General features: G+C 72.6%; 78 protein-coding genes and 2 pseudogenes (1 of these 80 running past the window's edge). 42 read left to right on the top strand and 38 right to left on the bottom strand.

The features are described from left to right. The 3 genes from LL648_RS27880 to LL648_RS27890 form a co-directional block, all read right to left on the bottom strand. Positions 1-491: hypothetical protein (locus LL648_RS27880; RefSeq protein ID WP_232665718.1), on the bottom strand; the 491-nt coding region annotated here is incomplete at its 3' end. An 18-nt stretch (positions 492-509) separates the two neighbouring features. Further along, a complete protein-coding gene (locus tag LL648_RS27885; protein WP_232665719.1) occupies positions 510-932 on the bottom strand; it encodes a hypothetical protein in 423 nt (140 codons plus the stop codon). 12 nt (positions 933-944) lie between these two features. Further along, positions 945-1,406 (bottom strand): hypothetical protein, encoded by a 462-nt coding sequence (locus LL648_RS27890; protein WP_232665720.1) that lies wholly within the window; start codon positions 1,404-1,406, stop codon positions 945-947. Between LL648_RS27890 and LL648_RS27895 the strand changes: the two genes are divergently transcribed. The 7 genes from LL648_RS27895 to LL648_RS27925 all read left to right on the top strand — a co-directional run bounded on the left by LL648_RS27895 (position 1,396) and on the right by LL648_RS27925 (position 47,796). Then, a complete protein-coding gene (locus LL648_RS27895) occupies positions 1,396-20,997 on the top strand; it encodes a hypothetical protein (RefSeq protein WP_232665721.1) in 19,602 nt (6,533 codons plus the stop codon). The two genes, LL648_RS27890 and LL648_RS27895, sit on opposite strands and share 11 nt — an antisense overlap. A 127-nt stretch (positions 20,998-21,124) precedes the next feature. Continuing rightward, complete coding sequence (locus LL648_RS27900; protein WP_232665722.1) at positions 21,125-21,355, top strand: MbtH family protein; 231 nt, start codon at positions 21,125-21,127, stop codon at positions 21,353-21,355. After that, the gene (locus LL648_RS27905; RefSeq protein ID WP_232665723.1) at positions 21,352-22,539 is read left to right on the top strand and encodes an isochorismate synthase; all 1,188 of its coding nucleotides are present in this window, start codon (positions 21,352-21,354) and stop codon (positions 22,537-22,539) included. The genes LL648_RS27900 and LL648_RS27905 overlap by 4 nt, the downstream gene beginning before the upstream one ends. 17 nt (positions 22,540-22,556) lie before the next feature. Further along, positions 22,557-23,237 (top strand): isochorismatase family protein, encoded by a 681-nt coding sequence (locus LL648_RS27910; RefSeq protein ID WP_232665724.1) that lies wholly within the window; start codon positions 22,557-22,559, stop codon positions 23,235-23,237. Further along, positions 23,234-24,157 carry an SIP domain-containing protein gene (locus tag LL648_RS27915; RefSeq protein WP_232665725.1) on the top strand — a complete coding sequence of 308 codons (924 nt, stop codon included), beginning with the start codon at positions 23,234-23,236 and terminating at the stop codon, positions 24,155-24,157. Before LL648_RS27910 ends, LL648_RS27915 begins: the two co-directional genes overlap by 4 nt. Before the next feature lie 102 nt (positions 24,158-24,259). Next, complete coding sequence (locus LL648_RS27920) at positions 24,260-41,002, top strand: non-ribosomal peptide synthetase (protein WP_232665726.1); 16,743 nt, start codon at positions 24,260-24,262, stop codon at positions 41,000-41,002. Between the two features lie 35 nt (positions 41,003-41,037). Then, the gene (locus LL648_RS27925) at positions 41,038-47,796 is read left to right on the top strand and encodes an amino acid adenylation domain-containing protein (protein WP_232665727.1); all 6,759 of its coding nucleotides are present in this window, start codon (positions 41,038-41,040) and stop codon (positions 47,794-47,796) included. A gap of 243 nt (positions 47,797-48,039) precedes the next feature. Here the strand turns inward: LL648_RS27925 and LL648_RS27930 are convergent, their stop codons facing one another. Next, the gene (locus tag LL648_RS27930) at positions 48,040-49,044 is read right to left on the bottom strand and encodes an iron-siderophore ABC transporter substrate-binding protein (protein ID WP_232665728.1); all 1,005 of its coding nucleotides are present in this window, start codon (positions 49,042-49,044) and stop codon (positions 48,040-48,042) included. A gap of 66 nt (positions 49,045-49,110) precedes the next feature. Between LL648_RS27930 and LL648_RS45420 the strand changes: the two genes are divergently transcribed. From LL648_RS45420 to LL648_RS28000, 14 genes are all read left to right on the top strand, one after another. Beyond that, positions 49,111-50,451 carry a GNAT family N-acetyltransferase gene (locus LL648_RS45420; protein WP_232665729.1) on the top strand — a complete coding sequence of 447 codons (1,341 nt, stop codon included), beginning with the start codon at positions 49,111-49,113 and terminating at the stop codon, positions 50,449-50,451. 10 nt (positions 50,452-50,461) lie between these two features. Then, the gene (locus LL648_RS27940; RefSeq protein WP_232665730.1) at positions 50,462-51,901 is read left to right on the top strand and encodes a 4-hydroxyphenylacetate 3-hydroxylase N-terminal domain-containing protein; all 1,440 of its coding nucleotides are present in this window, start codon (positions 50,462-50,464) and stop codon (positions 51,899-51,901) included. Next, positions 51,898-53,535: an ABC transporter ATP-binding protein gene (locus LL648_RS27945; RefSeq protein ID WP_232665731.1), complete on the top strand. Its 1,638-nt coding sequence runs from the start codon at positions 51,898-51,900 to the stop codon at positions 53,533-53,535. Before LL648_RS27940 ends, LL648_RS27945 begins: the two co-directional genes overlap by 4 nt. Next, the gene (locus LL648_RS27950; protein ID WP_232665732.1) at positions 53,528-55,222 is read left to right on the top strand and encodes an ABC transporter ATP-binding protein; all 1,695 of its coding nucleotides are present in this window, start codon (positions 53,528-53,530) and stop codon (positions 55,220-55,222) included. The genes LL648_RS27945 and LL648_RS27950 overlap by 8 nt, the downstream gene beginning before the upstream one ends. Further along, on the top strand, positions 55,219-55,965 hold the full coding sequence (locus LL648_RS27955) for a class I SAM-dependent methyltransferase (protein WP_232665733.1): 747 nt from the start codon (positions 55,219-55,221) through the stop codon (positions 55,963-55,965). Before LL648_RS27950 ends, LL648_RS27955 begins: the two co-directional genes overlap by 4 nt. 229 nt (positions 55,966-56,194) lie before the next feature. Further along, complete coding sequence (locus LL648_RS27960) at positions 56,195-56,950, top strand: GntR family transcriptional regulator (protein WP_232665734.1); 756 nt, start codon at positions 56,195-56,197, stop codon at positions 56,948-56,950. 47 nt (positions 56,951-56,997) lie between these two features. Beyond that, positions 56,998-58,269 (top strand): extracellular solute-binding protein, encoded by a 1,272-nt coding sequence (locus LL648_RS27965; RefSeq protein WP_232665735.1) that lies wholly within the window; start codon positions 56,998-57,000, stop codon positions 58,267-58,269. A gap of 2 nt (positions 58,270-58,271) precedes the next feature. Continuing rightward, positions 58,272-59,183 (top strand): carbohydrate ABC transporter permease, encoded by a 912-nt coding sequence (locus tag LL648_RS45425; protein ID WP_232665736.1) that lies wholly within the window; start codon positions 58,272-58,274, stop codon positions 59,181-59,183. A gap of 8 nt (positions 59,184-59,191) precedes the next feature. Continuing rightward, entirely contained in the window at positions 59,192-60,013 is an 822-nt protein-coding gene (locus tag LL648_RS27975; RefSeq protein WP_232665737.1) for a carbohydrate ABC transporter permease, read from the top strand. Further along, positions 60,010-60,930 (top strand): N-acetylglucosamine kinase, encoded by a 921-nt coding sequence (locus LL648_RS27980; protein WP_232665738.1) that lies wholly within the window; start codon positions 60,010-60,012, stop codon positions 60,928-60,930. Before LL648_RS27975 ends, LL648_RS27980 begins: the two co-directional genes overlap by 4 nt. After that, on the top strand, positions 60,927-61,589 hold the full coding sequence (locus tag LL648_RS27985; RefSeq protein WP_232665739.1) for an N-acetylmannosamine-6-phosphate 2-epimerase: 663 nt from the start codon (positions 60,927-60,929) through the stop codon (positions 61,587-61,589). Before LL648_RS27980 ends, LL648_RS27985 begins: the two co-directional genes overlap by 4 nt. Positions 61,590-61,606: 17 nt before the next feature. Beyond that, positions 61,607-62,821, top strand: coding sequence for a hypothetical protein (locus LL648_RS27990; RefSeq protein WP_232665740.1), 1,215 nt, complete (start codon positions 61,607-61,609; stop codon positions 62,819-62,821). Continuing rightward, positions 62,818-63,582, top strand: a complete 765-nt coding sequence (locus LL648_RS27995; protein ID WP_232665741.1) for a sugar isomerase domain-containing protein — start codon at positions 62,818-62,820, stop codon at positions 63,580-63,582. The genes LL648_RS27990 and LL648_RS27995 overlap by 4 nt, the downstream gene beginning before the upstream one ends. A gap of 69 nt (positions 63,583-63,651) precedes the next feature. Then, positions 63,652-64,395 carry a class I SAM-dependent methyltransferase gene (locus LL648_RS28000; protein WP_232665742.1) on the top strand — a complete coding sequence of 248 codons (744 nt, stop codon included), beginning with the start codon at positions 63,652-63,654 and terminating at the stop codon, positions 64,393-64,395. A 3-nt stretch (positions 64,396-64,398) separates the two neighbouring features. Here the strand turns inward: LL648_RS28000 and LL648_RS28005 are convergent, their stop codons facing one another. From LL648_RS28005 to LL648_RS28045, 9 genes are all read right to left on the bottom strand, one after another. Beyond that, on the bottom strand, positions 64,399-64,779 hold the full coding sequence (locus tag LL648_RS28005) for a VOC family protein (protein WP_232665743.1): 381 nt from the start codon (positions 64,777-64,779) through the stop codon (positions 64,399-64,401). A gap of 20 nt (positions 64,780-64,799) precedes the next feature. Next, entirely contained in the window at positions 64,800-65,120 is a 321-nt protein-coding gene (locus LL648_RS28010) for a hypothetical protein (RefSeq protein WP_232665744.1), read from the bottom strand. 216 nt (positions 65,121-65,336) lie between these two features. Next, positions 65,337-66,188 (bottom strand): excalibur calcium-binding domain-containing protein, encoded by an 852-nt coding sequence (locus LL648_RS28015; RefSeq protein WP_232665745.1) that lies wholly within the window; start codon positions 66,186-66,188, stop codon positions 65,337-65,339. A 57-nt stretch (positions 66,189-66,245) separates the two neighbouring features. Next, complete coding sequence (locus tag LL648_RS28020) at positions 66,246-67,004, bottom strand: SDR family NAD(P)-dependent oxidoreductase (RefSeq protein WP_232665746.1); 759 nt, start codon at positions 67,002-67,004, stop codon at positions 66,246-66,248. Between the two features lie 35 nt (positions 67,005-67,039). Further along, positions 67,040-67,423 carry a hypothetical protein gene (locus LL648_RS28025; RefSeq protein ID WP_232665747.1) on the bottom strand — a complete coding sequence of 128 codons (384 nt, stop codon included), beginning with the start codon at positions 67,421-67,423 and terminating at the stop codon, positions 67,040-67,042. Then, positions 67,420-67,893, bottom strand: coding sequence for an OsmC family protein (locus LL648_RS28030; protein WP_232665748.1), 474 nt, complete (start codon positions 67,891-67,893; stop codon positions 67,420-67,422). Before LL648_RS28030 ends, LL648_RS28025 begins: the two co-directional genes overlap by 4 nt. Next, entirely contained in the window at positions 67,868-68,110 is a 243-nt protein-coding gene (locus LL648_RS28035) for a hypothetical protein (protein WP_232665749.1), read from the bottom strand. Before LL648_RS28035 ends, LL648_RS28030 begins: the two co-directional genes overlap by 26 nt. Positions 68,111-68,227: 117 nt before the next feature. Beyond that, the gene (locus LL648_RS28040; RefSeq protein WP_232665750.1) at positions 68,228-68,683 is read right to left on the bottom strand and encodes a (2Fe-2S)-binding protein; all 456 of its coding nucleotides are present in this window, start codon (positions 68,681-68,683) and stop codon (positions 68,228-68,230) included. A gap of 9 nt (positions 68,684-68,692) precedes the next feature. After that, positions 68,693-70,984, bottom strand: coding sequence for a xanthine dehydrogenase family protein molybdopterin-binding subunit (locus LL648_RS28045; protein WP_232665751.1), 2,292 nt, complete (start codon positions 70,982-70,984; stop codon positions 68,693-68,695). A gap of 334 nt (positions 70,985-71,318) precedes the next feature. Between LL648_RS28045 and LL648_RS28050 the strand changes: the two genes are divergently transcribed. Together LL648_RS28050 and LL648_RS28055 are read left to right on the top strand one after the other, a co-directional pair. After that, positions 71,319-71,738 carry a hypothetical protein gene (locus LL648_RS28050; protein WP_232665752.1) on the top strand — a complete coding sequence of 140 codons (420 nt, stop codon included), beginning with the start codon at positions 71,319-71,321 and terminating at the stop codon, positions 71,736-71,738. A 109-nt stretch (positions 71,739-71,847) separates the two neighbouring features. After that, positions 71,848-72,666, top strand: coding sequence for a Bax inhibitor-1/YccA family protein (locus tag LL648_RS28055; RefSeq protein ID WP_232665753.1), 819 nt, complete (start codon positions 71,848-71,850; stop codon positions 72,664-72,666). A 306-nt stretch (positions 72,667-72,972) separates the two neighbouring features. Here LL648_RS28055 and LL648_RS28060 read toward each other — a convergent pair whose 3' ends face one another. After that, on the bottom strand, positions 72,973-74,193 hold the full coding sequence (locus LL648_RS28060; RefSeq protein ID WP_232665754.1) for an acetyl-CoA C-acetyltransferase: 1,221 nt from the start codon (positions 74,191-74,193) through the stop codon (positions 72,973-72,975). A 118-nt stretch (positions 74,194-74,311) separates the two neighbouring features. On the opposite strand from LL648_RS28060, the gene LL648_RS28065 reads away from it, so the two are divergent. From LL648_RS28065 to LL648_RS28075, 3 genes are all read left to right on the top strand, one after another. Further along, the gene (locus tag LL648_RS28065; protein ID WP_232665755.1) at positions 74,312-74,764 is read left to right on the top strand and encodes a pyridoxamine 5'-phosphate oxidase family protein; all 453 of its coding nucleotides are present in this window, start codon (positions 74,312-74,314) and stop codon (positions 74,762-74,764) included. A 193-nt stretch (positions 74,765-74,957) separates the two neighbouring features. Further along, positions 74,958-75,308 carry a YciI family protein gene (locus tag LL648_RS28070; RefSeq protein WP_232665821.1) on the top strand — a complete coding sequence of 117 codons (351 nt, stop codon included), beginning with the start codon at positions 74,958-74,960 and terminating at the stop codon, positions 75,306-75,308. Beyond that, positions 75,305-76,570, top strand: a complete 1,266-nt coding sequence (locus LL648_RS28075; protein ID WP_232665756.1) for an RNA polymerase sigma factor — start codon at positions 75,305-75,307, stop codon at positions 76,568-76,570. Before LL648_RS28070 ends, LL648_RS28075 begins: the two co-directional genes overlap by 4 nt. Before the next feature lie 45 nt (positions 76,571-76,615). Here LL648_RS28075 and shbA read toward each other — a convergent pair whose 3' ends face one another. Further along, complete coding sequence (gene shbA, locus LL648_RS28080) at positions 76,616-77,239, bottom strand: RNA polymerase sigma factor ShbA (RefSeq protein ID WP_232665757.1); 624 nt, start codon at positions 77,237-77,239, stop codon at positions 76,616-76,618. Between the two features lie 216 nt (positions 77,240-77,455). Between shbA and LL648_RS28085 the strand changes: the two genes are divergently transcribed. Both LL648_RS28085 and LL648_RS28090 read left to right on the top strand, forming a co-directional pair. After that, on the top strand, positions 77,456-78,826 hold the full coding sequence (locus LL648_RS28085) for a cystathionine beta-synthase (RefSeq protein WP_232665758.1): 1,371 nt from the start codon (positions 77,456-77,458) through the stop codon (positions 78,824-78,826). A 33-nt stretch (positions 78,827-78,859) separates the two neighbouring features. Beyond that, positions 78,860-80,011, top strand: a complete 1,152-nt coding sequence (locus tag LL648_RS28090; RefSeq protein ID WP_232665759.1) for a cystathionine gamma-synthase — start codon at positions 78,860-78,862, stop codon at positions 80,009-80,011. 73 nt (positions 80,012-80,084) lie between these two features. Here the strand turns inward: LL648_RS28090 and LL648_RS28095 are convergent, their stop codons facing one another. Next, entirely contained in the window at positions 80,085-80,909 is an 825-nt protein-coding gene (locus LL648_RS28095) for an AraC family transcriptional regulator (protein WP_232665760.1), read from the bottom strand. Between the two features lie 62 nt (positions 80,910-80,971). On the opposite strand from LL648_RS28095, the gene LL648_RS28100 reads away from it, so the two are divergent. Next, positions 80,972-81,922, top strand: a complete 951-nt coding sequence (locus tag LL648_RS28100; RefSeq protein ID WP_232665761.1) for an alpha/beta fold hydrolase — start codon at positions 80,972-80,974, stop codon at positions 81,920-81,922. On the opposite strand, the pseudogene LL648_RS28105 reads toward LL648_RS28100, so the two are convergent. Beyond that, a pseudogene (locus tag LL648_RS28105) lies at positions 81,919-82,296 on the bottom strand (GNAT family N-acetyltransferase); the annotation flags it as partial. The gene LL648_RS28100 and the pseudogene LL648_RS28105 overlap by 4 nt on opposite strands. 166 nt (positions 82,297-82,462) lie before the next feature. Next, positions 82,463-82,696, bottom strand: a complete 234-nt coding sequence (locus LL648_RS28110) for a hypothetical protein (RefSeq protein ID WP_232665762.1) — start codon at positions 82,694-82,696, stop codon at positions 82,463-82,465. 115 nt (positions 82,697-82,811) lie between these two features. On the opposite strand from LL648_RS28110, the gene ilvA reads away from it, so the two are divergent. After that, the gene (gene ilvA / locus LL648_RS28115; protein ID WP_232665763.1) at positions 82,812-84,053 is read left to right on the top strand and encodes a threonine ammonia-lyase; all 1,242 of its coding nucleotides are present in this window, start codon (positions 82,812-82,814) and stop codon (positions 84,051-84,053) included. 21 nt (positions 84,054-84,074) lie between these two features. On the opposite strand, the gene greA is transcribed toward ilvA, so the two are convergent. Further along, positions 84,075-84,560: a transcription elongation factor GreA gene (greA, locus tag LL648_RS28120; protein WP_232665764.1), complete on the bottom strand. Its 486-nt coding sequence runs from the start codon at positions 84,558-84,560 to the stop codon at positions 84,075-84,077. Between the two features lie 531 nt (positions 84,561-85,091). Here greA and mca point away from each other — a divergent pair. From mca to LL648_RS28140, 4 genes are all read left to right on the top strand, one after another. After that, entirely contained in the window at positions 85,092-85,964 is an 873-nt protein-coding gene (mca, locus tag LL648_RS28125; protein ID WP_232665765.1) for a mycothiol conjugate amidase Mca, read from the top strand. Positions 85,965-86,125: 161 nt separating this feature from the next. Continuing rightward, on the top strand, positions 86,126-86,395 hold the full coding sequence (locus LL648_RS28130; RefSeq protein WP_232665766.1) for a hypothetical protein: 270 nt from the start codon (positions 86,126-86,128) through the stop codon (positions 86,393-86,395). Between the two features lie 23 nt (positions 86,396-86,418). Continuing rightward, on the top strand, positions 86,419-88,434 hold the full coding sequence (locus LL648_RS28135; protein WP_232665767.1) for a thioredoxin domain-containing protein: 2,016 nt from the start codon (positions 86,419-86,421) through the stop codon (positions 88,432-88,434). A gap of 87 nt (positions 88,435-88,521) precedes the next feature. After that, positions 88,522-89,136, top strand: a complete 615-nt coding sequence (locus tag LL648_RS28140; RefSeq protein ID WP_232665822.1) for a hypothetical protein — start codon at positions 88,522-88,524, stop codon at positions 89,134-89,136. 75 nt (positions 89,137-89,211) lie between these two features. On the opposite strand, the gene trhA is transcribed toward LL648_RS28140, so the two are convergent. Continuing rightward, complete coding sequence (gene trhA, locus LL648_RS28145; RefSeq protein WP_232665823.1) at positions 89,212-89,877, bottom strand: PAQR family membrane homeostasis protein TrhA; 666 nt, start codon at positions 89,875-89,877, stop codon at positions 89,212-89,214. Positions 89,878-89,986: 109 nt separating this feature from the next. Between trhA and LL648_RS28150 the strand changes: the two genes are divergently transcribed. After that, entirely contained in the window at positions 89,987-90,751 is a 765-nt protein-coding gene (locus LL648_RS28150) for an isoprenyl transferase (protein WP_232665824.1), read from the top strand. 89 nt (positions 90,752-90,840) lie between these two features. Here the strand turns inward: LL648_RS28150 and LL648_RS28155 are convergent, their stop codons facing one another. After that, a complete protein-coding gene (locus LL648_RS28155; protein ID WP_232665768.1) occupies positions 90,841-91,218 on the bottom strand; it encodes a hypothetical protein in 378 nt (125 codons plus the stop codon). Between the two features lie 234 nt (positions 91,219-91,452). Between LL648_RS28155 and LL648_RS28160 the strand changes: the two are divergent. Beyond that, a pseudogene (locus LL648_RS28160) lies at positions 91,453-91,866 on the top strand (undecaprenyl diphosphate synthase family protein); the annotation flags it as partial. A gap of 52 nt (positions 91,867-91,918) precedes the next feature. Here the strand turns inward: LL648_RS28160 and LL648_RS28165 are convergent. Continuing rightward, complete coding sequence (locus LL648_RS28165) at positions 91,919-92,302, bottom strand: hypothetical protein (RefSeq protein WP_232665769.1); 384 nt, start codon at positions 92,300-92,302, stop codon at positions 91,919-91,921. Positions 92,303-93,042: 740 nt separating this feature from the next. Here LL648_RS28165 and LL648_RS28170 point away from each other — a divergent pair. Further along, a complete protein-coding gene (locus tag LL648_RS28170; protein ID WP_232665770.1) occupies positions 93,043-94,383 on the top strand; it encodes a PhoH family protein in 1,341 nt (446 codons plus the stop codon). A gap of 60 nt (positions 94,384-94,443) precedes the next feature. Here LL648_RS28170 and LL648_RS28175 read toward each other — a convergent pair whose 3' ends face one another. Genes LL648_RS28175 through LL648_RS28185 form a run of 3 tightly spaced genes read right to left on the bottom strand, consistent with a single transcriptional unit; the run spans position 94,444 to position 97,269 of the window. Further along, on the bottom strand, positions 94,444-95,883 hold the full coding sequence (locus LL648_RS28175; RefSeq protein ID WP_232665771.1) for a GuaB1 family IMP dehydrogenase-related protein: 1,440 nt from the start codon (positions 95,881-95,883) through the stop codon (positions 94,444-94,446). Positions 95,884-95,908: 25 nt separating this feature from the next. Next, positions 95,909-96,391 carry a hypothetical protein gene (locus LL648_RS28180; protein WP_232665772.1) on the bottom strand — a complete coding sequence of 161 codons (483 nt, stop codon included), beginning with the start codon at positions 96,389-96,391 and terminating at the stop codon, positions 95,909-95,911. 17 nt (positions 96,392-96,408) lie between these two features. Beyond that, a complete protein-coding gene (locus tag LL648_RS28185) occupies positions 96,409-97,269 on the bottom strand; it encodes an SDR family NAD(P)-dependent oxidoreductase (protein WP_232665773.1) in 861 nt (286 codons plus the stop codon). A gap of 91 nt (positions 97,270-97,360) precedes the next feature. Between LL648_RS28185 and LL648_RS28190 the strand changes: the two genes are divergently transcribed. Then, on the top strand, positions 97,361-97,924 hold the full coding sequence (locus LL648_RS28190; protein WP_232665774.1) for a TetR family transcriptional regulator: 564 nt from the start codon (positions 97,361-97,363) through the stop codon (positions 97,922-97,924). 114 nt (positions 97,925-98,038) lie between these two features. Here the strand turns inward: LL648_RS28190 and LL648_RS28195 are convergent, their stop codons facing one another. From LL648_RS28195 to LL648_RS28225, 7 genes are all read right to left on the bottom strand, one after another. Beyond that, positions 98,039-99,553, bottom strand: a complete 1,515-nt coding sequence (locus tag LL648_RS28195; RefSeq protein WP_232665775.1) for an ATP-dependent DNA ligase — start codon at positions 99,551-99,553, stop codon at positions 98,039-98,041. Positions 99,554-99,660: 107 nt separating this feature from the next. Beyond that, positions 99,661-100,707, bottom strand: coding sequence for an ABC transporter ATP-binding protein (locus LL648_RS28200; protein ID WP_232665776.1), 1,047 nt, complete (start codon positions 100,705-100,707; stop codon positions 99,661-99,663). Then, entirely contained in the window at positions 100,704-101,537 is an 834-nt protein-coding gene (locus LL648_RS28205; RefSeq protein ID WP_232665777.1) for an ABC transporter permease, read from the bottom strand. The genes LL648_RS28200 and LL648_RS28205 overlap by 4 nt, the downstream gene beginning before the upstream one ends. Then, a complete protein-coding gene (locus LL648_RS28210; RefSeq protein ID WP_232665778.1) occupies positions 101,498-102,409 on the bottom strand; it encodes an ABC transporter permease in 912 nt (303 codons plus the stop codon). Before LL648_RS28210 ends, LL648_RS28205 begins: the two co-directional genes overlap by 40 nt. Before the next feature lie 31 nt (positions 102,410-102,440). Beyond that, the gene (locus LL648_RS28215) at positions 102,441-103,595 is read right to left on the bottom strand and encodes an ABC transporter substrate-binding protein (RefSeq protein ID WP_232665779.1); all 1,155 of its coding nucleotides are present in this window, start codon (positions 103,593-103,595) and stop codon (positions 102,441-102,443) included. A gap of 233 nt (positions 103,596-103,828) precedes the next feature. Then, on the bottom strand, positions 103,829-105,073 hold the full coding sequence (locus LL648_RS28220; protein ID WP_232665780.1) for an EAL domain-containing protein: 1,245 nt from the start codon (positions 105,071-105,073) through the stop codon (positions 103,829-103,831). Between the two features lie 259 nt (positions 105,074-105,332). Beyond that, positions 105,333-106,742, bottom strand: coding sequence for a class II fumarate hydratase (locus LL648_RS28225; RefSeq protein WP_232665781.1), 1,410 nt, complete (start codon positions 106,740-106,742; stop codon positions 105,333-105,335). Between the two features lie 127 nt (positions 106,743-106,869). Here LL648_RS28225 and LL648_RS28230 point away from each other — a divergent pair, with 127 nt between their 5' ends. Together LL648_RS28230 and LL648_RS28235 are read left to right on the top strand one after the other, a co-directional pair. Then, positions 106,870-108,036 (top strand): erythromycin esterase family protein, encoded by a 1,167-nt coding sequence (locus LL648_RS28230; protein ID WP_232665782.1) that lies wholly within the window; start codon positions 106,870-106,872, stop codon positions 108,034-108,036. Positions 108,037-108,055: 19 nt separating this feature from the next. After that, entirely contained in the window at positions 108,056-108,988 is a 933-nt protein-coding gene (locus tag LL648_RS28235) for a helix-turn-helix transcriptional regulator (RefSeq protein WP_232665783.1), read from the top strand. 86 nt (positions 108,989-109,074) lie between these two features. Here the strand turns inward: LL648_RS28235 and LL648_RS28240 are convergent, their stop codons facing one another. Further along, the gene (locus tag LL648_RS28240) at positions 109,075-109,680 is read right to left on the bottom strand and encodes a L,D-transpeptidase (protein WP_232665784.1); all 606 of its coding nucleotides are present in this window, start codon (positions 109,678-109,680) and stop codon (positions 109,075-109,077) included. A gap of 155 nt (positions 109,681-109,835) precedes the next feature. After that, positions 109,836-110,909 (bottom strand): class II fructose-bisphosphatase, encoded by a 1,074-nt coding sequence (glpX, locus tag LL648_RS28245; protein WP_232665785.1) that lies wholly within the window; start codon positions 110,907-110,909, stop codon positions 109,836-109,838. A gap of 107 nt (positions 110,910-111,016) precedes the next feature. On the opposite strand from glpX, the gene LL648_RS28250 reads away from it, so the two are divergent. Continuing rightward, positions 111,017-111,619, top strand: coding sequence for a DUF4245 domain-containing protein (locus LL648_RS28250; RefSeq protein WP_232665786.1), 603 nt, complete (start codon positions 111,017-111,019; stop codon positions 111,617-111,619). A gap of 79 nt (positions 111,620-111,698) precedes the next feature. On the opposite strand, the gene LL648_RS28255 is transcribed toward LL648_RS28250, so the two are convergent. Genes LL648_RS28255 through LL648_RS28265 form a run of 3 tightly spaced genes read right to left on the bottom strand, consistent with a single transcriptional unit; the run spans position 111,699 to position 113,697 of the window. After that, positions 111,699-111,908, bottom strand: a complete 210-nt coding sequence (locus LL648_RS28255; RefSeq protein WP_232665787.1) for an exodeoxyribonuclease VII small subunit — start codon at positions 111,906-111,908, stop codon at positions 111,699-111,701. Then, the gene (gene xseA, locus LL648_RS28260; RefSeq protein WP_232665788.1) at positions 111,905-113,170 is read right to left on the bottom strand and encodes an exodeoxyribonuclease VII large subunit; all 1,266 of its coding nucleotides are present in this window, start codon (positions 113,168-113,170) and stop codon (positions 111,905-111,907) included. Before xseA ends, LL648_RS28255 begins: the two co-directional genes overlap by 4 nt. Then, on the bottom strand, positions 113,167-113,697 hold the full coding sequence (locus LL648_RS28265) for a lipid droplet-associated protein (RefSeq protein ID WP_232665789.1): 531 nt from the start codon (positions 113,695-113,697) through the stop codon (positions 113,167-113,169). The genes xseA and LL648_RS28265 overlap by 4 nt, the downstream gene beginning before the upstream one ends. 172 nt (positions 113,698-113,869) lie before the next feature. Here LL648_RS28265 and LL648_RS28270 point away from each other — a divergent pair, with 172 nt between their 5' ends. Then, positions 113,870-114,853, top strand: coding sequence for a 4-hydroxy-3-methylbut-2-enyl diphosphate reductase (locus tag LL648_RS28270; RefSeq protein ID WP_232665790.1), 984 nt, complete (start codon positions 113,870-113,872; stop codon positions 114,851-114,853). Here the strand turns inward: LL648_RS28270 and LL648_RS28275 are convergent. Further along, positions 114,765-115,343, bottom strand: the 3' portion of a protein-coding gene (locus LL648_RS28275; RefSeq protein WP_232665791.1) for a DUF6542 domain-containing protein. Its footprint extends 24 nt past the window's final position; the window shows 579 of its 603 coding nt (coding positions 25-603); its start codon lies off the right edge, out of view; it ends in the stop codon at positions 114,765-114,767. The two genes, LL648_RS28270 and LL648_RS28275, sit on opposite strands and share 89 nt — an antisense overlap.

Consider the following 115,343-nt stretch of genomic DNA (forward strand, 5'->3'; position numbering starts at 1 on the left):
CTGGACACCGAGCCGGCGGGTCGGGTGTTGACCGCTGACTCGAACGCGACCGCGAAGGTCGACTGTGACAGCCCGACCTGCAAGGGCACCGGCGCCACCGAGACCACCGGTGCTGCGTCCGGTGACATCACCGGTGTGCGGGACTCGAAGGGTTCGGCGAACTGCACCGCCAACGGCGGCGAGTGCAAGGCCACCTCGGGCACGGAGGTCACCGACCGGGCCGCGACCAAGACCTTGAGGACCGACCCCGCCGCGGTGAGCGGCCCGGTCAGTGTCTCGATCGCGACCGCGACGATCACCTGCGAGGCGGGCGCGGCGGAGTGCGGCGGCAGCGGTGCGGCGGCGACGAGCGCCCGGGACACCGCGGTCACGCCTGACGCGCGGGGCACGAGTGCGACGGCGGAGTGCACGGTCAAGGGCGGCGGTTGCACGGGTGAGGCCAGCTCGAAGGCGTCCAGCGCTCCGGACTTCCAGGTGCTCGACCCGGCCACCGGTATGCCGGTGGCGGGTCAGCCGTTGACCGGGCCGTCTTCGACGTCGTCCTCGACCGCCACCATCTCGTGTGAGGCCGGGAACGACTGCTCGGGCTCGGTGAAGACCACCACGACCGCGTTCGAGGGCACGGCGGCGCCGCGGACGTCGGAGGGCACCGCAACCTGCACCGGTGGGGCCGGCGGTTGTGAGCTGGTGTCGAAGTCGAACGCCTCGTCTGGTCCGGGTGCTGCGCTCGCGTTTGCCGGGGAGGACAACAAGATCAACGCGGCCCGGCTGCCGGCCGGTCCGTCGGCGGCGTCGGTGGCCGGCGCGGTCCTGGTGTGTGATGGCGCGAAGCTGTGCGACGGGAAGGTCACCAGTTCGGCCACCGCGACCGACCCGAGCGTGTCGGCGGAGCCGCGGGGTGCGCGCAGCGAGGGAACCTGCACCGGTGTCACTGGCGGTGTGTGTCAGGCGGTGACGAACTCGGGTGCCTCGACCGGGCCGGATGCGAACGTGATTGCTCCGGTGGTGCAGGCGAAGTCGACCGCCAACGCCACCGTCTCGCAGGAGACAACCGGCGAATCGCAGCAGCCGTCGGAGGAGCAGGGCAAGAAGGACGAGCGGCCTGCGACTCCGCCGGCCCCGACGGCGCCGGGTTCGTCGGCGAATGCGGGTGGTCCGACGGTGGCGGGTGCGTCGGCATGGTCGATGGCGAACGCGACAATGGATTGCGCGCAGGGCACCAAGTGCACCGGCACGGCGTCGAGCACGGCGGCGGGCAGCGACGGTCCGATGAACGTGGCGGGTGCGAACGGCGCTCGTGGCCCACCGGAGGGTGGTTCGACCTCTTCCGGTAGCTGCTCGGGTTCGGGTGGTTGCCATGTCCAGACGAACTCCAGCGCGGCGGCCGGGCAGGTTGTGGCCGACATCGTCGCGGAGCGGCAGAACAAGACCGCCGAAGCTTTGGCCGAACAGGCGAAGCAGGCGGAGCAGGACGCGAAGGACGCGGCGAAGGTCGCGGCTCGTGTCGGCGCGACCGAGGACGAGAAGAAGAAGGCTGCTGAGGCGGCCGAAACGGCGAACAACGCGACCGAGACCGCGAAGCAGGCTGCCGAGCTGGCGAAGGAGCCGGTGACCGGCGCCCCGGCCACGATGTCGCAGTCGTCGGTTGCTGCGCAGTGCGTCGCGAAGGGTTGCACCGCGACGGTCACCAGCGACGCGAACACCAGCGGTGTCGGCGACACCGCGACGAGCGTGTCGCACGCCGAGGGCACCTGCACCGGCGCTGGGAGCGGGGCCGGCGGCGGCTGCATGGTCGGCGCCAACGCGTCGGCGACCACCACGACCAACAGCGGCGCAGCCGACCCGAAGAGCGCCGACCCGAACAACCCGGCCATGCTCCCCGGCCGGACCGGCACCACCCAGGCGGGCGCCGAGCTGGACTGCCCGCAGGGCTGCACCGGCCAGGTGAGCACCGAGACGGTCTCCGCGGCCAGCCCGGACGGCGGCGCCGCCGAGCTCGCCCGACTCGCCCGCGACCCCGCGGCCGCCCTGCCTGCCGCGAACCCCGCCGGCACCGACGCGTCGAGCGTGTCGATCGCGCGTGGCTCCACCGGCTGCACCGGGAGCGACCCGTGCAAGGCGCTGGTCAGTGCGTCGGGCTCGATGGCGGTGAGCACCGCTGCGGACGCCATGTCGGGCGCCACCAGCGCCGCCGTCGACGGTGCCTGCACCTCGGGCAAGGACGGGGCGGGCACGTGCTCGGTCACCACGACCAGCGCCACCGCCGCAGGTGACGACCCCGCCGCGGTCATCGAGTCGCTGCGCACGCGCACTGCCCCCGCGGTCGACCAGACCTCACGGGCCGTCGCCGCCGCGGACTGCACGTCGGCCGGCACCTGCAGCTCCACCACCGGCAGCTACGCGCTGGGCCGGGCCGCGCAGGCGATGGCCGGTTGCGACGGCAGCGGCACGTGCACGGTGATCGCACGCAACTCCGCTGTCGCCGAGGGTGCCACGCACCTGGCGAACGCCGACGGCAGCTGCACCGCCGCGGCGCAGGGCCGTTGCGCCACGCGGGCCGTCACCGAGATCAGCGATCAGCACGCGATGGCTGCGGCGGCGTGCCAGGCCACCGAGGGATCAACCTGCCACTACTCCTACCTCGCCCAGAGCACCGACGAGGCGCCGGGCGCGAAGGCGGCATCGAAGGGCTGGGGCGAGGGGACGATCGGCGACGGCCAGGCGCTGACCACCGCGATGGCCGCCGGGGGCCCCGGTTGGGCCCAGGCCGCCGCGGCCTGCAACGGCAGCCCCGGCACGAACTGCGAGCACTCCTACTCCGCCACGGCGTCGGCGTCGATGGGCGGCAAGAGCGGCACCCGCGCGAACGCCAGCGCGAGCGGTTCCGCCAGCGGGGGCATGGGCGGCGGTGCGGTTGCGGTCGCCGCGCAGGCCTACGCGAAGGGCAACAAGGCCAACGCCGCTGCCTCCTGCTCCGGCGCGCCGAACTGCAAGGCCAGCTTCTACGCGCACGCCGAGGCGTCGGATCGGCGGATCACCCCGGCCACCTACTTGGTGGAGAAGAAGCGCTGGGACGCGTTCGGTTGGGGCACCTGCAAGGGGTCGAGCTCGTCCGGTGGTGGCTGCGGCGTTGTCGCCATCGCGGTGGCCGGTCCGGGCGGCTACGGCACCGCGCAGTGCTCGGGCGACTGCGACCAGTTCACGAAGGGCGGCTACAACCGCGCCACGATCATCGGCCCGAAGCTCGCGCCGCCGCCCGGGTACGGCGTCACCAAGGACGGCAAGCTGGTGCGGCTCGCGCTGGACCCGATCAACCAGCGCAACGTCAAGGGCGACTGCAACTTCGTGTTGATCTGCACCGTCTCGGCGAAGGGTGCCGACGGCAAGACCGAGGTCAAGGCCTGCTTCATCTGGTTCTGCAACAAGATGACGGCAACCGGGTCGAGCGGCGAGACGATCACCTACGACCGCGGTGCCGCGAACCAGTTCGACGGCTCGATCCCGACCGAGGTCGGCGGCCCGGCCGCGAACGGGAACTTCCCCAAGGAAGGGGAGAAGGGCCGCGACGCCGCGCAAGGCACCAGAGGCATCTCGGTGGCGCGGGACATCAACGGCCGCGGCCAGATCATGGTGGACGGGACCGGGCAGGCCCACGACGGCTACAACGGCTCGCACGTCTACTACGACAAGCCGTCGCGTCCGGGCCAGCCCTACATCGCCGACCTCGGGGACAAGACCGGCGCGCCGTTCGCCACCTCCTGCATGGACGGGTGCCGCGGCGTCCTGAGCAACGGCGTCAAGACCGACAAGTTCGTGATCGAGACCGTCAACGCGAACGCGGTCCTGGTCGCGCGGGACAACGCGGGCAACCCGGCGCGCATCAACTGGGACAACGCCAAGGGCAAGGTCGAGGGTGCCGAGGGCTGGATCGTCGAGTCGAACGGCGACGGCAAGCCGGTCCTCAAGGGCAAGCAGGGACCGTCGGTCGCGATCGTCTCGCCGAGCGACAAGGACCCCTACGGCAGCTTCAGCGTGTACGGCCAGACCGGCGCCGTCACGCGGGCCGACGGGCTGAAGATGTTCAACACCCCTGGCAAGCAGCGCAACGCGTTCGACCCGCTCGTGAACGCGGTGCCCAGCCTCCAGGGTCGGTTCGACAACGCCGCCGGGCAGGGCGGCTACATCAACTGCGAGGGCATGTGCCAGGTGCAGCGCCCCGGCGACGCCGCGGCGCCGTCGGAGCAATGCGGCAAGTTGTGCGTGATGGACTCGGAGAACCCGAAGAACAACGACTCGAAGTGCCCGGTCTGGTGCCAGCTCTCGGAGGGGTCGCCCGACCCCAACAACCTCAAGGCGCCCAACGGCTGGTTCGGGGCGAAGCTCCTCGAAGGCGGCCCGGGCCTCGTCCAGACCATCACCCCGCAGGGCGACCCGACGGGTTGCGGCGGCAAGGACTGCTGGATCGTCGTCTCCTACCGCGACGCCAAGGGCAACGGCGGCGGCGTCTCCTGCTCGACCGGCAGCACCCAGAACGGTTTCTGCAACGGCAACACGCGCGACGGCGAGTACGTGCAGACCACGCCCATCAAGATCGACGAGAACGGCAAGGAGGTCGACGCCAGCGAGGAAGGCCGGTGGGTCGGCGGGTTCCGGATGCTCTACCACGTCGAGGACCCGAACAACCCGAAGGCCGACAAGCACGCCGGCATCTCCTGCTTCGGCAAGTGCTCGCGTTCGGATTACAACTTCAACCTCTACACAGAGGAGAACTTCAAGGGCAACCTCGAGAACGCCGACCGCTACGACTGGATCGGCGAGGCCGACCCGACGTGGCTGACGGCCGTCGACGCGTACTCGGAGCGCCCGGTCTTCGGCCCGAACAGCTACCTGCGTCCGTCGCTGGACAACAAGCAGGACCGCGACATCGCCACGAGCCTCGGCCTCGACCCGAACATGGTGGGCAAGGGCTTGATGCTGCCGCCGCTGGCACCGGAACAGCTCAAGACGCTGACGTCCGATGAGCGCAAGCAGTACGACACGCAGAACCCCACGAGCTTCGTCGACGTCGGGCTCGCGTCGATCAAGGTGCTGGAGGCGCAGTCCGGCAACCGCCACACCTCCATCCGCGCTCAGGAGCCCGGCGGCGGCGTCGAGGGCGCGATCCAGCTCGGCCGCGACATCGACGCCGCTCTCGCCGGCGGGCTGTCCAAGGCCGAGGAGAAGGCGCTCGGTGATCGGCTCGTGCCGTTCGCGATCAGTGCTGGGAAGTGGGGCGACCAGCGCGGCCTGATCAAGGCGATCCAGGTGATGAACTACAACGCGTACGTCCCCACCCCGTACGAGGCCGAGGTCATGGGTGACCCCGGGCTGAGCCGGGACATCGCGGGCTCGGCCCCCGCGGGCAAGTCGGACCAGGAGCGGGCCCGCAAGCAGATCTCCGACCTCCAGCGCGGCACCGGCGGTGCCGGCATCTCCCTCACCGCGTCACTGCACGTGCAGGGACAGATCCGCCAGGTGCAGTACGACCAGTACCTGAACAACCAGGCGATCGACGCGTTCAACAAGAGCAAGGAGCGCACCCCCGAGGCTGCGGAGGCGCTCAACGGCAAGAAGGAGGAGCTGGAGACCAAGCTGGCCGGCCTGAAGGGCCTGATCCCGGCCGGACCGGTGATCGACAACGAGGCGCTGCGCTCGATCGACATCATGATCGCGGGCAAGTCGAACGACCCCGAGTGGGCCGGCCGGCTCGGAACGGCCGACGGCTCGCTCGACGCGATCAACGCGACGCTCGGCAAGATGATCAATTCCGGCGACCCGAGGCAGAAGAAGTTCGCCGAGGAGAAGGCCGCCGTCCTCGGCGCCTACCTGGGGATGAACTACGACGCGATCGCGAACGACGACGGGCAGCGCGCCGAGGGCGTCGACTACCTCAAGTTCCAGATGCCGTCGAGCGGCCTGCCCGACGTGTACTTCGCGCAGACGGCCGCGATCAACCTCCCGGGGTGGAAGAACCTCTCCGGCCCCGAGGCCGCGCACGTCAAGAACATGGGCGAGTACGAGATGGTCGAGCTCGCCTCGCAGATCTCGGCGGACGAGTTCCTCAACTTCCAGGGCCGGTCGCGGGTGACCGACCTCGGCGATGCGCAGAAGCTGATGGAGCTGGAGTACCTCGACGACGGCAAGACCGACCGCGAAAAGGTCGACGAGGAGATGGGCCGCCTCCGCGACGCGGCCAAGAACGGCGAGCTGCGGGTCATCACCGCACCGGTCAGGGACGAGGACGGCAACGTCGGCCAGACCTCGATCTTCTTCGTCATCGGGAAGGACGGCAAGCCCACGATCGTCAAGGGCGGTTCGTTCGGCTCGTTCCGGGAGTTCCAGGAGGAGAGCGAGTACTTCGACGACGAGGACGTCAAGCTCATCCTGCCCAAGAAGTTCCTCGAGATCGAGCCGCTGCGGAAGGGTGCGGACGGCAAGTACGCGCCGCCGCCGGCGGGGGAGCGTCTCCAGTTCGAAGTGCACAGCTCGCACATCACATCCGACCTCGAGGTCGCGACCGACTGGGCGCTCACCGGCACCATGGTCGTCCTGACGGTGGTGGCGATCGGCGCGTCGGGCGGTCTCGCGAGCCCGGCCGCCGGCGCGATGTGGGCGGTGCGCGGCGGCATGTTCGGCGCGAGGGCCATCCAGATGGCAACCGCGGGTACCACCTTCCTGCGGACCACCACCGCGATCAACTCCGTGATCAGGCTGAACGCGGCCCGCACGATCATGGTGAACACCGGCCGGCTCATGGGCATCGACGCCGCGGGCAACCTGGTCACCCGGTACAACAACCAGCAGAGCATCAACCCGTTCACGAGCGCGGCCGCGCGCAATGAATGGCTCGACGTCGCCACCGTCGGCATCGGCGAGCTCGCCGGCGTCGGCAGGCTCGCACCGCTGGCTCGCAGCGAATCGGTCTACACCAAGACCCAGAACCTCGGGCGCGGCCTCGGGCACACCGCCGAGTTCTTCGACATCGCTTCGTGGGTCAACAGCGGTAGCGATCTCGTGCAGAACCCGTCGTGGTCGGGTCTTGCCGGCTTCGTGCTGGAAGGTGCGCAGCTGAAGGGTGAGCGGATCACCGAGGCCAACATCCACAACGCGCCCTATGGCACCATCCTGAAGCAGGCCTCCCCACCGCAGCGGGGCTGGCTGCCGTCGGTCAAGGGCGGCGACGGCGCATCGATGGACTCGCGCGTCCTCGACTACCTCGACACCGTCAACCTCGGTGCCGACCGGGTGCCGGCCTACGCGGTCGCCAAGCGGCTCGGTGTGAGCCAGGACGACGTGGCCGGGGCCATCGCGGCCAACCCCGGCCGCGGCTACGGCAACCAGCGCGTGACGTCCGATTTCGGGACGAACGTGCCGTTCATCGTCATGCAGAACAAGCCTGCGGCGAAGCCGAGCTCGACCGTCCGCGGCGGTCTCGGCGTCCCGAACGTGGCCCCGACCAACGGCCCGGTCGGTGGCACCCCGGGTGGTGGCAACGTCGGCGGCGGCGCGCCGGGGCAGGGCGCTCCGGGTCAGGGTGTCCCGATCGTGGGTCAGGGCGGCGGGCAGGGTGGTCCGATCGCCACCCAGGGCGGCGCAGTGGCCAACCAGCCGAACAACATCCCGGCGCCCGTTCAGGCCCAGGGCGGCAACGCGCCGACCGCGACCGACCAGCAGGCGCAGGGTGCGCCCCTCGGTGCGGTCCCGGGCAACTCCCCGCCGGTGCAGAACGCGGCAGTTCCGAACGCAGCCGTTCCGAACGCGGTTGTCCCGAACCCGAACGCAGCGGTGCCGAACGCAGCTGTCCCGAACGCGGCGGTGCCGAACGCGGCGGTGCCGAACGCGGCGGTGCCGAACGCAGCGGTGCCCAACGGTGCCGTCCCGAACCCCGCGACCGTCGACCCGGCCACGCCGGCCGGTGCTCCGGTCGTGGACGAGCCGGTTGGGCCGGGCGCCGTCGAGCCGGCGCCCGCCACCCCCGCGACGAACCCCGCATCCGGTGCGCAGGTGGCCGACCCGAACGCCCCGTTGGCGGGGCCGGAGCCGGTCGCCGACCCGGCCGGCGCGCAGCAGAACCCGCTCGCCGCCGGTGGCGCCGACCCCGGTGCCCCGGGCGACGACGGCAACGGCGACTCCGACACCGGTTCGGCCACGGATGCCAGCGCCGGCCCGCAGAACGGCAGCGGTGGCGGCGCGACCCGGCACGGTCAGTCGCCGCTGGCGGCGCTGCTGAGTGGTCTGCTCGGTGGCGGTACTCCGAACGGCGGCGGATTGCTGGGCGCCATCTTCGATGCGCTGAGCAACGCCCCACTCGTCTTGATCTTGCTGGCCGGCGCCGTCGGCGCCCTGATGGTGGTGCAGGCGGTCTACGCGGCGCGGTCGCGCGGCCCACCAGCTTTCGATGAGCGCTGGGCGAACCGCGCTGACGTGAAGCGGCTGCGCAAGCAGGCGCTGGAAAGCCCGAACGGCAACGGTGTGATCGTCGCGACCAACGACGACCAGCTGCAGACGTTCGGCAAGTACCTCTGGACCGACACACCCGACTACCTGGTCGTGGTGCACTCCGACGAGCAGGGCGCCTACGTCCTGGTGGAGGGAGACAAGCTCCGGCTGACCGCCGGGCAGCTCGCGGCTCTGCTGAAGGGGCTGCGGTCGTTCAAGAACTGGCAGAAGAACACGGCGAACGCGAAGGAGGGTGCTCAGCAGCCCCGCGTGGTGGTTGTGGCGTGCGGGCTGGGTGCGTGCAGCTTCGAGATGGAGCAGCTGCAGCAGCAGCTGGATGCGTCGATCGTGGCGCCGAGCACCGGGGCATGGGTGCACGAGCCGGGTTCGACGGGTAGGGCCACGGTGTCGCTCGACGAGGGCGGCGGGTGGCTCGAGAAGAGCGGTGCTGGTCCGGCTGTGCCGGTGCCGGCGCCGAAGGCACTGACCGAGCCGGGCTTCGTACCGGGTTCGCAGGCGTTCATGCCGGAGCGGTTGCTCCCGGCGTTGGCGCCGAGTGGGCCGCCGGTGCGGGCTGGTGACACACCGTCGGAGCGGCTGGCGAAGCTGCGGGCGACGGACCCGAGCGCTCCGGAGTTCTGGGAGCACGCGGGACCGGTGCTCGAAATGATCGTGCGGGCCGGGGGCCCGGCGGACGGCGCACAGGCAGACGCGCTGCGTCGGATCGTTGATGCGTACGTGACGGGTGCGCTGCGAGGCGGCCGAGAAGCTGCTGACAGTCACCTGCCGTGGGTGAGCAACGCGCTCGGGGCACCGTCCTGGCTGGCGGCCTGGTGGGCGAAGGCCTCGCTGCGCACGACGGTCCGGCAGATCTTCGCCCGCAAGAACTGGTTCCCCGGCGCGAGCGCGTTGGGTGTCGTCGGGTTCCTCACCGGGCTGGGCGTCGTCCTGCCCGCCGCGCTCGGTGGCGGCCGGCAGGCCGGTGCGACCACGCTCAACGGTGGCGGCGGCAACGGGAACGGCGGCGGTTCGCTGCTCGGGATGCTCGCCGACGCGTTCGGCAACGCCCCGCCCGGCCTGATCGGACTCGCGGTGGTGATGGCCGGGGTGCTGGCGGTGCACGTCGTGCTGACGGTGCGGGCCCGCGGCCCGCCGGCGTGGCTGGGCGCTCTCCTCGGTCTGGCCGGTGCCGGGTTCCGGTTCCTCGGTCGGGTCGCACGGGCGGTGTTCGCGGTCGCTGCGAAGGCGGTCGTGGCCGCCGTCGTCATCGGTGTGGTGCTGCCGGCGATCATGGGCGCGAACGTCGCCGCTGCCGCCGCGCAGGGCAGCCCGGTCCCGGGTGACCCCGCGTTCTGGCTGCACGTCGTGCAGTTCGTGGCCGAGAACCTGCAGGGGATCCTGCAGGTGGCCGCGATCGTCCTGGTGCCTGCGGTGATCAAGGCGATCCGGGTCGGGCTGACGCGTGGTCCGCGCTGGCTGCAGGCGCTGCTGCGGTTCCCCGGCAAGGTGCTGCGCGGTGCGCTCGAGGTGGTGCGGGCGCTGGCGCTCAAGGTGGAGGGCCGGCTGTACATGCCGATCGTCCCGGCACTGATCGCCGCCGGGCTTGCCTGGCTGCTCGGGCTGGGACCGTCGTGGCTGTCGGTGCTGCTGCCGTTCTTCTTCATGTTCCCGCACGCGAAGCTCAAGCTGGCCGACGGTGCGAAGCGCGGTGTGCTCGGCTTCCTGAAGGCGATCCGCTGGGAGCGGGCCTGGATGCTGGCGTTCGCGCTCCCGCTGTGGAGCGTCTCGCTGTGGTCGTGGCAGGCGCTGCCGTTCCTGGTGTTCGAGCTCGCCGGCGCGGGTGCATTGCTGGCCGGCATCATGTCGACGTCGATGTCGCGCGGCCGGCACGAGGAGTTCGGCAACCGCGAGAAGTGGCTCGGCGTATTCCTCCCCGACGCCCGGCTCATGCTCGTCGCGCGGGTGTTCGGGCTCTACGCCGGCCCGACGGTCTACTGGTTCGCGCCGACACCGCCGGTGCACGGGCCGGTGGCAGGGGTGCCGGAGCCGAAGTTCGTCGGGCTGCGGCTGTGGCAGCGGTTGCGGGCGTGGTTCGCGTCCTACGACAAGGGCCTGTCGACCAAGCGGTTCCGGATCTACTCCTTCTTGTTCCTCACGTTCACCGGTGGGTTCACCGACGCACTGGGCGCCGACCACACGGTCTGGGACGCGCGGGCGCTCCTGCTCGAGCTGACCATCCGGGAGAAGAAGCTCAAGCGGCTCGAGCACGACGTGGTGATCGACCTGTTCACCGGCCCGACGCGGCTGCTCGGCTGGTTGGTCTTCAAGCTGGCCCGCGGTCTTGTGAAGATCGCGCCGGGTCGGTTGGGCAGCTGGCTGGACACGTTGCCCGACCGTTGGGCGAACCGGGCGTTCGTCCATCTGGTGGAGCATGCGCAGCGGATGCTGGTGCTGAACCTGACCGAGCAGTCCTGGCAGCGCAAGCAGCTGGATCGGTCGCGGTCGAAGCGTCGGCAGCAGAAGCTGGCCGAGGCGTTGGCGGAGAACCAGAAGCGGGCTCGGGAGATCGAGCAGGTGCTCGACGGCCTGGCGGCTGACTTCGAGAAGCGGTTGCGGGCTCGCTACGAGGCCCGCCTGCAGCGCATCCAGGTGAAGCAGCAGAAGCTGCAGAAGAAGGCAGCCGCCCGCAACGGGCGGGTGTCGACCTCCCGTCGAGCTGCGCTGGTCGCGGAGGCCGCCCGCTTGCGCGCGATCTTGCGCGGCATCACGGCGCCGACGCCGACGCAGAGCAAGAAGCTGGGGAAGGCGATCGCCCGCAAAGCGGCGAAGCAGAAGCAGCTTCGGGCGGCGCTGGACGAGCTGCGCAAGCAGAAGCCGCGCGGCAAGCAGGAACGGCGGCGGCACAACGAGAAGCGTCGGAAGCTGACGGGAGCGCAGCGGGAGGCGGACAAGCAGGGCGGCGCGCTGTCGCGGATGACCGGGGCGGGCTCGCCCGCGAAGCGGACGTCGAAGCTGGGCAAGTGGCTGCGCCGGATCGCGGTGGTCGTCGCTGTGGTCGCCGCGGTGCTGTTGGTGGTCGCACCGCTGGCCGGCGCGACGACCGGCGCTGCGGCGGGTGCCGGGGCCGGCGGCGTCTGGATGAACCTGGTGACCTTCCTGGCCGCGTACTGGCCGGAGATCGTGCAGCTGGCGGCGGTCGCCGCGACGCCCGCCGTGATCAAGGCCTACCGGGTCGGGCTGGGACGTGGCCCGCCGTGGCTGCAGAAGCTGCTGCGGTTCCCGGCTCGGGTGGCCGGCGGTGTGGTCAACCTGATCCGCTCCGTCCGGCTGCGGGTCGAGGGCCGCGTGTACTCGCCGATCCTCGCGGCGATGTTCGCCTCCGCGGTGCTGAGCCACCTCCCGTTGTGGCTGGCGACGGTTGTGACGCCGGTGTGGTTCCTGTTCCCGCACGTGAAGACCAAGCTGGCCGGCGGTGCGGGGCCCGGCTTGCGCGGCTTCCTGAGGTCGATCCGCTGGGAGCGGGCGTGGATGTTGGCGTTGATGCTGCCCCTGTGGAGCGCGACGTGGTGGTCGTGGCAGGCGCTGCCGTTCCTGGCGTTCGAGATCGCCGGCGGGGGCGCGCTGCTGGCCGGCTTCATGTCGACGTCGATGTCGCGTGGCAGGCACGAGGAGTTCGGCAACCGCGAGAAGTGGCTGGGCACGTTCCTCCCCGACGCGAGGGTGATGCTGACGGCGCGGATCGTCGACTTCTACTTCGGGCCGACGGTGTACTGGTTCGCGCCGACGCCGCCGGTGTACGGGCCGGTGGCGGGCGTGCCGGAGCCGAAGTTCGTCGGGCTGCGGCTGTGGCAGCGGTTGCGGGCGTGGTTCGGCTCCTACGACAAGGCCCTCTCGACCAAGCGGCCCCGGCTCTACTCGTTCCTGTTCTTCACCTTCACCGCCGGCTTCGTCGACGCGCAGGGCGAGCGGCACGTGTTGTGGGACGCCCGCGCGCTGGTCAAGGAGTTCGTGCTCCAGGAGAAGCGGCTCAAGCGGCTCGACCAGGACGTGGTGATCGATGCCTTCACCGGCCCCAGCCGGATCATCGGCTGGCTCGTGTTCAAGCTGGCCCGCGGTCTTGTGAAGATCGCGCCGGGTCGGTTGGGCAGCTGGCTGGACACGTTGCCCGACCGTTGGGCGAACCGGGCGTTCGTCCATCTGGTGGAGCATGCGCAGCGGATGCTGGTGCTGAACCTGACCGAGCAGTCCTGGCAGCGCAAGCAGCTGGATCGGTCGCGGTCGAAGCGTCGGCAGCAGAAGCTGGCCGAGGCGTTGGCGGAGAACCAGAAGCGGGCTCGGGAGATCGAGCAGGTGCTCGACGGCCTGGCGGCTGACTTCGAGAAGCGGTTGCGGGCTCGCTACGAGGCCCGCCTGCAGCGCATCCAGGTGAAGCTGGCCAAGCTGAAGGCGTCGAACCGGAAGTGGCAGGTCGACCGGAGGGCGAAGCTGATCGCGGAGGCCGCCCGGCTGCGCGCCGTGCTGCGCGGGATCACGGCCCCGTCGGCGCCGCAGAGCAGGGTGCTGGCGAAGGCGATCGCCCGCAACGCGGCGAAGCAGCAGCAGCTGCAGGTGTCGCTGGACGAGCTGCGCAAGCAGAAGCCGCGCGGCAAGCAGGAACGGCGGCGGCACAACGAGAAGCGTCGGAAGCTGACGGGAGCGCAGCGGGAGGCGGACAAGCAGGGCGGCGCGCTGTCGCGGATGACCGGGGCGGGCTCGCCCGTCTCGGCTCGCAAGCTGGGCAAGTGGCTGCGCCGGATCGCGGTGGTCGTCGGGTTGATCGCCGCGGTGATCCTGGTGCTCGCGCTCCCGGCCGGCGCGACCGTCGTCGCTGGTGGCGGCACGGCGGCGGCCGCGTGGTCCGGTGCGAGCGCGCTCGCCGGCCCCGCGCTGCTGAAGGCGCTCGCGGTTGTCATGGCTGTCGGCGTCACCGTCTCGATGATCTACCTGGCCGGGGCGCGGGCGCCGCCGCCGTCGTCCGTGAACGGTGTCGGTGGGCCGAGCCGCCGGGAGGGTGGTGACCTCGCGCCGCGGAAGGGCAAGCGGCTCGCGAAGTGGCTGAGCAAGCTGTACCGGGCGGGGCGGACGGTTGTCGTGCCCATCGCGGTGCGCGACGAGATCGGCACCGTGATCGGCACGATGCTGCTCTACCCGGTGCGCGGGCTGCAGGCCTGGGTGCGCAAGAAGCTCGGCATCGACGACCTCGTCGCGTTCGCGTGGGTCGGCAACGGCGAGCGGCTCGTTGCGGTCGACAGCGGGCTGCTCGCGCGGATCGTGCGCATCGTCGAGGTGATCGCCGCTGCGCGCGAGCAGAACTTCCACGCGCTCGCCGATCGGCTCCAGCGCATGCTGGACGGCTGGCTCGCCGATCTGCACCGGCACGAGAACGTCCACTTCGAGCACCCGGACGCCGCGCACGACGAGCACGTCTTCGACGGGCACCGCGACGTCCGGCACGAGCTGCTGGACCAGGCGGCGGCCTTCGCCGAGTACGTGGAGCGGCGGATCGCGGTCCGGGCCGCGTCGAAGCTGTGGAACACGAGGCGGACCGGTGCCGCGAACGACCTGCTCCGCGACCTGGCCGCGATCCACGACGAGCTCGCGAAGACCACGACCAACAAGGGCAAGCGGATGCGGCTCTTCTCCGCCGCCGCCAAGAAGATCGACGAGCTCGACCGGATGCTGGGCCGGGCGGCCACGTCCGGGGCGCCCGCGCCGCGGGTCCGCGGCCGCGCGGCGCAGCGTCGCGCCGCCGTGCAGGCGGCGCTCGATGGTTGGGCGCGGCTCACGGATCCCCGGCTGGGCGACGGGGACGCCGCGAGGTGGGACGTCTGGCGGATCCTCGGTGCGCTGTGGTCGGGCAACGGGCTGTCGCAGACCCACCTGGCCGGGGTGACGGTCGACGAGCTGGTCGACCTGATCACGAACGTCCCTGCGGACGCCCCCGCGTGGGTGCAGGCGCTGGCCGCCCAGCTGGCCGCACGGGGCATCGGCGCGTCCCAGATCGCTGCGTGGCTGGACGAGCTGACCGACCAGCAGCTGCTGGCCAAGCAGTCCGACGGCCAGGGCGTCGACCGGTTCCGGCCGGGCGGCGAGCTGGGCCGGTTGCTGGCCAGGGCCCCGCCCGCGGTCGTGGCGGCGTTCTGGCGCAACCCGTTCGGTGTCGCCGGCCTGGCCGGCATCGGCAGCCTCCCGGTCGCCGACCAGGCGGCGGCGCTGCGCGGCTGGCTGCGCGGGGTCGTGCTGGCCTGGGGCGCCGTCGAGCACCCGCTCTGGTCGATCGTCCCGCTGCGCTTGCGCGGGGTGGCCGGATGGCGGCTGGCCAAGCAGGTGCGGTGGTCGGTCAAGGCGTCCAGGGTGGCGCTGATCGCCGTGGTCAACGCGGCAGAGGCGCTGGCCCGCGGGATCGCCGCGGGAGTGACCGGTGCCGAGCTGGCTGCGCTGGTCGACGCCCGTGACGGGGCGAACCGCGAGCTGGCGAGGATCGTCGGCGAGGCCAGGGCGAAGGCCGCCGCTGCCGGGTTCGGTGCGCGCCGGGTGCGCAACGTGGGGCGCCAGCCGAGGCTGCTCGCCGACTACGAGCGGCGGCTGTACTTCCCCATCATCCAGACGGTCGTCCTGCTGGTGATCGGCATCCTCACCAGCCCCGCCATCGCAGCAGCGGTGTCGGTGTTCATGTTCATCTTCCCGCACTGGAAGCCGGCCCGGTTCGGCAGCGTGCCGCTGAAGGCCAAGCCGCGCTGGTGGCAGCTCCGCAAGCGCGCGGCCGGCGCCGGCAAGGCCGTGAAGGGTTCCCGGTACGAGCGGGGCGGCGCGCTCGCGTGGTCGACGGCGCTCTGGTCGATCGGGGTGGTCGTGCCGCTGGACGGGCTCGTGGCGCTGCTCTCGGCCCACCCGGCCACGGAGTGGCTCGCGTTCGCGCTCAGCGTGGTGGCGCTGAAGTTCGCGACGTCGGGTGACCTGCTGATCGGGCGGGTCCCCGACCCGGTGCTGGAGGGCCTCGCCCTCCCGGCATCGGAGCGGAACTGGTGGGCCGGCGCGCTGCCGGTCTACCGGGCGGGCGGCTCCTTGATCATCTTCGGGTTCGTCGAGATCGCGTTCTTCGCGCAGAAGTTCAAGCTGCTCGCCACCGCGTTCGCACCCGTCCCCGGTGTACAGCCGCCGGCGATGAAGGGGACGCCGCTGCTGTGGCGTCTCGTCAGCAGGGTTCTCTCCTACAACAGGGGGCTGTTCTCGAAGTCCGCCGCGCACTACACGTTCTGGCAGCTCGGGGTCGGGATCGGCATCGTCGGCGGCTTCAAGGTGGAGCCGCGGCGGTCGATGCGGAAGCTGATCCTGCGCACCCGAGCCAAGCAGCGCAAGACGGTGGATCTGATGCAGGGGCCGGGTCGGCTCACCGGGAAGATCGTGTTCGCCGTGCTGCGCGGGATCGGAAGATTGCTGCCGGCGAAGGTCCGCGGCTTCTTCATCGCGGTTGCGGCATGGCGGGCGCGGCTGGCCGATGCCGGGGACGCCCGCCAGGCGAAGCTGATGGTGGCCTGGATCGAGCGTGTGCGGTCCCGCCAGCAGAAGCGCCTGGACGCGATCGCGAAGAAGCTGGCGGCGGCGCCGTCACCCTGGCGGAAGAAGAGGCTGGAGCGCGCCCACGCCAAGATCGAGAAGGCGCGCGCCGACAACGCCGACCGGGTGGCCGAAATCCAGGCGCTCCGGTTCGACCGGCACCGGACCGCCCGAGCGCAACGGATGATGACCCGCACCAACGCGCTGGTCGCGAAGCTGGAGCGGAAGCTCGCCGCGGTCGAGTCGAAGCGGACGTTCGCCCGGTCGGCACGCCGGGCCGACCGGCTGCGCCGCGCGCACAGCGAAGTGCAGGACGCGCTCGCGGCCGCTCGGGCCGAGGTCGCGGCGATCGAGAAGATGATCGCCGACATCAAGGCCGCGCCCGCCGGGATGCCGGGATCGTGGCTGTTCGAGTGGATCAGCAAGCTGAAGGGCCGCGGCAAGGGCGGCAAGGGTGGCAGCGGCGGTGCCGGGCCGACCGTCACGACGGTGATCGTGATCGCGCTGAGCGTCGCGATCGCGATCGCCGCGGCCGCGCCGAACGGATCGTCGATGTCGGCGATCGTGGCGTTCGGGCTGCTCAACGGCACGGTTCGGACGTCCGCGCAGCCCCGGGCGCCATCGAAGCTGCGCGAGATCCTGCAGGGCCGGGCGCTGCTGCGCCTGGGTGTCGTCACCGCGGTGGTCGTCGCCGTCCTGGTCGGGCTCGCCCCGCTCGCCGTCGCCGCAACGACGGTCACCGCGGCGGCGAGCTCGGGAGGCGCGCTGGCGCTGAACGTCGCAGCGATCCTGCATGTGGCGGCGATCGCCGCGACCCCGTTGCTGGTGCGGCTCGGGCTGTGGCTCGGCCGAGTGGTGCGCAGGGCCCTCGCTGGTGCGGGTTCGGTGCGCGGCCCGACGGGTGCGGTTGCGGTGTCCGAGGCGCTGGTGAACGAGGCGCTCGGGCTGCCGGAGTCGTCACGGTCGCTGCTGACGTTCGCCGCGCTCGCCGCCGGGGTGATCGGCATCGTCGGGGCGTTGACGAACGTGATCCCGCGGCTGATGAAGCTGCGCTGGGCCGCGGTGATCCTCGCGGTGGCGATCGCGGTGCCGTTCCTGGCCAACGCGCTGCCGTTCTTCGCGCCCGTCAGCGTGTTCTGGACGCTGTTCCTGAGCCGGGTGGCGATCCAGATGATCTCCAGCATCCAGGACGGGGTCGCGCGCGGGGCGCTGCCGGAGGATCTGGACGACAAGGCCAGGAAGCGCATCGGCGCGATCTTCGTCGCCGGTCGGGTGACCGCGATCGGGGTCGGGTCGCTCGCGGCCAGCCTCGCACTGGGGATCGCCGAGGGCATGGGCCTGCCCGGTGTCGTCGGGGTGAACGTCATCGCGGGAGTCGCGGTTATCGCCGAGATCGCCCTCGCGGTCGTCGTGGTGAGGGGACGCACCGGCGGCGGCCGGCTGCGCGGTGTCGTGAAGTGGCTGGGGAAGCGGTGGGTGCTGCGTGCCTTGGTCGTGACGGCGGTGGTCGTCGGGATCATGCTCGCCAAGCCGCTGGTCGCGGTCGCGGCGGTGCAGGCCGCCGGCCAGGCGTCCGCCCTCGACCTGGCCGGGATCGGGTACGTGGCAGCGATCGCCGCGACCCCGCTGCTGATGCGGCTCGGACAGCGGTTGGGGCATCGGCTCGGACAGTGGCTGGGCCCGCGGGTACGTGGTGCGCTCGCCGGCGCTGGTTCGGTGCGCAGCCCGACGGCGATGGTGCGTTCGCCGGTCGGACGCTTCGCGGGCCTGCTGTCGCCGTCGCTCCTGCCGTTCGAAGGGTTCCTGCCGCGCCGGGTCGGCGCAGGTGCGGTGCCTGCCGGGAGTCGGTGGGCGTGGGTGGCGGTCGGGGTGGCCGGTGCGGTGTTCGTGGTCGGCCTGCCGGTCGTGCTGGTGGTCGTGCTGCCGGCCGCGCTCGCGGTGGTGAGCAACGCGGCGTTCGGGCTGCGGGGTGGGCTGAACCTGCTGCCCGTCCGGTCGGGGCCGACGGGCGCGCTGCTGGCGATGCCCTTGATCGGCACGTTCGTGGTGAACCTGCTGGTGCTGGTGCCGGCCTCGATCGTCGGGACCTGGTTGGACATCACGATCTCGGCGGCGTACTCGGCGACCGTCGCGGCCTTCGGGATGTCGGCCGTGAACCGCGCGTACGACCTCGTGCGTGGTGGACGGGGTTCGGTGCACCCGTTGATCAGCGGTCTGGTGACGTGGGTGGCGTTCCCGGGCATCTCGAACCTGGGGAACGTGCTGCTGGCCTACAAGCTGGGCTGGGTGGCGTTCGACCCGGTGATGCTGGCCGTGACGGTGGTGCTGACGGTGACGTTCGCGAACGCGAGCATCGTGGGCATCGTCGCGGCGGTGCGCAAGGGCCGGTTGAGCGATTCGTACCTCGCCGTGATGGGCGCGGCCGGGAACGTCAGCTTGCTGTACTGGGGGCTGCTCGCGGTCTGGCCGCGGCACTGGGTGGAGCTGACGGTCGCCGGTGTCGTCTCGGCGGGCGCGTTGGGGGTGGCGAAGCTCGTCGCCTGGCGGGCCCGCTTGACCCACGGGCCGCCGGCCAGGGCGCTGATCAACGTCGTGGTGCGCGGGCTGGTCGCCGGCTGGCTCGGTGTCGGTCTGGTCGTCGGGTCGGACCTGGGCCGGGCGACCACCATCGCCGCGATCTCCGGATACGTCACGGTCGTGGCGCTGTGGGTGCTGCACCGGCTGATGGCGCCGCGCCCCGTCCGCGCTCCGGTGGACGGGAGGTGGCGCCCGGCGCTGAGGGTGCTCGTCGTGCTGGTGGCGACCGCGCTGATGATGGTCGGCACCGCCCGCCCCGCTTGGGCCTGGACGCCCGGCGAGTGGTTGATGGCGCACCCGGGCGCGTTGTGGGCGCTCGTCGCCGCGACGCCGGTGGCGCTCAGCGTGATGCTGCTCTTGACGGTCCGCGCCATCGATCGTCTGGGCTGGACGCGCGGGAACGCTCCGCCACCCGGACCGGACGCTGCCGCGGCACTGGCGGCCGTCGATGCGGCGGCCGCGGCGCTCGCGGTGACGGATCTCGAACCGGTCGCGCGGATCCGGCTGGTCTCCCGGCTGCGTGAGCACCTGCGCATCCGCGTCGACGACGCCGGGGCGGCCGAGCTGCGCTCCCATGACGGCGGACTGGAGCTGGCGCTTCCCCAGCCGGAGTTCGAGCTCCGGGTCACGGCGCTGCGTGTGGTCGAACTGGTGCACGGTGCGCGGCTCGGCGAGCGGCGCCGTGCCGAGATCGCGACGTGGGTGTTGACGCTCACCGCGATCGTGAACCACCTGGCGACGGCGCACTCGTCCGAGGTTGCCGCGGCGGTCGCCCGGCAGACGTACGGCGGGTTGATCACTGCGTTGCCGGCCGCGGCCCGCGCACCCGTGCTGGCGATGCTGGGCTCGCCCGCCGCCGGGCTCGAACCCGGTTCCGCGGCGGACCCTGCGCCGGCGCCGCGGCGTCCGTCGTGGCTCGCCGCTGTCGTGCGGGCCGTCGCCGGGCTGGTAGCGGGCGTCGCCGGGTTCTGGCTCGCGGTCGCGGGCGTCGGGCCGGTGGTGGTCGTCGTGGGCGCGGCCATCGGCGGGCTGGTGTGGCTGGTCGCCGGCGACACCCCGGCGTGGCTGCGGGCCCGTGTCGACCAGGCGCTCGTGCCGCTGGCGCGCCGCAGCTCGATCGTGCGGTGGGCGGGCTCGCCGTCGAATCGACCGGTGCTGCGGCTCGTGATCGCGGTTGCGTTCGGGCTGGCCGGTGGTGCGGTCGTGCACACGCAGCTGCACCTCGGTCTGGTGACGGCCGCGGTGGCCGTTCCGCCCGGTGGCTTGCGGGCCTGGTCGGCCGACGCTCCGCGGGCACCTGGCCGGCTCGCACGCGCGGTGGGCAGGGGCGTCGCCGTCGTGGGGATCGTGTTGGGCATCCTCATCGCCGGCGCGGGCATCGCGCACGCCGACGCCGGTGGCGCTGCGGCGACCGGGGAGTCCGCACTCCTGTGGCTCTCGGGTGGCGCGGCGGCGCTGGCGTCGGCCTTGCTGTCGGACCTGCTCGCGCTGCGGTCGGGAACGCGGACGGCGATCCTGCGACGCATCGGGGCGGCGCTGCTCGGTGGCGCGGCGGCGGCCGCGCTCGCGGTCTCGCTGGGCGGTTCGGCCGTGCCGGTCGCGGTTGGCGCGGTGGCGGTCGCGGCCGGGCTCGTCGCCGTGCGGATGGTGCTGCGGCCGCTGGGCGGGGCCACCGCGCGGGAGCGTGCGCTGCGCGAGATGCGGGTGCGGCTGGTGCTCATGCGCGGGCGGTACTGGCGGGTCAGCGCGCACTACCGGGTGCGGATCCGCCCGACGGTGGCGCAGCTGGAACATCTGAGGTGGTACGTCACGTCCGGGTACACGGCGCTCAACGGCTGGCTGCGTGGCCTCGACCCGTTCGGCGGGGCGCACATCGAGAGGATGCAAGCGGAGCTGGAGGCGCTGTTCGCGCGGTACGCGCTGCCGGTGTCGCTGCGCGTGGAACGGATGGTCAACGACCGTGCCGTGCCACGCACCTACCTGCCCGGCGACGTGTACGTCGACCCCGCTGTGCTGTCGACGTCGGCCGTCAAGGCGCCCGTCAACAAGACCACCAGCCTGACCGTGCTGGTGCCGGCGGGAATGCCCGTGATCCGGCCGCTGCGGGTCGGCGCGCCGCGGCGGGAGCGGGAGGTGCTGTTGCCTCCGGGGACCCGGCTGATGGTGCTGGAGGACCGGCCGTGGACGGACCGGACGCGGTCGAAGGTGCGCCGCCGCATCTCCATGGTCGCCGTGCCGCCTGCGCTGCCGGGCCGTCCCGAGGATCCGTGGCTGCTGACACCCGAGGCGGTAGCCGTGCTGGCCCGGCACGGGGTCGCCGCCTGGCGGGCGCTGGAGCGGCCGTGAGCGCCGGTGATCGCGTGCGCGCAGCGTCACGAGAATCACCCAGATCTATCAGTAAGGCCTGCCTATATGTAATTTAGGCTCGCCTTACATCAGATGGATCTTCGAGCCGCGCGAGGAGCTGGGGAACGTGTCGACCAATCCCTTCGACGACGACAACGGCGAGTTCTACGCCCTGATCAACGACGAAGGCCAGTACTCGCTTTGGCCGACGTTCGCCGATGTTCCCGCTGGCTGGACGGTTGCGCACGGGCCGGGGAGCCGGCAGGCGGCGCTGGAGCACATCGAGGCGAGCTGGACGGACATGCGGCCGCGAAGCCTGGTCGAGCACATGGAGCGCGACGCGGCCGCGCGTCGATGACCTTCACCGCAGCTGCCGCGGCGACCGTCGACGAGCTGCTCGCCCGCTACGCGGAAGGTGCAGCGTTCTTCTCGTCGCGCCACCGCAGCCTGCTGGGCGAGGGTGTGGTGAGCCGGCTCGACGGACCGGCGCCGGCTTCCTGGGCCGCCGCGGCCGGCGCCGCGCTGGAGTCGGCACCCGCGGACGGGGACGGGGACGCCGTGCTGCTGGGCGTCTTCGGGTTCGCGCCGCAGACGCCCGCCCGGCTGGTCGTCCCGCGCTCGGTGCACCGGGCCGGTCCGGTCCGGGCGGAGCCCGGGCGCCCGCTGCCGCCGGTGACGGCCGGTGGCGAGTGGGACGTTCGCAGTCGCCCGGAGCCGGAGCGGTTCGAGGCCGGCGTGCAGGCCGTGCTGGACGGCATCGCCGCGGGAGATCTGGAGAAGGTGGTGCTCGCGCGGTCGCTGGAGATCACCGCGCCGGGGCCGGTCGACGCGGCGGCCCTGCTGCGAAGGCTCGCCGCCGGCAACCCGCGTGGGCACATCTTCGCGGTCGACGTCACCCGGCCCGAGGACTCGGCTCCACGCACGCTCGTCGGTGCGAGCCCCGAGCTGCTGGTCGCGCGATCGGGCCGAACGGTCACCGTGAACCCGCTGGCCGGCACCGCCCGCCGGGCGCTCGACCCCACCGCGGACCGCGCGGTCGGCACGGCGCTGGCCCGCTCGGCGAAGGACCGCCACGAGCACACGATCGTCGTCGACGAGGTGCGCCGCGCGCTGCGGCCGTACTGCACCGAGCTGCACGTTCCCGACGAGCCGTTGCTCATCCGCACGCCGGCGCTGTGGCACCTGTCCACCCGGATCGTCGCCACCTTGCGCGACCCGACCACCTCGTCGGTCGCGCTGGCGCAGGCGCTGCACCCGACCCCGGCCGTCGGTGGCATGCCGCGTGCGGCGGCGCTGGAGGCGATCCGCGAGGTCGAGGGCTTCGACCGCGACCACTACACCGGCGTCGTCGGCTGGTGCGACCGCAGCGGCGACGGCGAGTGGGCCGTCGTGCTGCGCTGCGCCGAGGTCGTCGGCGCGACGGTCCGGCTGTTCGCGGGCGGGGGCGTGGTCGCCGGATCCGTCCCGTCCGTGGAGCTGGCCGAGAGCCGGGCGAAGTTCCGCACCCTGCTGGCCGCACTGGACGTGCGCGCCGAGCCTTGATCAGTTCGGGGGAACAGATGTCACAACGCAAGGCGTTGCCCACTGTCCCGGCCTACCGGCCGCCCACACCGTCGGAGTACCCGCCGAGCCGGGTGGGCTGGGCGCTGCAACCGCACCGCGCGGCGCTGCTCGTGCACGACATGCAGCGCTACTTCCTGGCGCCCTACGGCGACGGCGACTCGCCGCTGCCCGGCGTGCTGGCCGGGATCGCCGACCTGGCCGCGCGGTGCCGCGCAGCCGGCATACCGGTCGTGTACACCGCGCAGCCCGCGCACCAGACGCCCGAGCAGCGCGGGCTGCTCACCGACATGTGGGGCGAGGGCATCGGCGCGGTGAGCGGTTCGCGGCCCGAGCTGGAGCTGATCGCGCCGGAGGTCGAGCCCGGCCCGGACGACGTGCTGCTGCAGAAGTGGCGCTACAGCGCGTTCCAGCGCTCCGACCTGGCCGAACGGCTCGCCGGGTGGGGCCGGGACCAGCTGGTGATCACCGGCGTCTACGCCTCGATCGGCTGCCTCACGACGGCCGTCGAGGCGTTCATGCGCGATGTGCAGCCGTTCCTCGTGGGTGACGCCGTCGCCGACTTCACCCGCGCCGACCACGAGCACGCGATCGACTACGTTGCCCGCCGCTGCGGGGTGGTCACGACCGTCGACCAGGTGCTGGCCGCGGTCGGCTCGGTCGCGGAGCCCGCCAGATGACGGCGCCGAGCGGTGGCGAGCTGCGCGCCTCGATCGCGGAGCTGCTGGATGCCGCGCCGTCCGAGATCACCGACGGCGCCGACCTGCTCGACCTCGGCCTCGACTCGATCCGGCTCATGACGCTGGTGCAGCGGTGGCGCGACCAGGGCATCGAGATCGACTTCGAGAGCCTCGCCGAGTGCCCGACCGTGGAGAACTGGGAGCGGGTGCTCGCCGCGCGGGCGAAGCCGGAGCCGGTGCTGCTGACCGTGCGCAGGGTGGAGGAGCTGACCCCGCGCACGGTGCGGGTGACGTTCGGCGGCGGCCGGGTGGACGCGTTCGCGGCCGCCGAACCGGGCGGCTCGGTGACGCTGCTGCTGCCGGCGGAGGACGGGATCGGCGGCGACGAGCAGCCGCGCCGGTACGCCGCGCGGTACTGCGCGGAGCCCGCCGAGCTGGACGTCGAGATGGTGGTGCACGACGCCGGCCCCGGCGGGCGCTGGGCCGGGCGGGCGCGGCCGGGCACGCAGGTGCGCGTCGGCGGGCCGCACCCGGCGGCCGCCGTCCCGGCCGCTGCGCAGCTGCTGGTCGCCGTCGACGAGACCGGCCTGCCGGCGCTCGCGCACCGCCTCGAAGCGCTCGCCGCCGGCACCCGGGTCGACGCCGTGGTCGAGGTGCCCGACGCCGCGGAGGAACGCGACCTGGCCACCCCCGCCGACCTGCGCGTGCACTGGCTGCACCGCAACAACGGCGCTGCGATCCCGCCCGCGGCGCTACCGACGGCCGACGTCGCCTGGGTGGCCGGCGCCGCGACCTTCACCGCGAAGTGGCAGGCGGCGCTGCCCGCCGCCCGCTGCGTCACGGAGACCTACCGCACCGACGGCGCCAACGGTCCCGACGGTCCCGGGGAAGGGCAGGAAAGCCACTTTCAGGCCCTGTGAGGGCCGGAAAGTGGCTTTCCTGCCCTCGCCGCAGCCACCCACGACCGGCAACCGTCGCGCCGGCCCGTCCCGCCTCGCCGCACGTCCAGGAGTCGAGTTCCCATGCCCGAGAGGTTGCCGGCGACGTCGGCGCAGGCCGGTGTCTGGTTCGCGCAGCAGCGCGAGCCGGCCAACGCGATCTTCAACACCGCGGAGTACGTCCAGCTCGACGGTCCGCTGGATCGGCTCGCGTTCCTCGCCGCGCTGGAGCTGACGATCGCCGAGACCGACGCGCTCGGCGTGCGGTTCGAGTCGACGCCCGACGGCGTGGTGCAGGTGCTCGACCCGACGTTGCGGCCGGTGCCGCAGGTCGTCGACCTCACGAACGCTGCCGATCCGCTCGCCGCCGCGCTCACGCACATGCGCGCCGACGTGGCCGTCCCGCTCGACCCGGCGCAGGGCGGGCTGGTGGCCGAGGTGCTGTTCGTGCTCGGCGCCGAGCGGCACCTGTGGTTCCAGCGGGCGCACCACACGGTGCTCGATGCCTACGCGTTCTCGATGATCGGCCGTCGGGTCGCGCAGCGCTACCGGGCCGCGGTCGACGGCCCCGCTGTCGATGGCTCTGCGGTCCCGCCCTCGCCGTTCCGGCCCGTCCGGGACGCCGTCGCCGACGAGCTGGCCTACCTCGGCTCCACGAAGTTCGTGGCCGATCGGGAGTTCTGGCGCTCCGAGCTGGAAGGCGTCGACGACCCGGTGCGGCTCGGCGAGGGCAGGGGGCACACCGCGACGGCGGCGTTCCGGCACGTCGAGCGGTTCGAGGGTGATCTCGACGGGCTCGGCGGCAGCTGGGCCGACGCCGCGCTCGCCGCCGTCGCCGCGCACGTCTGGCGGGTCACCGGCCAGCAGGACCTCGTGCTCGGCCTGCCGACCATGAACCGGATGGGCACGGCTGCGCTGCGCGTTCCGACCGTCGCGGTGACGGTCGCGCCGGCGCGCCTGCACGTCGACGGCTGGGCGACGCCGCAGCGGCTCGTCGCCGAGGCGCGGCAGATGCTGGCCCGCAGCCGCAAGCACCATCGGCACCCCGCTGAGCAGATCCGCCGCGACCTGGGCGTCGCACCGGGCCCGTGGGTCAACCTCAAGCCGTTCGCCGACGTGCTCGACCTCGGCGACGTCACGGGCACCGTCCAGTACCTCGCCGCCGGCCCCGTCGAGGACGTCACCTTCACGCTGCACCCGCACGACGGCGGCCTTGCGTTGCTGGTCGACGGCAACGCCGACGCGCACACCGCCGACGAGGTCGCCGGGCACGTCACCGGTGTGCGCCGGATGCTGGAGGCGTTCGTGCAGCGGCCCGACCGGCCCGTCGGGCGGCTCGACCGGTTGCCGCCCGCGCGCCTGGCGGACCTCGCCGCCACCGCCTCCTGGAGCATCCCGCCGGACCGCCCACGGCTCTCGGAGTTCCTCGCCGCGCAGGCCGCCAGCACGCCGGACGCGCCCGCCGTCCGCTGCGGCGACGAGACGCTCACCTATGCGGAGCTGGGCGCCCGCGTCGAGCGGGCCGCCCGCGTGCTCACCGACCTCGGCGCGGGCCCCGAGCACACGGTTGCGGTGGCGATGCCGCGCACCGCGGAGCTGGTGGTCGCGGTGCTCGCCGTGCTGCGCGCCGGCGCCGCCTACCTCCCGCTCGACCCCGCCTACCCCGCGGAGCGACGGGCGTTCATCCTCGACGACGCCGGCGTCGACCTGGTGCTGACCGGCCCCGACACGCAGGGGATCGACGGAGCGTTGGCCTGGCAGCCGGACACCGACCTCGGCGAGGCCGAGGGTGTCGAGCTGCGGCGCCCGGCCGGCGCCGGCGCGGCCTACGTGATCTACACGTCGGGCTCGACCGGCCTGCCGAAGGGTGTGGTCCTCACCCACGACAACGCGGCCGCGCTCGTCGAGTGGGCGGTCGCCGAGCTGGGCCCGCAGCGCTTGCACCGGACCCTCTTCTCGACATCGCTCAGCTTCGACGTCTCGGTGTTCGAGCTGTTCGCGCCGCTGGCCTGCGGCGGCTGCCTCGACGTCGTCGACGACGCGCTCGCGCTGGCGAGCACGGATTGGACGGGCACGCTGGTCAGCGCCGTCCCTTCGGTGCTCGCCGCGCTGCTCGAACGCAGCGGGACGGTCCCGGCGGCGGGCACGTTCGCGCTCTGCGGTGAGGCGCTGCCCGGCGACCTCGTTGCGGCCCTGCTGGCAGGCCGGTCCGACGCCGAGGTGCTCAACATCTACGGCCCCACCGAGGAGACCGTCTACGCGACGGCGTGGCGGGCCGGCAGCGGCGGCGAGGACCGCCCACCGATCGGGCACGCCATCGGCGACACCCGCGCGTACGTGCTGGACCACTGCCTCCGCCCGGCGCCCGACGGCGTGCTCGGCGAGCTGTACCTGAGCGGCCCCGGTGTGGCCCGCGGCTACCACGGCCGGGCGGCGCTCACCGGCACGAGGTTCCTGCCCGACCCGTTCGGCCCGCCCGGCTCGCGCATGTACCGCACGGGCGACCTCGTCCGGCGCGATGTCGACGGCACGCTGCACTACCTCGGCCGCGGCGACGACCAGGTGAAGATCCGCGGGTTCCGGATCGAGCTGGGTGAGGTCGAGGCGGCGCTGCGGGCGCTGCCCGGCGTCACGCAGGCCGCGGTGATCGCGGGCGCGAACCGGCTGGTCGGGTACGTCACCGGCGACGTCGACCCGGCCGCCGTGCGGGCCGAGCTGGCGGCGCGGCTCCCCGAGCACATGGTGCCCTCCGCGCTGGTCGTGCTCGACGTGCTGCCCCAGACCCCGAACGGCAAGCTCGACCGCAAGGCGCTCGCCCTGATCGAGCCCACCGAGATCGGGACGGGCATCGACGTGCCCGTCGGCGTGCGCGAGGAGCTGCTCGCCGGACTCTTCGCCGACGTCATCGGCGTGCCGTCGGTCGGACGCAACGCCAACTTCTTCACCCTCGGTGGCCACTCGCTGCTCGCGTTGCGCCTGCTCGGCCGGATCCGAGCGACCTTCGGCGTGACGCTCGAGGTCGGCGCGGTGTTCGAGGCGCCGACGGTCGCGGGCCTCGCCGGTCTGCTCGACGGCACCCGCGGCACGCCGGCCACCCGGCCGGCCCCGGGCGCGCGCGGCGCCCGACCCGCGCTCTCGTTCGCGCAGCAGCGGCTGTGGTCGCTGCACCGCATCGAGGGCCCGAGCCCGACGTACACGATCCCGCTCGCGGTCACGCTCACCGGCGAGCTGGACGTCGACGCGCTGCGGGTCGCGTTGCGCGCGGTCGTCGAGCGGCACGAGAGCCTGCGCACGCTGCTGCCGGCGGTGTCCGGCGTGCCGTGGCAGCGTGTGCTCGACGCCGACGCACCCGCGGTCGCCGCGCTCGGCATCCCGATGCACGACGTGGCGCCCGGCGAGCTGCCCGACCGGCTGCGGCAGGCGGCGCGGGTGCCGTTCGACCTGGCCGTCGACCTGCCGGTCCGGGCCGAGCTGTTCCGCGCCGAGCTGTTCCGCGCCGATCTGTTCCGGGCCGAGCTGTTCAGCGACGCGCCCGAGCACCACGTGCTGTTGATCGCCGTGCACCACGTCGCCGGCGACGAGTGGAGCACCACGAACCTCGTCGCCGACCTGCTCACGGCCTACCGCGCCGCCGTGGAGGGCCGGGCGCCGGAGTGGAAGCCGCTGCCCGTCCAGTACGCCGACGTCGCCGCGTGGCAGCGTGCCGCGCTCGGCAATGCCGACGACCCGGACTCCGAGCTGGCCCGCCAGCTCGGCTACTGGCGCCGGCAGCTGGACGGCCTGCCCGCCGAGCTGGAGCTGCCGGCCGACCGGCCGCGCCCGCCGGTGGAGAGCCACGCCGGCCGGGTCGTCCCGTTCGCGGTGGACGACGCCGATGCGCTGACCGCGCTCGCCCGTACCGAGGGCGTCACCGGGTTCATGCTGCTGCAGGCGGCGGTCGCGGCGCTGCTCACGCGCATGGGCGCGGGCACCGACATCCCGCTCGGCACGCCTATCGCGGCCCGTGGCGACGAGTCGGCGGCCGAGCTGGTCGGGATGTTCCTGAACTCGCTGGTGCTGCGCACCGACACCGCCGGCGACCCGACGTTCCGCGAGCTGCTCGCCAGGATCCGCGCCACCGACCTCGCCGCGTACGACCACGCGGCCGCGCCGTTCGAGGCCGTCGTCGACGCCGTGGCCCTCGACCGCTCGCTCGCGCGACACCCGCTGTTCCAGGTGATGATCACCCACCAGCACCGGCCGGCGCCGCCGCAGGGTTTGGTGACCGGGGTCGAGCTGCTCGACATCGGGACGGCCAAGTTCGACCTCACGATCCGCACGATCGAGCAACCCGGCGAGACGCTCGGTGAGATCGAGTACGCGACCGACCTGTTCGACCACGGCACGGTCGAGTCGCTCGCGCAGCGGCTGTGCAGGGTTCTCGCCGCGCTCGCGCACGACCCCGACCAGCGGATCAGCGCCGTCGACCTGCTCCTGCCCGGGGAACACGCCGGTGCGGCCGTCGAGCGGCCGCTGCCGGCCGCGATGCTGCCGGAGCTGCTCGCGCAGCGGCTCCCGGTCTCGGGCGGGAGCGTCCGCTGCGGCGACGTCGAGCTGTCGCACCCGGCGTTCTCGACGCGAGCCGACCGGCTCGCCGCGCACATGGCCGCTGCTGGCGCCGGCCCCGGCAGGGTGGTGGCGCTGCTGCTGCCGCGTTCGGTCGACCTGGTCGCCGCGATGGTCGCCGTGCACCGCAGCGGCGCCGCCTACCTGCCGCTCGACCCCGACTTCCCGGCCGACCGGCTCGCCTACACGCTCGCCGACGCCGCCCCCGTGCTGCTGGTGACCGACTCCGCGACCGGCGTCGATGTGAGCGGCCTTCCGCGGCTCCTCCTCGACGACCTGCCCGCCGCGACCCCGCCGTTCGCCGCTGTCCCATCCCATCCGGACGCCACCGCGTACGTGATCTACACGTCCGGCTCGACGGGCCGGCCGAAGGGCGTCGCCGTCACCCACCGCGGCCTGCTGAACTTCCTGTTCTCGATGGCCGAGCAGCTGCAACCGGGCCGTGCCGACGTACTGCTCGCCGTCACGACGGTCGGCTTCGACATCGCGGGTTTGGAGCTGTTCCTGCCCCTGCTCGCCGGCTCGGGGCTGGTCGTGGCCGGGCCCGACAAGGTCGGCGATCCGCACGCGCTGGTCCGGCTTGCCCGCGAGCGCGGGGTGACGATGCTGCAGGCGACCCCGACGCTGTGGTCGGCGCTGGTCGCGCACGACCGCTCGTTCGCGGGTGAGGTGCGCGCGCTCGTCGGCGGCGAGGCGCTGCCCCCGGAGCTGGCGAGCGCGCTCGCGGCCCGCGGCCCCGGTGCGATCAACCTCTACGGGCCGACCGAGACGACGATCTGGTCGAGCAGCTGGGAGATCACCGGCCCGGCGGTCTCTCTCGGTGAGCCGCTCTGGAACACGAGCCTGCACGTCCTGGACGAACACCTGCGCCCGGTGCCGTCCGGGGTGGCCGGCGAGCTGTACATCGGCGGGGCCGGGCTTGCCCGCGGCTACCTGAACCGGCCGGGGCTGACCGCGGGGCGGTTCGTCGCCGACCCGTCCGGGCCGCCCGGAGCGCGGATGTACCGCACGGGCGACCGCGTCCGGCGCCGCGCGGGGCGCCTGGAGTTCCTCGGCAGGGCCGACCACCAGGTCAAGCTGCGCGGCTTCCGGATCGAGCTGGGTGAGATCGAGGCCGCGCTGGCCGCGCAGCCCGGCGTCGACGCCGCGGTTGCCGTCGTCCGCGAGGACGTCCCGGGCCGGCGGGCCCTCGTCGCCTACGTGGTCGGCGGCGAGCCGGCTGCGCTGCGCGCCGCGCTGGCGGCGCGGCTGCCCGACTACATGGTGCCCGCCCACATCGTCGGGCTCGCTGCGCTGCCGCTCACGCCCAACCGCAAGGTCGACCGCAAGGCGCTGCCCGCGCCGCGGTTCGAGCAGGCCACGACGTTCCGCCCGCCGCGCACACCGGCCGAGACGGTGCTCTCGGGGCTGTTCGCGCAACTGCTCGGCACGCCGGACCGGCCGCTGCCGCCGATCGGCCTCGACGACGGCTTCTTCGACCTCGGCGGCGACAGCATCGTCGCGATCGCGCTGGCGGCGACCGCAACGGCGGCCGGCTTGCCGGTCGCGCCGCGTGACGTGTTCCTGCACCGCACCGTCGAGTCGCTCGCCGCGCACGCCGAGCAGGCCTCCCCGGGTGCCCGGCCGGTGCTCGACGCGGCCGCCGCGCAGCTCCCGGAGCTCGCGGCCGAGTTCCCCGACGCGATCGTCGTGCGGCCCGTGACGCCGCTGCAGGAAGGCCTGCTCTTCCACGCCGAGCAGGCCGGCGCCGACGACGTCCACACCGTCCAGTGGTTCCTCGACCTGCGCTGGGCGGACGACCGCCCGCTCGACACCGAGCGGCTGCGCCGGGCCGCGGCGCTGCTGGCGGCGAGGCACGAGACCCTCCGCACCGGCTTCCGCCGCGCGCGCGACGGCCGTCCCGTGCAGGTTGTCGGCGATCCGGCCGGTGCCGTCGAGGTGGCGGAACGCGATCTCACCGGAGCCGGTGAGGCCGCGCTGTCGGTGCTCGCCGACGCCGAGCGGGCCCGCCCGTTCGACCCCTCGACGCCGCCGCTGCTGCGGCTGCTGGTCGCCCGCACCGGGCCGGGCCGGGCGCGGCTGGTGCTCACGCACCACCACCTGATCCTCGACGGCTGGTCGATCCCGGTGCTCCTGGACGAGCTCCTTGCGCTCTACGCGGACCCGACCCGGCGCGCGGGGGAGCCGCGCACCGCGGCCGCGCACCTCAGCTGGCTCGCCTCCCGCGACCGCGCCGCCGCCCGCGAGGCGTGGGCCCGATCGCTGGCGGGCCTCGACGAGCCGTCGCTGGTGCTGCCGTCGGCGCCCGCCCGCGGGCCGCTGCCCGAGCAGCTGGACGTCGGCGTCGACGGCGAGCTGGCCGGCCGGGTGCTCGGCGCCGCACGCGCTGCCGGTGTCACCCCGAACACGCTGCTGCAATGGGCCTGGGGGCTGGTCGTCGCGCGCCAGCTCGGCCGGGAGAGCGCGGTGTTCGCCGCCACCGCAGCGGGGCGCGACGCCGGCGTCGACTCGGTGGAGCGGGCCGTCGGGCTGCTGATCAACACGATCCCGGTGCACGTCCGGTTCGGCCGCGGCGACACGGTGGCGCAGTCGCTGCGCAAGCTGCAGGACGAGCAGGCCGCCCTGCTCGACCACCAGCACCTCGGGCTCGCCGACGTGCAGCGGATCGCCGGTCTGCCAGCGCTGTTCGACACGTTTGCCGTCTACGAGAACTTCCCGCTCGACGAGGCCGCGCTGGCCGGCATGGAACGCACGTCCGGGATCGCCGTGCGGCCCGTCGGCGGGCGCGACGCCTCGCCGTACCCGCTCGGGGTGGTCGCGCTGCCGACCGCCGGTACCGGCTCTGCGCTGCGGCTGGTGCTGCGGCACCGCTCCGACGTCGTCGACACCGCGACGGCCGAGGCGTTCGCCGCGCGGCTGCGGACCGTGCTGGAGGCGGTGGCGGCCGACCTGACCACACCCGTCGACACGATCGACGTCCGCCCGCAGGACGAGCGTGCCGCCGCGTCCGTCCGCGGGACGGGACCGCTCGGCCCGCCGCGCGCGACCCTGCCCGAGCTGGTGGCCGCGCACGTCGCCGCCACCCCGGACGCGCCGGCGGTCGCCGACGAGCACACCCGCTACACCTACGCCGAGCTGGACGCCGCCGCGAACCGCCTCGCATCCGAGCTGGTCAGGCGCGGGATCGGGACCGAGGACGTCGTAGCGCTCGTGATGGCGCGCTCGGCGGCGCTGGTCGTCGCGCTGCTCGCCGTGCACAAGGCGGGCGCCGCCTACCTCCCGCTCGACCCGGCCTACCCGGCGGCCCGCATCACCATGATGTGTGCGGACGCACGGCCGGTGCTGGCGCTGACCGCGGGGGACGCCGCGCCGCCGGCCGGCGTGCCGCACCTCGCGGTGGAGGGCGCGTTCGCCGAGGGGTCGCTGCCCGCGGCCGCGCACCCCGACAACGCGGCCTACCTGATCTACACCTCCGGCTCGACGGGCACGCCCAAGAGTGTGGTCGTCAGCCACTCCGGGCTGGCCGCGCTGGGCGCGACCGTGATCGACGGGTTCGGGCTGCGCACCGGCCACCGCGTGCTGCAGTTCGCCACCTCCAGCTTCGACACCTCCGTGTGGGAGATCGCGATGGCGCTGCTCTCGGGTGCGGAACTGGTGGTGGTGCCGCCGGAGCAGCGGCTGGGTGCGCCGCTCGGGCGGTTCCTGCTCGACGAGAAGATCACGCACCTCACGTTGCCGCCCTCGGCATTGGCCGAGCTGCCGTCCGACCTCCCGCTGCCGCCCGAGACGTCGCTGGTGGTCGCCGGTGAGGCGTGCCCACCCGAGCTGGTGCGGCACTGGGCGGGCCGCGTAGCGATGTTCAACTCCTACGGACCCACCGAGACCACGATCGACGCCACGCTATGGCGCGCCGACGGTGCGCCCGGCGCCACCGTGCCGATCGGGACCCCCGTCGCCGACACCGGCGTGCTGCTGCTCGACCCGCGGCTGCGCCCGGTGCCCGACGGCGCCGTCGGCGAGCTGTACGTCTGCGGCAGCGGGCTCGCCCGTGGCTACCGCGGCCGGCCCGGCCTGACCGCCGAGCGGTTCGTCGCCGATCCGGTGCACGCCGGCGGGCGGCTCTACCGCACCGGCGACCTGGCCCGCTGGCGGAATGACGGCGCGCTGGAGTTCGCCGGCCGCGCCGACCAGCAGGTCAAGATCCGCGGGTTCCGGGTGGAGCCCGGTGAGGTCGAGACGGCGCTGCGCGCGCTGCCGGACGTCGGGCAGGCCGCCGTGATCGAGCGCGACGGGGTGCTCGTCGCGTACGTGACCGGCTCCGTCGAGCCGGCCGCGACCAGGTCGGAGCTGGCCGGTGAGCTGCCCGAACACATGATCCCGACGTTCGTCGTTGTGCTCGCCGCGCTGCCGCTCACCCCGAACGGCAAGCTGGACCGCGCCGCGCTGCCGGCACCGGACCGGGCGGGTGCGCTCTCCCGGGTGGCGCCGCGCGACGCCCGCGAGGAGCGGCTCGCCGCGCTGTTCGCCGAGGTCCTGCGGCTGCCGTCGCCGGTGGGCGTCGAGGACAACTTCTTCGAGCTGGGTGGGCACTCGCTGCTCGCCACCCGGCTCACCGCGCGGTTGCGCACCGAGTTCGACGTCGAGGTGGGGGTCGCGGAGCTGTTCGAGGCGCCGACGGTCGCCGGGCTCGCCGAGCGGGTCGCCGGCGCCGCCGCGGCACGCGCAGGTGTGCGTCGGGTCGAGCGGCCCGACGTCCTGCCGCTCTCCTACGCGCAGCAGCGGCTGTGGTTCATCAACCGGCTCGACGGTCCGTCGACCGCCTACAACGTGCCGTACGCGTTGCGGCTCGATGCCGGGCTCGACGTCCCGGCGCTGTACGCGGCGCTCTGCGACGTCGTCGACCGGCACGAGAGCCTCCGCACGGTGGTCGGCGAGGGCCCCGACGGCGAGCCGCACCAGGTGATCCGCCCGGCCGGCACCCGCCCGTTCCTCGACGTGCGATCCGTGGCACCCACCGAGCTGGACGCGGCCGTGCACGAGCCGCTGGGGCACGTGTTCGACCTCGCGGCCGATCTGCCGATCAGGGCGTGGTTGACGTTCGACGGGCACGACGCTGTGCTCGTGCTGGTCGTGCACCACATCGCCGCCGACGAGTGGTCGTTCGGGCCACTGCTGCGCGATTTGGCGACCGCATACCGGGCTCGCGCCGAGGGCGCCGAGCCGGCGTGGGCACCGCTGCCGGTGCAGTACGCCGAGCACGCGCTGTGGCAGCGCGGCGAGCTGGAGCGGGCGGGCGCCGATCACCTGCGGTTCTGGGCGGAGGCGTTGGCCGGGATCCCCGACGAGCTGCCCGTACCGCGCGACCGCAAGCGTCCGCAGGTGCGGTCCGGGCGGGGTGGCACGGTCCACTTCGACGTGCCGGCGCCGGTGCGGGCCGGGCTCGACGCGCTCGCGCGCGACTGCGGCGCGACCCCGTTCATGGTCGCGCACGCCGCCGTCGCCGCCTTGCTCTCGCGCCTCGGCGCGGGCGACGACGTGCCGCTGGGCTCGCCGATCGCCGGGCGCACCGACCACGCCGTCGACGAGCTGGTCGGGTTCTTCGTCAACTCGCTCGTGCTGCGCGCCGACCTCAGCGGCCGCCCGACGTTCCGGCAGCTCGTCGGCCGGGTCCGGGAGACGGCGCTCGCCGCGTACGAGCACCAGGAGCTGCCGTTCGAGCGGCTGGTCGAGGAGCTGAACCCGGCGCGCTCACTGGCCAGGCACCCGCTCTTCCAGCACTTCGTGATGTACCAGCCGGCGCCGCTGCAGGCGCCCGACTTCGGCGGGCTCAGCGCGCTGCCGCACCCGCTCATGCTGGACGGCTCGAAGTTCGACCTTTCCCTCCTCTTCCGCGAGGAACCCGGCCACGACGGCCTGCGCGCGGCGCTCAACTTCGACGCCGACCTCTTCGATCGCGGCACGGCGGAGACGCTCGCCGAGCGGCTCGGTGCGCTGCTGGAGATCGTCGCCGCGGAGCCGGACACCGTGGTCGACTCCGTCGACGCGCTCACCCTGGAGGAGCGGGAGCGGCTCGACGCCTGGAGCCGCGGCGAGCCGATCCCGGAGGCCGCCACCCTGCCGGAGCTGTTCGCCCGCAGGCTGCCCGAGTTCGGTGCAAAGGGCACGGTGATCTGCGGCGAAGAGGAGGTCACCTTCGCCGAGCTGGACGCGCGGGCCGACGGGTTGGCTCGCCATCTCGCCGACCGCGGCGTCGGGCCTGAGGCGGTCGTGGGGATCATGCTGCCGCGCTCGGTCGACATGGTTGTCGCGGTGCTGGCCGTGCTGAAGGCCGGCGGCGCGTACCTCCCGCTCGACCCGGAGTACCCGGCCGACAGGCTCGACCTGATGATCACCGACGCGCGGCCGCTGCTGGTGGTCGGCACCCCCGACGTCGCCGAGAGGGTGCGCGTGCCCGTCGTCGGCGTGCACGAGCGGGGCGACGGGCCGCTGCGCCCGCCGCACGTCGACAACCCGGCCTACGTGATCTACACGTCCGGCTCGACCGGCACGCCGAAGGGTGTTGCGGTCGGGCACCGCGGGCTGATGGGGCTGCTGGAGGCGTCCCGCCGCCGGCTCCGGGTGACGTCGGCCAGCCGGAAGCTGCTGACCGCCTCGATCAGCTTCGACACCTTCTACTTCCAGCTGGTCATCGGGCTGCTGCAGGGCGAGTGCCTGGTCGTCTGCCCGAGCCCGCGGCCGACCCCCGACGAGCTTGCCCAGCTGATCAGCAGGCACCGGCTGACGCACATGGGCCTGTCCCCTTCGGCGATGGCCGCGCTGCACGACGAGCACAGCCTGCCGGACGGGATGGTGCCGGTGGTCGGTGGCGAGGCGTGCGGGCCGGAGCTGGTGGGCCGGCTCGCCGCCGCGCACACCGCGTTCAACGCCTACGGGCCGACCGAGGCGAGCGTGAACTCGACGCTCTGGCAGCTGCGTGCCGGGATCGATGCGTACGCCCCGATCGGCGTGCCCGACCCGGGCACCACCGTGCACGTGTTGGACGCCGGCCTGCGCATGGTGCCGCCGGGGGTGGTCGGCGAGCTGTACATCGGCGGATCCGGGCTGGCCCGCGGCTACCGCGACCGCGCCGGCCTGACCGCCGCGCGGTTCGTCGCCGACCCGTTCGGCTCGGGCGAGCGGCTCTACCGCACCGGCGACCTCGTGCGCTGGTCGGCGGGCGAGCTGGAGTTCGTCGGCCGCGCCGACGACCAGGTCAAGATCCGCGGCTTCCGGGTGGAGCTGGGCGAGGTCGAGGCCGCGATGGCCGCGCTGCCCGGCGTCACCGATGCCGTCGTCACCGTGCACGGCGGCGGGCCGGTCGGCTCGCGGCTCGTCGGGTACGCCGTACCGGCGACCGTCGACCCGGCCGCGGTGCGGTCCGCGCTGGCCCAGCGGCTGCCGGAGCACATGGTGCCGGCCGCCGTCGTCGCGCTCGACGCCCTGCCGCTCCTGCCCAACGGCAAGATCGACCGCAAGGCGCTGCCGGAACCGGAGTTCGTGGCCGCGCAGGGCCGCGCGCCGGCGACGCCGTGGGAGCACGCGCTCTGCGGGGTGCTCGCCGAGGCGCTCGGGCTGCCGGCCGTCGGGCCCGACGACAACTTCTTCGCGCTCGGCGGCCACTCGCTGCTCGCGATCAGGGTCGTCTCCCGCACGCGGCGCGCGCTCGGGCGCGAGCTGTCGGTCCGGGCCGTCTTCGAGCACCCGACCGCCGCCGGGCTGGCGCGGGCGCTCACCGAGGCGGACGGCGGCCGGTCGCCGCTGGTCGCGGGCCCACGACCGGAGCGGGTGCCCCTCTCGCCCGCTCAGCTGCGGTTGTGGTTCCTGCAGCGGCTCGACGGCGGCGCGACGTACAACGTGCCGCTGCTCGCCCGCATGCGCGGCCCGCTCGACCTCGACGCGCTGGAAGCCGCCCTCGGCGACCTCACCGACCGGCACGAGAGCCTCCGCACGGCCTTCCCCGAGCACGACGGGACGCCGGACCAGCGGGTGTTGGAGCGGTATCCGGCGCCGATTTTGCGGATGATCGACGATAAAGACGTGCCGGCGGCCGTCCAGCACCGGTTTGCGCTGGATGACGAGCCGCCGCTGCGTGCGAGCGTCGCCCGGATCAGCGAGCGGGAGCACCTCGTGGTGCTCGTGTTGCACCACATTGCCGCCGACGAGTGGTCGGCGCAGCCGCTGCTCACCGACCTCGCGACGGCCTACCGCGCGCGGCTCGGCGGTGCTGCGCCCGAGTGGGAACCGCTGCCCGTCCAGTACGCGGACTACACGATCTGGCAGCACCAGCGGCTCGCCGACGTGCAGGAGCGGCAGCTGGCGCACTGGCGCGACCAGCTCGCCGGGCTGCCGGAGGAGCTGGCGCTGCCGTACGACCACGCCCGGCCCGCCGAACCGTCGCACCGCGGCGTGACCGTGCCGTTCACGATCGAGGCCGGCGTGCACGAGCGCCTGCGTGCGGTGGCGACGTCGAGCGCGGCGAGCAGCTTCATGGTCGGCCAGGCCGCGGTAGCGGTGCTGCTGCACCGGCTCGGTGCGGGCACCGACATCCCGCTCGGAGCGCCCGCCGCCGGCCGCGCCGACGAGGCGCTCGACGAGCTGGTCGGGTTCTTCGTCAACACGCTGGTGCTGCGCGCCGACGTGAGTGGCGACCCGTCGTTCCGCGAGGTCGTCGAGCGGGTCCGTGCGGTCAACCTCGCCGCGTACGACCACCAGGATGTGCCCTTCGACAGGCTGGTCGAGGCGCTCGCCCCGGCGCGGACGCTGGCCCGCCACCCGCTCTTCCAGACGATGGTGACGTTCGAGGCGGCGTCCGGCGAGGTGCCGGAGTTCGTGGGGCTCGACGTCACGCCGGAGCCGGTCGACGACCGCACCGCGAAGTTCGACCTGATGGTGGCGCTGCGTGAGGGCCCGGCCGGGCTCGACGGCGCGGTCAACGCCGCAACCGACCTCTTCGAAGAGGAGTCGGCGCACGAGCTGGCGGCGCGGTTCGTCCACCTGCTGGAGCTGCTCGTCGCCGATCCGGACGCGCCGATCTCCGCGCACGACGTCCGCACACCCGCCGAGCGGGAGCTGATGGACGCCGCCGCGCGACCGGCCCTCGACCCGACCACGACTGCGACCGCAACCGAGCTGTTCGCCGAGCGGGTCGCGGCGACCCCGCACGCCCTCGCGGTGGTCGCCGGGCCGACCCGGCTCACCTACGCCCAGCTCGACGCGGCGGCGAACCAGCTGGCCAGGCTGCTGATCGAGCGGGGCGTCAGCGCCGAGGACGTCGTCGGGCTGGCGGTGCCGCGAGGTGCGGAGATGGTGGCGGCGGTGCTCGCCGTGCACAAGGCCGGGGCCGCGTACCTGCCGCTCGACCCCGGCTACCCCGCCGAGCGGCTGCGGTTCATGATCGCTGACGCTTCGCCGCGGCTGGTGCTGACCGTTGAAGGCTCTGTGCTGCCGAACGTCGAGGCGGTGGTGCTCGACGAGCCGGCGACGGCCGCACGGCTCGCGTCCCTCGACGGCAGCCCGGTGCGGGTCCCGCCGCACCCGGACGGCCGCGCGTACGTGATCTACACGTCCGGCTCGACCGGCGTGCCCAAGGGCGTCGAGGTGTCGCACCGCAACCTCGCGGCGCTTTGCGCCTGGGTGGGTGCGGAGTTCACCGAGGGCGAGCTGGCGCGGGTGATCCTCTCGACGTCGCTGAACTTCGACGTCTCCGTGTTCGAGCTGTTCGCGCCGCTCACGACCGGCGGGACGGTCGAGGTGGTGGCCGACGCGCTGGCGCTCGCCGGTGACGTCGACCCGGCAGGGGCGCTGGTCAGCACTGTCGACCCGGCCGGAGCGCTGGTCAGTACTGTGCCGAGTGTCCTGGCCGGGCTCGCGGAGCAGGGCGGGCTGGCCGCCGAGCCGGCCGCGATCGTGCTCGCGGGGGAGGCGTTCCCGCCGGCGCTGCTGGCGGCCGTGCGGGAACGGTTCGGCGGCGTGCCGGTGCGCAACGCGTACGGGCCGACGGAGGCGACGGTCTACGCGACGAGCTGGTTCGCGCCGGACGGGCCGGCCGACCGGGTGCCGATCGGGCGGCCGCTGCCCGGCACGTCGGCCGTGGTGCTCGACGAGCGCCTGCGCCCGGTGCCGCGCGGGGCCGTGGGCGAGCTGTATGTCGGCGGCCAGCAGGTGGCGCGCGGGTACCTCGGGCGGGCGGGCCTCACGGCGGCGCGGTTCGTGGCCGACCCGGTCACCGGCGGGCGGATCTACCGCACGGGCGACGTCGTGCGCTGGAACCGCGCAGGGGAGCTGGAGTTCCTCGGCCGGGCCGACGAGCAGGTGAAGGTCCGCGGGTTCCGGGTCGAGCCGGGTGAGGTCGCGGCCGTGCTGCAGGGCTGCTCCGACGTCACAGCTGCCGTCGTGGTGGCGGCCGGGAACCGGCTGGTCGGGTACGTCGTTGGCGCCGTGGAGCCGGCCGCGGTGGTCGCGCACGCGGCACAGCGGCTGCCGAGCTACCTGGTGCCGTCCGACGTCGTCGTGCTCGACGCGCTGCCGCTCACCCCTAGCGGCAAGCTCGACAAGGCCGCGCTGCCCGCGCCCGAGCAAGCAGCCGTGCCATCGCGGGCCCCGTCGGGTGCCGTCGAGGAGGTGCTCGCCGGGATCGTCGGGGAGCTGCTGAGCTGCCCGGCCGGTCCCGACGACGACTTCTTCGCGCTCGGCGGCGACTCGATCCTCTCGATCACCCTGGTCGCGCGGGCACGTGCGGCCGGGCTGACGCTGCGCCCCCGTGACGTCTTCGTGCACCGCACGGTCGCCGGGCTCGCTGCTGCCGCGCAGCATGCCGTGCCGGCGGTGATGGAGGCGCCGGCAGCGGCGCTCGGCAGCGTCCCGGCCTCGCCGATCATGCAGCTGCTGCGCGCGCAGCGGCGGCCGATCGGGCGGTTCGCGCAGGCCAGGTACCTGACCGTGCCGGCCGGGACCGCGCCGGAGCGGCTGGCTGCGGCACTCGCTGCACTGCACGACCGGCACGCGGCGCTGCGGGCCCGGCTCGTCGAGCGCGACTGGATGCTCGACGTGCCGGCCGACGGCACCCCGCCCGACCTGCAGTGCGTCGATCTGCGGGGCGTGCCTGAGGGCGAGTGGGGCCCGCTGCTCGCGGCCGCTGCCGACTCGGCCGCAGGCACGCTCGACCCGGCCGCCGGCCGGATGGTTGCGGCGGTGTGGTTCGACGCGGGTGACCGGCCGGGGCGGCTGCTGCTGCTCGTGCACCACCTCGTCGTCGACGCGGTCTCGTGGACGGTGCTGCTGCCCGATCTCGTTGCGGCCGTCGAGGGGCACGAGCTGCCGCCGGTGCCGATGTCGTTGCGCGGGTGGGCCCGCGGGCTCGCGGCCGCGGACCGCACGGCCGAGCTGCCGCTGTGGGAGGCGGCGCTCGACGGTGTCGAGGCGCCGTTCCCGCAGGTCCGGGGGCAGTCGCCGGCCACGCACGTCGTGGAGGTGCCGGCCGAGATGACCACCCTCCTGACGACGGTCGTCCCGGAGCGGTCCGGCGCCGGCGTCACCGACGTGCTGCTCGCGGCGCTCGGGGTCGCGCTGGAACGCCCGCAGCCGTTCCTGGTGGCCGTCGAGGGGCACGGTCGCGAGGAGCAGGTGGTGCCCGGCGCCGACCTCTCCCGCACGGTCGGGTGGCTGACCTCGGTGTACCCGGTGCGTTGCGGCGGCGCGCCTGCTGCTGGGGCAACGCCGGAGCAGGCCGCGGCCGATGCCGTGCGGCACGTCCGCGACCGGGTGGCCGCGCTGCCCGACCGCGGCATCGGGTACGGGCTGCTGCGCAGCGCGGGCCGGCTCGCGGAGCATCCGGAGCCGCAGGTCGGGCTCAACTACTTCGGCCGGACCGCCACCCCCGAGCCGGTCGAGTGGGCGCCCGCGCCGGAGCCGGGGCTGCCCGGCGGGACGAGCGACGGGTTCGCGGTGTTCCCGCGCGTTCTCGACGTCAACGTCGTGCTCGACGGCCCGGTGCTGAGGGCCGCGTTCACCTACGACACCGACGTGCTCACCGCGGCCACAGCGCGGGCGTTCGGCGCGCGCTGGGTCGCGGCGCTGGCCGCGATCGCCACCGGCCCGTTCGGCGGTCGCAGCGCGGCCCGCTCCGAGCTGCTGGACCTCGACCAGAGCGAGCTCGACGAGATCGAAGCGGAGTGGGACCTGTGACCACACGAGCAGCGACCACACGAGCAGGGACCGCCGTGCAGGAGATCCTGCCGCTCACCCCGATGCAGGAAGGGCTGCTGTTCCACGCGCAGGAGGCCGGTGCGGTCGACCCGTACGTCAGCCAGCTCGTCGTCGATCTCGACGGGCCGGTCGACACGGCGGAGCTGCGCGCCGCAGCCGAGGCGCTCGTCCGGCGGCACGACGTGCTGCGCTCGGCGTTCCGGTTCGGCCGGTCCGGCACACCCGTGCAGGTCGTGCTGGCCGAGGTGCCGCTCGACTGGACCGAGGTCGCGGCGCCCGACGCCGAGGAGACGGCGGCGGCCGACCTGCGCCGCGGCTTCGACCTGCGCCGGGCGCCGCTCGTGCGGTTCACGGCCGTCCGGACCGGGGCCGAGCGCGTGACGCTGGTGGTGACGACCCACCACATCCTGCTCGACGGCTGGTCGACGGCGTTGCTGCTCGGCGAGCTGCTGCAGGCCTACAGCGGTGTCGACGTGCCTGCGGCGCCGCCGTACCGGGAGTACGTGAAGTGGCTGCGCGGCCGGGACACCGCTGCGGCGTCCGCGGCCTGGCGCGACGCGTTCACGGGGCTCGATTCACCGAAGCTGCTCATGCCGGAACCGCTGCCCGCCGAACAGCTGACGATCGAGCGGCGCATCCCGGCGGGCCCGACCGCACGGCTGAACGCGCTGGCCCGCCGGCTCGGGGTCACGGTGAACGTGCTGGTCCAGGCCGCAACCGGGCTCGTCCTGGGCACGCTGACCGGCCGCACCGACACCGTCCTCGGCGCAACCGCGTCGGGCCGCCCGCCCGAGCTGCCCGGTTATGCGTCGATGGTCGGGCTCTTCGTCACGACCTACCCGGTGCGGGTGCGGCAGGCGCCGGGCGAGCGGGTGGCGGAGCTGTTGAGCCGGTTGCAGGCGGAGCAGGCCGAGCTGCTCGACCACCAGCACCTCGGCCTCGCCGCGATCCAGTGCGCGGTCGGCCGGCAGGACCTCTTCGACCTGCTCACGGTGTTCGAGAGCTATCCCGTCGACCGGGCCGCGCTGCGCGGCGCCGAGGACCGCTCCGGCGTGCGGATGGCCGGCCTGCACGGGCAGGAGACCACGCACTACCCGTTCACGCTGCTGGTGTTCCCGCAGGACGAGCTGACCTTCCGGCTCACCCACCGGCCCGGCGCCGCGGTCGCCGACCTGCTCGAACGCCTCGAACGGGTGCTCATCGCGATGGCCGACGACCCGGAGGCGCCGGTCGCGGCGCTGGCCGCGCTCTCGACGCCGGACCGGCCCGGGTGGCACGGGAGCAGCGTCGACGTCGGGCCCGCGGTGCTCACCGGGCGCGTTCCGGCCGGTCAGGCGCCTGCCGTCGAGTGCGGCGCCGAGGTCGTCACGTTCGACGAGCTCGCGGCGCGGGTCAACCGGCTGGCCCGCTACCTCGCCGGGCGCGGTGTCGGGCCCGAGTCGGTGGTCGGGGTGCGGCTGCCGCGTTCGATCGACATGGTTGTTGCGGTGCTCGCCGTGCACGCCGCCGGTGGCGCGTTCCTGCCGCTCGACCCGGGCTACCCGGCGGAGCGGCTCGCGTTCATGATCGAGGACGCGGCGCCCGACCTCGTGATCGACGAGGAGCTGCTCCGCGACCAGGCGATCGCGGCGGGGTCCACCGCCGCACTCGAACCGCGGTCGCATCCCGCACACCCGGCATACATCGTGTATACATCTGGTTCGACAGGTCGGCCGAAGGGCATCACGATGCCGCACTCGGCGCTGGTGAACCTGCTGGCGTGGAGCGACCGCGAGCCACTCCGGGCGCGGCGCCGAGCCGCCCAGTTCACCAGCCTGAGCTTCGACGTCGCCGTCCAGGAGATTTACACAACCCTGCAGCGCGGCCACTGCCTCGTCCTGCCACCCGACGAGGTGCGCACCGACATGGCCGGGTTCGCGCGCTGGCTCGTCGAGCAGCGGGTCGACGACCTGTATGCACCGGACGTCGTGGTCAGGGAGGTGCTCGCGGAGCTGCCGCCCGGTTCGCCGTACCCGTCGGCGGTGCACCAGGCCGGCGAGGCGTTCGTGCTCGGGCCGGCGGCGCGCGCGGCGTCGGCGCAGCTGCACAACCACTACGGACCGGCCGAGACGCACGTCGTCACCGCGCACCGGCTCGATGGCGCCCCGGCCGGCTGGCCCGCCACGGCCCCGATCGGGCGGCCGATCTGGAACACGACCGCGCACGTGCTCGACCCGTTCCTGCGCAGGGTGGCACCGGGGGTGGTCGGCGAGCTGTACGTCGGGGGCGCCGCGCTCGCGCGCGGCTACTACCGGCAACCGGGGCTGACCGCTGCGCGGTTCGTCGCCGACCCGGCCGGCACGGGGGAGCGGCTCTACCGCACCGGCGACCTGGTGCGCCGCGCCGCCGACGGCGAGCTGGAGTTCGTCGGGCGGGCCGACGACCAGGTCAAGATCCGCGGGTTCCGGGTGGAGCCCGGCGAGGTGGAGGCGGCGCTGTCGGCCGTGTCGGGGGTCTCGGCCGCGGCGGTGGCGGTGCACCGGAACCGGCTGGTCGGGTACGTCGTCGGCGCGGTTGACGGCACGACCGTGCGCGCGCAGGTCGCGGACGTCCTGCCAGGGCACATGGTGCCCACACCCGTCGTCGTGGTGGATGCGTTGCCGCGAACGCCCAGCGGCAAGGTCGACCGCCGCGCACTGCCCGAACCGGACGTCCACGGGCCCGTGCAGCGGCTCGACGTGTCGCCGCGCGAGCAGCTGCTCTGCGACGTGTTCTCCGACGTGCTCGGCGTCGAGCGGGTCGGGCCGTCCGACGACTTCTTCGCACTCGGCGGGCACTCGCTGCTCGCGACGCGGCTGGTCGCGCGGGTGCGGACGCTGCTGGGGCGCGACCTCGCCGTGCGCACGGTCTTCGACCACCCCACCCCCGCCGCGCTGGCCCGTGCCGTCGAGGCGGCGGCCGCCGGGCGCCCGCCGCTGGTCGTCGGACCGCGGCCGGAGCGGCTGCCGCTCTCGCCCGCGCAGCGGCGGCTGTGGTTCCTCTACCGGCTCGACGGGCCGAGCCCGACGTACAACGTGCCCGTCGTCGCGCGCATGCACGGGCCGCTCGACATCGCCGCGTTCGAGGCCGCCGTCGGCGATGTGACCGACCGGCACGAGTCGCTGCGCACGGTGTTCCCCGAGGTCGACGGCGAGCCGGTGGCGGTGGTGCTGGAGTCGGCGCGGCCGGCGCTGCAGGTCGCGCACGGCCCGGCGGCCGTCGAGGACGCCGTGGTGCACCGGTTCGCGCTCGACGTCGAGCCGCCTGTGCGGTGCACGGTGGTGCCGTTCGGCCCGGAGGAGCACGTCGTCGTGCTGGTGGTGCACCACATCGCCGCTGACGAGTGGTCGATGCAGCCGCTGCTGGCCGACCTGGCGACGGCCTACCGCGCGCGGCTGGCCGGCAGTGCACCGGATAGGGCGCCGCTGCCCGTGCAGTACGCCGACTACGCGGTGTGGCAGCAGGGCCGGCTCGCCGACGGCTCGCAGGTGGCGTTCTGGCGCGAGCAGCTGCGTGGCCTGCCCGACGAGCTGGCGCTGCCGGTCGACCGGTCGCGGCCGCCGAACGCGAGCCACCGCGGCTGGACGGCGCCGTTCGAGCTCGCCGGCAAGGTCCCCGACCAGCTGCGCGACCTGGCCAGATCGTGCGGGGCGACCCCGTTCATGGTGGTGCAGGCCGCGGTGGCGGTGCTGCTGCACCGCCTCGGCGCCGGCGTCGACATCCCGATCGGCACGCCGGTCGCGGGCCGCACCGACGAGGCTCTCGACGGGCTCGTCGGCTTCTTCGTGAACACGCTGGTGCTGCGCACGGACCTCGCGGGCGACCCGACGTTCACCGAGCTGCTGGAACGCGTGCGCGCGGCCGACCTCGCCGCGTACGACCACCAGGACGTCCCGTTCGAGCGGCTGGTCGAGGAGCTGAACCCGCCGCGGTCGCTCGGGCGGCACCCGCTGTTCCAGACCATGGTCACGTTCCGGCCGCTGGGCGCGTCGGCGCCGGAGTTGCCGGGGCTGAGCGTCGCCACCGAGCCGTTCCAGCAGACCGTCGCGCGGTTCGACCTCGCCGTCGACCTCGTCGAGCTGGAGCCGGGGGTGGTGCACGGCGGCGTCACCGTCGCGACCGACCTCTTCGACGCGGCGACGGCCGGCGTGCTCGCGGAGCGCTTCACGAGCGTGCTGCAGCAGCTGGTCGCCGACCCGGCGGCGCCGATCTCGGCCGTCGACGTGCTGCGCCCCGGCGAGCGCGACCGGGTGCTGGTGGAGTGGAACAACACGGCCGTCGACGTCTCGCCGGCCACGGCCGACGCGATGGTCGCGGCGCAGGTGGCTGCCACTCCGGACGCCACGGCGCTGCTGCTCGACGGCGTCGAGACCACGTACGCCGAGCTGGACGCCGACGCGAACCGGCTGGCCAGGATGCTGGTCGACATCGGCGTCGGGCCGGAGCAGGTGGTCGGGCTCGCGGTGCCGCGGTCCGTCGAGATGATCACGGCGGTGCTGGCGGTGCACAAGGCGGGCGGCGCGTACCTCCCGCTCGACCCGGAGTACCCGCCGGAGCGGCTGCGGTTCATGCTCTCCGACGCCGCGCCAGTCGTCGTGCTGGCGACGACCGCAACGGCGTCAGCGGTGCCGCAAGGCCCGATGACGGTGGTGCTCGATGCCGCTGACGTGCGACAACAGCTCGATTCGTACTCCGGCGAGCCGCTGATCGGCGGGGTGGCGCACCCGGACAACGCGGCGTACGTGATCTACACGTCGGGCTCGACGGGCAACCCGAAGGGCGTCACGGTGACCCACCGCGGGCTGCCGAGCCTGATCGCGACGGCGACCGGCGCCTGGTACGTCACGCCGGCGTCGCGGATCCTGCAGTACGCGTCGATCAGCTTCGACCTGTTCGCCTTCCAGGTGCTCATGGCGCTCACCGTGGGCGGCAGTCTGGTGCTGGTCAGGACGTCCCGGCTGAGCGGGATCGAGATCGTCGCGCTGGCCGAGCGGCACGCGATCACGCACGTCAACCTGCCGCCGACCCTGATGCAGGCGGCCGTCGACGAGGGCCCGTTCCCGCCCGGCACCGTGCTCGTCGTCGGCGGGGAGGCCTGCTCGGCGGAGCTGGTCAACCGGCTGGCCGGCGAGTACACGCTGCTCAACGCCTACGGCCCGACCGAGGCGACGGTCAACTCGACGATGTGGGAGGCGCGCGCCGGCATCACGGGGTTCGCGCCGATCGGCGTGCCCGACCCGAACACGACCGCGTATGTGCTGGACGACCGGCTGCGGCCGGTGCCGCCGGGTGTGGCGGGGGAGCTGTACCTCGGCGGCGACGGGATCGCGCGCGGCTACCGCGACCGGCCGGGGCTGACCGCGACGCGGTTCGTCGCGAACCCGTTCGGCGAGGGGCGGCTCTACCGCACCGGCGACCTGGTGCGCTGGAACGCGGCCGGCGAGCTCGACTTCCTCGGCCGCGTCGACGACCAGGTGCAGGTCAGAGGCGTGCGCGTCGAGCTGGGTGAGGTCGAGGCAGCGCTGATGGCGCAGCCGGGAGTGCGTGGGGCGTGTGTGGTGGCGCGGCCGGGCGAGGTCGGTGTGCGGCTCGTCGGGTACGTCGCCGGCGGCGCCGACCTCGACCCGCTGCGCGTCCGACGGGAGGTGGCCGCCGTGTTGCCGGCGAGCGCCGTGCCCGCGGCGGTGGTTCGGGTGGACGTGCTGCCGGTCGGCCCGAACGGCAAGGTGGACAAGCCGGCGCTGCCGTCGCCGGAGTCCACCGCGCGGACCGGCCGCGCGCCCGCGACCGAGCTGGAACGGGAGCTGTGCGGCGTCTTCGCCGACGTGCTCGGGGTGTCCTCGGTCGGGCCCGACGACGGGTTCTTCGAACTGGGCGGGCACTCCCTGCTCGCGACCCGGCTCGTCGCGAATGTGCGCGCCGAGCTGGGCGTCGAGGTGACGATCCGGGACGTGTTCGCCGCACCGACGGTCGCCGGGCTGGCCGGGGTGGTGACGGGCGGGGCGGGGGCGTCCGGCTTCGAGGTGGTGCACCCGCTGCGCGCGGGCGGCTCGCTGGCGCCGCTGTTCTGCATCCACTCCGCCGACGGCGTGAGCTGGCCGTACGCCGCGATGCTGCCGTGGATCGACCGGGAGCGGCCGGTGTACGGGCTGCAGGCGCCGATGCTCACCGGCGGCACGGCGGGCTCGCTCGACGAGCTGGCCGCGCGGTACGTCGACGAGATCCGGCGGATCGCGCCGTCCGGGCCGCACCACGTGCTGGGGTGGTCGCTCGGCGGGCACATCGCGCACCTGGTCGCGAGCCGGCTCGACGCGGAGACGTTGATCGTCCTCGACGCGTACCCGCAGCACCCGGACGACCCGAAGCCGCAGGTCACATCGGAGATCATGAACGCGAGGCTCCTGCAGCTCAACGGCTACGACATCGGCCCGGACCGCCCGGTCGCGGTGGCGGAGCTGCACACGATCGTCACGTCTGGGCCCGGGGTGCTGGCCGGCTTCGCGAAGTCCGACCTCACCCGCCTGGCCGACACGATGCTCGAATGCCACCGCCTAGGCCTACCGAGCGACTACCCGCCGTTCCGCGGCGACGTCGTGTTCTGCACGGCCACGGATTCGTTCGGCTTCTCGTGGGACCGCTGGCGCCCGTACGTCGACGGCAAGATCCACAACCACGACATCCCCTGCCGCCACGGCGACATGATGACCCCCGCAGCGGCCGAGAAGATCGGCCGAATCACCAACCGCGCCCTCTAACTCCCCCACCGTTTTGGGTGGATGCGCGCCCGCACAGCGCGCAAGTACCCAAAACGATGGGCAACTTCCCCACCGTTTTGCCAACCTGCACACCCGAAACGCCGTGCAGGTAGGCAAAACGGTGGGGACCTTCTACTGGTCGTCGAGTCACCGTGCCCAACGTCCCCACCGTTTTGGGTGGATGCGCGCTCCCACGGCGCGCAGGTGCCCAAAACGGTGGGGAAGTTCGACTGCGTGTCGACGTCAGTCGGGGAGTTTGGCGACCGACTCCGCCAGCGGTGTGACGAGGTTGTCGATCACGTACGGCTGGCTGAGGGGTGTGCTGAGCGAGATGGCGTCGACGATGTTCGGGATCGCGCGCAGCTCGACGACCCGCTTCGCCTCCACCACCGGCAGCTGCCGGAACAACTGCTGCCCGTAGACCGTGTCGTGCTCCGCCTGCGACAGCGTCTGCAGCAGCAGGACGTCGGCGTCGAGCAGTCCGACGTTCTCCGGGCTGATCGACGGGGTGCCGCTCGCCGCGATGTCCGCCACCCGCTGCGGCTGCACGAAGCCCATCCCGGTGAGGAACTGCTGCCGCGGGTCGGACGGCTTGAAGACGTAGTACGCCTGCCCACCCTGGTATCCGCCGTAGGTGTAGACCGCCGAGCGGCCGGCGAACTCGGGGTGCGCCTTCTTCACGGCGTCGTACTTCGCGTCGAGCCCCTCGATGATCGACGTCGCCCGCTCGGGCTCGCCGAGTATCTGGCCCATCGTGCGCACCGACTCGCGCCAGTCGTGCCCGTACTGCCCGGCCACCTTCGGTGCGACGGTCGGCGCGATCGCGGTGAGCTTCGAGTACTGCTCGGCGGTGATGTTGTCGAAGCCGACGATGAGGTCGGGGTCGAGCCGGGCGATCGTCTCGAAGTCCATCGCCGCGGCCGGCAGCTTCACCGGCGGGGTGCCGGTGACCTTGGCGTCCGCCCACGGTCCGACGCCGCTGGGCCGGTCGGCGAACCACGACGTCCACCCGACGGGCTGCACGTCGAACGCGAGCGGGTACTCGGCGTCGGTGTAGCCGACCGTGACGATCCGCGTCGGCCGTGCCGTGATCTCGGTGGTGCCGAACGCGTGCGTGATCGTCACGGGGAACCCCGGTGCGGGTGCCGCGGCCGGCGCCGTGGGGGCGGGACCGGTGCCGCACCCGGCGAGCACGACGGCCGCGCCGAGCAGGGCTCCGATCAGACGGCGTCTTCCGATGGGGGGCACTGATCCTCCTGGACGGCACGAGGGTTGTGTTATCGGTAAGGGTTGCCTAACTTTACGAGAGTGCTCGTGACCGACGAAGACCGGATCCACCGCACTGTCCGGGAGTGGGCCCACGAGACCCAGGTCCGGCCCGACCCCGACGGCACGCTCCGCTGGCCGCTCACCTCCACCGGCCTCGAACTCGTCGCCGAGACCAGCCGCCTCTCGGCCACCGGCCACCACGTCCTCGCCGACGTCCGGGTCGAGTACGGCCCCGCGGACGGCGACCGTGCACCGGCCGGCCCGCTCACCGCGCCCCTGCTCGCGGCGCTGCTCGCGGCCGAGGTCGCCTACCGCGGCGGCGGCCGCGCCGAGTGGGATCCCGCTGCCGCGAGCGCGGCGCTGGTGGCCGCCGCGGCCACCGACGAGGGCGCCCCGTTCGTCACGGCCGACGGTGGCAGCGCGCTCGCCGAGTCGCTCCAGGGCCGCTCACCTGCCGAGATCCGCAGCTGGTTCGCCGAATGGGCGGGCTCGGTGCTGCTCCCGGCCGTCCGGCGCTTCGACGCGGAACCCGTCGACGAGACGACGGAGGCCGCGGCCGCGCGTCTCTCCGACGGCTGCCTGCGCCGCCGTGTCATCGGCGTCGTCGGCGCGCTCGGTGCGGCGGGCCTCGCCGACGAGGCCGAGCTGGTCGCCGACCTGCGGGGGTTGCTCGCGCCGCTCGCCGAAGACTCCGCGCTCGTGCGCACCTGGCTGGAGGCGAGCGTCCTGCCCTCCCGCGCCGGCCTGATCACGGGACTGCGCGGGCGCGATGAGGTGTTCGGACCGACCGGCGCCTACATCGAGACGGTCAACCCGCTCCGCACGGCCGCGCCGAGCGAGGTGCACGCCGGCGTGCCGGGTCCGGTGCTGCCGGAGCTCGGCGAGGGCTGGGACCTGCGACTGGTCGACCCCGACTCGTCCGACGTCGACATGGTCACCCGCTGGATGGCGTTCCCGCACGTCGAACGCGGTTGGCGGCAGGCGTGGCCGCGCGAGCAGTGGGCCGCCGAGCTCGCCGCCCAGCGCGCCGGCAACGCGACGATCCCGTGCATCGCGTCGTTCCACGGCGTCCCCACCGCATACATCGAGCTCTACCGCGCGGTGCGCAGCCCGCTCGCCGACCGCTACGAGGCCTGGTCGCACGACATCGGCATCCACATCGCGATCGCCGAGATCGGCACCATCGGCAAGGGCGCAGGCACCTGGCTGGTGCGCGAGCTCGGCAGCGGCACGTTCGCCGCCGACCCCGGCTGCCGCCGCATCGTCGGCGAACCGAACGTGCACAACCTCGCGACGCTGCGCCTCGTCGAGAAGGTCGGCTACCGGCTGCCCCGCGAGATCCCGTACCCGCACAAGAACGCCGCTCTGATCATCCGTACCCCCTGAAGGGACGTTCATGGCTCTGCGCACTGCCAAGGAGTACGCCGAGGGACTGCGTGACGGGCGCCGCGTGCACTTCCGCGGTGAGCGCGTCCCAGACGTCACGGAGCACCCCGTCATCGGGGTGGCCGTGCGGCACGCGGCGACCGACTTCGAGATGGCGGAGGACCCGCGGTACCGCGAACTGGCGGTCGTGGCCGGCGAGCACGGCGAGTTCAGCCGCTACTTCGAGGAGCCGCGCACCGGCGCCGACCTGCGCAGGCGATCCGAGCTGATCGCCGAGGCCACCGCGCGGGGCCGGACGCTCGTGCCGCTCGTGAAGGAGATCGGCACCGACGCGCTGTTCGCGCTGCTGCGGGTCGCGCCGCAGGTCGACGCCGCGCACGGCACCACGTACACCGGACGCGTGCGGGCCTTCCTCGACCGCTGCCGCGACGGCGACCTGACGATGTCGGTGGCGCAGACCGATGTGAAGGGCGACCGGATGCTCGGCCCGTCTGCGCAGCCCGACCCCGACGCGTACCTGCACGTCGTCGAGCGGCGGCCCGACGGGATCGTCGTGCGCGGCGCGAAGGTGCATACATCGTGCACACCGAACGTCGACGAGCTGATCGTGCTCCCGACCAGGGCGATGGGGCCGGCCGACACCGACTACGCTGTCTCGTTCGCGGTGCCGATCGACACACCGGGGTTGGTGCTGGTGGCGAGCCCCTACGGCGGAGTCGGCGCCGAGACGTTCGACGCCCCGATCTCGTCGCGGCACAAGATGATGGAGACGGTGACGATCTTCGAGGACGTCTTCGTGCCGAACGAGCGGGTCTTCCTCGCCGGCGAGGCCGAGTTCAGTGGCCCGCTCGCGCTGGCGTTCGTCGAGTACCACCGGTTCACCGCCGTCTCCTACAAACTCCCGCTCGTCGACGCGCTGATCGGCGCGGCCGCGTTGCTCGCCGACATCAACGGGATCAGGAAAGCCGGCCACGTCCGCGACAAGCTGGTGCGCCTGATCAGCTACGCCGAGACGCTCCGCGCGCTGGTCGAGGCCGCCGCCGACCGTGCCGTCATGGACGAGTGCGGGCTCGCCGTGCCCGACCCGCTGACCACCAACATCGCGAAGTCGCACTTCGCGCACGGCTACCACGACGCCGTGCAGGACGTGCAGGACATGGCGGGCGCGCTGCTCGTCACCGCGCCGTCCGCCGCCGATTTCCGCAGCTCCGAGACCGGTGACCTGCTGCGCCGCTACCTCAGCGGCCGCGCCGGCCACGACGGCGAGGAGCGGGTGCGGGTGATGAACATGGTCAGCGATCTCACGACCGGCGACTTCGGCGGCTACCACGCGGTGCTCGCGATCCACGCCGAAGGATCGCTGGAGGCCGAGAAGCTCATGATCGCCAGGAGCTACCGGGCCGAGCGGGCCGTCTCCTACGCGCGTGAGCTGGCCGGTATCGCTCCATGAACGCAGGCACGTTCCTGCGTTCGGCGGTCCGCCCGGAGACGCCCGCGCTCGCCGCCGCGTTCGGCGCGACGGCGTTCCAGCAGCTGGCTTTCCTCGCCGTGCCGCTCTTCGTCCAGCGAGCGATCGACGACGGCATCCGGGCGGGCTCGGTCGAGGTCACCGCGATGTGGGCGGGTGTGGTCGCGGCGCTCGCGGTCGTCCTGCTGCTCGGCGCGATCGGCGGCGAGTGGTTCTCCGGCGTGGCGGCGACGGCGATCGCCGCGGCGCTGCGGCGCCGCGTCGCCGCGCACATCGCGACGCTCGACCGGCCGGCGCTCGACGCGTTCGGCCGTGGCGACCTCGCCATGCGCGTGAGCCGCGACGTCGAGCAGATCACCACCTGGGTGCAGGGGCTGGTGTGGTGGCTGCAGGTGGCGCTGACGATCGTGCTGGTGCTGCCCGCGATCTTCGCGCTCGACCCGTTGCTGCTGGTGGTGGCGGTGGCGACGGCCCCGCTGCTGGTGGCGGGCAGCATGCTGTTCCCGCGCTGGTTCGCCCGGCGCAACGCGCAGCTCTCCACCGCGCACGCGGCGCGCGCCGACGCCGTCGAGGACCTGCTGCACGCGAGCGCAGCTGTCCGCGGGCTCGGCGGCGAGCAGGTGCTCGTCGCGCGGCACCACGCGGCGAGCGGGCAGGTCACCCGGCACACGCACCTCGTCGCGCGGGTCGCGGCGAACTGGGCGGCGACCATGCCGGCCGTGCCGCGCGCCGCGATCGCCGTCGGTGTCCTCGTCGGCGGGTTCGCCGCGCTCGACGGCCGCACGACTGTCGGCGGCATCGTCGCGTTCACGTCGTGGATGACGATGTTCTCGGTGGCCGTCACGTTCCTGGTCGTGCTGCTCTCCAACCGCGGGGAGGCGAAGGTCGCCGCCGGGCGCATCGCCGAGGTGCTCGATACCAGGCCGGTGGTCGTCGACCCGGCCGACCCCGTGGCGCTGCCGGATCGCGGTCGGCTCGAGGTGCGTGGGGTGCCGGTCGGCGGCGGTCCGCTCGACCTGAACGTCGGGCCCGGCGAGCTGTTGGCGATCACCGGGCCGACCGGCTCGGGCAAGTCGACGTTCGCGCGGCTGCTCTGCCGGCTCGACGACCCGCCGTCCGGCGCGGTGCGTTACGGCGGCATCGACCTGCGGCTTGCGGTGTTGTCGCAGGTCAGGGCGCGGATCGGATACGTGGCGCAACGGCCGGTTGTGCTCGCGGGCACCATCGCGGACAACCTGCGGATGGGCCGCACGGTCACCGAGGACGACATGGTGGCCGCGGCCCGCGCCGCGACGTTCGACCGTGTTGTCGATGGTTTGCCCGACGGCTACGCCACCGAGGTCGGTGAGGGCGGCTCGACGCTCTCCGGCGGCCAGGTGCAGCGGTTGGCGCTGGCCAGGACGCTGCTCGCGCGGCCGGACGCGCTCGTGCTCGACGACGTCACCTCCGCGGTCGACGTCGTCACCGAGCGGGCGATCCTGCGTGGCATCCGCTCGTACCTCCCGGACGCCGCGGTGGTCGTCGTGACCAGCCGGCCGGGCGTGCTCGGTGTCGCCGACCGTGTCGTCGACCTCCGCACAGCACACCCCGAAGTCGTGGAGGCCGGCCGTGGCTGAGGTGCGGACGCTCGCCGCGGAGCCCGATACGACACAGGTTTACCGCCGCTTCTGGCCACACCTGCGCGCGCACCGGCGGGTGATCGTCCCGGCGCTGCTGGTCAGCCTGCTGAGCACGGCGTCGGTGGTGGCGATGGCGCCCGCCATCGGGCAGGCCGTCGCCGCCGTCATCGCGGGCGACCGCACCGCGCTGCTGGTGTGGTCCGGTGTGCTCGGCGGGCTCGTGATCGCCCGGATGCTGCTGCTCAGGGCCGCCGAACTGATGTTGACGCGCGCGGGGGAGCAGGTCGTGCGGACGCTGCGAGACCTGGCCGTCGAGGGGCTTGCCGGCGCGCCGCTGCGGTTCGTCGAGGCACACCGGGCGGGCGAGCTGCTGCGCCGCGCCACCGGCGAGATCGCCGAGCTCGCGGCGTTCGTCCGGCAGCACGTGCCCGACCTGCTCGCGATCCTCTCGACGCTCGGCATGACGTTCGTGGTGCTGTTCGTGTACTCGTGGCTGCTGACGCTGGTGGTGCTGGTGCTGTTCGTGCCGGCCGCCGCGTTCGTCGTGCGGTGGTTCAAGCGCGACGCCGACACCGCGTTCGCCGCGAAGGCCGCGGCGGAGGCGGCCGTCTCGGCCCGGTTCACCGAGACGATCACCGCGCACGAGGTGCTGGTGACCGGAGGCGGCATGGCCGAGCGGCTCGCGCTGCTCGACGCCGACGTCGCGACCGCGCGGACCGCGGCGATGCGCGCGGTTGCCGTGCAGACCCGGCTGACCGCGACGGGGTTCGTCGAGGGGCTGGCGACGGCGACGTTGTTGCTGGTCGGGGCGCTGTTGGCGGCGCAGGGGCAGGTGGGTGTGGCGGCGGTCGTGGTGTTCGTGCTGGCCACCCGCAACATGTTCGACGGGTTCCGCGGGCTCTCCGACCTCGTCGCGCAGCTGCAGACCGCGAAGATCGGGCTGGCACGCCTGCTCGACCTCTTCGACGCCGCGTCGCCGCACGTGGGTGACAAGGCGGGCGACGGCGTCCTGCCGGCGGCCGGCGAGCTGGTCGTCGAGGACGTGGAGTACGGCTATGGCGGCGCGCCGGTCTTGGCCGGGACGGTCCTGCGGATCGCCCAGGGCGAGCGGGTCGGGCTGGTCGGCGAGACCGGCTGCGGCAAGACGACGCTCGCGAAGCTGCTCTCCGGGCTCTACGAACCGGACAGCGGAAGCGTCCGGTTCGGCGACGTCGGGCTGACGTCCGTCGAGCCGGCGGAGCGCAGGCGGCGGATCGTGCTGGTGCCGCAGGCCGTGCACACGATCACGGCGACCGTCGCGGACAACATCGGGCTGATCCCGAGCCGCCCCGACCGCGCCGCGATGGAGGCGGCCGTCGACGCGCTGGGCGTCCGCGACTGGGTGGACGGGCTCCCCGACGGGCTCGACACCGTCGTCGGATCCGGCGGGCGGCGGCTCTCCGCGGGGGAACAGCAGCTGATCGGGCTGGTCAGGGCCGCGTTGACCGATCCGGCGGTGCTGATCCTGGACGAGGCGACGTCCGACATCGACCCCACCCTCGCGCGGCAGCTGGAAGCGGCCGTCGAGGGGCTGCGGGCCGACCGGACGCTCGTTGTCGTCGCGCACCGCGAATCGACCATCGAACGCCTGCCGCGGGTCGTGCGGCTCGTGGAGGGGCGGATCACCGACGGAGGCACGACGTGAGCCCAGACATGATCACCGAGGACCGCTATTCGGGGTTGTTCGCCAAGCAGGCGGGCTCGCCGACGCTGCGGGCGATCTACCGGGCGGCCTACGGGTCGGACTACCCGGAGGAGCTCGACCCGTTCGGCTTCGTGACCAGGGCCGACCTCGACCGGGTCGGTGAGCTGCTCGCCCTGCCCGAGGGCGCGACGATGGCGGACATCGGCTGCGGGCGCGGCGGGCCGGGGCTGTTCGTCGCACGCGCGAGCGGGGCGCGACTGACCGGGGTGGACGTCGTGCCCGGCGCGGTGGTGGACGCCGCGCTGCGCAGCCGCGGCCTCGGCGTGCCGGACGCCCGCTTCACCGTCGGCAGCTTCACCGCGACCGGACTGCCCGCGGCGTCGTGCGACGGGGTGATGAGCGTCGACACGCTGTGGATGGTCGTGGACAAGGAGGCCGCGGTTGCCGAAATCGCGCGGGTGCTGCGGCCCGGCGGGCGGTTCGTGTTGACGACCTGGGAGCCCACGCACGCCGACCATGCGGAATTGCTGCGCGCGGCCGGATTCGAAGTGCTCGTGCGCGAGGAGACACCGCGCTGGTTGGAACGCCAGCAGGCGGTCTATTCGGGCGTCCTCGCGGCCCGCGCCGTGCTGGAGGCCGAATTGGGCGTCGACGGTGCCGCCGTCCTGATCCGGGAGGCGGAGGAAACCCCGGACGTCCTGGCCGACACCCCGCGCCTCCTCCTCGCCGCGCACCACCCCTGAACTTCCCCACCGTTTTGCCAACCTGCACACGCAATACCCCGTGCAGGTTGGCAAAACGGTGGGGAAGTTCGGGGTGAACCACGGGCTGGACCACGAATCCGGAACGGACAGCGCTGACCTGCAGGTACGTCTGTCCGTGCGCGCGGCTGGTCCACCGCAATGGGTGTTCTGGTCTATCGCGCCCACTCCGGCCGTGGTTAGCGTGCCTGCACCACGAGGAGGTGGTGCGATGTTCCCGGCAGCGTCGAACGACCGCACCGCCGAGGCGAGGGCACGCCTGCTCGACCTGATCCACTCACTGGGGACGGGCGAGCGCATCCCGGCCGAGCGCGACCTGGCCCAGCGGTGGGGTGTCGCGCGGATGACGCTGCGCAAGGCGATCGACCGGCTCGTGCTCGACGGCCTGCTGGAGCGCCACGAGCGCCGAGGCACGTTCACGAGCCGCCCGCGGGTGCCGCGGCACCTGAGCATCTCGTCGTTCACCGAGGAGATGACCCGCCGCGGCGTCACACCCAGCAGCCGCACGCTGTCGCTGCGCCGCATCAAGGCCAGCACGACGGTGGCCCGCCACCTGCGGATCCCCGTCGGCGACCCGGTGATCCGGTTCGTCAGGCTGCGGCTCGGCGACGGCCAGCCGATGGCCGTCGAGACCAACCACGTGCCGGGGGTGCTGGTCCCCGACCTGACCGAGGCCGACCTCGTCGGTTCCTGGTACGCGCTGCTGGCCAGCAGGTACGGCATCCAGATCATGTCCGGCGTCGCGAACCTGGTGCCGGCCATGCCCGACGAGCGGACGGCCGAGCTGCTCGACATCCCCACGTCGCAGCCCTGCTTCAAGGTCCGGACGGTCGTGCGCGACCGGGCCGGCCGGATCGTCGAGATCGGCGAGTCCGTCTACCGGGGTGACGACTTCACGCTCACCGTCGAGCTGTTGCCCGGCACCGGGTCGCGGGAGCTTCCCCAGCCACGTACGCGCGCGACCTGACAGGAGGAACGATGGCCCCCCGACTTCCCCGAGCCAGATCGGCTGCCGTGATCGCAGCCGCCGCACTTCTCACCGCGGGCGTCGCGGCGTGCGGCGGCGGCTCCGGCCAGCAGGCCGCAGGCGGCGACGTCACGCTCACGTTCTGGACGCACACGCACCCGCCGATGGTCGACCTGAACAAGGCGATCATCGCCGAGTACCAGCAGCAGCACCCGAACGTGAAGATCGAGTACCAGACGGTGCCGAACACCGAGTTCGCGACGAAGATGCTCACCTCGCTGAGCACCGGCGCCGGCCCCGACATCATCAACATGGACGACGGTGCGCTGCGCGGCGAGTACATCCAGAAGCGGCTCGTCGCCCCCGTCGACGCCGCGGCGTTGGGCAAGGGCTCGGCGAGCGAGGTCGAGGCCGGCTTCGTCCCGGGGACCCTGGACGGCGCAAAGGGCCCCGACGGCAAGCTGTACGGGCTGCCGAGCGAGTTCAACGGCACCGTCTTCGCGATCAACAAGAAGCACTTCGCCGACGCCGGCCTCGACCCCGCGAACCCACCGAAGACGTGGCAGCAGGTGATCGAGTACGGCAAGTCGCTCAACGCGGCCGGGCACAAGCAGGCGTTCAACTTCCTCTACCTGCATTCCGGCTGGTACGCGCAGTGGTTCCAGACGTTGGCCAACCAGACCGGCGGGACGCCGCTCTCGCCCGATGGCAAGACCGCCGAGCTCGACTCGCCGGGCAACGTGGCGGCGTTGCAGCTGTGGGTCGACCTCGCGCGCACGTCCGGGATCGCCGACCCCAGGACTTCCTCGCGGGACGCCACCTCGCCCTTCCAGGACCTCTCCTCCGGCGTCCAGTCGATGGCGATCACCTACCCGTGGGCGCTCGACCAGGTCAAGGAGGCCAACCCCGAGGTGTACGAGCAGCTGGCGGTGGTCCCGCTGCCGCAGGTGGATGCCGCGAAGCCGCCGGTCAACCGCATCTACGGCTACTTCTGGGCGGTCAACAGCGCCAGCAAGCAGCAGGTGGAGGCGTGGAAGTTCATCTCCTACCTCTCCGCGCAGCACGAGCGCTGGCTCACCGACGTCAACTTCGTGCAGCCGGTCACCGGGTGGGACAAGAGCCCGGCCGCGCAGAAGATCCCGTTCATCGACACGATCGCCAGCGCGTACTCCAACGGCAAGTACGACCAGGTCGGGCCGCACTGGAACGAGATACAGGACGCGATCCGGGCGGCGGCGGACAAGGCCGTGTTCGACGGGGTGCCGCCGGCCGACGCGCTGCGCGAGGCCGACGCGTCCGCCCAGCGGAGCCTCGGCTGAGCGTGTCGACCTCGCTGATCACCCCGGCCCGGAAGGCAGCCGGACCTCCACCCGCCCGCAAGCGCGGGCGGGTGGAGCCGCGGCGCGACCTCGTCGGCGCGCTGCTGTCGCTACCGGCGCTGATCCTGTTCGCGCTGTTCGCGATCTACCCCGGCCTGCGGGTCTTCTACCTGAGCCTCTTCGACTACAGCCTCACCGCGCCCGCCGAGTTCGTCGGGTGGGACAACTTCACCTACCTCGCCACCGACCCGCGGTTCCACGCGGCGCTGCGCAACACCGTGATCTACACGGCGGGCACGTACGTCCCGGCGCTCGCGCTCGCGATGCTGCTGGCGCTCGGGCTGCGCAGGCACATGGCCGGGTTCGGGCTCGTCCGGCTGCTGTACTTCCTGCCGGTCGCGACGAGCTGGGTGGCGATCGCGGTGGTGTGGCGGCTGGTGCTGCACCCCGAAGGCCTGCTCAACCAGTCGCTCGGCATCGACGTCGACTGGCTCACCAGCTCGGCCGCCGCCCGCTGGGCGCTCGTGCTGATGGGGATCTGGAAGGAGACCGGCTTCTTCCTGATCCTCCTGCTCGCCGGGCTGACGCGGCTGCCCACCGACGTCATCGAGGCCGCGATGGTCGACGGCGCCAACGCGTGGCAGCGGTTCTGGCACGTGACGTTCCCGCTGCTCAAGCCGATCGTGGCGGTCTGCAGCGTGATCGCGGTGATCCGCGGGTTCCAGGCGTTCAGCCCGCAGGTCGTGCTGACCGGCGGCGCGTTCGACACCGAGGTGGTCAACCTGTTCGTCTACAAGACCGCGTTCGAGAGCGCCCGGATGGGCCGGGCGAGCGCCGTCGCGGTGCTGATGTTCGCCGTGCTGCTCGTCGTGACGCTCGTGCAGCTGCGGGTGTTCCGGAGGGCGGACGCATGATCCTGCCCATGATTCTGCGCAGGGTCCCGCTCTGGATCGTGCTCGCCGCCGGCGGTGTCGCGTTCGCGGCGGTGCTCGCCTACGCCGTCGTCTCGGCGGTCAAGGCGCCGACGGAGATCCTCGCCGTGCCGCTCTCGTGGCTGCCGGCCGAACCGGTCTGGTCGAACTTCGCGCTGCCGTTCACGGAGACGCCGTTCGCGCGGTACTTCCTCAACAGCGTTGTCGTCGGGGTGGTCGTCACCCTGCTCAACGTCGTGACCTGCACGCTCGCCGGCTACAGCTTCTCCAAGTTCGCCTACCCCGGCCGCGATGCCGCGTTCGTCATCGTGCTGGCGACGCTGATGGTGCCGCTGGAGGTGATCTACGTCCCGCTCTACGCGCTGGTCTACGACCTGGGCTGGGTGAACAGCTTCGCCGCGCTGATCATCCCGGCCGGCACCAGCGCGTTCGGGATCTTCCTCATGCGCCAGAGCATCGACGCCGTGCCGGACGAGCTGATCGAGGCGGCCCGGCTCGACGGCGCGGGTGTCGTGCGGACGTTGTTGCAGATCGTCGCGCCGCTGCTGCGCGGGCCGATGGCGGCGCTGGCGCTGTTCATCTTCCTGATGAACTGGGACAGCCATCTCTGGCCGCTGCTGGTCGGCAGCGACGACGAGCACCGGACGCTGCCGGTCGGGCTCGCCGCGATGCAGGCCAACAACCAGGGCGCCAACGGGCTGCCGATGATGATGGCCGCCGCGGTGCTCGCGCTGCTGCCGACCGTGCTGCTGTTCCTCTCGCTGCAGAAGCGGTTCGTCGAGGGCGTGACGATGAGCGCGGGCATCCGATGAGGGTCGCGGTCGACGGCGGGCAGTCCCAGCTGCGGCTCACGGTCGTCGGGTCCGGGCGCGTGCACGTCGGGCCGGGGTTCAGCTACGCGGCCGACGTCGTACCCGGCATCGTCGCGGCGGTCGCGACCGCGTGGGCCGAGGTTGTGGCCGATGAGCCGGTCGAGCGAGCGGCGCTCGGGCTGACCGGGCTACCCGCGACCGCGGAGGGCCGCGAGCGGCTCGGCGCCGCCGTCGCCGAGCTGCTGCCCACCCCGGAGGTGCTGCTCTGCGCCGACAACGTCACCGCGCACGCCGGCGCGCTCGGCGGCGCCCGCGGGGTGGCGCTGACCGTCGGCACCGGCGTCAACTGCCTCGCCGTCGACCCCGAGGCGGGCTTCTGCCACCGCGTCGACGGGTGGGGGCACCTGTTCGGCGACGACGGCAGCGCGTTCGCGATCGGGCGCGCCGGGATCGCGGCGGCGCTGCGCGCGCACGACGGCCGCGGTGCGCCGACGAAGCTGTCGGAGCTGGTCGAGGAGCGGTTCGGCGCGCTGGACGAGGTGCCGCAGCGGCTGTACACGTCGCCCACGCGCGTCGACGACATAGCGCGGTTCGCCGTCGTCGTGTTGGGCGCGGCCGACGAGGTGGCTGGTGCGATCGTCCGGAATGCGGGCGCCGAGCTGGCCCGGACCGCGCGGGCCGCCGTCGACGCGCTGCCCGGCGCCGAACCGGTGCCGGTCGCGTGCACCGGACGGCTCGTCGAGTCGAGCCCCCAGTTGCTCGCCGCGCTGCGGGCCGGGCTCGACGGCTGCGAGCGGGCGCGGCTCGTCCCGGCCGCGGGCTCGGCGCTCTCCGGCGCCTGCTTCCTCGCCGAAGCCGCTGACCTGCGCGGATACGGCCCGCTCCTGCACGTCTTTCGTCGAGGAGGTGTTCGGTGATCCCGTTCCCTGCGGGTTCGCTGGTGGTGTCGTGCCAGGCCGGGCGCTCCAGCCCGCTGCACGGGCCGGAGCAGATGGCGCGGATGGCGCGCGCCGCGGCGGCCGCGGGCGCGGCCGGCATCAGGGCCAACGGGCCCGCAGACGTGGCCGCGATCAGGGCCGCGGTCGACCTGCCGATCATCGGGATCAACAAGCTGGGCGACCGCGACGGCGTGTTCATCACCCCGACCGCCGCCGCGGCTGCTGCAGTGATCGAGGCCGGCGCCGACGTCGTCGCGGTGGACGGCACCCTGCGGCCGCGCCCGGGTGGCAGCACGCTCGCGCAGCTGGTCGCGGCCGTGCACGATCGGTTCGGCGTGCCGGTGATGGCCGACGTCGACAGCCTCGAAGCCGGGCTCGCGGCCCGCGCGGCCGGCGCCGACCTCGTCGCGAGCACGCTCTCCGGCTACACCGGCGGCCCGGTCCCGCCGGGCCCCGACCTGGAGCTCGTCGCCGCGCTGGCCGGCAAGCTCGACTGCCCGGTCGTCGCGGAGGGCCGGTACTCGACACCGGAGCTGTTCCGCGCCGCGCTCGACGCCGGCGCGCACACCGTCGTCGTCGGCGGCGCGATCACCGACCCCGCCCTCATCACCGCCCGCTTCCTGGCGGCCGCGCCGTGACCCCCGACGAGATTCGGGTGGGGTTCGCGGCGGTCGGGCTCGATGTGCCGGCCGGGACGCCGCTCGGTGGGTATGCGGCGCGGACCGGGCCGTCCACCGGGGTGCTGGACGCGCTGGAGGTTGCGGCCGTCAGCGTGCAGGCCGGCACCGAGCGGCTGATCTGGATCGTCGCCGACCTGCCGTGCGTCAACGTCGATCTCGTCGCGGCCGTGCGCGAGATCGTCGGCGTCCTCGACATTGGGGGGCACGTCTGGGTGTCGGCGACGCACACCCACGCCGGCCCGGAGACGGGCTGCGCCCCCGGCGGGAGCGTGACGCCCGAGCCCTGGCTGGAGCGCGTCACCGAGGCCGCGACGGAGGCCGCGACCCGCGCCGTCGCCGCCGAGCGCGCGAGCACGGTGGAGCTGCGGCGCGTCCGGCTCTCCGGGGTCGGCGGGCAGCGCTCGGGCGCGCGCCCGCGCCGGACGGTGCCCGTCGACGTCCTGTCGGTGCAGGTCGAAGGGCGGACGGCGGGTGTCGTCGCGGTGCTGCCCGTGCACCCGACGGTGCTCGATGCCGGCAACCGCCAGGTCAGCGCCGACCTCACCGGCGCGACCCGACACGCGCTCACCGCTGCGCTGCCGGGCGCGTGGGCCGTCGTGGCGACGGGCGCGGCCGGCGACGTCAGCACGCGGCCGCACCGCAAGGAGCAGACCGCGCGCGAGTGCGCCCGCCTCGGCGCGCTGGCCGCGGCCACGATCGCGGGTGCGCTGCGGCGCCCGCCCGACCTCGAGGTGGCGGCCGGCGAGCTGCATGTGGGGTCGTCGTCGATCGCGCTCGAACCCAAGCCCGCCGAGGCGGCGCCGCTCGACGAGCTGCGCGCCGCGCTCGCGGCGACGGAACGCGTGGGCGACCCGGTGGCCGTCCGCACCGCCTACACCGCGCTGCAGGCCGCCGAGCTGGCCGAATCGGCCGAGTTGGTGCCCGCCGAGCTGAGCTGCGCGGTTGCGGCCGCGTCGCTCGGGCCGTTGCGGCTGCTCGCGCTCGGCGCCGAGCCCTACCTGGAGCTGTCCGAGCGCGCCGCACCGGCGGTGCTGCTCGGCTACACGAACGGATACGTCGGCTACCTGCCGACGCGCGCCGCCTACCGCCGTCCCGACTACGAGGTGCTGCGCACGCCGGTCGCGGCCGGCGGCGCCGAGCTGGCGCTCGCGGCAGCGGCCGACCTGATCGAACCCGAGAGGAACCCGTGACCAACCCGACGCTCGACAGCGGACCCGCCATGCGCGTGCTGCAGGACACGATCAACAAGGTCGTCGACACCCAGCACGCCGCCATCGCCGCCGCGGCGACGCTCGCCGCCGACGCGCTGGCCGCCGACGGGATCCTGCAGGCCTTCGGCACCGGCCACTCCCGCGCCTTCGCGATGGAGATCGCCGGCCGCGCCGGTGGCCTCATCCCGGCGAACCAGCTGGCCATCAAGGACATCGTGATGCTCGCGGGCGTCGCGCCCGCGGAGATCCTCGACCCGACCGTCGAGCGCGACCCCGGCCTCGCCGCACGTGTGCTCGCGCTGCACGAGGTGCACCCCGACGACGTCTTCGTGATCGCGTCGAACTCCGGGATCAACGGCTCGACCGTCGAGATGGCCCGCCTCGCGAAGGCCGGCGGACACGCCGTCGTGGCTGTCACGTCGCTCGCGCACAGCAACTCCGTCGCGTCCCGGCACCCCTCCGGGCAGCGGCTGCACGAGCTGGCCGACGTCGTGATCGACAACTGCGGCGTGCCCGGCGACGCCGCTTACGAGCTGCCCGGCGGCAGCTCGATCGTTTCCACCTCGACCGTCACCACCGCGCTGATCGCGCAGCTGCTCACCGCGGAGATCTGCACGCAGCTGCTGGCCAGGGGTATCGAGCCGCCCGTGTACCGCTCGGCGAACATGGACGGCGGCGACGAGCACAACGCCCGCCTGCTCGCCCGCTACGGCACCCGCATCCACCCGCAGGAGCCCTGAGCCCGGGAGGCCAGTTCGCCTGTCGGCGAATCGGTGGCCCTGCGGCGCCGTCCTCGGGACGATCACCGGATGGACGGATTCAACCCCACGCAGTACGGCGCGCGCTGGGCCGCGACCTACGACGACTTCCACGAGGGTGTGGTCGACAGCGCCACGACGGTCGCCGGCCTGCACACGCTGGCCGGCGAGCGCGCGTCGGTGCTGGAGTACGGCGCGGGGACCGGTCGCCTCGCGATCCCGCTCGCGCAGCTCGGCCACGCCGTCACTGCCGTCGAGATCAGCGAGGAGATGCTGGAGCGGCTCGCCGCGAAGGTCGGCTCGGCCAGCGTCGAGGCGGTGCAGGCCGACATGACGACGGTCGAGCTGGACCGCGAGTTCGACCTGGCGTTCGTCGCGTTCAACTCGATCTTCGCGCTCGCCACGCAGCAGGACCAGGTGCGCCTGTTCCGCAACGCCGCCAAGCACCTGCGCCCCGGGGGCGCGTTCGCGCTGGAGACGGTGGTCGTCGAGACGCCGCGCGCCAACGGCCAGGTGCAGCGGCTGCGGGTGGCCGACGTGCGCCCCGACGAGCTGGTGCTCGCCGCGGGCCTGCTCGACCCCGTCACCCAGTTCTACAACGGCACGTGGGCCGTGCTCGGGAAGTCGGGCACGACGTTCTACCCGATCCAGGGCCGGCACGTGACGCACGCCGAGATGGACCTGATGGCGCAGCTCGCCGAGCTGGAGCTGGAATCGCGCTGGCAGGACTGGCAGCAATCCCCGTTCACGGCGGAGTCGCACTCGGTCGTGACGGTCTACCGCAAGCCGCGCTGACCCTCAGAAGGAGTGGTGCACGGCCTCGACGTTGTTGCCGTCGGGGTCCCGCACGAACACCGCGTAGTAGCCGGGGTGGTACTCCGGGAAGATCCGCGGCGCGTGCAGGATCTCGGCCCCGGCCGCCATGGCTGCCTCGTGCACGGCGTCGACGGCTTCCCGGCCGGCCGCCGCGAACGCGACGTGGATCTCGCGGGCCGGCGCGCCCGCTGTCGGGCCGAGCCAGAACCGCGGCCGCCCGTCGGGTCCCGCGAACCCGACGACCAGCTCGTCGCCGTCGCCGAACCGCATCGCCTCTGTCATGCCGACCGGCGCGAACACCGGCGCGTAGAACCGCGCGGCCGCGGCGACGTCGGACACCTGGATCGAGACGTGATCAAGCATCCGGCGAGCGTATCCACAGGTCAGCGGAGCGGCGGAATGTCCCCGCACGTCCCCTTCGCCCGCCGCGCGAACGCGACGAGCACCGTGTCGCACTCGCCGGGGTTGTGCATCGCACGCAGCCCGAGCCCCTCGAACCACAGCACCGCACCCGCCCGGAAGCTGCGCTGCCCACCACGTAGGCAGTGCAGCTCGACCTCACCGCATTGCACGACGATCATCGTGCCCAGCCACTCGTCCTCGACGACGGCCTGCCAGTCGCCCGGCGGCAACGTCACCTCACGCAGGCGGAACGCCCGTCCCGCCCGCGCCGGCAGGCACAGGTCGTCGTCTTGCGCGTCCACGACGGCTCACCTCCGGCCACCCTTCGGGACCCGCCGGTGTGCGGGCCTCTCAGTAGTTAGACACACCCGGAGGGCCACATTCATCGGTCCCGGGCGCCCGAGTTTCCGCGCGCACCGTGGCCCCGTCGTGGCCCGGGGGTTGCCAGGAAAGCCACTTTCCTGGCACCACAGGACAGGAAAGTGGCTTTCCTGGCACTCACGACGCGGGTGTGCGGCCTACTCGCAGGCGATGCCGTCCCCGTCGCGGTCGAGCTTCGAGCTGTACCCGGGCTCGCCGGCCAGCAGCGGTGCCTTGCCGGCGGCCTTCACCGCGCTGCAGTTCTTGTAGAACGCCGCCGGTTCGTCCTCCGACGGCTCAGGGTCGGCCTTCGCCAAGGGCTGCGGATCCGGCTTCGGATCCGGTTTGGGGTCCGGTTTGGGATCGGGCCGTGGCTGCGGCTGCGGCTGAGGCGACGGCGAGGCCTTGGTCGTCGGCGCCGAAGTCGTCGGGGCGACGGTCGTCACCGGAGCCGCCGCCTGCGTACTGGGAGCGGCGGGCGCAGCCGCCGCGACCGTGCTCGGCGCGCTGGTGCTCGCAGACGGCGCCACGGGCGCGCGGTTCGCCGTGCCGATCAGCACCAGCGTCCCGACGACACCGGCCGCGATCCACAGCGGTTTGGGCACGCGCCGCAGCAGGCCGGGGCTCCCGCCCGGCCGCGCCGCCGCGCCGGCCTTCGGCAGCCGCAGGTCGATCTGGAGCCCGCGCGGGTCGGACCGGACGTGCGCCTCGGCTCCTGCGCGCCCCCCGCGGCGCAGGACGTCCTCGACCACCGGTGCGTACCGCTGGGCCATCGCGTGGGTGAGCTCGCCGACCCGGTAGCCGTCGAGCCGCACCTCGATGCCGCGTTCGCCGGCGTGCGGGCCGTACGTGATCGGCGCGAAGACCAGCTCGGCGGCGACGTGTCGCGGGCGCCCGTCCGGTCGCGGCGCGTACTGCGCGAGGACGGACTGGTGGAATTCCTCCTTGGTCACGATGACCGTGCGTTCTGATTCGAGCAGCGTCAGGCCGACGCGGGAATTCTCGATCATGGGGGGGCGCTCCTGGGTGCTGGGGGTGACCCATGGCTCGCATCCCGTCGCGGAACGTTACCTCGGGGCCATGCGGAGCGCGCCGTCCATGCGGATCGTCTCGCCGTTCAGGTAGTCGTGCTCCACGATCATCGTGACGAGCCGGGCGAACTCGGACGGCTGCGCGAGCCGCTGGGGGAAGGGGACGCCTGCGCTCAGCCCGGCGCGCACGTCGTCGCTGAACCCGGCCATCATCGGCGTGTCGACGATCCCGGGCGCGATCGTCATGACCCGGACGCCGTACTGCGCGAGGTCGCGCGCGGCCGTGACCGTCATCCCGGCGACCCCCGCCTTCGACGCCGCGTACGCGATCTGCCCGATCTGCGCCTCGAACGCCGCGATCGACGCGGTGTTCACCACGATCCCGCGCTGCCCCTGCGCGTCGGGTTCGAGCCGCGACATCGCCTCCGCGGCCAGCCGCATCACGTTGAACGTGCCGAGCAGGTTGACCTTGAGCACGGTGTGGAAGAGATCGAGGTCGTGGGTGCCCTTGCGGCTCAGGATCCGCGCGGACGGCGCGATGCCCGCGCAGCTCACGGCGATCCGCAGCTCGGCGCCGTCGTCCGCGATCCGCGCGATGGCCTCCTTGACCGGCGCCTCGTCGGTGACGTCGGCGGGCAGCAGCACCACCCCGTCGCCCGGCGCGGCCTTCTCGATCGACGAGGGCAGGTCGAGCCCGTAGACGGTGGCGCCGCGGGCGGCCAGCGCAGCGGCCGTCGCCGCCCCCAGCCCGGACGCGGCACCGGTGACCAGCGCGGCAACACCAGAGATCTCCACGAGCGTGGATGATGGCACGGCGGATCAGCGGGCCGTCAGGCCGATGCGCGTCGTCGCGTCAGCATGCGCCCCGCGCCGCCCCCGACCAGCACGACGACCGCCAGCAGCGGTGCCAGCATGATCGCGCCGACGGGCCACAGGTTCGCCCCGATCACCTCGGCCGCGGCCGACCGCCAGCACCAGTACGCGAGCGCGGGCACGGCCACCCCCGCCAGCGGGAGCAACGGATGCCCGGCTGCTCCCGACGCGGCCGAGAGCAGCAGCAGGCCGATGCCGGCGACCGTCCACTGCCACGGCTGCACCGGCGACGCGAACACGTCGGGTTCGGCCGTCGGCACCACCGACCAGTCCCAGGGCAGGACGAGCAGCCCGAGCGCGAGCGTCGCGACGGCGAGCGCGCACACCACGATCGCCCTCATGACGGGACGAACTCGATCACGGGCGACACCGTGACCGGCGTCGCGAGGCTGTTGGCGATGAAGCACTCCCGGTGGGCGACCTCGACGAGGTGCCGAACGCGGGCCTCGCTCGGCCCGCCGACCAGGGTGATGCGCGGCCGCAGGACGATCTCGGCGAGCCGCATCGGCGTCGGCTCGGTGGGCATCGCCGCGGTGGCGTCGTCGCGGTACCCGCGCACGTCGAGCCGGGCCCGCGCGGCCACGGCGAGGAACGAGAGCAGCTGGCACGACGCCGCGGCGAGCACCACCAGCTGCTCGGGGTCGAGGTGCTCGGGGTCGCCGGCGAACGCGGGCGCCGCCGAGAGCGTCAGCTCGACGTCGCCGGCCGACGCGCTGTGCGTGCGGGAGTACTCGCCGACCGTGGAGCCCGTCCAGCTGCACGAGCCCGCGAACCGGTGCACTCCGTCAGCGGGCGGGGGCACCGGGGTCACGCACACCCGTCGGGTCGGCTGGCGTGCGCTCGGAAGGGCCGCGCGCGAGCCCCGGCACCAGCCATCCGCTGACCGTCTGCAGGAAGCGGGTGAGGCCGCTCGGGCCGCGCCGCGCCTCGATCACGTCACCGGCCTTGCCGAGCAGCCACCCGACGGCCGGCACGACCACCGCGAGGATCAGCCACCGGCGCAACCGTGACGAAAGGAATGCCCACACCCCCGCGACAGTAGCGCCGCCCGGCACCCACCGCCGTCCTCGAACGGGTTGACCGTCGACAACGAGCTTCTGGCTGTTTGTGAGCGCTAACAACAGCCAGAACGTCGTTGTCGACGGCTACATGTTGCGCGCGGCCTGCTTGATCGCCTCGCGGATGCGGAAGTACGTGCCGCACCGGCAGACGTTCTCGATCGCGTCGATCTCCTCGTCGGTCGGGTTGCTGGTGCGGTTGAGCAGTGCCACCGCGGCCATGATCTGGCCGGGCTGGCAGTAGCCGCACTGCGCGACGTCCATGTCGAGCCACGCCTCTTGGACGGGATGCAGCGTGTCGCCGTCCGCGAGGCCCTCGATGGTGGTGATCTCGCTGCCCTCGACGTCGGCGATCGGCGTGACGCACGGGTTGAACGCCTCGCCGTCCAGATGGCTGGTGCAGGCCTTGCAGACGTCGATCCCGCAGCCGTACTTGGGGCCGGTGATCCCGAGCTTGTCGCGGAGCGCCCACAGCGTGGGGAGGTCGGCGGGTGCGTCGACGGTGACGGCCTCGCCGTTCACGGTGAAGGAGTAGCTGGGCATTCGGGGCTCCTAGCGGGGGAACGGTTCGAAGTCGACCGGGAAGATGATCGGGAAGCTGCGCGGCTTGGTGCCGGTGGCGCGGGCGTACGCGTTGGCGATCGCGCCGACGGGCGCGGAGACGCCCAGCTCGCCGGCCCCACCGGGGGTGTCCCGGTCGCCGGGCAGGATGAAGATCTCGACGTCGGTCGGGGTGTCCTTCTGCCGCGCGTAGTGGAACTGCGAGTAGCTGCCCTCCAGGGGCAGCCCGTCCTCGATGTGCAGCCCGGCGGTCAGCGTCGTCGAGATCGCGTCGGTCAGGCCGCCCAGCAGCTGCGCCTTGAGGCCCATCGGGTTGATCGGCAGCCCGTAGTTGCCGGCGATCACGGCCTTCGTGACGCGCGGGTTCTGCGGGTCGGTAGCGTCGAGCTCGACCAGGCAGGCCGTGCAGGAGCGGTACTCCTCGTGGAACGCGATGCCCTGCGCGTGCCCGGCCGGCATCGAGCGGCCCCAGTTGCCGACCTCTGCGACCTTGCTGAGCACCTCGCGGTACGAGTCCTCCTTGAGGTGCTCCATCCGGAACTCGAACGGGTCCTTGCCCAGGCTCGCGGCGATCTCGTCGACCATGATCTCTTCGGCGCCGCGCGTGTTGGGCGAGTACACCCCGCGCCAGGCCGCCGTGTTCATCTTCGTCGGCGTCTCGAGAATCAGCTGGGTCGTGGCGCCGAAGTTGTAGGGCATCTTCACGGTGAGCGTGAAGACCGTCTCGGTGAAGGTCAGGTTCCCGCCGGGCAGCTGCGCCCCGATCGACGTGAGGATCTCGCCGAGGCCGTGCGACCAGTCCGTGACGGGGGTCGCGACCCGGTGCTCGAAGCTGAGCACGTTGCCGGCCGCGAACGTCGCCCTGATGTTGTGGTGGGTGCGCACCCGCATGCGGCCGTGGCGCATGTCGTCGATGCGGCTCCACATCAGCTTGACGACCCGGCCGGTCGCCTTCGAGATGTGCGCGGCCTCGATCGCGCCGTCCCAGTACAACCTGCGCCCGAACGACCCGCCGGCCTGCATGACGTGCAGCTTGATGTTGTCGTGCGGGATGCCGAGCTCCAGGGAGATCGTCTCCTGCGCGACGATCGGCGACTTCATGCCCGACCAGATCTCGGCCGAGTCCTCGCGGACGTCGGCGATCGCGCAGTTCGTCTCCAGCGGCGCGTGGCTGACGAACGCGAAGTCGAACTCCTCCTCGAGGCCCCCGAGCAGCGGCGGGACGGCCGCCGGCAGCGTCGCCGCCCGCAGCTCCTGCTTGATGTCCTCGTCGTTGCGGCCGTCGATGCTGCCGCCGCCCCACTCGACCTGCAGCGCGTTCTTGCCGTCGAGCGCCTGCCCGAACGTCTCGGCGAGCACCGCGACACCGGTCGGCACGACCGCGATGTCGATGATGCCCGGCATGGCCCGGACCTCGCTCTCGTTGAGCACCGACTCGACGGTGCCCAGCACAGTCGGGGGCCTGCGGACCATCGTCGGCGTGGCGCCCGGGATGTCCAGGTCGAGCGTGTACACCTGCTTGCCGGTGACGATCGCGCGCGCGTCCTTGCGTCGCGTCGGCGTCCCGACCAGCGTGAACTCCGAGGGGTCCTTCGGCTGGGCCACGATCCGGTCGACGGGCATGGCGGCGGCGAGCGCCGTCAGCGACGAGAAGCCGGCGGTGCGGGCGTCCTTGTTGAGCACCTTGCCGGCCTGCGTGAACAGGTCCTCCGGCGCCGCGCCCCAGAGCTCCTGCGCCGCCGCGAGCAGCCGGGAACGTGCCGCCGCCGCGGCCGCGCGCACCGGCCCGTACATCGAGCGCACCGAGTTCGAGCCGCCGGTGAGCTGGTTGAACAGCAGCTCGGGGCGCGCGTCGGCGAGCGTCACTTCGACCATTTCCAGCGGCAGGTCGAGCTCCTCGGCGACCAGCATCGCGAACGCCGTCGTGAGGCCCTGGCCCACCTCGGCCCGCGGCAGCTCGAGCACCGCGCGGCCCTCGTCGGTGATCTCCAGCCGGACCAGGTGCTCCGTCGGCTTGCCGGCGAGGATCAGGACGTCGCCGAGGTCCTGGATGTCCAGCAGCTGCGGCGGGCTCGGGATCTGCGCCGACGCGTCGCCGGCGGTGAAGGTGTCGACGCCGAACTTGGCCGCGATCGTCAGCGTCGAGCCCGCGACGACGTAGGCGAGGAAGCGTCGCCGGCCGACCGGCCTGCTCAGGACCTTGCCGAAGGTCGAGTCGCGCAGCGACGGCTGGACGGTCCGGTGCTGGCCGCCCTTCGGGCGTTCGGTGGTGGAACCGGGCATCGGGAGCTCCTCCAGGCATGCGTGCGGCAGCGCTGGAGCAGCTGCGGCAGCGGAACTGCGTTTCAAGGACCTGCACAACGGGGAACTCGGCGGCGCCCGGTTCGGGGGTCGGGCGCCGCCGAGCGACTCGGTTGTGCCCGCAACGAAACCTGCGATGCGGCGGAAACGGTGCCACGCCGACACGGACGGGTGATGATTGGGCCGTTCGGCCGATCAAGTCCGCATTCGCGTCTGAATCCCGAGGTTTCTGCCGATCCTGCGGTTTTGCGTTGGAGACGGGCGACCTGGCCCGAAGGTGGGGTATAAGGGCCTGACCAGCGGTAAACTGCGGGCCATGACGGGCGACCGTCCGGCCATCGTCGGCCTGCTGTTGTACCTGCTCGTTGCAGTGACTCCCACGGTCCTGTTCTGGATGCTGCTGCGGGCGCTTCCCGCTGCGGTCACGTCGCTGCTCGACCGGCGGCGACAGCGCAGGATGCCGTGCGGCCCCAGTCTCGAATCCGTCGTCGGCAACCTGCGCCGGCTGCGCCGCGAGGTGCGCGGCAAGCCGCAGGCCACCCAGGTGCGCAGGGTCGCTCTGCTCGCGGCCTACGACGACACGCTGATCGACGCCTGCAAGCTGGTGCAGGTCGACGCCCCGCTCGCGGCGGCGACCGCCGCCGACCGGCCGTTCGCCCGGTTGCTGACGGAGGCGGCGCTGGAGGCTGCGGGCATCGCATTGGACCCTCCCTCGCGCGGTGCCGCCACAACGTGATGTTCTTGACACACGTGACCAGTAAAGTCCGCTTTACCGACCGGGAACGGCGGCGCCCGTTCACGCGTTGAACAGCACGGAAGCGCGAATTCGCTCCGAGGAGGACCAGGTGCGCAGCAGTAGCAACCCGGCGTTCCGCAACCTGCCCAACGGGCAGGGTGGCGGCTACGCCACATTCGACCGCCAGGGTGGCGCGTTGGGCGGCGCCGCCGCCTACGCCGATTCCCAGGCCGCCGATGTCGAGTACGGGCGTGCCGCGGCGGGGGAACGCCCGCTCACCATCGACGACGTCGTCACGAAGACCGCCATCAGCGCAGGTGTCGCGCTCGTCACCGGTGTGGCCACGGCCTTCCTCGGCCTGACGTGGGTCGCCATCCTGCCGGCGTTCCTCATCGGCCTCGTGATCTCACTGATCATCATCTTCCGGCAGAAGGCCAACCCCGGGCTCGTGCTCGCCTACTCGGCGGCCATGGGTGTTGCGCTCGGTGGGATCACCGGCGCGCTGGAGAACATCCCGAGCTTCCAGGGGATCGGCTTCCAGGCCATCGTCGGCACCGCGGGTGTGTTCGTCGGGATGCTGGTCGTCTACAAGACCGGCGCGGTGCGCGTCACCCCGAAGTTCACGAAGTGGCTGATGGGCGCGATGTTCGGCGTCATCATCCTGATGGTCGTCAACCTCGTCGTCAGCTTCTTCACCACGGGCGGCATCGGCCTGCGCGACGGCTCACCGCTCGCCTACCTGTTCAGCATCGTCTGCATCGGCGTGGCGGCGTTCAGCCTGCTGCTCGACTTCGACCAGGCCGACCGTGCGATCCGCGACGGCGCCCCGGCGAAGTTCTCGTGGTACATCGCATTCGGCCTCATGACCACGCTGGTCTGGCTGTACATCGAGATCCTGCGGCTGCTGAGCTACCTGCGCTCCGACTGACGCCAGGCACGAACGCCCGCGGCCGGCGCCCCATCCGGGGTGCCGGCCGCGTCGCGTTCAACCCACCCGAACGCAGAACTCGCCCGCCAAGACGCAGGACTCGCCGACCGAAACGGGGAACTCACCCGCCGAGACGTGGGACTCGCCGGCCGAGACGTGGGACTCGCCTCCGCGGGGACGCGAGTCCCACGTTTCAGCGCGCGAGTCCCACGTCCCTGCGGGCGTGTTCCACGTCTCGGCGCGCGAGTCCCGCGTTTCAGCGCGCGAGTCGCGCGTTTCGGTGGGCGTGTGCGCCGTCAGGCGCGGTCAGTTCAGGCGCTCCAGCACCATGGCCATGCCCTGCCCGCCGCCGACGCACATCGTCTCCAGCCCGATGGTCTTGTCGTGCGTGCGCAGGCCGTTGAGCAGCGTCGTGGTGATCCGCGCGCCGGTCATGCCGAACGGGTGGCCGAGGGCGATCGCGCCGCCGTTGACGTTCAGCTTGTCCTCGTCGACGCCAAGGTCGCGGGCCGAGGGCAGGACCTGCGCCGCGAAGGCCTCGTTGATCTCGACGAGGTCGACGTCGTCGATCGTCATGCCGGCGCGGGCGAGGGCCTGCTTCGAGGCCTCCACCGGCCCGAGGCCCATGATCTCCGGCGACAGCCCGGACACACCGGTCGAGATGACCCGTGCGAGCGGCGTGATGCCCAGCTCGGCCGCCCGGGTGTCGGACATGATCACGAGCGCCGCGGCGCCGTCGTTGAGCGGGCAGCAGTTGCCGGCGGTGACCCGCCCGTCGGGCCGGAACACCGGCTTCAGCTGGCTGACCGCCTCGTACGTGACGCCGGCGCGCGGTCCGTCGTCGGTGGAGACGACCGTGCCGTCGGGCAGGGTCACCGGCGTGATCTCGCGGGCGAAGAAGCCGTTGGCGATGGATTTCTCCGCGAGGTTCTGCGACCGGACGCCGAAGCGGTCCATGTCCTCGCGGGTGACGCCCTTGAGCAGCGCGAGGTTCTCGGCGGTCTGGCCCATCGCGATGTAGGCGTCGGGCAGCAGCCCGCTCTCGCGTGGGTCGGCCCACGCGTCGGCGCCCTGCTCGCTGACGTCCTTCGTGCGCTGCCCGGCATCGGCGAAGAGCGGGTTGCGGGTGTCGGGGTGCGAGTCGGAGTTGCCCTTCGCGAACCGCGAGACCGTCTCGACGCCCGCGCTGATGAACGCGTGCCCCTCGCCGGCCTTGATCGCGTGCAGCGCCATCCGCGTGGTCTGCAGCGACGACGAGCAGTAGCGCGTGATCGTCGTGCCGGGCAGGGTGTCGTACCCGAGCATCACGGCCACGATCCGCGCCATGTTGAAGCCCTGCTCGCCGCCCGGGAGACCGCAGCCGAGCATGAGGTCGTCGATGGTCGTCGGGTCGAGCTGCGGCACCTGGTCCAGCGCGGCCCGGATGAGCTGGGCCGTCAGGTCGTCGGGGCGGATGGTGGTCATCGACCCCTTTCCGGCGCGGCCGATCGGCGATCGGGTCGCTGCGACGATCACGGCTTCGGGCATCGTCTCTGTCTCCTCAGCGCTGGGGTGGGGGCTCCGTTCGGACTGTACCTGCGGGTAACCACCCTCGGGGGTGAGCTTCATGACCGGACCTGTCAGGTTTGCGGGCCATGCTTGCCCCATGGCCATGTGGAAGGACGTCGAGGACGACGAGCCGGAGTTCGCCGCACTCGTGCGGAGGCTCTTCGAGGCGAACAAGCACCTGACGATGGCGACGATCCGCGCCGACGGCGCGCCGCGCATCTCCGGCACCGAGTGCAGCTTCGCCGACGGCGAGCTCACGTTCGGGTCGATGTCGGGCGCGCGCAAGGGCGCCGACCTGCGCCGCGACCCGCGGCTCGCGCTGCACAGCGCCACCGTCGACCCGCCCGAGGGCAACAACGCGGGGTGGCAGGGCGACGCGAAGATCGCCGGCACGGCGGTGTACGCCGGCGACGTCGACGACCAGGACGGCGACCTCTTCCGCGTCGATATCACCGAGGTCGTGCACACCGGGCTCGACGAGGCTGCGACCAAGCTCGTCGTGCGGACGTGGAAGCCGCGGCAAGGGCTGCGGCGGATCGAGAGGAGCTAGCGGCGGTAGCTCCCCCGGGGCCGGGGGAGGGCAGGAAAGCCACTTTCCGGCCCTCACAGGGCAGGAAAGTGGCTTTCCTGCCCACGCGTGTGGAAAGCACGCATCCGCGCTGTCGATACCCGGAACCCTCGTTCGTCGTCATGCTGGTGGCACCCTGCCCCCACTCGACGACAGGAGTATCGCTGTGAAGTACATGCTGCTGATCTACACGACACAACCGTCCGAGCCGCCCACCGAGCAGGCGATCCAGGACGAGATGAACGCCTACTGGGCGTACGAGAAGGCGGTCGCCGACGCCGGCGTCAAGATCTCCAGCGACGCGCTGCAGGGCGTCGAGACCGCGACGACCGTCGCGGTCAAGGCGGGTGACGAGCGGGTCGTGACCGACGGCCCGTTCGCGGAGACGCGTGAGGTGCTCGGCGGGTACTACCTGCTCGACGTCCCCGACCTCGACGCCGCGATCGACTGGGCGGCGCGCTGCCCCGGCTCGCACAACGGGAACCGGGTCGAGGTCCGCCCCGTCATGGAGTTCGAAGCACCGTGAGCAACAGGGCGGCCGGCGTCGTCGAGGGGGTGTTCCGGGAGGAACGCGGCCGGCTGCTCGCCTCGCTCGTCCACCAGTTCGGCGATCTCGATCTCGCGGAGGAGGTCGCGTCGGAGGCCGTCGCCTCGGCGCTGGAGCGCTGGCCGGCGGACGGTGTGCCGGATCGGCCCGGTGCCTGGCTGCTGACCGCGGCGAGGCGCCGGGCCATCGACCGGCTGCGCCGCGACAAGGCGTACGCGGCGCGGCTGGCGGTGATGCAGGCCGAGGCCGAGCGCGAGCCGGCGGCCGTGCACATCGAGGACGGCGACGACGTACCCGACGAGCGGCTGCGGCTGTTCTTCACCTGCTGCCACCCCGCACTCGCGCTCGACGCGCAGATCGCGCTCACACTGCGCTGCCTCGCGGGGCTCTCGACCAACGAGGTGGCGCGTGGGTTCCTGGTGCCGGCGGCGACGATGGCGCAGCGCATCGTCAGGGCCAAACGCAAGATCCGCGCGGCGCGCATCCCGTTCCGCGTGCCGGGCGCCGACGAGCTGCCGTCCCGCCTGCCGGGTGTGCTGAACGTGATCTACCTGATCTTCACGGAGGGGTACGCCGCCAGCGCGGGCACCGAGCTCGTCCGGGCCGACCTCGCCGACGAATCCATCCGGCTCTGCCGGATCCTGCACCGCCTGCTCCCTGCCGAGCGCGAGGTGACGGGCCTGCTCGCGCTGTTGCTGCTGGTCGACGCGCGGCGGGCGGCGCGGGTCGGGCCCGACGGCGAGCTCGTCCTGCTCGACGAGCAGGACCGGTCGCTGTGGAACGCCGACCACATCGCGGAGGGCCGGCAGCTGGTCGTCGACGCGCTGCCCGGCGGGCGGGTCGGCCCGTACGCGCTGCAGGCGGCGATCGCGGCCGTCCACGACGAGGCCGCGGACGTCGCCACCACCGACTGGCCGCAGGTCGTCGGGCTCTACGAGATCCTGGCGCGGGTGGCGCCGTCGCCGCTGGTGGACCTCAACCACGCGGTCGCGGTCGCGATGCGCGACGGGCCTGCCGCCGGCCTCGCGCTGCTCGACGAGCTGGCGGCGAACGGCCGGCTCGACGGCTACCACCTGCTACCCGCCGCCCGTGCCGACCTGCTGCGGCGCCTCGGCCGCACCGCGGAAGCCGCCGACGCATACCGCGCGGCGCTCACGCTGGTCGGCAACGAGCCGGAACGCGCGTTCCTGCAACGCCGGCTCGACGACCTCACGCGCGACCCCGCCGACGACCCCGCGTAGCGAGGGCACCCGCTGGGGCGCCCCAGCCCCGGCGGCCCCGCAGCCCTACGCCTCGCTCATCCGCTCCGCGACGAGCGCGCGCAGCTTCGCGAGCGCGCGGTGCTGCGTCACCCGCACCGCGCCGGGCGTCGAGTGCACGGTCTGCGCCGTCTCCGACGTGTTGAACTGCAGCGCGATCCGCAGCACCAGCACCTCGCGGTGCGCCTCGGGCAGCTTGTCGAGCAGCGCGCGCAGCCTGGCAGCGTCCGACCTGCGTTCGGCGCGCTTCTCGGGGCCGTCGTCGGTGTCGACGGAGTCGGGGACGACGTCGGTGGGCATCGTGCGGTCGCGGTTCGCCGCCCGGTACGCGTCGGCGACCTTGTTGCGCGCGATCCCGATGACGAACGCCATCGCGGGGATCTCACTCGCCTTGTAGCGCGGCAGCGCGCCGACGACGGCGATGAGGATGTCCTGCGCGACGTCCTCCGCGGTCTGCATCTTGCCGCCGCTGGGCCCCAACCGGGCCCGGCAGTAGCGCAGCACGGCCGGACGGATCATCTCGAGGAACCGGTCGAGCGCGTTGTTGTCGCCGCTCGCGGACTGTGCCGCAAGCCCGTTCAGCTCGGCTACCCGGCGCGCGGAAACGACCGCGGCGTCGCGGTCCTCCTCCTCCGCGTCGTCGGCCGGCAACTGGCCCTCCCGGTGGTGTCGGCGACGATGACAGCTGGGCGCACCCGGGGCTCCGGGCACAACGGAACCATGCCGACCTCCGTTCGGCCGTGGCCGGCATGACCCCGTGGATGCGAACAGTAGTCCGTTCGCGGCGATTTGTGCCGCCGAAGGACAGTTCGAGAGCAGTTCGTCGGCCGAACGAGATCGTTGTTGCACTAGTGCGACGATGTGCCTATGCGTTATGTCGAACACGTCGCCGACCTGGTCGGGAACACCCCGCTCGTCCGGCTCGGCGCGGTCGCCGACGGGATCGTGGCCCCCGTTCTCGCCAAGGTCGAGTACTTCAACCCTGGTGGCAGCGTCAAGGACCGCATCGCACTGCGGATGATCGAGGCAGCCGAATCGTCGGGTGAACTGCGCCCCGGCGGCACGATCGTCGAGCCGACTTCCGGCAACACCGGCGTCGGATTGGCGATGTTCGCCCAGCGCAAGGGCTACCGCTGCGTCTTCGTCTGCCCCGACAAGGTGAGCGAGGACAAGCGCAACGTCCTGCGTGCCTACGGCGCCGAGGTCGTGGTCTGCCCGACCGCCGTGGACCCCGACCACCCCGATTCGTACTACCGCACGTCCGACCGGCTGGTGAACGAGATCGAGGGCGCCTGGAAGCCCAACCAGTACGCCAACGTGCAGAACCCCGAATCGCACTACCTCGGCACCGGCCCCGAGATCTGGGAGCAGACCGAAGGGCGCATCACGCACTTCGTGGCGGGCATCGGCACCGGCGGCACGATCAGCGGTACGGGTCGTTACCTGAAGGAGATCTCCGGCGGCAAGGTGCAGGTGATCGGCGCCGACCCGGTCGGCTCGGTGTACAGCGGCGGCAACGGGCGGCCCTACCTGGTCGAAGGTGTGGGCGAGGACTTCTGGCCCACAACCTTCGACAAGGACATCTGCGACCGGGTTGTAGCCGTCTCCGACGCCGACTCGTTCCACATGACGCGCCGGCTCGCCCGCGAGGAGGCGCTGCTGGTCGGCGGCTCGTGCGGGATGGCGGCCGAGGCCGCGCTGCGTGTCGCGCGCGAGCTGCCGGCCGAGGCGGTCGTGGTCGTGCTGCTGCCCGACGGCGGGCGCGGCTACCTCGGCAAGGTCTTCAACGACGCCTGGATGGCCGGCTACGGCTTCATGCCGCCGACGCAGGGCGCGACGGTCGGGGACGTGCTGCGGCGCAAGGACGGCTCCATGCCCGACCTCGTGCACGCCCACCCGAACGAGACGGTCGCCGACGCCGTGCATTACCTGCGCGAGTTCCACGTCTCGCAGATGCCCGTCGTGCGCGCCGAGCCGCCGGTGATGGCCGCCGAGGTGGCCGGGTCGGTCGTCGAGCGCGATCTGCTCGACGCGCTGTTCACCGGCCGCGCGCAGCTGTCGGACCGGCTGGAGACGCACATGTCCAAGCCGCTGCCGACGATCGGGGCGGGCGAGGCGCTCGAGACCGCGATGGCCGCGTTCGCCGACGCCGACGCCGCTCTCGTGCTGGTCGACGGCAAGCCCGCCGGGGTGGTCACCCGCTCCGACGTGCTCGCCTTCATCGGTTCGGGTGGCTGAAAGCCGCGAAGCGGACGCGCGTAGCGTGGCGTCATGCGCGGCTTTTCCACGAACGCCATCCACGCCGGTCAGGAGCCTGATCCGAGCACGGGAGCGGTGATCGTCCCGATCCACGCGTCCTCGACGTTCGCTCAGGACGGGGTCGGTGGGCTCCGCGCGGGGTACGAGTACTCCCGCAGCGCGAACCCGACGCGCACCGCCTTGCAGGAGTGCCTGGCCGCGCTGGAAGGCGGCCGCCACGGCGTCGCGTTCGGCTCCGGCATGGGCGCCTCCGACGTGCTGCTGCGGGTGCTGCTCAAGCCCGGCGACCACATCGTGATCCCGCACGACGCGTACGGCGGCACGTTCCGGCTCGTCGACAAGGTGCTGACCGGCTGGGGCATCGAGTACACGCCCGTCGACCTCGGCGACGTCGACGCGCTGCGCGCGGCCGTCCGGCCGACGACCCGCGTGATCTGGTGCGAGACGCCGACCAACCCGCTGCTCGGCATCGCCGACATCGCGGCGCTCGCCGACGTCGCGCGCACCGCGCAGGCGCGGCTCGTCGTCGACAACACGTTCGCCTCGCCGTACCTGCAGAACCCGCTCGCGCTCGGCGCCGACGTGGTGCTGCACTCGACCACGAAGTACGTCGGCGGCCACTCCGACGTCGTCGGCGGCGCGCTGGTGACCAGCGACGACGAGCTGGCCGACAAGATCCGGTTCACGCAGAACTCCGTCGGCTCCGTGCCCGGCCCGTTCGACGCGTGGCTCACCCTGCGCGGCGCGAAGACCCTCGCCGTGCGGATGGAGCGCCACAGCGACAACGCCGAGCGCATCGCGGAGCTGCTCGTCGGGCACCGCAACGTCGAGAAGGTGTACTACCCGGGCCTGCCGGAGCACACCGGCCACGACGTCGCGGCGAAGCAAATGCGCCGGTTCGGCGGCATGGTCTCGTTCACCGTCACCGGCGGGAGCGCCGCGGCGCTCGCCGTCTGCGCCGCGACCGAGCTGTTCACGCTCGCCGAGTCGCTCGGCGGCGTCGAGTCGCTCATCGAGCACCCGGCGGCCATGACGCACGCCTCCGTCGCGGGTTCGGTGTTGGAGGTGCCCGACAACCTCGTCCGCCTCTCGGTGGGCATCGAGGACGTCGAGGACCTCGCCGACGACCTGCGCGCCGCACTCGACGGCCTGCGCTCGCCCTAGGAGTTAGTTCCCCACCGTTTTGCCAACCTGCACGCCGTTCTGCCTGTGTAGGTTGGCAAAACGGTGGGCAGGTTCAGCGTTTGGCCGGGCGGCGGGTGACCGGTGGCGTCCACCGCGAGGAACGCTTCCTCGCCACGGTGCCCGGTGTGGTCCCGGTGAACGCCTGCACGTCCCGGTGCAGGTGGGACTGGTCGAAGTAGCCGGTATCGGCCGCTACGCGCGCGGGCCCGCGGCCGGCGGCCAGCCAGTGGGCCGCGTGGTGGAACCGGACCAGCTTCGCAGCACGACGTGGGCTCAGCCCGATGTGCGACCGGAACCGCGTCCACAGGTGTTGGCGGCTCCAGCCGATCTGCGCGGCCAGCTCCTCCGCTCGGACGCGACCGCCGCTGTGGACGATCCGGTCCCACGCGACGGCCACCTCGCCAGGCATGGACCGGCCGGCGGCGACCCTCCGCGAGACCAGGTCCTCCACCAGGTGGAACCGGTCCGGCCACGAGCGTGTCTCGCTCAACCGCTCCTGGAGCCGGGCCGCTCCCCGGCCCCACAGGTCGTCGAGCGCGATGACCGCGCCCTCGAGCTCGGTCGGCGGAACGCCCAGCACCGCGTGGGCGAGCAGCGGGGAGAGGCGCACCTGCAGCGCCTCGAGGTCGAGGCAGCCCACCCGCAGCTCCTGGAACGCCAGCCCGGCGAGGATGCTGCCCTGTTGGCGGCCCGCGGGACCGTCGACGATCACAGTGCCCGGGTCGAGGTCGAAGACGACGGTCACCGCCGGGTGGGGGATCGCCTGCATCGCGAGCGGCTGCGAGCCGTGGTGGCTGAACCCCGCCATGCTCAGGCCCTTGATCCGGCCGGGCCCTGCCGGCGTCACGACCTCCGGGAGGAGGCGGGGCAGCCGCATGACCTCATGCTACGGCGACATTCGTCCAATACCGGGCGGTCGGGTTCCTCGACGGTGAGGGCATGTGCAGGAATCCTCAGGGCCGCACCGGCTCACGACGCCGCCGGTTGATCGTGGTGGCCGTCCCGGTCGCCGTCGCCGTGCTGCTCACTCTGAACACCGTGCTGGTCGACCGGCAGGCCGCACCGGCCGGGGCGCCGGGCCTCACCGTCGACGGCGAGCAGATCCACGTCACGCAGGACGGTCCGGTCGACGCGCCCGCGCTCGTCCTGCTCCACGGATTCAGCGCGTCCGGCCGGTCGTGGGACCGCATCGTCCCCAGCCTCGCCGCGCGCCACCGCGTGATCCGGATCGACCTGCTCGGGCACGGCAGCTCGGCGAAGCCGACCGGCGACGGGTACGAGATCGGCGACCAGGCGCACCGGGTCGCCGCGGTGCTGGACCAACTGGGCGTCGACCGAGCGGTGGTGGCCGGCCATTCCACCGGCGGATCGGTCGCTACCGCCCTCGCCGAGCTGCGTGGCGACCTGGTGGCCGCGATCGTGCTGGTGAACACCGGCCCGAACCTCGATGCTTTCATCCCGCAGGGAGCCGTCAACCAGCTGCTGACCACACCCGTCGTCGGGCAGCTGCTGTGGCGGTTCCGCACTGAATCGCTGGTCCGGCAGGCAGCCGCCAACGCCGTCACCCGCGACGACGTCGAAATCCCCCAGTCGGTCGTCGACGACGTGCTCGGGCTGACCTACCACGCTTTTGTCGCCACGGACCAGGCCGCCCGCAGCTACCTGCGGCAACGTCCCCTGCCCGAGCGGCTCGCCGCGCTCGGGAAGCCACTGCTGGTGCTTTTCGGCGACGCGGACCGGCGGTGGCGCTCGTCGTCCGCCGAGGACTACCGCGTCGTCGCCGGCGTCCAGGTGGAGATGCTGCCCGGCGTCGGGCACTCGCCGCCGATCGAGGATCCGCAGCGGACCGCCGACCTGCTGCTCGACTTCGCCGACCGCTACGAGGCCTAGGCCGGCCGGTCGATCCGGTAGATGTAGTGCAGCGGCTCGTCGATCGGGTTGTCCGGCTCGAGGTCGCCCTCGGCCACCCGCGTCATGCCGGCCTTCTCCAGCGCCCGCCACGACGGCCGGTTCGCGGCGACGACCGCCACCAGCACGGCAGGCGCGTCCGGGTACTCCAGCCACGTCTTCTCGACCATCGAACGGATCATCTCGGGCCCGCGGCCGCGGCCGACCTGGTCGGGATCGCCGATGAGGTAGTCGAGCGTCATCGCGCCGGCCGGGACGGGTGTATGTGTAGCGAAGTCCTCGACGTTCTCTGGGTAGTCGGCCACCGCGGAACGCTGCATCAGCCCGAACGGCGTGCCGTCGAGCATCGCGATCCAGTCCTGGTTCGGCTCCTCGCCGCGCGCCGACGGGCCGAAGTCGCGCGACCGCCGCCTCCGACGTCTCGTGGTTCCACCAGCGGGCGACGTACTCCTGCTGGAGCCACGCGCGCACCAACGGGAAGTCGGCGGGTGCCAGCCGCCGCCAGGTGATCAAGGCCTAGCCCTAGCCCTTGTTGGGAGCGCCGGGGTCGACGGTCGGGGTGGGCGGCACCGGGTCGGTCACGACGATGTCGCCGGCCGCGATGCAGCCGCCGACCAGCTCGTAGTGGTCGCCGCGCAGCTCGTACCGGCCTGGATCGTCACAGCCCGCCCGCTCCACGGTGACGACGGCGACGGCGGCGAGCGCGCCCGCAACAACGAGCGGCGCGAGCGCCCGCAGCTGTGTCAGCCGTGACATCGAAAGAAACCTCCCCGAGCAACAGCCACCCCGCACACACCACGGCATGGCCGTCATACCTCACCGAGATTACCGGTGGCCGGTCTCGCGCTGCATCGGGTGCGAGGATGCGCCCATGACCGCCCAGCACGTCGCCGTTCCCCCGGTCGGGATCGACGATATCCGCGCTGCCCGCGAACTGCTTGCCGGCGTGGTGACGACGACCCCTGTGGCCGGCGCCGGCGCACTCTCGCAGCTGTGCGGTGGGCCGGTGCACCTCAAGTGCGAGAACCTGCAGCGCACCGGCTCGTTCAAGATCCGCGGCGCGTACACGCGCATCGCCCGGCTCAGCGACGACGAGCGGGCGCGCGGGGTCGTCGCGGCGAGCGCCGGCAACCACGCCCAAGGTGTTGCGCTGGCGGCGCGCATGCTCGGCACCGCGGCGACCGTCTTCATGCCCGAGCGGGCCGCGTTGCCGAAAGTGGGCGCGACCCGCGGCTACGGCGCCGAGGTCCACCTGGTCGGGGAGACCGTCGAGGGCAGCATCGCCGCGGCGCAGGACTTCTCCGCGCGCACGGGCGCCGTGCTCGTGCACCCGTTCGACCACCCCGACGTGATCGCCGGGCAGGGCACCGTCGGGCTGGAGATACTGGAACAGGTGCCGGACGTGCGCACCGTGCTGGTCTGCACCGGGGGCGGCGGCCTGCTCGGCGGGGTCGCGGCCGCGGTCAAGGCGCTCCGGCCGGACGTCGCCGTCGTCGGCGTGCAGGCCGCCGGCGCCGCCGCGTGGCCGCCCTCGCTGGCCGCCGGCGCGCCGCAGACGTTGGCGTCCATGCGCACGATCGCCGACGGCATCGCGGTCGGCCGTCCGGGCGACATCACGTTTCCGCAGGTAGCGGCGCTGGTCGACGACATGCTGACCGTCGACGAGGACGCGCTCTCGCGCGCGCTGCTGCATTGCCTCGAACGCACGAAGCTGCTCGTCGAACCGGCCGGCGTGGCGGCGGTCGCCGCGTTGCTGGAGCACCCCCGGCGCTTCCCGACCCCGGCGGTGGCGGTGCTGTCGGGCGGCAACGTCGACCCGCTCGTGCTCGTGCACGTGATCCAGCACGGCATGGCGGCCGCGGCGCGCTACCTCTCGCTGCGGCTACGGGTCGCCGATCACCCCGGCGCGCTCGCGGAGCTGCTCGGGCTGATCGGGTCGCACGGCGCCAACGTGCTGGACGTCGCGCACTCCCGGATCACGGGCGCGCTCCCGCTCGGTGATGTCGAGGTGAACGTGACGCTGGAGACACGCGGCCCGGAGCACTGCGCCACGCTGGTCGACGCGCTGCGCGCCGCCGGCCACACCGTGGACGGTGCGGCCGGCGGGCGGTGAAGGAGGTGAAGGGGTGCGCTATCAGCCGCGATAGGGCTCGGCGGAGACGAGCTCGACCTGCATGCTGCCGCCGTCGGGCAGCGGGTACTCGCGGGACTCGCCGACCCGCGCGCCCATCAGGGCCGCGCCGAGGGGTGAGTTCGGCGAGATGACCTGGAGGTCGCCGTGGCTGCCCTCCTCGCGGGAGCCCAGCAGCACGGTCTCGGTGTCCTCGTCGTCGTAGCGGATCTTCAGCACCATGCCGGGGGCTGCGGTGTCGGCCGTGCTGGGGGCGGTGCCGACCTGCGCGGTGCGCAGCAGCTCCTGCAGCTGGCGGATGCGCCCTTCCTGCTGGCCCTGTTCCTCACGGGCGGCGTGGTAGCCGCCGTTCTCCTTGAGGTCGCCCTCTTCCCGGCGCGCGTTGATCTCGGCAGCGATGACGGGGCGGTTCGCAATCAGCTCGTCCAGTTCGCCCTTGAGCCGGTCGTAGGCCTCCTGGGTCAACCAGGTCACCTGCGTGTCCGTCACGGTCATCACTCCTCCAGCCTGTACAGGTCCATGCGGCCGTGGGCCATTCACGCCCACGACGGATCGCCCACCGTGGGCGACCCCGATCTCGTAGGCGCACAGCCCCGAGTAAGGAAAAACACGACCCGCCTGCGGGCCGTGTACAGCTCACGGTAACACGTTGTCGGCCGCTCGTCGCAGCCTTATCGACGAACGGTCGGCACCTTCAAAGAGTTCCCGAGGGGCATATCCGCCCTGGTCACACGCTTGCAAGCGCAAATGCGCGTGCATCTGCAAACCGCGCTCGCCGTTGGTCGACCGCTCACCGTAGCGATTGACCTGCGTCTTCGCTAATTGGTTCGGCCAACCGGGTAAGTGTACGGAGAGCACTTCTCGGATACTTTCCACGGGCGTGGCGCACCGTCACGGGAAGGAAGCCGGCACCGGTAGCGTTGTGCCCTCTGGTAACACCGGATGGAGCACCGTCAGCCTGGAAGGACCCCCGCCGCCGCCATGTCCCACGATCCACGGCACCCCGAACCCCTTCGGCTCATGACGGTGCACGCACACCCCGACGACGAGTCGAGCAAGGGCGCGGCCACCACCGCCAAGTACGTCGCCGACGGCCATGAGGTCATGGTGGTGACGTGCACCGGCGGCGAGGCCGGCAGCATCCTCAACCCCGCGATGGACCGCCCCGAGATCATCGCCGACATCCCCAACGTGCGGCGCAAGGAGATGGCCCGTGCGGCCGAGATCCTCGGCGTCGAACACCGCTGGCTGGGCTTCGTCGACTCGGGCCTGCCCGAGGGCGACCCGAAGCCCCCGCTCCCCGAGGGCTGCTTCGCGCTGGTCGACCTCGAGGAGGCGACCGCCCCGCTGGTGAAGCTGATCCGCGAATTCCGCCCGCACGTGTTCGTCACGTACGACGAGAACGGCGGCTATCCGCATCCCGACCACATCAAGTGCCACGAGATCTCGATGGCCGCTTTCGACGCGGCCGGCGATCCCGACAGGTTCCCCGGAACGGGCGACCCGTGGCAGCCCCTGAAGTTGTACTACTCGCACGGCTTCTCGAAGGCCCGGCTCGTCGCGTTCGACAAGGCGCTGACCGAGCGCGGCATCGAGTCGCCGTACAAGGAGTGGCTGGACAACTGGCCGGCCGACCGGCCCGACCCGGGCGACCGCGTCACCACCCGCGTCGAGTGCGCCGACTACTTCGACGTCCGCGACAAGGCGCTGCTCGCCCACGAGACCCAGATCGACCCCACGAGCCGGTGGTTCTTCGTGCCGACCGACATCCAGCGCGCCGTCTGGCCGACCGAGGACTACGAGCTCGTCCGCTCCTTCGTCGACGGCCCGAAGCCGGAGGACGACCTCTTCGCCGGCATCGACGCGCGGGTGGCGGTCCGCCGGGCAGGCTGACGACTCAGCCGCTAAACAACTCAGCCACCAGAGGCACCGGCTCCGCCGGGTGCCAGGAAAGCCACTTTCCTGGCACCACACGCCAGGAAAGCCACTTTCCTGGCAACCCCGGTCCCCGCCCTCGCGGCTGGGTGCGCCCACCTGGGGCGTAACCTGCTGTGGTGAGTCCAGCACTGGTCGACGTCGGCGCGCTGCCTGCGAGCACGGTCGCGGTCGTGCTCGCCCAGAACCCCGCTCCGCCGCCGGGGCAGGGCCCCGAGTTCGGCAAGGCGTCGCCGGTCGCGCTCGTGGTGATCGTCCTGCTCGGCCTCGCGACGGTGTTCCTGATCCGCTCGATGTCCAAGCGGATCAAGCGGTTGCCGGCGAGCTTCGACCCTCCGGAGGAGAAGCAGCCGGCCGGCACCGACGATGCCGGTAGCAGCACGTCCTGAGAGATCCTGAGAGGGTGGCCGGTATGAACCGGCTCGCCGCGGCCACCAGCCCGTACCTCCTCCAGCACGCCGACAACCCCATCGAGTGGTGGGAGTGGTCCGAAGAGGCGTTCGCCGAGGCGGCGGAGCGGGACGTGCCCGTGCTGCTGTCCGTCGGTTACGCGGCGTGCCACTGGTGCCATGTGATGGCGCACGAGTCGTTCGAGGACGAGGCGACGGCGGCGCAGGTCAACGCGGAGTTCGTGGCGATCAAGGTGGATCGCGAGGAGCGGCCCGACATCGACGCCGTCTACATGGCGGCCACCCAGGCGATGACGGGCCAGGGCGGCTGGCCGATGACCTGCTTCCTCACCCCGGCCGGCGAGCCGTTCCACTGCGGCACCTACTACCCGCCGACGTCGAGGCACGGGCTGCCCGGCTTCCGCCAGCTGCTCGACGCCGTCACCACGGCGTGGCGCGAGGACGGCGCGCGCGTGCGCGGCGCGGCCGGTGAGATCGCGGCGCGGCTGGCCGACAACGCCGGCATGCAGCTGCCGCCCGCCCCGCTCGGCGTCGACGCGCTCGACCGCGCGGCCGCCGCCGTCCACGACGCGTTCGACGAGGCCTACGGCGGGTACGGCGGCGCGCCGAAGTTCCCGCCGTCGATGACGCTGGAGTTCCTGCTCCGCCACCACGAGCGCACCGGCTCGGGCGAGTCGCTGCGCCAGGCGGCGGTCACCATGGAGCGGATGGCCCGTGGTGGCATGTACGACCAGCTGGCCGGCGGGTTCGCCCGCTACAGCGTCGACGCCGGCTGGGTGGTGCCGCACTTCGAGAAGATGCTCTACGACAACGCGCAGCTCCTGCGCGGGTACGCGCACCTGGCCCGGCTGACCGGCGCGGCGCTGCCCCGGCGCGTCGTGGAGGAGACCGCGGGGTTCCTCCTGAGTGACCTGCGCACCACGGAGCGCGGGTTCGCCTCGGCGCTCGATGCCGACACCGACGGCGTCGAGGGCCTCACGTATGCGTGGACGCCGGCGCAGCTCGTCGACGTGCTCGGCGCCGACGACGGCAAGTGGGCGGCCGAGCTGCTCACCGTCACGGCCGCGGGGACGTTCGAGCACGGCTCCTCGACGTTGCAGCTGCTCGGTGACCCCGACGACGAGCAGCGGTGGGCCGACGTCCGCGGCCGGCTGCTCGCCGCGCGTGCGTTGCGGCCGCAGCCCGCCTGCGACGACAAGGTCGTCACCGCGTGGAACGGGATGGCGATCGCCGCGCTCGCCGAGGCCGGCGCGGCGCTCGACCGTCCGGGCTGGGTCGCGGCGGCGGCGGAGGCCGCCGAGCTGATCATGCGCCTGCACGTCGTCGACGGGCGGCTGCGCCGCTCGTCCCGCGGCGGTGTCGTCGGGACGGCGGCCGCTGTGCTCGAGGACTACGGCTGCCTCGCCGACGGCCTGCTCGCGCTGCACCAGGCCGGCGGCGCCGCACGATGGCTGGAGGCCGCAACGGGCCTGCTCGACGTCGCACTGCGGCACTTCGGCGACCCGGAGCGGCCCGGCGTCTTCCACGACACGGCCGACGACGCGGAGGCGTTGCTGCACCGCCCGCGCGAGCTGACCGACAACGCCACCCCGTGCGGCAGCTCGGCGTTGACGTCGGCGCTGGTGACGGCGTCCGTCCTGAGCCACGACGGCGGGCATTACCGCGCTGCGGCCGACGCGGCCCGCCACGGCATCGGGACGCTCGCCGAGAAGCACCCGCGGTTCGCGGGGCACTGGCTGACGGCCGCCGAGGCGGTGGCCAGGGGACCGTTGCAGGTGGCCGTCACTGGCTCGGCATCCGATCCGCGACGCGACGCTCTGGAGCGCCACGCGCGGCACATCGCCCCTGGTGGGACGGTCGTTGTGGCCGGTGTGCCGGACGCCGAGGGGGTCCCGTTGCTCGCCGATCGCCCGCTCGTGGCCGGCGGCCCCGCCGCGTACGTCTGCCGCGGGTTCGTCTGCGACCGCCCGGTCACCTCGACCGAGGAGCTGACCGCCACCCTGGGACTCCAACCCTGAAGCTTCGCTGAGAACGAACACTACGTACCGCGTTGCGGTGTAATCTCGTAATCACCAGAGACACGGAGGTGTGAGATGACCGGACGCATGCACCGCGGCTGGCACGGCGGCGGGCGCGGCGGCCGCGGGCCGGGGCGCGGCGGTTGGCAGCAGGCCGACCTGCCCGGCGCCGACGACGCTGCGGCCTGGCTGCAGGGCCGACTGCCCGACGAGTGGTTCACGGGCGCGCCCGAGGTGACGATCGACCGCGAGGAGATCCTCATCGTCGGCGAGCTGGCGGCCGTCGAGGGCGAGTTCGCCGACACCGAGGCCGGGCGGGCCGACCGCGCGGCCGCAGAGGCGGGCCGGATCTCCCGGTTCCGCGAGTCCACCCGCGACGAGCGCATCGAGATCGCGCGCCAGGCCGAGCACCGCTACCAGCGCAAGGTCGCCTGGGGTGCGCGCATCGGCGAGACCGTCGAGCTGTTCACGGTCGCGTCGGTGCCGGTGATGACCCGGCTGCGGCAGCCGGAGCGGATCGTCCTCGACACGCTGGTCGATTCCGGCGTGGCCCGTTCCCGCTCCGACGCGCTCGCGTGGGCCGTCAAGCTGGTCGGCCAGCACGCCGACGAGTGGCTCGGCAACCTGCGCGATGCGATGGCCAAGGTCGACGAGCTGCGCACGCAGGGCCCGACCGGCGGCGACGGGTCGAACACGGCCTGAAACCTCCCCACCGTTTTGCCGACCTGCACGCTCTCCAGGGTGTGCAAGTAGGCAAAGCGGTGGGGAAGTTCGGCGTTAGAACAGGGCGAGCCAGATCGCGACGTGGTGGCAGATCGCCGCGAGCACGGTCGCGGCATGGAAGAACTCGTGGTAGCCGAACGTCTTGGGCCACGGGTCCGGCCAGCGGGTGGCGTAGAAGACGGCGCCGATCGTGTAGAGCAGGCCGCCGGTGAGCAGCAGCACGAGCGCTGCAACGCCGCCGTTGGCCAGCAGGTCGGGCAGCACGAAGATCGCGACGTAGCCGAGCGCGAGGTAGACCGGCACGCCGACCCACGCCGGCGCGTGCGGCCACACCATCTTCAGCACGACACCCGCGGCCGCGCCGACCCAGACGACGATCAGCACCCAGCGGGCCGTCGCGGGGTCCATGGCCAGCGCCGCCACGGGCGTGTACGTGCCGGCGATGAACAAGAAGATCATCGAATGGTCGAGACGGCGCATCACCGCCCGGCTGCGCGGGGTGAGCCACGTCCGCCGGTGGTAGAGCGCGCTGGTGCCGAAGAGGCCGAGGATCGTGACGCTGTACACCGACGTCGCGAGCGCGGCCCCGCCGCCTACGAGCGATGCGGACACCGCGATCAACGTCGCGCACGCCGCGATCGAGACGGCGAACGACCAGAAGTGCAGCCAACCCCGCATCCGCGGCTTGACCAGCGGTGGGGTGGCGGGTGTCGAATCCATGGTCCCAGCGCTCACCTCTTCGAGGCTACGGGTTGTGCTTGTCCCGTGAAGGTTTCTAGTGCGTGAATCCTGCCACCGCGGACCGGGCGTACGCTGATCCGCCGTGAACGTGCGCGACCTGCTGTACTCGGTCTACGAACGCAAGCTCAGTCGCGAGCTGAGCGGCGCGGCGGAGCGGCCCCGGCACGTCGCGCTGATGCTCGACGGCAACCGCAGGTGGGCGCGCGACGCCGGGCTGGAGGACGTTAACGACGGCCACCGCGCGGGCGCGGCGAAGATCTCCGACCTGCTCGAATGGTGCGACGAGGCCGGTGTCGAGGTCGTCACGCTGTGGTTGCTCTCGACCGACAACCTGAGCCGGCCGGCCGATGAGCTCGAGCCGTTGCTGCAGATCATCGCGGACGTCGTCGACGATCTCAGCGGGCCGTCGACGCGCTGGCGGTTGCGGGTCGTCGGCGCGCTCGACCTGCTGCCGACGCCGATTTCCGATCGGCTGACCGCTGCGGCCGCGCGCACGGTCGGGCGCACGGGCCTGCAGCTCAACGTGGCCGTTTGTTACGGGGGCCGGCAGGAGATCGCCGACGCAGTGCGAAAACTGCTCCTGCAGCATGCGGAATCGGGCACGTCGATCGAGGAACTCGCCGAGGTGCTCGACGTCGACCACATCGCGGCGCACCTGTACACGTCGGGCCAGCCCGATCCGGACCTGGTCATCCGCACCTCGGGTGAGCAGCGGCTTTCCGGATTCCTGCTGTGGCAGTCGGCGCACTCGGAGTTCTGGTTCTGCGAGGCGTACTGGCCGGAGTTCCGGCGGGTCGACTTTCTGCGGGCGCTGCGCGACTTCGCGGCACGCCACCGGCGCTTCGGTTCTTAGCATCCCCGGAACGCGAAGATGGGGCCGGACCGCTGGTCCGACCCCATCTGTCGTGGAGCGGTCTTGCTCAGGTCAAACTGCGACCTGGATCAGTCGTCCTGCGAGGTGGCGTCGCCGGCCGAACCGGACTGGTTGCAGGAGTCGTCCTGGGTGACGGTCGAGTCGCCGCTGTCGGCGTCGGCGTCGCCGAGCAGGCCGAGCGCACCGGTGATGCCGTTGAGCGCGGCCAGGTCGGTGTTGTTCAGCGGAACCTGAACGCCCAGGACGTTGATCGGGACCTGGTTGTGGCAGACCTGAACGGGAACGTCCACGTTGTTGCCCGAGAGGTTGACCAGGCCGTCAGCGTTCTTGCTGTAGTTCTGGTTGTCGCCGCCGTCGTGGCCACCGTCGGTGGCGAAGGCGAGCGGGCTCACCGCGAGCAGACCTGCAGCGGCCGTAGCCACGACAATTCCAGCCTTCTTCAGCACAGTTCATCTCCTGTTGAGTCATGCGGACCGACCGAAGTCGATTCCATTCAGTGTCAGCGATATGACCGGGGAGCCCTCGCTGACCGAGAAAAGGGTAGCGCGGCTCCACTGGCGTTTCCAAATCAAGTAATCCCATTGGGTGAGTCGAATACTTTGCGTTTAGTTACGCATCCTTTTGGGCGGCGCTGGATGCCGGTGAACTCGTCGGTAACGCGCTGTCGAGCACGTTCCGTCGTCGAGGTCGTCACGCTGTGGTTGCTCTCGACCGACAACCTGAGCCGGCCGGCCGATGAGCTCGAGCCGTTGCTGCAGATCATCGCGGACGTCGTCGACGATCTCAGCGGGCCGTCGACGCGCTGGCGGTTGCGGGTCGTCGGCGCGCTCGACCTGCTGCCGACGCCGATTTCCGATCGGCTGACCGCTGCGGCCGCGCGCACGGTCGGGCGCACGGGCCTGCAGCTCAACGTGGCCGTTTGTTACGGGGGCCGGCAGGAGATCGCCGACGCAGTGCGAAAACTGCTCCTGCAGCATGCGGAATCGGGCACGTCGATCGAGGAACTCGCCGAGGTGCTCGACGCCACCGGCGCTTCGGCTCGTGGGCCGTGTCTAGAAGTTCCCGAGACGCGAAGATGGGGCCGGACCAGTGGTCCGGCCCCATCTGTCGTGGAGCGGTCTAGCTCAGGTCAAACTGCGACCTGGATCAGTCGTCCTGCGAGGTGGAGTCGCCGGCGGAACCGGACTGGTTGCAGGAGTCGTCCTGGGTGACGGTCGAGTCGCCGCTGTCCGCGTCGGCGTCGCCGAGCAGGCCGAGCGCACCGGTCAGGCCGTCGAGTGCAGCCAGGTCGGTGTTGTTCAGCGGAACCTGAACGCCCAGAACGTTGACCGGGACCTGGTTGTGGCAGGCCTGGATCGGGACGTTCACGTTGTTGCCCGAGAGGTTCACCAGGCCGTCAGCGTTCTTGCTGTAGTTCTGGTGGTCGCCGCCGTCGTGTCCGTGGCCCGAGTCGCCAGCGAAGGCGAGCGGGCTCACCGCGAGCAGACCTGCAGCGGCCGTAGCCACGACAATTCCAGCCTTCTTCAGCACAGTTCATCTCCTGTTGAGTCATGCGGACCGACCGGAGTCGATTCCATTCAGTGTCAGCGATGTGACCGGGGAGCCCTCGCTGACCGAGAAAAAGGTAGCGCGGCCCCACTCCCGTTTCCAAATCATGTAATCCCATTGGGTGAGTCGAATACTTTGCGTTTAGTTACGCATCCTTTCGGGCGGCGCTCGACGCCGTCGAACTCATCGGTAACCGCTCGTCGGATACGTTCCGTGACCGAGCATCACTCGAACGCGTGCGTATCCTTTTTCGATTTCAACGCGCAGTCACGGACGTATATCGGTACTGGTTGGTACCGTTTGCTCTGGGGCGGCCTCCGCGGCCTCCGTGAGGGGTCTGTCGGGAGGGCGCCGGGTGTTGACGCTGCGCATCCGACCTGCGACTGAACGTGTCAGCGGCGACCGTTCAACGACGACAGGCGGTTGCCGCGAAGCGATGAGCGGTAGGCCATTTCGTTAAATTCCGGTTCCGGGGCATGAGATCCCCCTGTGTTGCTGTTGACCGCACCCCGGTGACCGCCGGTAGCGTTCTCCTTGGCGGCGGGTACCCGATGCCAGCCGCCCGGGGAGGCCCTGGTCGTGGTGTCACTTGCACCCGAGGGGGCCGGCACCCGGCCCTCGCGGGCGTGCTCGGCGGTATCCAGGTCGCCAAGCACGCTCCAGCCAGGGTCGGCCGGCCCACCAGAGAGTGGGCGTGGTGTCGCGCCCACGAGGGAGCAAACGTGAACGACGCTCGTACCGCCCCCGCCTCGGAAAACACCACCCGCTGCTTCGTGCTGGACACCTCCGTCCTGCTCTCCGACCCCTGGTCACTGGTCAGGTTCGAAGAGCACGAGGTCGTCCTGCCGTTGGTGGTGATCTCTGAACTGGAGGGCAAGCGGCACCACCCCGAGTTGGGTTGGTTCGCCCGCACGGCGTTGCGTCAGCTCGACGAGCTGCGCGTCCAGCACGGTCGTCTCGACGCTCCGGTGCCGATCGGCACGGAGGGCGGCACGCTGCACGTGGAACTCAACCACTCCGACCCGGAGGTGCTCCCGGCAGGATTTCGCACCGACTCCAACGACAGCCGCATCCTCGCGTGCGCGCTCAACCTCGCGGCTGAGCGCAAAGCCGCAGGTCGCGGCGGGGTTGTGCTCGTCACCAAGGACATGCCGCTGCGGGTGAAGGCCGCGGCGGTCGGCCTGACCGCCGACGAGTACCACGCGCTCGACGTGGTGCCCTCCGGCTGGACGGGCATGGTCGACCTCGAAGTGACCTCGGAGGGCGTCGACGCGCTCTTCAGGGACGGCGTGATCGACCACGACGCCGCCCGCGACCTGCCGTGCAACACCGGCCTCCGGCTGGTCGGCGGCGGCTCGGCCGCGCTCGGGAGGGTCACGGCCGACAAGCGCGTCCGGCTCGTCCGCGGCGACCGGGAGGCGTTCGGGCTGCACGGCCGGTCCGCCGAGCAGCGGGTTGCGCTCGACCTGCTGCTCGACCCGGAGGTCGGCATCGTCTCGCTCGGTGGGCGGGCCGGCACAGGTAAGTCGGCGCTGGCGCTGTGCGCCGGCCTGGAAGCCGTACTGGAGCGGCAGCAACACCGCAAGGTTGTGGTCTTCCGGCCGCTCTACGCGGTCGGTGGGCAGGAGCTCGGCTACCTGCCCGGCAGCGAGGCCGAGAAGATGGGGCCGTGGGCGCAGGCCGTCTTCGACACGCTCGGCGCGGTCGTCAGCCAGGACGTCATCGACGAGGTGGTGGCGCGCGGGATGCTGGAGGTGCTCCCGCTCACCCACATCAGGGGCCGCTCGTTGCACGACACGTTCGTCATCGTCGACGAGGCGCAGTCGCTGGAACGAAACGTGCTGCTCACCGTGCTCTCGCGGCTGGGCACCGCGTCGCGGGTCGTGCTCACGCACGACGTCGCGCAGCGGGACAACCTGAGGGTCGGCCGGCACGACGGCGTCGCCGCGGTGATCGAGAAGCTGAAGGGCCATCCGCTCTTCGCGCACGTCACGCTCACCCGTTCCGAGCGCAGCCCGATCGCAGCGCTCGTGACGGAGATGCTGGAGGGCCCCGGCGTCTGACCGCATGGACGAACGACGTCATGGCGGCCTGCAGGCCGCCATGACGTCGTTTCTCGACGGTTACAGGCCGTGTGGCGTGCCCTCGGTGAAGCCCGCCGTGGTCTGCACGCCGATCACCGCGCGCCGGTGCATGTCGTCCAGCGTGCGGGCCCCGGCGTAGGTGCAGGCCGAGCGGACGCCGGCGCAGATCCCGTCGAGCACGTCCTCGACGCCGGGGCGCTGCGGGTCGAGCAGCTGCTTCGACGAGGAGATGCCTTCCTCGAACAGGCCCTTGCGGGCGCGGTCGAAGCCGCCGTCGCCGCGCGTCCGCGCGCTCACGGCACGCTTCGACGCCATGCCGAACGACTCCTTGTACGGCCGTCCGGCCTCGTCGCGCAGCAGGTCGCCGGGCGACTCGTAGGTGCCGGCGAGCCACGACCCGATCATGACGGCCGACGCGCCGGCCGCGATCGCGAGCGCGACGTCACGCGGGTGGCGCACCCCGCCGTCGGCCCAGACGTGCACGCCGGCCTCGCGGCCCGCGGCCGCGCACTCCAGCACCGCGGAGAACTGCGGCCGGCCCACGCCGGTCATCATCCGCGTGGTGCACATGGCGCCCGGGCCGACGCCGACCTTGATGATGTCGGCGCCGGCCGCGGCGAGGTCGCGCACGCCGTCGGCGGTCACGACGTTGCCGGCCGCGACCGGGACGTCCGAACCGGTGTCGGTGACGACCTTGCGCACCGCGGCGAGCGCTTCCAGCATCTTCTGCTGGTGGCCGTGCGCGGTGTCGACGACCAGCACGTCGACGCCCGCGTCGAGCAGCGCCTTCGCCTTCACGGACACATCGCCGTTGATCCCGATCGCGGCAGCCGTGCGCAGGCGGCCCTCGGCGTCGAGAGCCGGGGTGTAGACCTCCGCGCGCAGCGCGCCGAGCGCGGTGAGCAGCCCGGCGAGCCGGCCGTCGCCGTCCAGCCCGAGCGCGACGCCGCGGCCGCCGAGCGCGTCGAAGACCTCCTGCGGCGCGGTCTCCAGCGGCAGCACCACCGGCGTCGGGTCGAGCACCTCGGAGAGCCGGGTGAAGCGGTCGACGCCGCTGCACGCGGCCTCGTCGACCGTTCCGACCGGGCGCCCACCGGCGTCGACGACCACCACGGTGCCGTGCGCGCGCTTCGGGAGCAGGTTCACCGCGTCGGCGACGGCGTCGTCGAGCGTCAGCACCAGCGGGGTGTCCCACACCGGGTGCCGCGACTTGATCCAGCTGACGATCTCGGCGACCGCGGACGGCGCGACGTCCTGGGGGAGCACGGTCAGCGCCCCGCGGCGGCCGAGGGTCTCGGCCATCCGCCGGCCCGCGACCGCAGTCATGTTCGCCGCGACGACGGGCACCGTGGCGCCGGAGCCGTCGGCGGTGGTCAGGTCGACGTCGAAGCGGGAGGCCACATCCGACCGCCCGGGGACGAGGAAGACGTCGTCGTAGGTGAGGTCGTGACTCGGGGACTGCCCGTCGAGGAAGCGCACGTACGGAAAGGGTACGCGGGTCCGATCAGGCTGGCAGTGACCAGTCGAGATCCTCCCAGCCGCTGGTCGGCAGCGGCCGCACGGCGAGCACCCATTCGGCCAGCAGGAAGGGCAAGCAGATCTGCGCGGGCACCTGCGCCGGCCGGCCGGCGGGGTCCCACTCGGCCGGCTTGCCTTCGAAGACGTCGGACATGTAGTCGTTCCATGCGCCGTAGTCGCTGCGGACGACCAGCTCGTCCGGCGCGGCGAGATCCAGCGTCGCGAACCCGAGCGAGAGCTCGTGCTCGGCGTTGAAGAGCATCGCCGCGTCGCCGAGGGTCAGCCGACCGTGCCATCCCCAGATCGGCGGCCGGCCTCCGGTGTCGACGCCGGCCCGCGCCATCGCGGCGACCATCCCGCGGTACGCGGGCTCGTACCCGGGGACCACCAGCGACCAGTCGCCGAGCAGGCGGCCGTCGGTATACAGCTTGTCGACACGCACGAGCCGCTGGAACGTCCTGACGAGCACGTTGCCATCCTGTCGGATCAGGTGCGGCGCAGCGGGTCGATATCGGCCGCGGTGGCGGCGTCGTGGTCGGTCGAGACGCTGAGCTCGCGCCACCGCTCGTCCGATTCGGCGAGCGCGCGGCCCGCGGCCGTGCCGTACCGGTAGGCGTCGCTGCCGAGCAGCAGCCGCAGCGGCGGCTCGGCCATCGCGGCGACGTCGAGCACGACCTGCGCGACCTTCGCCGGGTCGCCGGTCATCGTCGTGGTCGGCATCAGGCGTGCCCGCTCGCCGACGGTCTGCTGGTACGGGGCGCTGACCGGCGGGATCGTCATCGACGAGCCGGCCCAGTCGGTGCGCATGCCGCCCGGCTCCAGGACCGTCACCGTGATCCCGAGCGGCGCGACCTCCTGCGCGAGCACGCTGGAGAACCCGCCGACCGCCCACTTCGCCGACTGGTACGCCGAGAGCCCGACGCTGGCCAGCCGGCCGCCGACCGACGAGACCTGCAGGATGTGGCCGGACCCCTGCTCGCGCATGACGGGCAGCGCGGCCTTGGTGACCGTGACGACGCCGAAGAGGTTCGTCTCGACCTGCTCGCGGAAGTCGTCGAGCGTGATGTCCTCGACGGCCGCGAGGTTGGCGTACCCGGCGTTGTTGACAAGCACGTCGAGCCGGCCGAAGGCGTCGACGGCGGTACGGACGGCGTGCGCTGCTGCCTCGGGGTCGGCGACGTCGAGGGCAACCGCGCGCACCTGCTCGCCGTACTTCTCGACGAGGTCGGCGAGCCGCTCCGACCGCCGTGCGGTCGCGACGACCCGGTGCCCGGCCGCGAGGGCGGCCTCGACGATCTCGCGGCCGAGCCCGCGCGAGCTGCCGGTGACGAGGAGTACCTGTGACATGACCTGCTCCTATCAACTGAACGGTTAGTTGAAGTAAACGCTCACGGCTGAGCGCTGTCAACTAGCCGGTTAGTTGACTACGCTGTGAGGTATGCGACGTGACGCCCAAGCCACCCGCCGCCGTCTGCTCGACGCGGCGGCGGCCGAGTTCGCCGCGCGCGGCATCGCCGGAGCGCGCGTCGACCGGATCGCGGAGGCGGCGGAGTCGAACAAGGCGCAGATCTACCACTACTTCGCCAGCAAGGACGGCCTGTTCGACGCCGTCTTCCACGACCTGGTCATGACGACGCTGCGCGACGTCCCGATCGACCCGACCGACCTGCCCGAGTACGCCGGCCGCCTCTTCGACGGCTACCAGGCCCGCCCGCACGTCCAGCGGCTCGCCACCTGGCACCGGCTCGAACGCTCCGGCACCGCCGACACGATCGACATCGTCGCGCAAAGCAACACCTCGAAGGTGGAGGCGATCGCGAAGGCGCAGGCCGAGGGCCTGCTGCCGGACCGGTGGACGGCCGTCGAGCTCCTCGCGCTGGTGCTGCACATCTCCGGCCTCTGGTCGGGGATGACGCCGGAGTACGCGGCGCTCGTCGACGACGTCGACAACACCCGCCGCAGACGAGTAGTGGTCGAGGCAGTGAGAGCCCTCCTCACCTGACCGGGTGCGGGCCGGCTGAGGGGAGGGCAGGAAAGCCACTTTCCGGCCCTCACAGGGCAGGAAAGTGGCTTTCCTGCCCTTGCGTGCGGAACGCACGGATCCCCGAGGGCCTGGCTACTGGCCAGCCAGCAGTCCACGCACCGCGTCGATGGTGTCCGCTTCCGCCGGCGTCTTGTCGGGCCGGTAGCGCACGACGCGGGCGAAGCGCAGCGCCACGCCGCCGGGGTAGCGGGTGCTGCGCTGCACGCCGTCGAGCTCGATCTCGACCACCAGCTCCGGGCGCAGCAGCACCTCGTGGCCCTTGTCCTCGCGGACGAGCGCGGGGAACGTGCTGGTCTGCCAGGCGAGCAGCTCGTTGGTCATGCCCTTGAAGGTCTTGCCGACCATGATCGGGTCGCCGCCGTCGGGGTCGCGGGCGCCGAGGTGGATGTTGGAGAGCGAGCCGGTGCGCCGCCCGTAGCCCCACTCGGCGCCGAGCACCACGAGGTCGAGCGTGTGCACGGGCTTGACCTTCTGCCACGCCCGCCCGCGCCGGCCCGCGGCGTAAGGGGCGTCGAGCGCCTTGACCACCACCCCCTCGTGCCCGGCGTCGAGCGCGGCCGCGAGCACGTCGGCGGCCTCCTCGCCGGACGGGCGCTGCGCGCCGGGCATCCGGTGCGCGCCGGCGACCCGCTGCAGCGCGTCGAGGCGCTCGGCGAGCGGCGCGTCGAGCAGGTCGGCGCCGTCGAGGTGCAGGCAGTCGAAGAAGTAGGGCCGCAGCAGCTCCTCGCCACCCGCGCTGCCGAAGCGGCTCATCGTCTCCTGGAACGGGCGCGGGCGGCCGTCGTCGCGCAGCGCGAGCGTCTCGCCGTCGAGCACGACGGTCGTGCACGGCAGCCCCTTGACCAGTTCGACCAGCTCAGGGACGGCCGCGGTGATCTCGCGCAGCGTGCGCGTCCAGACCTTGACCTCGCCGTCGGCGCTGCGGTGCACCTGGATGCGCGCGCCGTCGAGCTTGTACTCGACGCACGAATCGGCGCCGATGTCGGCGAGCGCGGCGTCGAGCGACTCGGCGGGGGAGGCGAGCATCGGCCGCACCGGGCGTCCGACCTGCAGCGAGACCGCGTCGAGCGCCGCAGCGCCGCCCGCGATCGCGAGCGCGGCCGTCTCGGGCAGCCGGCCGGAGAGGAAGAACGCCCGACGAACCGCCGCAGCGGGCACCTCGGCCGCTGCGGCGACGGCGTCGAGCATCACGCCCTCGAGCGCGCCGTGGCGCAACTCGCCACCGAGCAGGCGAACCAGGAACTGCTGCTCTTCGGCCGTCGCCGCGCCGAACAGTTCGCCGAGCAGCGCGGCTCGGCGCGCCACCGACCCGGTGCCCGCGGTGCCGGCGAGTTCACCGAACGTGGCGTCGACCGCCGTGACCTGCAACGACGGCTCGGCGGCCGGGTTCGAGGCGAGTCCGGAGAGCGTGCGCCACCCGGTGCCGACCCGGCCCTGCCGTAGCTCGCCGGAGAGCCACGCCGTCGCGACCGGCACCTCGTCGGGCGCCGCCGCCCGCAGCAGCCCGGCCAGCGTGGCGATCTTCGACTTGCGGGAGCGGGTGGCCCCGACCGCAGCCGAGGCGGCGACGACATCGGAGAGCAGCACCGGGCCATCCTCCCAGCCCACCCCGACAACCAGCCGAAACTTCCCCACCGTTTTGCCTACTTACACACCCTGGGAGGTGTGCAGGTTGGCAAAACGGTGGGGAACTTCTAGCTGTTGTCGACGCTGACGGTGGTCTGGTCGCCGATCCCGGGCAGGCCGGGGCGGGTGACCGCGTCGACGGTCAGCTCGCCCACCTCCGTGGTGACGACGAGCCGGGTCACGGCGCCGAGGAACGTGCTGGTCAGCACGGTGCCGGGGAACCCGTCCGGCGCGCCGACGAGCAGCGACTCCGGGCGCACCTGCATCGTGAGCTTGCTCGTGTAGGCGCCCTCGGCCGGCTCCGGGACGACGATCCGCGTCCGCCCGTCCTCGATCTCCACCGGGACCTCGTTCATCACGCCGACGAACTCCGCGACGAACGGCGTCGACGGGCGCTGGTAGACCTCCTGCGGGGTGTCCACCTGCTCCAGCCGCCCCTTGTTCAGCACGGCGACCCGGTCGGCGACGGCGAGCGCCTCCGACTGGTCGTGCGTCACGAACAGCGTGGTGATCCCCTCGGCGAGCTGCAGCCTGCGGATCTCGTCGCGCAGCTGCACGCGGACGAGCGCGTCGAGCGCCGAGAGCGGCTCGTCGAGCAGCAGCACCGACGGCGAGATCGCCAGTGCCCTGGCCAGCGCGACCCGCTGCTGCTGCCCGCCGGAGAGCTGGTGCGGGTAGGAGCCGCCGCGGTCGCCGAGCCCGACCAGCTCCAGCAGCTCGGCCGCGCGCCGGGTGCGCTCCGCGGCGCCGACCTTGCGCATCCGCGGCCCGAACGCCACGTTCTCCGCCGCGGTCATGGTCGGGAAGAGCGAGTACGCCTGGAACACCATGCCGGTGTCGCGCTTCGCCGCCGGCACGGCGGTGACGTCCTTGCCGCCGATCAGGATCTGCCCCGACGTCGGCGTGTCGAAGCCCGCGAGCAGCCGCAATGCCGTCGTCTTCCCGCAGCCGGACGGCCCGAGCAGCGCGAGCAGCTCGCCCTCGCGCAGGGTGAGGTCGAGCCCGTCGAGCGCGTGCGTCTCGCCGTAGCTGCGCCGCACGCCGCGGAACTCCACCGCGACACCGCGCGCGGTCGCGGCCGGCGACTCGTCGACGGCTTCGGTCACGTCGGTCATGCAGAACTCCTCTTCCGCGCGCCGCCCGCGAAGGAGACGGCGAGCAGCAGCACCCAGGCCAGCAGCAGGCTCGCGAGCGACAGCGCGACGGAGACCCCCGCCGCGCTGCGGCCCACCTCGACCACGGCCACCGGGAACGTGTCGGTGTAGAGCAGGATCCTGGCGATGACGATCTCGCCGAGGACCAGCGCGAGCGTCAGGAACGCCGCGCCGAGCACCGCCGTGCGGATCGCCGGCAGCACCACGCGCAGCAGCGTCGACGGCATGCCGGCGCCGAGGTTGCGCGCGGCCTCGACGAGCGTCCGCAAAGGGATCGCGGCCAGCCCGTTGTCGACGGCGCGGTACGCGAACGGCAGCGCCAGCACCACGTAGAACGGCGTGAGCGCGGTGACCGACGACGCGAAGAGCGCCCTGAACACCGGCCCGCCCAGGTTGGCCTGCACGAACGCGATGCCGGCTGCCATCACCACCGGCGGAACGACGATCGGCAGGATCGTCGCGCTCTCCAGCAGCCCCGCGATCGACGGGAACCGCAGCCGCACCCACACGGCCGTCGGCACCACCAGCACGAGCGTCACGACGGCCGTGAAGATCGCGATCTGCAGCGAGACGAGCAGCGACGAGAGCAGCTCGGGGTCGGTCGCGATCGCGAGGTAGTTGGCGAACCCGTACCCGCTGCCGGGGATGCGCAGGCTGAACTCCGCGGCGGAGAGCAGCGGCACCAGGAAGTAGATGCCGGCGAGCACGAAGACGACGACCCGCCAGCGCCGCCCGCGTGTGACGGCGGGCTTCACCGCGGGGCCCAACGCGAGGCGCGGCGCTGCAGCCACAGGTACCCGACCATGACGATCGCGATCACGATCACCATGTCGAACCCGAGCGCCAGCCCGACGTTCTGCTGGTTGGCGATCACGTTGCCTGACAGCGCCGACGCGATTGCCGTCGGTACCAGCGGGATCGAACCGCTGGTCAACGCCAACGCGGTGGCGTACGCGGCGAACGCGTTGCCGAAGAGCACGAGCGTCGCGCCGCCCAGCGCCGGCAGCAGCGCCGGCAGCGCGACGTGGCGCCAGTACGCCCACGACGACGCGCCGAGGTTCTCCGCGGCCTCCCGCCACTGCGGCTGCAACCCCTCCAGCGCCGGGGTGATCAGGATGACCATCAGCGGGATCTGGAAGTAGATGTATGTGAGCGCGAGACCGGTCAGCGAGTCGATGCGGAACCCGGTCGCGTACAGGTCGACGCCGACACCGCGCAGCACCGCCGTCGCCAGGCCGGTCTGGCCGAGCGCCGCGATGAACGCGAACGCCAGTGGCACGCCGCCGAAGTAGGCGAGCACCCCGGACGCCGTCGAGACGATCCGCCGCAGCGGGCTCTCCGGCGCCGAAGTGATCACCGCTTGCGCCAGGAACGCCCCGAACACCGCGCCGATCACGGCGGTGAGCGCGGAGATCATGACGCTGGACCCGAAAGCGGCTTGGAACTGCGGCTGCGTGATCGACGCGATGACGTTGTCGAAGGTCGGCAACCCCTCCGGCGTCGACAGCGCGCCGCTGATCACGAAGTACAGCGGGCCGCCGAGGAACAGCAGCATGTAGCCGAGGAACGGCACCAGCCCGAGCACCGCGGTCCACGACCGGGCGGCCCGCACCGGCCGCGCGTCCTCGGGAGGCGCGGCCGGTGCGTCGAGCAGGCTGGTCACGGAAGGACCGGGTGGACAGCGGTGACGGCGATCATGAGGTCGCCGCAGCCCACTTCTCCCCGACGGCCTTCTTGGCCGCGTCGGTCTGCGCTTGCGTCGGGACCACCGGCGATCCGCTGACCGGCGGCAGCGCGCTGAGCAGCGCCGGGTCGGCCGTGCCCGCCTTCTGCATGTCGGCGAGGCGGATCGGGCGCGCCTTGCCGGCCAGCCACAGGTTCTGGCCCTCGTCGGAGTAGAGGAACTCCTGCCAGAGCCGCGCGGCGGCGGGGTGCGGCGCGTTCTTGTTGATCGCCTGCGTGTAGTAGTCGGTGAACAGCGCGTCGGTCGGGACGGCGACCTTCCACTCGAAGGCGGCCTTGTTCTTCGCCGCCTCGGCGACGTTCAGGTAGTCCCAGTCGAGCACGATCGGCGTCTGGCCGCTCTGGATCGTCGCCGAGTTCGGGTCGATCTTGAGCAGGTTCCCGCTCTTCGAGAGGTTGCCCCAGAACGTGAGACCGGGGCCGATGTCGTCGAGCGATCCACCGTTGGCCAGCGAGGCGGCCCACACCGAGGCGAAACCGGACGCGGCCTGCGTCGGGTCACCGTTGATCGCGACCTTGCCCGCGTACTCGGGCTTCGCCAGGTCGGCGATCGTCTGCGGGCAGACCGTGACCGCCGAGGCGTTGCAGCCGATGGAGAGGTAGCCGCCGTAGTCGTTGACCCAGGCGCCGTTCGCGTCCTTGTTGGCCGTGGGGATCGTGTCCCAGGTCGCCACCTTGTACGGCGCGAAGAGGTCGACGTTGCCCAGCGCGAACGACTGCCCGAGGTCGAGCACGTCGGGGGCGCGCTCCTGGGTGCCGAGCTGCTTGACGGCGTTGATCTCGTCCTGGCTGGAGCCGTCGGGGTTGGCCGACTCGACCTTGATCCCGTACTTGTCCGAGAACGTCTTGATCAGCGCGCCGTAGTTCGCCCAGTCCGGAGGCAGCGCGATGACGTTCAGCGTGCCTTCCTCCTTGGCCGCCGCGACCAGCGCGTCCATGCCGCCGCCGGCCTGCGCCGACGTCGCGCTCGTCCAGCCGGCACCGCCGCCGCTTCCGCCTGCGGGCGCGTTCGCACCGCCACCGCCCGTGCTCACGCAACCCGCGGTGGCCACAGCCAGCACCGCGCCGATACCGGCTACCAGCGCTCGACGTCGAAATACGGTCATGCAAGAACTCCTCGGTGCGTGCGCACCGGCGTCCGCCGGGCCGGGCGAGCGTGCAGTGCGGACGTGGCTGGACCATTGCGTCTGTTTGTCGCGGGAATGTATCGCTGGTGTCAGGACATGGCGAGACTCGATCAGGTCACAACCGGGCGTGGCCGCACACGAAGTTCCCCACCGTTTTGGGCACATGCGCGCGATTTGGGCGCGCATCCACCCAAAACGGTGGGGAAGTGGCGTCAGGCTGCGGAGGTGGCGCCGCCGCCGTTGCCGTTGCCGGTGGCCTCCTGCATGAGGTCGATCACGCGGACGGTGCCGACGCAGACCTCGTTGTCGGCCACCAGCACGACGTCGTCGTACGTGCGGCCGCGGTCGCCGGAGAGGCAGCACTCCAGCGCGGTGCGGACGTCGGCGTCGATCGAGATGATCCGCGGGCCGTCGGCCAGCGCGAGCGCGGGCCGGTTGGCGTAGAGCGACCGGCCGAAATGCCCGGCGACGGCCATCGTGAACCGCTCGCGGTCGAGGTAGCCGACGGGCCGCTGGTGCGTGTCGACGAGAACCACGCCGCCCGCCTGCGGGTGATCGTGCAGTGCTTGGCGCACGCTCTCGGTGTTCACCATCTCCGAGAGGCACACCGCAGGCTGGGCGAGCGCGGCGAGCGTGCGCGCCGGGGGAGGCGGCGCGACGCGGGGAGCGGACGACGAACCGGCGGTTCGGCCGGCCTGCAGCAACGGCTTCGGACGGGGGACCGTTGCGTGGATGCGGGGCATGAGGTCGGGGTGCAGTGCGATCCCCTGCGTCGACGGGCGCTGGCGCATCTCCGCGATCAGCGGCCCCTGCGCCCACGGGATGCCGTGGTCGCGGACCGCCGCGAGCTCGTCGGGGTTGGTGATGCCGACCGCGGAGATCCGCACTCCGACGGCACGGCAGACGTCGCAGAGCGCCTGCACGACCGTGCGGGCGCGCGCCTCCCACGGGAGTCGCTCGACGAGGCCGGCGTCGATCTTGACGAGATCGGGCTCGAGCTCGGCGATGAGATCGAGCCCGAAGCCTCGTCCCGCGTTGTCGAAGGCGATGCCGAAGCCGTCGTCGCGCAGCTGCTCGACGGACTCCACGAACGCGTCGGGCGGAGCGGCCGAGAGTGCCGGGTTGATCTCCAGCAGCACCGGGAGCACGGGGCGGCCGTTCGCCCGCACCTCGAGCGACGAGCGCAGCTGCTTGATCCGGCGGCGGGCCGACACGACGGTGTCGGCGAGGACGTCGATGTGGACGGGAACGCTCGGGTCGTAGTCGGTCGCGTGCAGGACTGATGCGATGGCGATGCCGGAGTCGAACTCAGCGAGCTGGCGGGTGCCCCACACGGCGTTGCGGGCTACCACCTCGGTCTGGTCGCGCGCCTGACAGCGGCGGACCTCCATACCGACCGGTCGACCGTTGCACAGATCAAGCAACGGTTCGAACGCGAACCGGCCGACATCACTCATCGTCACTCCTCCCCGAGGGTGTCGACAACGAATGGGAGCACAGTTGCACGTGCAGGTGCATGAACGGAAGAGCAACTGTGACACGGAGCGATGAAATGGGCCATACGGGTGAGGCCGACTCGCTCATCTGGACTTTCATCGAACTTTTCAACGTTCAACCGGACCGTTGGTAACGGATGATCTAGCGTACGGTGCGCGATCGGTTACCCGAAACGGCCCACACAGCGTGACACATCTGATAGGGCCGAACGGGCCAATCTCAGGATCGTCCGCCTCGCGCCATCGCCAGCACGTCGAGCGCCGCGTCGAGCTGCTCCTCCGTGAGCTTCCCGGCGGCGACGTGCCCGCGCTCGACGACGACCTCGCGGATCGTCTTGCGCTCTTTGAGCGACTGCTTCGCGATCGAAGCAGCCTCCTCGTAGCCGAGGTAGCGGTTGAGCGGCGTGACGACCGACGGGGACGACTCGGCGTACTCGCGGGCCCGCTCGACGTCGGCGGTCGCGCCGGCGACGACCTTGTCGGCGAGCAGCCGCGCCGACGCCGCGAGCAGCCGCGCCGACTCCAGCACGTTGCGGGCCATCACCGGCATCATCACGTTGAGCTGCAGGTTGCCCTGCGTGCCGGAGAACGCGACGGTCGCGTCGTTGCCGATCACCTGCGCGGCCACCATCATGGTGGCCTCGCAGATCACGGGGTTGACCTTGCCGGGCATGATCGAGCTGCCCGGCTGCAGGTCGGGCAGGTGCAGCTCGGCGAGCCCGGTGCGCGGCCCGGAGCCGAGCCAGCGGATGTCGTTGGCGATCTTGAACAGCGACACCGCGACCGTGCGCAGCGCGCCGGACGCCTCCACCAGCCCGTCGCGGGCGCCCTGCGCCTCGATGTGGTCGGTGGCCTCGCTGAGCACGTCGAGCCCGGTCGCGGAGCGCAGCTCGGCGACGACCGCCGCACCGAACCCCTCCGGCGCGTTGAGTCCGGTGCCGACCGCCGTGCCGCCGATCGGCAGCTGGGCGAGCCGGGGCAGCGCCTCGCGAACCCGCGCGGCGCCGTACTCGGCCTGTGTCGCCCACCCGCCGGCCTCCTGGCCCAACGTGATCGGTACGGCGTCCATCAGGTGCGTGCGCCCCGCCTTGACGACCTCGGCCCACTCCTCGGCGCGGCGGCGCAACGTTGCGGCGAGGTGGTCGAGCGCGGGCGCGACCTCGTTGGCGAGCGCCTCGGTGGCGGCGAGGTGGATGGTGGTCGGGAAGACGTCGTTCGACGACTGCGACGCGTTGACGTGGTCGTTCGGGTGCACCTCGACGCCGGCGCGCGCCGCGACCGAGGCGATCACCTCGTTCGCGTTCATGTTGGAGCTGGTGCCGGAGCCGGTCTGGAACACGTCGATTGGGAAGTGCGCGTCGTGCTGACCTGCGGCGACCTCGTCGGCGGCGGCCGCGATGGCGTCGGCGAGCTCCGGCTTCAGCACGCCGATGCGCCCGTTCACGCGCGCCGCGGCGCCCTTGACCAGCCCCAACGCGCGGATCTGGGCACGTTCGAGGCCGCGTCCGGAGATCGGGAAGTTCTCCACGGCCCGCTGCGTCTGCGCCCGCCAGAGCGCGTCGGCCGGCACCTTCACCTCGCCCATCGTGTCGTGCTCGATGCGGAAGCCGGCCTCGTCGTCGCTCGCCATGAGGCCAGTCTTCTCCGGCCCGGGCCGGAGCGCACCGGGTAGTGAGGGCCATCGCACGACCGGTCAGGTGACAGATGCCGCCGCGTTGCCGCTCTTCGTAGCGTCGGGCTCGAAAGGGGTGGTCGCAGTGGTGATCGAACTGGACGAGGTGCGGCGCTGGATCGCCGCGAACGCCCGGCCCGTCGACGCGCTCGCCGAGCTGGTCGGCGACGCGGTGGTCGTCGGGATGGGCGAGTCGACGCGGGCGGGGCACGAGGTGATGCGGGCTGCCGAGGGGATCGTCCGGCGGCTCGTGGCGGAGAAGGGCTTCCGGGCGCTCGCGATACAGGACGACGAGACGGTCTTCGGCGGGCTCGACGCATACGTCCGCACCGGGGAGGGCGACCCGCGCAAGCTGCTCGCCGACGCGTGGCGGCCGTGGCAGAACGAGGAGCTGCTCGACGTCGTCGAGTGGATCCGCGGGTTCAACGCGGAGCACCCCGACGATCCTGTCCGGATCTTCGGGCTGACCCCGCCGGCCGCGCGGCTCGCGGACTACGACGAGGTCGCGCGGCACGTGCGCGCGGCCGCGCCGGACCGGCTCGACGAGCTGCTCGCGCACTACACGCCGATCAGGACGGCGCACGAGGTCGGGGAGCACGTGCAGATCGCGCGCGGAACGCACCCCGGGCGGCCGTTCGTCGAGCACGCGCGGGAGGCGAGGGAGCTGGTCGGCGCGCTGCGGATCGGCGCGCGGGTGCGCGAGCTCGCCGACCTGATCGTCGACTTCCACGCCAACAGCGTCGCCGGCGGGCTCGACTTCGACGCGGCCGCGGCCGCTGCCGCCGAAGCGCTGGTCGGCGTGCAGGAGCGGACCGGCCACAAGATCGTCTACTGGGAGGGGATCGCGCACATCGCGAACTCGCCCGCCGTCGACCTGCCGGCGATGGGCAAGAAGCTGCGCGGCGTCGGGTCGCGGTTGCGGGCGCACTTCGGCGCGGCGTACCGGAACGTCGCCATCGGGTTCGGCCACGGCCGCATCCACTACGACACCGTGCCGCCGGCGCCGCCGGAGTTCGTCGACGCGGTGCTGAGCGAGACCCCGGAGCCGTACCTGCTCGACCTGCACGCGGCCCGTCCGCCGCAGGTTGCGGAGTGGCTGCGCGGCCCGCACAAGATGCGGATCATCGCCGGGATCTACGACTCGGCGCACGACACCGAGCACCACATGGCCACCGGCCCGCTCGACGAGTGGTTCGACGCGCTCGTCCGCATCCCGGAGATCACCCCGACCACGCCGCTCGCCCGTCCCTGACCACCGGCACGATGTCGGCATGGCCGACGTCAGCAGGAGGACATTGCAGCTGCTCTCGCTGCTGCAGACCGGCCGCGGATGGGCCGGTGCGGAGCTGGCCGAGCGGCTCGCGACGAGCCCGCGGACGCTGCGGCGCGACGTGGAGCGGCTGCGCGGGCTCGGCTACCCCGTCGAGACGCGGCCGGGGCCCGGCGGGCACTACCGGCTCGTCGCTGGCACCGCGATGCCACCGCTGCTGCTCGACGACGACGAGGCCGTCGCCGTCGCTGTGGGGCTGCGGATGGTCGCCGACGCCGGCGACGAGACCGGCGACGGTGCGCTGCGCAAGCTGGAGCAGGTGCTGCCGGCGCGGTTGCGGCGCAAGGTGGCCGCCGTCCACCACACCACGGAGACGGCGGGCGGCGGGCCGTCGGTGCCGGCCGACCTGCTCGCGCTGGTCGGGGCGGCGGCGCAGAACCACGAGCGGATGTGGTTCGACTACCGGTCGCGTGACGGCGCATCCTCGGCCCGCCGGGTGGAGCCGTACCGGCAGGTCCTCTCCCGGCGCCGCTGGTACCTGCTGGCCTGGGACCTCGACCGGGCCGAGTGGCGCACGTTCCGGCTCGACCGGATGAGCGCGGCGCGCACGACGGGCGAGCGGTTCGAGCCACGCGAGCTGCCTGCCGCGACGGCGGCGGAGTACCTCGACGCAGCCTTGAAGGCGCCGCGGCACCGCGCAGTGATCACGTTCCTGGCCCCGCTGGAGCAGGTGGCCGACCGGATCGTCGACCGCGACGGCACGCTCGAGCCGCTCGACGCCACGCGCTGCCGGCTCACGACGTGGGTCGACTCGTTCGAGTGGCTCGCCGTCACGACCGCCGTCGCCGGCATCGACTTCCGCGTCGAGGAGCCGGCGGGGTTCACCGGCTACTGCCGGGAGCTGCGCGACCGGCTCGACCGGGCGGCGCGCTGAGGAGTCCCGCTGAAACTTCCCCACCGTTTTGTGCACCTGCGCGCTCGAACGGCGCGCAAGTGCACAAAACGGTGGGGAGATTGGGGCTAGCGGACCACCTGGACGACGTCGCCGCGGCTCAGCGTCGCGAAGTACTTCTGCGCGGCGCCCTTCGAGAGGTGGACGCAGCCGTGCGACGGCACGCGCAGGCTGCCCTGGTGGAAGGCGATGCCGCCGTTGAAGAACACGGAGTAGGGCATCGGGGCGTTGTCGAAGATCGTGCTGCGGTGGTTCTTGCTCTTGAAGGTCACCGTGAAGGTGCCCGGCGGCGTGCGCCAGCCCTTGCGGCCGTGGGTGATCGGCACGGGGCCGTACTCGATCGCGCCGTTGCGGATCAGCCACGTCTTGTTGTCGGAGAGGTCGATGCACGCCCGTGCCGTGCTCATGCACGGTGTGCCGGCGACGCGGGTCGGGGCGGGCGGGGCGGCGGGGGCGGCGGCCGCAGGCGGGGCTGCCGCGGCAGGCGGGGCCGCAGGTAGTGGGGCCGCAGGTAGTGGGGGCGCGACGGCTGCGGGAGCGGGAGCCGCGACGTCGAGCGCGGCTGTCGCCGCCCACCCCGGCACCGCTACATCCGCTGCAACGTCCACCAGCGCTTCCGTGGTTGGTGCCGCACCGGCCGCCTCGCCGCTCATCAGGCCGACGAGGGCTACCACGGGAACGAGTGCAAGAACCCGAAAAGCACGCATTACGACCCCCGATCGTGACGCGCCGTGCTCAACGCGTCACGCGTGAGTACGGATCCTTCGAGGATCCGTGAAATCCGTGCGTCGATCAACCCCGATCGGGTGGTCCTGCATTCACGATTCGATCACGGGAGCGGGGGTGCCGTGTGCTCGTCGGCGGACAGCTGCTCGTCGGAGAGGTCGAAGTCGACCATCGCGTACTCGCGCAGCTTGGTGAGCCGGTGGTACCCGTCGATCATGCGCACGGTGCCCGACTTCGAGCGCATCACGATCGACTGCGTGGTGCAGCCGCCCGCGCGGTAGTGCACGCCGCGCAGCAGGTCGCCGTCGGTGATGCCGGTCGCGCAGAAGAAGACGTTGTCGCCGCGGACCAGATCGTCCGTCGTGAGCACCCGTTCGAGGTCGTGACCTGCGGCGATGGCCTTCTCGCGCTCCTCGTCGTCGCGTGGCCACAATCGGCCCTGCATCGCGCCGCCCATGCACTTCATGGCAGCGGCGGTGATGATCCCCTCGGGGGTGCCGCCGACGCCGTAGAGCAGGTCGACACCGGTGTTGGGCCGGGCCGCGGAGATCGCGCCGGCGACGTCGCCGTCGGAGATGAAGTGGATCCGGGCGCCGGTGCGGCGGATCTCCTTCACCAGGTCGTCGTGCCGCGGCCGGTCGAGCACGCAGACGGTGACGTCGGTGACGTCGAGGTGCTTCGCCGCGGCGATCCGGCGGATGTTCTCCGCGACCGGCACGGTGATGTCGATGACGTCGGCGGCTTCCGGACCGACGGCAAGCTTCTCCATGTAGAAGACGGCCGACGGGTCGAACATCGCGCCGCGCTCGGCGACCGCGAGCACCGCGACGGAGTTGGGCATGCCCTTCGCCATCAGAGTGGTGCCGTCGATCGGGTCGACGGCCACGTCGCACCACGGGCCCTCGCCGTTGCCGACCTCCTCGCCGTTGAACAGCATGGGCGCCTCGTCCTTCTCGCCCTCGCCGATCACGACGACCCCGCGCATCGACACGGTGTGGATGAGCTGGCGCATCGCGTCGACCGCCGCGCCGTCGCCGCCGTTCTTGTCGCCGCGCCCGACCCAGCGGCCCGCCGCCATCGCGGCCGCCTCGGTGACCCTGACCAGCTCCATCGCGAGGTTCCGATCGGGCGCCTCGCGGCGGCGTTCGCCTGGTCCGTTGCCGGTCGTGGTGGTCATCGATGGCCTCCTCGGCGTGCAGCGGGCGTGACCGATCGGGTCACGCCGGGATTGGCCTGATCCTGACAGATCGGACGGCGGCGGAGGATGCCTGAGACGATGGACACGTGAGTGGTCCGGATCCCGCCCCGCCGTCGAAGCCGTCCCGGTCGGCCATGTCGGTGCGCGACATGCTCGTCGCCATCGGTGTGCTCGTCCTGATCGTCGGCGGGCTCGCCGGTTTGGCGCGGGCGTGCACGTTCTCGCCCACCGGTCCGACGATCGACTCCAGCCGGCTGCCCGTCGTCGACGCGCCGGCCGAGCTGCGCAGGCTCGCGCCCGTCGTCGGGTTCCAGCTGCGGGTGCCGGCGCTGCCGGCCGGCTGGCGCGCGAACTCGAGCGGGCTCGACCGGGTCGAGAGCGGCGGCAAGGTCGTCAGGGTCGGCTTCCTCACCCCGGACGGCCGGTACCTGCGGTTGTTGCAGGCCGACACGACGGAGGAGGCGCTGCTCGCCGTCGAGACCGGGGCCGAGGCCGTGCCCGGCCAGGGTGTCGTCGACGTCGACGGGCAGCAGTGGGTGCGCTACGGCACGCGCTCGGAGGAACCGATCTGGATCACCGAGGTGGCCGGTGGGAGCAAGCCGATCCGGATGCTGATCACCGGCAGCGGCAACGAGGCGGAGTACCGCACCCTGGCCGCCGCTGCCGCGTCGGGCTCGCTGGCGGGCTGACGACCAAACCTCCCCACCGTTTTGGGCACATGCGCGCGTTTTCAGCGCGCATCCACCCAAAACGGTGGGGAAGTTCGGGCTACTCGGCGGCGTCGAGGACCTTCTGCACGCGTTCGCGGGCGCCGGCGAGCTGCTCCTCGCACCGGCGCGCGAGCGCCTCGCCCCGCTCCCACAGCGCCACCGACTCGTCGAGCGAGAGCCCGCCGGTCTCGAGCGCGCGCACCACCTCACCGAGCTCGTCGCGGGCCTGCTCGTAGCCGAGCCCGTCGACGGCGGGCCGTTCGGTCATGTCTTGCTCGCTTTCTTCTTCGTCCGAGGCGCAGGGTCCACCGTGGCGGTGACCGCGCCGTCGGCGACCCGGATCCGCAGGGTGTCACCCGGCGCGACCTCGTCGACGGACCGCAGGACGGGCAGCGTGTCGCCCGCGTCGGCCGGCACCCGCTGCACGATCGCGTAGCCGCGGGCCAGCGTCGCGGCCGGGCCGAGCGTCGCGAGCCGGGCCCGGACGTGCTCCAGGTCGGTGCTCCGCCGGTCCAGCCCGCGCAGGACGCTGCCACGTGCGGAGTCGCGCAGCCGCTCGACCTCGGCGGTGTGCGCGTCGAGCGTCCGCAGCGGGTCGGCGAGCACCGGACGCGCCCGCAGGGCCGTGAGCAGGCGTTGCTCGCGGTCGACCCAGCCGGCCAGGGCGCGCCGCGCCCGGTCTCGCAGGCCCGCGATGCGGGTGGTCTCCTCCGCGAGGTCCGGCACCAACCTGCGGCCGGCCTCGGTCGGCGTCGAGCAGCGGACGTCGGCGACGTGGTCGACGAGCGGCGTGTCCGGCTCGTGCCCGATCGCCGAGACGACCGGTGTGCGGCAGGCCGCGACCGCACGGCACAGCGTCTCGTCGGAGAACGGCAGCAGGTCCTCGACGCTGCCGCCGCCGCGGGCGAGCACGATGACGTCGACCTCGGGGTCGCGGTCGAGCACGCCGAGCGCGTCGACGATCTGTGCGACGGCCAGCCCGCCCTGCGTCGCGGTGTGCTCGATCCGGAACCGGACCGACGGCCAGCGCGCGGTCGCGTTCGAGACGACGTCGTGCTCCGCGGCCGACGCCCGCCCGGTGACCAGCCCGATGCAGCCGGGCAGGAACGGCAGGCGACGCTTGCGCGCGGGGTCGAAGAGCCCCTCGGCGGCGAGCAGCTTGCGCAGCCGCTCGATGCGCGCGAGCAGTTCACCGATGCCGACGGCCCTGATCTCGTCGACCCGCAGGCTCAACGTGCCCCGCCCGAGGAAGAACGACGGCTTGCCGTGCACGACGACCCGGTTGCCTTCGGCGACCGCGGGCCCGCCGTCGCGGATCAGCCCGACGGGGGCGGTGAGCTGCAGCGACACGTCGGCGGCGGGGTCGCGCAGCACGAGGAACGCCGTCCCGGTGCCGGGGCGGGCCGTCACCTGCGCGAGCTGGCCCTCGACCCACACCGCGCCGAGCCGGTCGACCCATTCGGCGATCTTCCGTGCAACCGTGCGGACCGGCCAGGGCTGCTCCGGCGACGTCGCGGGAGGGGTGGTCACTCCTCCGTGACCGTGGTGATCCGGTTGGTCAGCATCGTGACGTACGGGGCGCGGTTCTCGTGCGACGTCTCCCAGACCAACAGCGCGCGCAGGTCGTCGAGGCTGAGGTGGCGCAGCCGGCCGCGCAGCTGCGGGATGGTGAGCTCGGCGTAGCCGGGCAGCGCGTTGGGCCCGCCGGCGTCGACGTCGCCCGTGGGGACCGGCGTGGGAATCGGCGCAGGTGCGGGGGTCGGGGTGGGGCGCAGCTCCGTCACGGCGGGGTAGCCGTTGCGCTGCGGCTCGTCCACCTCGTCGTCGAACGTCGCCCACGCCGGCTTCTCCTCGGCGGGGCGCAGCGTGCCCAGCGCGCGGTCGCCCTTGATGGCCAGCTCGGTGACCTTCTGCTGCACGCGCATCGAGGCCTGCAGCGCCTGGCTGACCGCGGTGACCGGCAGCTCGACGACCATCCTCGGCAGGTCCCTGGCCTGTTCCACGGCGGTGGCGACCAGGCCTGCGGCGATCCGTACAGGCAGCGGCAGGGGCTTCATGCAGCACAGTCTCCCCTGTTCCGAGGCCGGTGGCAGCCCCGGGTGGCCCCGACTTCCCCACCGTTTTGCCAACCTGCACACCCTCGGGCCCATGTAGGTAGGCAAAACGGTGGGGAAGTTCGGCGGGTCACGTCCGGAAGCCCGTTCGGAGGGGCGCCCGTAGGCTGGAGGCATGACCGCACCGAGCAGCAAGCGAGTACTGCTGGCCGCCCCGCGCGGGTACTGCGCCGGCGTCGACCGCGCCGTGGAGGCCGTCGAGCGCGCGCTGGAGCAGCACGGCGCACCGGTCTACGTGCGCAAGCAGATCGTGCACAACGTGCACGTCGTCGAAACGCTCGAGGCCCGCGGCGCGATCTTCGTCGACGAGACCGACGAGGTGCCGGAGGGCGCGCTCGTCGTGTTCTCGGCCCACGGCGTCTCACCGGCGGTGCGCGACCAGGCCAAGGAGCGCCAGCTCCGCACGATCGACGCCACGTGCCCGCTGGTCACCAAGGTCCACCACGAAGCCAAGCGGTTCGCCCGCGAGGACTACGACATCCTGCTCGTCGGCCACCAGGGCCACGAGGAGGTCGAAGGCACGGCAGGCGAGGCGCCGCAGCACGTCCAGCTGGTGGATTCGGTCGCCGACGTCGCCAACGTGACGGTCCGCGACCCCGAGAAGGTCATCTGGCTCTCGCAGACGACGCTGTCGGTCGACGAGACCATGGAGACGGTCCGCGCGCTGCGCGAGCGGTTCCCGGCGCTGCAGAACCCGCCGAGCGACGACATCTGCTACGCCACGCAGAATCGCCAGGTGGCCGTCAAGACGATGGCGCCGCAGTGCGACCTCGTGCTGGTCGTCGGCTCGCGCAACTCGTCGAACTCGGTGCGGCTCGTCGAGGTCGCGCTGCAAGCCGGCGCCGGCGCGTCCTACCTGATCGACTTCGCCCGCGAGATCGACGAGAGCTGGCTCGAAGGCGTCACGACGGTCGGTGTCACGAGCGGGGCGTCCGTGCCGGAGGTGCTGGTCCGCGGCGTGCTCGACTTCCTCGCCGAGCGCGGGTGGGCGCCGGAGTCGGTCGAGGAGGTCACGACCGCCGAGGAGACGCTGGTCTTCTCCTTGCCGCGCGAGCTCCGTCCTCCTCGTCGCGAGCAGGAGACCGCTTCCGGGAGCTGACCTCCCGCTCCGCCCGTTCAGACCGATCAGGGCGTTCCCGCTCTGTCGGCTCGCTGCCCAGGCGCTGCAGCAGCATCCGCACCGAACCGATCAGGACGACGGCTCCGGTGGTCCACGCCATCGTCGGGAACGCGTTGACCAGCGGCGCGCCGATCACCAGCAGCCGCTCGGCCACCCCGGCGCCCGGTTTGGGCGTGCCGGCGAGCAGCACGACGATCGGCACCGCGACGGCCAGGAGCAGCGGTGGCTGCACCATCGGCCCGAAGATCGCCGCGCGGCGCACCCACGCGACGGCGAGCACACAGCCCGCGACGTAGCAAATGGTGAAGACGAGCCCGAGCGTCCCGATGCGGGCGATGTCGGCGAAAACCCCCAACAGGGTGAATCCGGCGCCGATTCCGATGGCGACGAGCGGCGCGACACCGGGCACCGTCGGCAGCAGCGAGCGCTCGGCGACGGGGATGCCGCCGCCACCCGGCTTGCCCCGCTG

The organism is Pseudonocardia sp. TRM90224 (assembly GCF_021245725.1).
Taxonomy (GTDB): Bacteria; Actinomycetota; Actinomycetes; order Mycobacteriales; family Pseudonocardiaceae; genus Pseudonocardia.

Excerpts from the sequence above, each read along its gene's own strand:
- LL648_RS27890 (WP_232665720.1), bottom strand. The coding sequence starts at position 1,406 with ATGTCGGCCACAACCTGCCCGGCCGCCGCGCTGGAGTTCGTCTGGACA.
- LL648_RS27905 (WP_232665723.1), top strand. The coding sequence starts at position 21,352 with ATGACCTTCACCGCAGCTGCCGCGGCGACCGTCGACGAGCTGCTCGCC.
- LL648_RS27910 (WP_232665724.1), top strand. The coding sequence starts at position 22,557 with ATGTCACAACGCAAGGCGTTGCCCACTGTCCCGGCCTACCGGCCGCCC.
- LL648_RS27915 (WP_232665725.1), top strand. The coding sequence starts at position 23,234 with ATGACGGCGCCGAGCGGTGGCGAGCTGCGCGCCTCGATCGCGGAGCTG.
- LL648_RS27920 (WP_232665726.1), top strand. The coding sequence starts at position 24,260 with ATGCCCGAGAGGTTGCCGGCGACGTCGGCGCAGGCCGGTGTCTGGTTC.
- LL648_RS27940 (WP_232665730.1), top strand. The coding sequence starts at position 50,462 with ATGGCTCTGCGCACTGCCAAGGAGTACGCCGAGGGACTGCGTGACGGG.
- LL648_RS27945 (WP_232665731.1), top strand. The coding sequence starts at position 51,898 with ATGAACGCAGGCACGTTCCTGCGTTCGGCGGTCCGCCCGGAGACGCCC.
- LL648_RS27960 (WP_232665734.1), top strand. The coding sequence starts at position 56,195 with ATGTTCCCGGCAGCGTCGAACGACCGCACCGCCGAGGCGAGGGCACGC.
- LL648_RS27975 (WP_232665737.1), top strand. The coding sequence starts at position 59,192 with ATGATTCTGCGCAGGGTCCCGCTCTGGATCGTGCTCGCCGCCGGCGGT.
- LL648_RS27980 (WP_232665738.1), top strand. The coding sequence starts at position 60,010 with ATGAGGGTCGCGGTCGACGGCGGGCAGTCCCAGCTGCGGCTCACGGTC.
- LL648_RS28000 (WP_232665742.1), top strand. The coding sequence starts at position 63,652 with ATGGACGGATTCAACCCCACGCAGTACGGCGCGCGCTGGGCCGCGACC.
- LL648_RS28005 (WP_232665743.1), bottom strand. The coding sequence starts at position 64,779 with ATGCTTGATCACGTCTCGATCCAGGTGTCCGACGTCGCCGCGGCCGCG.
- LL648_RS28015 (WP_232665745.1), bottom strand. The coding sequence starts at position 66,188 with ATGATCGAGAATTCCCGCGTCGGCCTGACGCTGCTCGAATCAGAACGC.
- LL648_RS28025 (WP_232665747.1), bottom strand. The coding sequence starts at position 67,423 with ATGAGGGCGATCGTGGTGTGCGCGCTCGCCGTCGCGACGCTCGCGCTC.
- LL648_RS28040 (WP_232665750.1), bottom strand. The coding sequence starts at position 68,683 with ATGCCCAGCTACTCCTTCACCGTGAACGGCGAGGCCGTCACCGTCGAC.
- LL648_RS28045 (WP_232665751.1), bottom strand. The coding sequence starts at position 70,984 with ATGCCCGGTTCCACCACCGAACGCCCGAAGGGCGGCCAGCACCGGACC.
- LL648_RS28050 (WP_232665752.1), top strand. The coding sequence starts at position 71,319 with ATGACGGGCGACCGTCCGGCCATCGTCGGCCTGCTGTTGTACCTGCTC.
- LL648_RS28060 (WP_232665754.1), bottom strand. The coding sequence starts at position 74,193 with ATGCCCGAAGCCGTGATCGTCGCAGCGACCCGATCGCCGATCGGCCGC.
- LL648_RS28065 (WP_232665755.1), top strand. The coding sequence starts at position 74,312 with ATGGCCATGTGGAAGGACGTCGAGGACGACGAGCCGGAGTTCGCCGCA.
- LL648_RS28070 (WP_232665821.1), top strand. The coding sequence starts at position 74,958 with ATGCTGCTGATCTACACGACACAACCGTCCGAGCCGCCCACCGAGCAG.
- LL648_RS28085 (WP_232665758.1), top strand. The coding sequence starts at position 77,456 with ATGCGTTATGTCGAACACGTCGCCGACCTGGTCGGGAACACCCCGCTC.
- LL648_RS28090 (WP_232665759.1), top strand. The coding sequence starts at position 78,860 with ATGCGCGGCTTTTCCACGAACGCCATCCACGCCGGTCAGGAGCCTGAT.
- LL648_RS28095 (WP_232665760.1), bottom strand. The coding sequence starts at position 80,909 with ATGCGGCTGCCCCGCCTCCTCCCGGAGGTCGTGACGCCGGCAGGGCCC.
- LL648_RS28100 (WP_232665761.1), top strand. The coding sequence starts at position 80,972 with ATGTGCAGGAATCCTCAGGGCCGCACCGGCTCACGACGCCGCCGGTTG.
- LL648_RS28110 (WP_232665762.1), bottom strand. The coding sequence starts at position 82,696 with ATGTCACGGCTGACACAGCTGCGGGCGCTCGCGCCGCTCGTTGTTGCG.
- ilvA (WP_232665763.1), top strand. The coding sequence starts at position 82,812 with ATGACCGCCCAGCACGTCGCCGTTCCCCCGGTCGGGATCGACGATATC.
- mca (WP_232665765.1), top strand. The coding sequence starts at position 85,092 with ATGACGGTGCACGCACACCCCGACGACGAGTCGAGCAAGGGCGCGGCC.
- LL648_RS28135 (WP_232665767.1), top strand. The coding sequence starts at position 86,419 with ATGAACCGGCTCGCCGCGGCCACCAGCCCGTACCTCCTCCAGCACGCC.
- LL648_RS28140 (WP_232665822.1), top strand. The coding sequence starts at position 88,522 with ATGCACCGCGGCTGGCACGGCGGCGGGCGCGGCGGCCGCGGGCCGGGG.
- trhA (WP_232665823.1), bottom strand. The coding sequence starts at position 89,877 with ATGGATTCGACACCCGCCACCCCACCGCTGGTCAAGCCGCGGATGCGG.
- LL648_RS28185 (WP_232665773.1), bottom strand. The coding sequence starts at position 97,269 with ATGTCACAGGTACTCCTCGTCACCGGCAGCTCGCGCGGGCTCGGCCGC.
- LL648_RS28190 (WP_232665774.1), top strand. The coding sequence starts at position 97,361 with ATGCGACGTGACGCCCAAGCCACCCGCCGCCGTCTGCTCGACGCGGCG.
- LL648_RS28200 (WP_232665776.1), bottom strand. The coding sequence starts at position 100,707 with ATGACCGACGTGACCGAAGCCGTCGACGAGTCGCCGGCCGCGACCGCG.
- LL648_RS28215 (WP_232665779.1), bottom strand. The coding sequence starts at position 103,595 with ATGACCGTATTTCGACGTCGAGCGCTGGTAGCCGGTATCGGCGCGGTG.
- LL648_RS28220 (WP_232665780.1), bottom strand. The coding sequence starts at position 105,073 with ATGAGTGATGTCGGCCGGTTCGCGTTCGAACCGTTGCTTGATCTGTGC.
- LL648_RS28225 (WP_232665781.1), bottom strand. The coding sequence starts at position 106,742 with ATGGCGAGCGACGACGAGGCCGGCTTCCGCATCGAGCACGACACGATG.
- LL648_RS28235 (WP_232665783.1), top strand. The coding sequence starts at position 108,056 with ATGGCCGACGTCAGCAGGAGGACATTGCAGCTGCTCTCGCTGCTGCAG.
- glpX (WP_232665785.1), bottom strand. The coding sequence starts at position 110,909 with ATGACCACCACGACCGGCAACGGACCAGGCGAACGCCGCCGCGAGGCG.
- LL648_RS28255 (WP_232665787.1), bottom strand. The coding sequence starts at position 111,908 with ATGACCGAACGGCCCGCCGTCGACGGGCTCGGCTACGAGCAGGCCCGC.
- LL648_RS28265 (WP_232665789.1), bottom strand. The coding sequence starts at position 113,697 with ATGAAGCCCCTGCCGCTGCCTGTACGGATCGCCGCAGGCCTGGTCGCC.
- LL648_RS28270 (WP_232665790.1), top strand. The coding sequence starts at position 113,870 with ATGACCGCACCGAGCAGCAAGCGAGTACTGCTGGCCGCCCCGCGCGGG.